Source organism: Dactylosporangium sp. NPDC050588 (assembly GCF_040654975.1).
GTDB lineage: Bacteria > Actinomycetota > Actinomycetes > Mycobacteriales > Micromonosporaceae > Dactylosporangium > Dactylosporangium maewongense.
The window spans coordinates 1-114,036 of record NZ_JBFAJA010000025.1 but is presented as its reverse complement, the minus strand read 5'-3'; the positions used below and the strand labels follow the sequence as shown (position 1 = coordinate 114,036).

The following is a 114,036-nucleotide window of genomic DNA, read 5'->3' as shown; positions in this document are numbered from 1 at the left end:
GAACGGCCGCCGATCGGCCGTCCACTGTGGAACACCACCCTCGCCGTCACCGACCGGCACGGCCGCCGGGTGCCGCCCGGCGTCCCCGGGGAGCTGCGCATCGGCGGCGCCGGCCTCGCCCACGGCTACCTCGGCCGGCCCGGCCGCACCGCCGAGGCGTTCGAACCCGACCCCGACGGCCCGCCCGGCGCCCGACGGTACCGCAGCGGCGACCGCGTCCGGTGGCGCCCCGACGGGCAGCTGGAGTTCCTCGGCCGGCTCGACGAGCAGGTCAAGGTCCGCGGCTACCGCATCGAACCCGGCGAGGTCACCGCCGCCCTCCTGGCGCTGCCGGACGTCGGCCAGGCCGCCGTCATCGCCCGCACCGACGCCCTCATCGGCTACGTGACACCGGCATCACTGGACCCTTCGGCCGTGCGGCAAGCGCTTGCCGCGACGCTGCCGGCGCACCTCGTGCCGACGGCGGTCGTGCCGCTGGAAGCCCTGCCGCTGACCGTCAACGGCAAGCTCGACAAGGCCGCCCTCCCGGATCCCGAGGTCCGCTCGTCGGCCGGCTACGTCGCGCCCCGCACCGACGCCGAGGACCTCGTCGCCGGGGTCTGGGCCGAAGTCCTCGGCGTGGAGAAGGTCGGCGCGCACGACGACTTCTTCGACCTCGGCGGCCACTCGCTGCTCGCCACCCGCATGGTCGCCCGGGTCCGCGCCGCCGTCGACCTGAGCGTCCCGATCCGCACGTTGTTCACCCACCGCACCGTCGCCGGGTTCGCCCAGGCCGTCGAGGCGCTGCTCATCGCCGAGATCGAGGCGATGGACGAAGAGACTGCACGGCACATGCTCACGGGGGAGCAGTTATGACCAGCCCGGAGCGAAGCGAAGGGATGGGCATCATGGGCACAGCCGTCAGGTCAGGCCGACGCCGGAGCGCAGCGGAGGTGGCGGCATGACCGTGGAGGATCTGTCCGCCACGAAGCGGGCACTGCTCACCGCACGACTGCGCAGACGCCCGGCCGAGACCGGGCCCACCATCCCGGCCCGGCCCGAAGGCACCGTCCCGCCCCTGTCGTTCGCCCAGGAACGACTCTGGTTCATGGAGCAGTTCGCGCCCGGGACCGCCGCGTATCACATCCCGGTCGCCCGCCGGCTGCGCGGCGCCCTCGACGAGGCCGCGCTCGCCCGCTCGCTCGACGACGTCGTCGCCCGGCACGAGTCGCTGCGCACCCGCTACCCCGTCACCGACGACGGCCGGCCCGTCCTGGAGCTCGCCGAACCGGGGCCGGTCACGCTCACGGTCGTCGACGCCGCCGGCGAGGACGCCGCCGCCAGGATCGTCGACGAGGCCGTCGGCCGGCTCTTCGACCTCGTCCACGGCCCGCTGCTGCACGCGCTGCTGGTCCGCCTGGCCGCCGACGACCACGTGCTGCTGCTCGTCACCCACCACAGCATCAGCGACGGCTGGTCCAGCGAGGTGCTCGTCGGCGAGGTCCTCGCCGGCTACGACGCCCACGCCGCCGGCGTCCCGTCACCCGTGCCGCCGCTGCCCGTCCAGTACGGCGACTTCGCCGCCTGGCAGCGCGGGCGGCTCACCGGCGACGCGCTCGCCCGCGAGGTGGACTACTGGCGCACCGAGCTCGCCGGCGTCGAACCCCTCGCGCTGCCCACCGACCGGCCACGCCCGAAGCAGCAGACGTTCGAGGGCGCCGGGTACGGCTTCGACATCGACCGGGAGCTGCTCGACGGGCTCACCCGCCTCGCCAAGACCCACGGCGCCACCGTCTACATGGTGCTGCTCGCCGCCTTCCAGGTCGTGCTGTCCCGGCACAGCGGCCAGCGGGACTTCGCCGTCGGCTCACCCATCGCCGGGCGGCCCGAGCCGGAGCTCGAACGGCTCATCGGCATGTTCGTCAACGTCCTCGCGATGCGGGCCCGCCTCGACGGCGACCCCACGTTCGACGAGCTGATCGAGCGCACCCGCGAGACGTGCCTGTCCGCGTACGCGCACCAGGAGCTGCCCTTCGCGCAGCTGGTCTCCGAGCTCAACGTGCCCCGCGACGTGAGCCGCTCACCGGTGTTCCAGGCCGTCCTCGCGGTGCAGAACTACGCCGCCGCCAACCTCGCCGGGGGCACCGGCCCGCTCGACGTCACCCCGTTCGGCCTGCGCGCCACCGGCACCCGCTTCGACCTCGAACTGTTCGTCATGGAGGACCAGAGCGGGCTGCGCGGGGCGTTCAACTACAACGTCGACCTGTTCGACGAGGCCACCGTCGCCCGCCTCGGCCGGCACCTGGACAAGCTGCTGCGCGCCGTCGTCGCCCGGCCCGGTGCGCCGGTGTCCACCGTGGACCTGCTGGAGGCGGACGAGCGCGACCAGGTGCTGCACCGCTGGAACGACACCGCCGCCGACTTCCCGGACGGCGCGACCCTGCCCGGGCTCATCGCCGCGCAGGCCGCCCGGACCCCCGACGCCGTCGCCGTGCAGTTCCAGGACCGGCGCCTCACCTACCGCGAGCTGGAGGCCGCCGCCGACCGGGTCGCCCGCCGGCTGCGCGTCGAGGGCGCCGGCCCCGGCGGGCTCGTCGCGGTCAGCGCCGAACGCTCCACCGACCTCGTCGTCGGCCTCCTCGGCGTGCTCAAGGCCGGCGCCGCCTACGTGCCGCTGGACCCCGACTATCCGGCGGACCGGCTCGCGTTCATGCTCGCCGACGCCGACGCGCCGGTGCTGCTGACCCAGTCCCGGCAGCCCGTGCCGGACACGACCGCGACCGTCATCTTCCTCGACGACCCGTCGGCGTTCGCCCGGAAGCTCCCGCCCGTGCCGGACGCGCCCGAGGCCGGCGACGTCGCGTACATGATCTACACGTCGGGGTCGACGGGGAAGCCGAAGGGTGTGCCGAACACGCACCGCGGCATCGTCAACCGCCTCGACTGGATGCAGCGCACCTACCGGCTCGACGGCACCGACGTCGTGCTCCAGAAGACCCCGGCGAGCTTCGACGTGTCGGTGTGGGAGTTCTTCTGGCCGCTCATCACCGGCGCTCGGCTCGTCCTCGCCAAGCCCGGCGGGCACAAGGACGCCGCCTACCTGCGCGACCTGATCGTGCGGGAAGGCGTCACCACCACCCACTTCGTGCCGTCGATGCTCGCCATGTTCCTCGCCGAGGACGGCGTCGCCGCCTGCACCGGCCTCCGCCGGGTCGTCTGCAGCGGCGAGGAGCTTCCGCTCGACGCCGTCCGCGCCTTCGCCGCCGCGCTGCCCGGCACCGAACTGTGGAACCTGTACGGCCCGACCGAGGCCGCCGTCGACGTGTCCGCCTTCCGGTGCTCCGGCGACCTGGACACGGTCCCGATCGGCGCGCCGATCCAGAACATCCGCCTCTACGTCCTCGACCCCGCCGGCCAGCCGGTGCCGCCCGGCGTCCCCGGCGAGCTGCACATCGGCGGCGTCGGCCTGGCGCTGGGCTACCACGACCGGCCCGGGCTCACCGCCACCCGGTTCGTCCCCGACCCGTTCGGGCCGCCCGGCGGCCGGCTGTACCGCACCGGCGACCTCACCCGCTGGCGCACCGACGGCACCATCGAGTTCCTCGGCCGCATCGACCACCAGGTGAAGCTCCGCGGGCTGCGGATCGAGCTCGGCGAGATCGAGGCCGCCCTGCGCGCCCAGCCGGGCGTCACCGAGGCCGCCGTCACCGTCCGCGAGGACCGGCCCGGCGACAAGCGGCTCGTCGCCTACCTCACCGGGGTCGCCGAGCCGGACGCGCCGGCGCTGAAGTCGGCGCTGAAGGCGAGCCTGCCCGACTACATGGTGCCCAGCGCGTACGTCGGTCTCGACCAGCTCCCGCTCGGCCCCAGCGGCAAGCTCGACCGCCGCGCCCTCCCGGCACCCGTCGCGGCCGCGAGCGGCGCCGAGTCGGCCCCGCCGACCACCCCGGCGGAGCTGGTCTTCGCCGCCATCTGGGCCGACGTCCTCGGCCTGCCGTCCGTCGGCGTCGACGACGACTTCTTCGACCTCGGCGGGCACTCGCTGCTCGCCACCCAGGTCGTCGCCCGCGCCCGCAAGCAGCTGGACGGCATCGGGCAGCCGGTCAGCGTCATGGACGTGTTCACCCTCAAGACGATCCGCGAGCTGGCCGCGTTCGCGTCCATGTCCGAGGACGACCGCGGGCCGCGGCGGCTGCTGCACAAACTCACCAAGGCCTCGTCCACGCCGGACCTGTCGCTGGTCTGCGTCCCGTACGGCGGCGGCAGCGCCGTCGTCTACCAGCCCCTCGCCGACGCGCTGCCGGCCGGGCACGCCCTCTGGTCCGTCGCGATCCCCGGGCACGACGTCGGCCTCACCGAGGAGCGCCTGCCCTTCGAGGAGCTCGCCGACCGCGTCGCCGCCGAGATCCAGGAGCGCGTCAGCGGCCCGATCGCCCTGTACGGCCACTGCGGCGTCGGCAGCGCCCTCATCGTCGCCGTCGCCCGCCGCCTCGAGAACGCCGGCCGGGACCTCGAAGCGGTCTACATCGGCGCCCAGTTCCCGTTCGCCCGCCCGCGCAGCCGCGTGCTGAGCGCCCTGAGCCGGTTCGCGGCCCTCGAACCGCTGCTCGGCAACCGGGTCTACGAGAACTGGCTCACGTCGATGGGCGCCGACGTCGCCGACCTCGACGACACCCAGAAGCAGTTCATCATCGGCAACATGCGCCGCGACTCCGTCGCCGCAGAGGAGTACTTCACCGCCACCCTCGACGGCGGCGGTGGCCATGCGGCAGCCCGCCTCCGCGCGCCGATCGTGTCCGTCATGGGCACCCGCGACCCCGCCGCCGACTTCTACCAGGAGCGGTACAAGGAGTGGCTGCTCGTCTCCGACCGGGTCGCGCTCGTGCTCCTCGACGAGGCCGGGCACTTCTTCCTCAAGTACCGGGCGAAGGAGCTCGCGCAGATCGTCGCCCGCACCCACGGCGGCACCGTCGAAGGGCTGCCCACGACGGCGGGGGAGACGTCGTGGTGGCTGCACGGCACCGGCGCCGCCGCTCCCGCCCCGGCCGACCCGGCGGACGCGAAGCCGGTGGCGCAGCCCGGGATGGCGCGGTTCCTCATCGTCGCGCTCAGCCAGCTCGTCTCCATCACCGGCTCCGCGCTCACCGAGTTCGCCCTGCCGATCTGGATCTACCTGGAGACCGGGTCCGTCGCCCGGTACGCCCTCTACGCCGTCATCGGCATGCTCCCCGGCATCCTCGCCGGGCCCGTCGCCGGCGCGATCGTCGACCGGTTCGACCGGCGCAAGGTGATGCTCGCCGGTGACATCGCCGCCGGCGCCACCCAGGCCGCGCTGCTCGCCCTGCTCGTCGCCGGCGCGCTCGTCCCGTGGCACATCTACCCGCTGCTCGCCGCCCTGTCGATCGCGCTGACGTTCCAGCGGCTCGCGTACGCCTCCGCGGTCCCGCAGCTCGTGCCGAAGCAGTACCTCGGCCACGCCAACGGCATCGTCCAGCTCGCCGGCGGCGTCAGCGCCTTCGTCGTGCCGCTCATCGCCGTCGGGCTCATGGCCGGCATCGGCCTGCGCGGCATCCTCGTCATCGACGTGCTCAGCTACACCGTCGCGATCACCGTCCTGGCCGTCGTGAAGTTCCCGCGGACCCTGCCGTGGCGGCGCCGCGAGACGCTCCTCGCGGAGATCAGGCACGGCTTCGCCTACTCGTGGCACCACCGCGGCTTCCGGGCCATGCTGCTGTGGTTCGCCGGGCTGAACATCTTCCTCGCCCCCCTGTTCCTGCTCATGACCCCGCTCGTGCTGTCCTTCGCCGACCTCGGCACCGCCGCGCGGGTCGCCATGTGCGGCGGCGCCGGCGTCATCGTCGGCGGCATCGCCATGGGCTTCTGGGGCGGCCCCCGCCGGCAGCGGCTGCGCGGCATGCTCGGCCTCGCCGCCCTCCTCGCCGCCGCCGCCGTCCTCGGCGGCACCCACGCGAGCGTGTGGGTCGTCGGCGCCTGCGCCTTCGGCCTCTCCGCGGCGCTGTCGCTCGTCAACGGCGTCTACACCACGATCGTGCAGGTGAAGGTGCCGCAGCGGTACCACGGCCGGGTCTTCGCCCTGAACACCATGGTCGCCTGGTCGACGCTGCCGATCGGCCACGGCATCGTCGCGCCCCTCGGCACGAAGCTCTTCGAGCCGCTCCTCGCCCCCGGCGGCGCGCTCGCCGGGACCGTCGGCGCGGTCATCGGCACCGGGCCCGGCCGGGGGATCGCCCTCATGTACGTCGTGTTCGGGCTCGCGATGGCCGCGATGGTCGCCGCCGGGCTGCGGATTCCGGTGCTGCGCCGCTTCGACGCCGACGTGCCCGACGCCCTGCCCGACGACCTCGTCGGCATCCAGGAGCTGCGCCGCCGCACCCCGGTGCCCGCTGCCGAGGAAACCCGGCAGCTGGAGCCGGCCCGATGACCACCACCCCGGCCGCCGTCCCGGCCGCCGCCGCGAGCCCGGCCGCCGCGCCGGCCGTGCCCGCGCAGCGGACGGGTGGGCGGGCGCCGGCGGTGCCGGCCACGCTGGTGGAGCTGCTCGCGCACCGGGCCACCACCGAGCCGGACCGGGTCGCGCTCGTCGCCGGGGACGAGCGGGTCACGTTCGGCGAGTGGCACGCCCGCGCCGGGGCGGTCGCCGCCGGGCTCCGCGACCGCGGCCTCGCGCCCGGCGACCGGGTCGCGCTGCACTACGGCACCGGCGGCTGGCACGAGTACGCCGTCGCGTTCACCGGCGTCCTGCGCGCCGGGCTCGTCGCCGTGCCGATGTCGGACCGGCTCGCCCCCGCCGAGGTCCGCCACGTGCTCACCCACAGCGGCGCGTCCGCCGTGCTGCACGCCGCCGGCCGCTCCTCTCCCGACGGCGTCCGGGCCGCGACCCTTTCCGACCTCGGCGGCGGGACCTTCGACGGGCCGCCGCCCTCGCCGCGGGACCTGGCGCAGATCCTCTACACATCGGGCACCACGGGCGTGCCGAAGGGCGTCGGCGCCAACCACGCCAACCTCGCCCACGGCTGCACCCTCGACCCGCGCCGCCGCCCCCTCGCGCACTCCGCGCACTTCCTGCACGCGTTCCCCGTCGGCAGCAACGCCGGCCAGACGATGCTCGTCAACGCGCTCAACGCCCGCGCCGCCGCCCTCACCGCCGGCACCTTCACCCCCGGCCGCTTCGCGAAGCTCGTCGAGCGCCACGCCGTCGGCACCGTGTTCCTCGTCCCCGCCATGGCGATCGAGCTGCTGCACGCCGGCGTGCACAAGACACACGACCTGTCCACGGTGCGGCTCATCGGCTCCACCGCCGCCGCCCTGCCACCGGCGGTCGCCCTGGAGCTCACCGCCGCGTTCCCGGGCGCGACGATCGTGAACTACTACACCTCGACCGAGGCCGCCCCGGCGCAGACGTCGATGGTGTTCGACCCCGAACGACCCGCCGCGCTCGGCCGCCCGACCGTCGCCGCCGACCTGATGATCGCCGGGCCGGACCGGCGGCCGCTGCCGGTGGGGGAGGCCGGCGACGTGTGGCTGCGCTCGCCGGTCGCCGCCCGCTCGTACTACGGCGACGGCGAGGCCACGGCGGAGGTCTTCCACGGCCGGTGGGTCCGGATGGGCGACGTCGGCCGGCTCGACGACGAGGGCTACCTGTACCTCGTCGACCGCGACCGCGACGTCATCAAGTCCGGCGCGCACAAGGTGTCGACGCTGCAGATCGAGCACGCCCTGCACGAGCACCCCCTGGTCCGGGAGGCCGCCGCGTTCGGCGTGCCGCACCCGGTCCTCGGCGCCGCCGTCGCCGCCGCGGTCGTCACCGACGGCCCGCTCACCGCGCCGCAGCTGCGCACTTTCCTGCTCGAACGGCTCGCCGGGCACGAGATCCCCGGCCGCGTGCTGTTCCTGGACCGGCTGCCCCGCAACGACAACGGCAAGATCCTCAAGCGCTCGCTCCGCGAGCTCCTCGAGCCTTCCGCTTCTCCCGCTTCTCCCGCTTCTCCCTCTCTTTCTTCTCCTCCCTCTCCTTCCGAGCTTCCCGACGACGACAGGGCGGGCCGATGACCACCGTGACCACCGTGACCGCCCCAGCCGTGTTGACGCCCGCCCAGCACGGCGTGTGGGTCACCGAGCAGACCCTGGCCGCCGGGCCCGCCTACCACCTCGCGGTGACGATCCGGTTCACCGGCGCCCTCGACGTCGACCGGCTCGGCGCCGCCGTCGCCGCGGTCGTGGCCCGCCACCCCGTGCTCGCCGGCGCCGTCGACGAGGACCTCGTCGCGCTGGCGCCGGACGGCGCCGAGGTCACCCTCGTCGTCCGGTCCGGCCACGAGGCGGACGTGGCGGACCTCGTCGCGGCGCCCTTCGACCTGCGCCGCGGGCCCCTCGCGCGGTTCACGCTGCTGCGCACCGCGCCCGGCGAGCACCTGCTGTGCGTGGTCGCGCACCACCTCGTCTTCGACGGCACCTCCAAGCAGGTCCTCGTCGCCGACCTCGCCACCGCGTACAACGGCGGCACCCTGCCCACCGCGGACCCGCCGGCGGACTCGTCCATCGTGGACACCGCCGCCGCGGCCACGTTCTGGGCCACGCGGTGGCAGGAGCCGCTCCCGCCGCAGCTGCCCGGCCTCCGGCACCCCGCGCCCGGCGCCGGGGCCGTCGCGGTCCCGTTCACCGTCGGCACGGCCGCCCTCGCCGAGACCGCCGCCACTCTCGGGATCACCCACTTCGAGCTGCTCCTCGCCGCCTGGCACGCGCTGCTGCGCCGATACGGCAACGGCACCGTTACCACCGCCCTCGAACTGTCCACCGCGGACCGGGCGGTGCCGCGGATCGGCCTGCACGTCAACGAGCTGCCCGTCAGCACCACGCCGGACCCCGCGCAGCCGTTCGCCGCGTTCGCCCGGGCGCTGCGGACCCAGCTGCGGGAGCTGTACCCGCACCGCGCCGTCCCGCTCAGCCACGCCGTCCGGCTCACCCCACGCGCGGCGCTCGCCCCGCTGACGGTCAGCTACCGGCGGCGGGCCGAACCGCCCACCTTCGACGGCGTCGACACCACCGTCGACTGGCTGGTGTTCCCCGGCGCCGTGCGCGGCACCGCCAACCTGCAGCTCGTCGAGGGCCCCACGATCGTGGAGGGCAGCCTGCACCTCGTCGCGGGGTCGTTCGCCGCCGAACAGGTCGCGGAGGAGTTCCAGGCGCTGCTCGCGGCCGCCGTCGCCGCCCCCGACACCCCTGTCGCCGACCTGGCCCTGCCGTCCACGGTGGACGTGTCGACGGTCGGCCCCGCGCCGCGGGACACCGTGGTGGACAGGTTCCTCGCCCGGGCCGCCGCCGACCCCGCCGCCGAGGCCGTCGTGTGCGGGGACCGGCGGATCGGCTACGGGCGGCTCGCCGCCGCCGCCGGCGACCTCGCGGACCGCCTGCGGCGGCAGGGGATCGGGCCCGGGTCCCTCGTCGGGATCGCCCTGCCACGCACCGCGGAGCTGCTCGTCGCGGTCCTCGGCGTCCTGGAGACCGGCGCTGCGTACCTGCCGCTCGACCCGGACTACCCGGCGGAGCGGATCGCGTTCATCCGCGACGACGCCGGCGCCGCCCTCGTCCTGACCCAGACCGACGTGACCCTGTGCGGCGACTCCCCGCCCGTCCCCGCGGCGGCCGACGTGACACTGTCCGGTGCCACCCCGCCGCCCGTCCCCGCCGCGGACGGCGTGGCATTGTCCGGAGGCGGCACCCCGCCCGCCGTTCCGGCCGCGGACGACGTCGCCTACGTCATCTACACCTCGGGGTCGACGGGGAAGCCCAAGGGCGTCGCCGTCCCGCACGGCGCGCTCACCAACCTCGTCGACTCGATGCGCGACCACCTCGGCTCCGGCGCCGGCGACACCTGGCTCGGCCTCACGTCGCTGTCGTTCGACATCTCCACCGTCGAGCTGCTGCTGCCCCTGACCGTCGGCGCCCGGATCGTCCTCGTGCCGCCGGACCGGCACCGCGACGCCGCCACCCAGCTGCGGCTCGTCGAACGCCACGGCGTCACCCACGTGCAGGCCACCCCGTCCGGCTGGCGGTTGCTGCTCGAGGCCGGGCTGACCCGCGGCGACCTGGTCGCCGTCACCGGCGGCGAGGCCCTGCCGGCGGACCTCGCGGACCAGCTCGCCCCGCTCGTGCGGCGGCTCGTCAACGCGTACGGGCCGACCGAGACCACCGTGTGGTCCGCCCTCGCCGACATCGCGCCCGGCGCCCCCGTCACCATCGGCGGGCCCGTCGCCAACACCACCCTCCACGTGCTCGACGACGCGCTGCGGCCCGTCCCCGACGGCATCGCCGGGGAGCTGTGGATCGGCGGGGTCGGCGTCGCTCACGGGTACCGCGGCCGGGGCGGCCTGACCGCGGACCGGTTCCGTCCCGACCCGTTCGGCGCGCCCGGCGCCCGCATCTACGGCACCGGCGACCGGGTCCGGCGCGCCGCTTCCGGACTGGAGTTCCTCGGCCGGGTCGACAACCAGGTGAAGCTGCGCGGCCACCGGATCGAGCCCGGCGAGATCGAGGCCCGGCTCGCCACCCACCCCACGGTCGCGCAGGCCGCGGTGGTCCTCGCCGACCCGCACGGCCCGCGCGCCCGCCTCGTCGCCTACGTCGTGCCCGCCGGCGGCACCGTGGACCCGGCGGCGCTGCGCGAGCACGTGGCGCAGGCCCTGCCCGGTTACATGGTGCCGTCGGCCGTCGTCGAGCTGCCGGCCTTCCCGCTGACCCCGAACGGCAAGCTCGACCGGGCCGCCCTGCCCGCGCCCGCGGATCCTCCCGCTGCCGGTCCGGCCGTCGCTGCCGTGGCCGGGGGCTCCGCCGGTACCGGCGACGACACCACCGCCATAGTCACCGCCATCTGGCAGGAGGTGCTGCGCATCGACGACATCGGGCCCGACGAGGACCTGTTCGACCTCGGCGGGCACTCCCTCACCATCACCCAGATCGCGGTCCGCATCCGCAAGCGTCTCGGCGTCGACGTGCCGCTCGACGTCTTCTTCGACACCCCAACGATCGACGGCGTCGTCGCCGCGATCGCCGACCTGCGGGAGGCCAGATGACCGACTTCGCCGTCGTCGTCAACGACGAGGAGCAGCACTCGCTGTGGAACGCCGCCGAGGAGCCGCCGGCCGGCTGGCGGCGCACCGGGTTCACCGGCACCAGGGACGAGTGCGTCGCCCACATCGACGAGGTGTGGACCGACATCCGCCCGCTGAGCCTGCGGCAGCGGCTGGCCGCCCGATGAGCGCGCCTCCGGTCGACGCGGCGCTCCGCGACCGGGTCGCGACGATGGTCAGCACCGCCACCGACGGCGAGGTCACCACCGAGGAGATCCTCACCGGCGGCGGCTCCCTCGCCGCGCTCGGCGTCGGCTCCCTCGCCGTGCTGCGGCTCGTCGACGCCCTCGACGACGAGCTCGGCGTCCAGCTCGACCTGGACACGCCCGGCACGCACCTCGACGACTTCGACGACCTCGTGCGCACCGTGCAGGAGCGGGCGGTCGCCGACGACCTCGTGCGCACCGTGCAGGAGCGGGCGGTCGCCGACGACCTCGGGCGCACCACGCAGCGGCCGGCGGTCGCCGACGACCTCGGGGGCACGATGCAGGAGCGGGCGGTGCGCGATGACTGAGCCGCTCACGCTGCACCGGCTGCCGTTCGCGGGCGGACGATCGGGCACTGGCCCGCTGGCGTGGGGGCAGCGGGCCATCTGGAACGCGATCGGTCGCACGGTGCCCAACGACCACTACTTCAACCTGGACCGGATCGTCGACCTCGGCCCGCGGACCGTGCCGGTCGACGCCGCCCTCGGCGCCCTGGCCGCGCTCGTCGCCCGCCACGAGGCGCTGCGCACCCGGCTCGGCTCCACCGGCGGCACACCGGAGCAGGTGCTCGCCGCGGCCGGCGTCCTCGACGTGTCCATGGTGGACGGTGGCGACGACCCGGCCGCCGCCGCGGCCCGCGCCCGGGACACCCTCGCCGGCACCGCCTTCGCCTACCACGCCGAGTGGCCGGTGCGGGCCGCGCTCGTCACCCGCGGCAGCGCCGTCAGCCACCTGGTCCTGGTGCTGTGCCACCTCGCCACCGACGGCCACGGCGCCGAGGTCCTCGCCCGCGAGCTGCGGCTGCTCGCGCTGCGCGGCGACCGCGGCCTGCGCGCCCCCGAGACCAACCCCCTCGACCTGGCCGAGGAGCAGCAGTCGCCGGAGGGGCACCGCCGCGGCGCCGCCGCCCTGTCGTACTGGGCCGAACAGTTCACCCGCATCCCCGCCACCATGTTCCCCACCACGGCGGCGCCGCCGCAGGCGCCCCGCTACTGGACCGGGCGGATCGTCTCCACCGCGCTGCCCGGCGCCGTCGACGCGCTCGCGGCGCAGCACGGCGTCAGCGGCTCCACCGTGCTGCTCACCGCCGCCGGGGCGCTCGCCGCTGCCGCCGGCGGGCACCCGACGACCGCCGTCATGCCGATCGTCGGCAACCGGTTCACCACCGGGCACCGCGACCTCGTCAGCACGCTGTCGCAGGACGGCCTGTTCGTCCTCGACGTCGACCGGCCCACGTTCGGCGCGCTGCTGCGCCCCGGCTGGCAGGCGGCCCTGCGCGGGTACCGCGCCGCCGCCTACGACCCCGCCGGGTGGGACGCGATGCTCGCCGACGCCGAAGCCGCCCGGGGCGAGCCGGTCCACCCGTACTGCTGCTTCAACGACATGCGGCTCATCGACGGCCGGCCCCTGAGAACGGCGACCGACCTGAGAGCCCTGCAGCGCGACACCCGATTCGACTTCCCCGCCACCCAGGAACGCGTCGCGTGCCGCTACTGCCTGCACGTCACGCTCGACGGGCAGGCGCTCGTCGTCACGCTCACGGCCGACACCGCGTACCTGCCGCCGGCCGCGATCGAGGCGCACCTGCGGGCGATCGAGGAGCTGCTGGTCCGCGCCGCCGGCTCGGACGTGCCGATGTCCACGCTGACGGGGCTGCTGTGACCGTCGCCGACGGGGCCGCGGTCACCGTCTCGGCGTACGCGCGGGCCACCTCGGTCGTGGCCGGGGCCGCGCTGACGTTCGTGACGACCGGCGCCGCGACCGTCGTCGTCACCGACGCCGTCACCGGGCTCGTCATGTGCCGGGACACAGTGGACGGTCCGACGTGGACACTGCGGGTTCCCGTGTCGTGGCCGTCGTCGCTGTACCGCGCGACGTTCGCCGCTCCGGGTGCCCTGCCACGGATCAACGCCGCCGGCGACGACGAGGCCTGGTTCGTGGTCCGGTCGTCTTCGTCTCCATCGTCGTCTTCCTCGTCCTCGTCTTCTTCTTCGGCTGCTTCGAAGGCGCCGATCCTGGTGTCGGTGCCGTTCTCGACGTGGCAGGCGTACAACCGCGCGGGCGTGCCGGGCGAAGGTCTCTACTACGCGGAGGAGCCGACCCGCGCGGCCGCCGTCAGCTTCGACCGGCCGGGCGGCGGGCCACCGCCGGAGCGCTGGGAGGAGCCGCTGCTGCGCTGGCTGCGGGTCGCGCGGTACGAGGTCGACTACTGCTCCAACCTGGACCTGCACCTCGACCCGGCGATCCTCGACGGCCACCGCACCCTCGTCGTCTGCGCCCACGACGAGTACTGGACCTGGGAGCAGCGCGACGCCGTCGAGGCCTTCGTCCGCCGTGGCGGCAACCTCGCGGTCTTCGGCGCCAACACCGCCTGGTGGCAGATGCGCCTGGAGGACGGGGGCCGCACCATGGTCTGCCACCGCGACGCCACCACCGACCCCATGTCCACAGTGGACCCCGGCCGGGTCACCGTCGAGTGGTCCAGCGCCCCGGTCAACCGCCCCGAGAACGCGATGACCGGCGTCAGCTTCCGCCGCGGCGCCGGCGCCTGGGGCGACGGCATGGCCGTCATCGGCCGGGAGGCGTTCACCGCCAGGTTCGCCGACCACTGGGTCTTCGACGGCACTGGCCTCAGCGACGGCGACAAGTTCGGCCAGGGCACCCTCGGCTACGAGACCGACGCCGCCGACATCGCCGACGTCGGCGGGGTGCCCCGCGCCACCGGCCGCGACGGGACCCCGCCGTCGTTCGTCGTGCTCGCCACCGCCGACCTGCGCCACTGGCGCCGCTACGGCCAGGGCGGCGCGGCCACGATGGGCGTCTTCGACCTCGGCGCCGGCACGGTCTTCACGGCCGCCACCGTCAACTGGGGCAAGGGCCTCACCGACCCCGTCGTCGACCGCATCACCCGCAACGTCCTGGACCGCTTCACCGCGACGTCCCCGGCCGGCTGGACCGTCATCGGCCCCCCGGCCGAGCTGCACGCCCTCACCGCCTGCGGCGGCGTCCTCTACGCCGTCAACGCCGACGGCGCCCTCCTCGCCCGCGAGGCCTGCGGCCAGAACCTCCCCTGGCACCGTATCGGCGACGCCCCCGACGTCCTGTGCCTGGCCTCCCCCCGCGAGGCCGCCGGCGGGATGCGCCAGGGCCTGTGGGCCCTCACCACCACGGGCCGGCTGATCTACCGCGACCCGGCCTTCGACGCCACGACGTGGACCGACGTGGCCGACGCACCCCCGGGCGCCCGCGGCCTCGCCCTGTGCGACGCCGGCCTCTTCGCCGCCGCCCGCGGCGACACCCTCTGGCACCTGCCTGCCCTGGAACTGGAGACCGGCGCCTGGCGCCAGATCGGCACCGCGGGCGGCAGCGTCGCCCTGACCACCCTCGGCGGCCGCCTGTACGCCATCACCGGCGCCGACCGGATCGCCGCCCGCCCGCCGGTACCCCGCCCGCACGCCTTCACCGACATGTGCGACGCCGGCGCCGCCCGCACCCTGACCGCCCACGCCGGCCGCCTCCTCACCGCAGGCCCCGGCACCCCCCTCCGCCACCGCCTCCCGGTTATGCTGACCAGCACGCAATCGCGTTGAGTCGGCAATCGATGACAACGCGTGTCCACGATTTGGTCGGCAGTGTTACGGTCTCGTAGAACGGAACGCCCGAGCACCGACCCACCTCCGTGCCCGACCCGAGTGGACCCCTGAACGCCAGCTGACCAGACACCGCCGCCCTCCACCGCCGCTCCCGCACACGCGTACCCGCCGAGCACCGGTCTCGGCCCGCAGCGGCTCCCGCCCGCAATGGGTTCGACGGGGACCGCGTCGTGGCTCGCAGTGGGCGCGACGGGACAGCCAGGGGCTCAATGGCCCTGAGGGCAGGCGGCGGGGATCGGCGGGTCTGCCGGGACAGCCGGACGTGCCCGGGGCGGCAAGGGCTGTCGGCGGATCCGGCGACGGGACGGCCGGGGCCGCGGCGGTCCGAGAGCGCGGCGGTCCGAGGCCGCGGCGGTCCGAGGCCGCGGCGGTCCGAGGGCGGGCCTGACGGGTGCGGCGGGCCTGACGGGTGCGGCGGGCCTGACGGGTGCGGCGGGCCTGACGGTACGTGGCGGGTTCGAGGGTGCGGCGGGCTCGCGCGGGGGCGGCGGGCTCGGCCTGCGACGCGGTGAGCGGCAGGGGCTGCTTCTGGCGAACTGGGAAGCCCGCTTTCGGTAGCCGGGGCGTACCGGGCACGCCGCCGGCAAAGGCTGGCTCGTGACGGTCGTTGAGGCTGGGCAGGGCTGTGGGCGACCGGGCGGACGGGGTGGCGGGCTCGCGCAGGGCTCGGGCTCGATGTTTGCGGGGCTCGATGAGGCCGCGGCGGGTCTGACGGGTGCGGTGGGCCTGACGGGTGCGGCGAGCCTGACGGGTGCGGCGGGCCTGACGGGTGCGACGGGCCTGACGGGTGCGACGGGCCTGACGGTACGTGGCGGGTTCGAGGGTGCGGCGGGCACGATGACGGCGTAGGTGGCTCGCGCAGGGGTCGATCAGGGCGGGGCCTCGACGGGGCACAGCGGGGCTCGCGCAGGGGTCACGGTGTCCGCGGGCTCGATGATGGCAGAGCTCGGCGAAGGCGCGGCGGGTTCGACGGGGCAGGGCTCGACGACTCGCGCAGGGGCGATGAGGGCGGGCGCTCGACGAGGGCGCAGTGGGCCTCGCGCGGGGATCTTGGGCCCGCGGACTCGACGAGGGTGGAGGCTCGACGAACGCGCGGCGGGCACGGGCAGGGCCGGCGGGGGGCAGGGCTTGACGATGGCAGGGGGGCTCGTGTGGGGGGGCGACGGAGGCCGGGGGACGGACGAGGGCACGCGGCGGGCCGGGGCGGGGGATGGGGGCGACGGCTCGGCGAGGGCGTGGGCGAGGGCGTGGCGGCGGGAGCGGTCGGGGGTGTGGTGGGAAGTTGTAGCATCCGCGCTGATGTTCCCGTCCGTGCGTGAGGTGCTCGAGCTCGACCCGGTCCGTAACGGTGCGCCGCGGGTCGTGGCGGGGGAGCGTGGGCTGGATCAGGCGGTGCGGTGGGTGCACAGCTCCGAGGTGCCTGACATCGCGACGCTGCTGCGGGGTGGGGAGCTGATCCTCATCACCGGGATCGGGTTGCCGCCTGATGATGCGGGGTTGCGGCGGTTCGTGGCCGAGATCGCCGACGTCGGGGCGTGCGGGCTGGCGGTGGAGATGGGGCGGCGGTTCGAGCAGCGGCTGCCGGCGGTGATGGTGCGGACCGCCGAGGAGCTCGGGTTGCCGCTGGTCGAGCTGCACCGGGGGACGCCGTTCGTGCTGATCACGCAGGCGGTGCACGGGATGATCGTGGATGCGCAGCTGGCCGAGTTGCGGGCGACCGCCGAGATCCACCAGCGGTTCACGGACCTGTCGGTGGAGGGGGCGGCGCCGGCGGAGGTGGTGGCGCAGACCGCGGCGCTCGCGGGGGCTCCCGTCGTGCTGGAGAACCTGTCGCGGCAGGTCCTCGCCTACGACGCGGCGGGCGGGTCCGCGGAGCTGCTCCTGGCGAACTGGGAGGCGCACTCGCGGGCGGTGCAGCCGGCGGGGCGCACCGGGCACGACGCCGGCAAGGGCTGGCTCGTGACGGTCGTCGGGGCGCGCGGGCAGGACTGGGGGCGGCTGCTGATCCGGCTGCCGGTGGCCCGGGACCGTGACGTGACGCTGATCGAGCGGGCCGCGGCGACGCTGGCGCTGGCGCGGCTCACCAAGAGAGACGAGCAGCAGGACGCGCTGGAGCGGCAGGCGCAGTCGGCGCTGCTCGTGGCGCTCGTGGGCCACACCGCCCCGGTGGCGGACGTGATCGTGCGGGCGAAGGCGCTGGGCGTACACCTGGAGCGACGGCAGCTCGTCGGGGTGGTGCTGCGTGGGTGCTCCGCCGGGGTGGCGGCGCGGGCGTTGCGGGACGCGTCGCTGGCCGGGCTCGCCGGGGCGCTCGACGGCGATCTCGTCGGGGTGCTGCTGGCGTTGCGGGCCGCCGAGGACGAGCCGGACGCGCTGCGGCGGCTCGCGGTGCGGGTGCGTGAGCTCGCCGGCGGCGCGGTGGTGGTCGCGGCGGGGGAGGGGGTCGCGACGCCCAGGGAGGCGCGCCGGTCGCTGCTGGAGGCGAGCCAGGTCGCGGTGTCGGTCCGGCGGCCGGTGGCCGGCCCGGGGGACGTCGTCCGCCTCGCCGACGTGGGCCTGCCGGGGCTGCTGCACATGCTGCGCGACGAGCCGCGGCTGCAGACGTTCGTGGAGCGGGAGCTCGGGCCGCTGCTCGCGCACGACGCCAGGAACCCGCGCGAGCAACTGTTGGGTGTGCTCCGGGTGTACCTGGAGTGCGGGCGCAACAAGTCGGCGGCGGCGGAGCACAGCCACCTGTCACGGCCCGCGTTCTACGAACGGCTGGCCCGCATCCGCAGGATCACCGGCGCTGACCTCGACGACGTGCAGGCGTGCCTGTCGCTGCACGTCGCGCTGCTGGCCCTGGACGCGCAGCGGGACTAGCTCACTGCATCGACAGGTGTACGTGGTTGTAGTGGTCTCCGGCGGGGGTGCCGTCGCCGCCGTACGATTTCCAGCCGCTGCTGGGCTGCCAGATCCGTTTGTACCAGATGACGTACTTGACGCCGAGGTTCTTCGCGTTGGCGACGCACCACGCGGCGAGCCGGTTGCCGTAGGCGAGGTCGTCGCCGGTCGCCCGGGCGTTGACGAACGTGCTCTTGTTGGCGGAGAAGTCGCACGCCTTGCCGAGCGGGTGGTCGCCGCCGCCACCGCTGCGGTAGCACGACGTGTAGTGCGTGAACCCGGCCAGCCTCGCCTCGTTGTAGGCGTTGAGCATCCGCGGGGAGATGCAGTTGCCGGTCGTCGGGTCCTTGAGGCTGCAGGTCTCCTTCGGATACGAACCGTCGGAGTTGCGCGCGACCGGCTTGGTGGTGACCGTGCCGCCCGTCGGGGCGCCGGTGGTCGCTCCGCCGCCGCCCGCCTTCTTCAGCGCGTCCTCGGCGGCCTTCTTGTTCGCCTCCATGACCTTCAGCTGGGCCTGCTGGTTGGCGACCGCCGCGGCGATGTCCGCCTTCTGCTGCTCCAGCTTCTTGCGGGTCTCGGCCAGTTCGTGCAGGGCCTTGTCGTCGCGGGAGATCATGTACTCGATCGTGGACATGTCGTGCAGCAGCTGGTCGGGGTTGTCGCTGCCGACCAGCACGTTGAACAGGCTGACGCGGCGGCCACGGTACGCGGCGCTGGCGACCGACCCGGCCGACACCTCCAGCTCGGCGAGGCGGGCCTGGGTCTTGCCCAGTTCGGCCTCGATCGCCGCCTGGTCGGCGGTCGACTTGTCCAGGCGGCCCTTGGCGTCGTTGTACTCGCCGAGCGCCTTGTCGAGGGCCTGACGGACAGTGAGGTTGCTGCCACCGTCCTCGCCGGGCTCGGCGGCCGCGGGGTCGGCGAACACGATCACCAGCATGCATGTGGTGACCAGGAACGTGAGGATCCGTCGCGGCGCCGTCAACATCGCCGGACAGCATATCGAAGCAGCGTGAAAACGCCAGCGCGAGAATGTGCGGTATGGATGACCTACTCCGCCGGCACCGGGGCGTCATGCCCTCGTGGATGCCGATCTACTACGCCGAGCCGATCGAGCTCGTCACCGGTAAGGGCGCAAGAGTCACTGACAGTAACGGTCGGAGCTATCTCGACTTCTTCGGCGGGGTGCTCACCAACTCCCTCGGCTACGACGTGCCGGAGGTCCGCGAGGCGGTCGAGCGGCAGCTGCGGACCGGCATCGCGCACACGTCGACGCTGTACCTGATCCGCCAGCAGGTCGAGCTCGCCGAGAAGATCGCGCGGCTGTCGGGCATCCCCGACGCCCGGGTGTTCTTCACCAACTCCGGCACCGAGGCCAACGAGGCCGCCCTGCAGCTGGCCACCAACCGGCGGCAGAGCAACACGATTCTGGCCGTGCGCAACAGCTACCACGGCCGGACCGCGGCGACGATCGGCGTGACCGGCAACCGGGCCTGGTCCGCGTCGCCGCTCAGCCCGTTCAACGTCAGCTACCTGCACTCCGGCGACCGGCTGCGGGGCGTGCTGAAGGGCCTCTCCGACGAGGACTACCTACGGGCCGCAGCCGAAGACCTGCGCGAGGTCCTCGCCACGACCACGGCCGGTCCGGTGGCGTGCCTGATCGCCGAGCCGATCCAGGGCGTCGGCGGCTTCACCAGCGGCCCCGACGGCCTGCTGCGGGTCTGGAAGGAGATCCTCGACGAGCACGGCATCCTGCTCGTCTCCGACGAGGTGCAGACCGGCTGGGGGCGCACCGGCGAGCACTTCTGGGGCTACCAGGCGCACGGCGTCACGCCGGACCTGCTGACCTTCGCCAAGGGCATCGGCAACGGCTTCGCCCTCGCCGGCGTGGTCGGCAGCGCCGCGGTGATGGAGTCGGTGCAGGGCATCTCGTTCTCCACGTTCGGCGGCAACCCGATCTCCACCGCCGCCGGCAACGCGGTGCTGGACTACATCCTCGACCACGACCTGCAGGCCAACGCCGCGCGCGTCGGCGGCATCCTGCTCGACGGGCTGCGGGCGGTGTCCTCGCCGGCCGTCGTCGAGGTCCGCGGCAAGGGGCTGATGCTCGGCGTGGAGCTCGTCGACGTCGCCACGACCAACGCGGTGTTCGAGGCGTGCAAGCGCGAAGGGCTGCTGGTCGGCAAGGGCGGCCTGTACGGCACGACGATCCGGATGGGCCCGCCGCTGAACCTGAGCGAGCAGGAAGCCCGTGAAGGGCTGGAAATTTTGACCAAGGTACTGACGGCACATGGGAGCGCTTCCGGCTGAGCGCGCTCACAAGCGGTGCAAAGGGCCGAACGGAACCGAAAGGGTCTGTTCGGCCCTTCTTCATGAAAACCACCGATCACCGCGGCATCCCCGCTTGTAACAAAACGGGCTATATCTGCGGCTCACCCTGACGATCACCCGGTCGCGTCTGGTCTTCTTGGTCGGGTCGGCCGGCGTTCGGCGGCCGGGGTGCCGCCACGTGTCGAACGGCTCTGAGCTGCGCTTTTAGCTGTCTTTAAGATCCACTTCTTAGGTAACAGTTTGAAAACTTCACCCAACTCCTTGACAAGAAGGGCCCCTCAGTAAGAACTTTTACCACTAACAGTTAAGGAACTTTGCTGAAAGGGAACGACATGGCATCTCGCGAGGAGCTCACGACGGCGGTGCACACCGCTGTCAGTGCCTCGCCGGTGTCGTCGATCCCGGCGGGCGCGCTGTCCGGCCAATTTTCTGGCGCCGATGGCTTCCCGGCCATCGTCACCGGCGACAGCGTCCTGGCGAAGGTCCGGGCGCAGCTGCCCGAGCTCACCGGTGCCCTGCAGCGGGTCGCCGAGCTGATCCTCGCCGACCCCGCCGCCGCGGCCCGCTCGACGATCGTCGAGCTCGCCGAGCGCAGCGGCACCTCACCGGCGACCGTGACCCGCTTCTGCCGGGCACTGGGCTTCGTCGGGTACGCCGAGCTGCGCCTCGCCATCGCCGGTGAGACCGGCCGCGCGTCGCGTACCGGCGGCTGGACGATGGACATCGGCCGCGAGATCCAGCCGACCGACCCCCTCGAGCGTGTCCTCGGCCAGATCATGGCGGCCGACACGCAGGCGATGCACGACACCGCCTCGCTGCTGGACCTCACCGAGGTCGAGCGCGCCGCGGAGGCCATCGCCCGGGCCGACCGGGTCGACATCTACGGCGCCAGCGGCAGTGCCCTCGTCGGTGGCGAGATGCAGTTCTGCCTGCACCGCATCGGCATCGCCGCGTGGGCGTGGACCGATGTGCACAACGGCCTGGCCAGCGCGGCGCTGCTGAAGTCCGGCGACGTGGCGCTGGGCGTCTCGCACAGCGGCCAGACCCGCGAGACCATCGAGATGATCGCCGAGGCGAGCAGCCGGGGCGCGACCACGATCGCGCTGACCAGCTTCCCGCGCTCGCCGCTCGCCGAGGTCGCCGACATCGTCATGCTGACCGCGACGCAGGCGACGACCTTCCGGCCCGATGCCCTTTCCGCCCGGCACCCCCAGCTGGTGGTGCTGGACCTGCTGTACATCGCGGTGGCGCAGCGCACGCACGAACGCGCGCACGCGGCCTTCAGTGTCACCGCGCAGGCGGTCGCCGGTCACCGGTCGGCCAGTGGAAAAGAGGCATCCGCATGAGTGAGCGAAGCGAGCGAATCATGTTGCAGGCCGCCATTGAGCCTCATGGCGCCGGTGAGCGAAGCGAGGCGGCGGCATGAGCGTCACTGCCCATGGCTATGTCTCCGCGATCCAGACGGTCATCGACCGGATCGCCACCACCCAGGTCGGCAACGTCAGCCAGGCGGCCGACCACATCGTCACCGCGCTGCGCGCCGGTGGCCTCCTCCAGGCGTTCGGCACCGGGCACTCCGAGGCGGTGGCGGTGGACTTCGCCGGCCGCGCCGGCGGGCTCGTGCCGACGAACAAGATCCTCCTGCGGGACCTCGTCGTCTACGGCGGCCAGGACCCGCAGATCCTCGAGGACGAGAAGCTGGAACGCGATCCCCGGATCGCCGCCCAGCTGTACGAGATCGCCGCGCCGCGTCCCGAGGACGTGTTCGTGATGGCCTCACAGTCCGGGATCAACGGGGGGATCGTCGAGATGGCGCTGCTGATCAAGCAGCGTGGACACAAGTTGATCGCAATCACGTCGGTCGAGCACACCGAGCGGGTGTCCCCCAGGCACCCCTCGGGCAAGCGACTCGCCGATATCGCCGACGTCGTGCTGGACAACGGCGCGCCGTACGGTGACGCACTGCTGTCGCTGGAAAGCGGCGGCGCGGTCTGCCCGGTCTCTTCGGTCACCAACGCGCTCATGGCGCAGCTGGTGGTCGCCGAGGTCGTGCGACGCATCGAGGCTGCGGGCGAGGTGGCTCCCGTCTACCTGTCCGCAAACGTCCCCGGCGGGGACGAGCACAACCACACCCTCGAGTCGCGGTACGCCGGACGTGTCCGGCGCACCGCCTGACCCGAACCGAGGAGACAGATCATGTCCGTTACCCCCGAGTCCCCGTCGACGCCGAACGCGCTCTCGCGGCGGACTGTCCTGCAGCGCGCCGCCGTTGCCGGCCTCGTCGCCACGCCCGCGGCGGGCTTCCTCGCCGCGTGCGCCGACAGCGGCAGCGACGACGAGCCGGGCACCAGCAACACCGGTGCCGTCAGCGCGACCAACCCGCTGGGTGCCCCCGAGGACCAGCCGATCAACGTCGTCATCTTCAACGGTGGCTACGGCGACAAGTACGCGACCGACGTGCACGAGCCGATGTACAAGAAGGCTCACCCGAAGTCCGAGGTCAAGCACCAGTCCAGCCAGGCGATCTCCACCCTGGTGCAGCCCCTCATCGCCGGTGGCAACGCGCCGGAGTTCGTGAACAACTCCGGTGAGAAGTCGCTGGACTTCGGCGCGCTCGTCGCCGACGGCCAGCTGCAGGACCTGACCGCGCTGTTCGACGCGCCGTCGGTCGACGACCCGACCAAGAAGGTCCGCGACACCCTGGTCCCCGGCACGGTGGACACGGGCTCGTTCAACGGCAAGCCGTACGTCCTGTACTACGTCTCGACCGTGTTCGGCATCTGGTACTCCGGCAAGCTCTTCGCCGACAACGGCTGGGCCGCGCCGAAGACGTGGGCCGAGTTCACCGCGCTGTGCGACAAGATCAAGGCCAAGGGCATCGCCCCCTACGCCTACGCCGGTGCCAACGCCGCGTACTACCAGTGGAACATCATCCTCACCAGCGCCGCGAAGATCGGTGGCGCGGACGTCCTCAAGAACATCGACAACCTCGAGGACGGTGCCTGGAAGACCGACGCGGTCAAGCAGGCCGCCGAGGCGTGGGCCGAGATCGGCGCCAAGTACAACCTGCAGGGTGCCGAGGGTCTCAAGCACACCGACGTCCAGCTCAAGCAGAACCAGTACCAGCTGGCGATGTACCCGTCGGGTGACTGGCTCGAGAACGAGCAGAAGAAGGACACACCCGAGGGCTTCAAGTACCAGATGATGACCACCCCGAGCATCACCGGCTCGGACAAGCTCAAGTCGACGGCGCTGCGCGCGACCGCCGGTGAGGGCTACATGGTCCTGGCGAAGAGCAAGAACCCCAAGGGCGGCATGGAGTACATGCGCCAGATGCTGTCGAAGGCCGGCGGCAAGGGCTTCACCGAGGTCGTCAAGGCGCCTACGGTGGTCCTGGGCAGCACCGACGGCCTGACCTTCACCCCGGGCACCCAGTCGTCGCAGGACGCGCTGAAGGCCGCCGGCTCCGAGGTCTTCAACCTGTTCTTCGACGGCTGGTACAAGGACCTCGACAAGGAGGCCCGTACCGCCACCAACGAGCTGATGTTCGGTCGCATCAAGGCCGACCAGTTCGTCGAGCGTATCCAGAAGAAGGCCGACGAGATCAAGAAGGACTCGTCGATCACCAAGTTCAAGCGCTGATCGGAGCCTGATCATGCGGCATGGGAGAGTCCCCTTCATCCTGGGGTTCCTGGTTGCGCCGGTAACGCTCTACACGTACTTCGTCCTGTGGCCGTACGTGCAGACGATCAATCTGTCGTTCTACCAGTGGCGCGGCTTCACCAAGAAGCGATGGGTCGGGCTGGAGAACTACGATCGGATGCTGCACGCCGACCGGTTCTGGCAGGCACTGGAGCACCACGCAGTCATTCTCGTTCTCCTGCCGCTGGCCACGATCGCATTCGCCCTGTTCTTTGCCTTCCTCCTCAACGTGGGAGGCAAAGGCAGGGGTGGCAAGACGTCGGGGGTCTGGGGGTCGGGCTTCTACCGGGTGGTGTTCTTCCTCCCCCAGGTCCTCGCCGTGCCGGTCATCGGCGTGCTCTTCGCGACCGTGTACCGGCCCAACGAGTCCGGCCTGATCAACGGTGTGTTGTTGAAGGCCGGGCTCGAGAAGCCGATCGGCTTCCTGATCGAGAAGAACCTGGCGCTGCCCGCGCTCATCGCGGTGCTCGTCTGGCAGGCGGTCGGCTTCTACGTGGTGCTCTTCTCCGCCGGTATGGCCAACATCCCGGCCGAGATCTACGAGGCCGCCGAGCTCGACGGCGCGTCCAAGGTGTCGCTGTTCTTCCGCGTCACGCTGCCGCTGCTCTGGGACACGATCCAGACCGCTTGGGTGTACCTCGGAATCCTCGCCTTCGACGCGTTCGCCATCGTGTCGGTGCTCGCCCAGGACAACGGTGGGCCCGACGGCGCGACCACCGTGCTCGGCCTGGAGATCTACAACAACATGCAGCAGAACCGCTACGGCGACGCTGCCACCTACGGTGTCGCGCTGTGCGTGCTGTCGCTGGTGTTCGCCGCGTTCACGCTGCGGCTCACCCGTCGTGAGTCCTACGAGTACTGAGAGGCCGAGACATGACCACAACCATCGGCCGCGACGCGCCGGGTCAGCGCAGCGGCGGGCACGGTGCCCGCGTGGTACCGAAGAGCGAGCGCCCGCGCAGCAAGCCCAATGTGGCCGGCGCCTTCGGCCACGTGTTCCTCGCCATCTGGGCACTGATGATCATCATCCCGCTGGCCTGGGTGTTCCTGGCGTCGTTCAAGAACACGACGGAGATCTTCAGCGCACCGTGGACCCTCCCGGACCACCTGCGCTGGGAGAACTGGAGCCGGGCCTGGAACAAGGCCCACGTCGGCCAGTACGTGCTCAACAGCGTCCTGGTCGTCACGCTCGCGACGTTCGGCACGATGCTGCTGAGCTCGATGGCCGCTTATGTACTGGCGCGCTACAGGTTCTTCGGCAACCGGATCATCTACTTCCTGTTCGTGGCCGGCATCGCGTTCCCGCCGTTCCTCGCCGTCGTGCCGCTGTTCTTCCAGGTCAAGCAGCTCGGCCTGCTCAACACGTACACCGGCCTGATCATCGTGTACATCGCGTACTCGCTGCCGTTCACGATCTTCTTCCTGACCTCGTTCTTCCGGTCGCTGCCGAACTCGGTGGCCGAGGCGGCGACGATCGACGGCGCCTCGCACACCAGGCTGTTCTTCTCGGTCATGCTGCCCATGGCCAAGCCGGGCCTGATCAGCCTCACGATCTTCAACCTCATCGGTCAGTGGGGCCAGTTCCTGCTGCCCCTGGTGCTGATGGCCGGCGCGGAGGACAAGTGGGTGCTCACCCAGGGCATCCAGGACATCTCCACCGCCGCGGGCTATGAGGCCGACTGGTCGGGTCTGTTCGCCGCCCTGACGATCTCGATCCTTCCGATGATCGCGATGTACATGGTCTTCCAGCGGCAGATCCAGGCCGGCCTCACCGCCGGCGCAGTGAAGTAACCCACCAAAGGCACGCGCACCCCCGGCGGTTTCTCGAAAACTGTCGGGGGTGTGCGATGTAATGCGGTCGTGCTCGTCGCGGTGATGCCCTCAGGTGCCGGTGGTCTGATCAGACCGCTGGCCGACGACGGCACCCCGAGCGGCTCCGAGCGCCGCGTCGACGACCTCGCCACCGCGGTCGCCGCGATCGAGGCCCGCGACCGGCCCCGCTGGCTGTGGCCGTCGACCGCCGAGCTCTATCCGCGCCTGCTCGCCGCCGGCGTCCGCGTCGAGCGCTGCCACGACCTGGAGCTCGCCGAGGCCCTCCTGCTCGGCGCCGAGGGCCACTGGGGCCAGCCCCGCTCCCTCGCCGCCGCCCACGCCCGGCTCACCGGCGCCCCCGTGCCGCCCGACCCGCCCTCCCGCGCCGCCCTGCCACCGGGCGAGGCACAGGACTCGCTCTTCGACATCGCGGCGGACTCCGAGCTGCCGCTCGATGCGGTGCTCGGTGTCTTCTCCTCCCAGCGCACCCGCGCGGCGGCGGCGCCGTCCATGGCCCCCGGCGGCGGCGCCATGCGCACCCTCGTCGCCGCCGAGTCCGCCGCCGCCCTCGTCGCCGCCGAGATGGGCGCCGCCGGCCTGCCGTGGCGCGCCGACGTGCACGACGCCCTGCTCCGCGAGCTGCTCGGCCCGCCCTCACCGATCGAGGGGGCGCCACCGGCCCGCCTCGTCGCGCTCAACGCCCGGCTCAACGAGGCCTTCGGCGCCCGGGTCCACCCCGACTCGCCCGCCGAGGTCCTGCGCGCCTTCGCCCGCCAGGGCATCACGCTGCGCAACACGCGCCGCTGGGAGCTCCAGCACGTCGACCACCCCGCCGTGCCGATCCTGCTGGAATACAAGGAGCTGTATCGGCTGTGGGTCGCGCACGGCTGGTCCTGGCTCGACCAGTGGGTCAGTGGCGGCCGGTTCCGCGCCGAGTACATCCCCGGCGGCGTCGTCTCGGGCCGCTGGGCCACCCGCGGCGGCGGCGCCCTGCAGATCCCCAAGGTCGTGCGCAAGGCCGTCATCGCCGACCCGGGCTGGACCTTCGTCGTCGCCGACGCCGGCCAGCTCGAGCCGCGCATCCTCGCCGCCGTCTCCGCCGACCACCGGCTCGCCCGGGCCGGCGCGGCCGGCGACCTCTACGCCGCGCTCGCCGCCGAGGCCTTCGACGGCGACCGCGCGAAGGCGAAGGTCGCGCTCCTCGGCGCCATGTACGGGCAGACCGGCGGCATGGCCGCACCCGCCCTCGCCGCCCTGCGCCGCTTCTACCCGACCGCCTGGGACCTCGTGGAGGAGGCCGCCCGCACCGGCGAGGCCGGCGGGCTGGTCCGCACCTGGCTCGGCCGCACCTGCCCGCCGTCGTCGGTCAGCTGGCGGGAGGGCTTCGACGAGCCCGGCCTGGAGGTCGACGCCCGCGGCGGGGCGAGGGGCCGGGCGCGCGGCAGGTTCACGCGCAACTTCGTCATCCAGGGCACCGCCGCGGAGTGGGCCCTGGTCGTGCTCGCCAGGCTCCGCACGCACCTCGCCGGCCTGGCCGCCGAGCTGGTCTTCTTCCAGCACGACGAGTTCATCGTGCACTGCCCCGCCGATGAGGCACCGGCGGTGGTGACGGCCGTCCACACCGCCGGCGACGAGGCCCGCCGCCTGCTCTTCGGCGACACCCAGGTCCGCTTCCCACTCGACGTCGCCGTCGTCGACCGCTACTCCGACGCCAAGTAGCCACAGCGGCGGCGGGTTACCAGTCGGCGGAGGCGAGGTAGCGGGCCATGGCGTCGGTGTGCGTGGGGAAGCACAGCTGCTGGGGGCCGACGCCGATCTCGAAGCCGAGGGACTCCTCGGTCGCCACGGAGGCGGGGATCGCGGACAGGGGGCGCGGGGGGAGCACGCCGAAGACGATGAGGTTGCCGCCGGGGGTGCTCTGGACGTCGAAGAGGCGGACGTCGGCGGGGTCGGCCAGCAGCGTGGTCTCCTCGCGCAGCTCGCGGACCATGCCCTCCTGCCAGGTCTCGCCGAACTCGATGAAGCCGCCCGGCAGGGCCAGCTCCCCGCGCTTCGGCTCGATGTCGCGGCGGACGAGGACCAGGCCGCGACCCTCGTCGGTCTCGACCGGCAGGAGCGTGACCGCGACGGGCAGCGGGTTTCGCCAGGTCGTCTCGCCGCAGGAGGCGCAGACGCGGGGCCACGGCGCGTTCGACGCATAGGCGACGCCGCAATACGAGCAGTGATCGTGCAGGGCCATGAGCAAGGAGCGTACCGGCGGTATTAGGCTGCACCGAGGAGCACCCAGGAGCACTGAGGAGTCCCCGCTGAGCACGATCGTCGGACTGGTTCTCGCCGCAGGTGGCGGCCGCCGGTATGGCGGACCCAAGGCTCTCGTGCGCCACGACGACGGCCGTTTGCTGGTCGAGCGCGCCGTGGCGACCCTCCGTGAGGGCGGCTGCACGCGGATCGTGGTGGTCCTGGGCGCCGAGTCGGCGCGGGTCCGCGACGAGGCGCAGCTCGGTGACGCGCGGCTGGTGGACAACCCGGCCTGGAAGAGCGGCATGGGCTCGTCGCTGCGGGTGGGGCTGGCGGCGGTCGCCGAGGCCGAGACGGAGGCCGACGCGGTCGCGGTCGCGGTGCTGCTGGTCGACACGCCCGGCATCGGGCCCGACGCGGTGGCCAGGCTGCTCGCCGCGGCCGGCGGGTCGAAGGCGCTGGTGACCGCGTCGTACCAGGGGAAACGCGGCCATCCCGTGATCCTCGGCCGGGACCACTGGGCCGGTGTGAGCACCCTCGCGACCGCCGACGTCGGCGCGCGCGCCTACCTGATCGCCCACGCCGACCAGGTCCAGGCCGTGCCGTGCGAGGACATCGCCGACGACACCGACCTCGACGTCCCGCCGGAGCAGTAGCCGCCGGACGAGCCGGGCGGCGGCCGGGAGCGGCAGGCAATGCCCGTACACCTGCCGCAACCGGAGCCGGAGCGGCGGGCGCTGCCCGTACACCTGCCGCAACCGGAACCGGAGCGACCTGGTGCGGCAGTAGCCGCCGGGAGAATCCACGCGCATAGTGGAGCGGTGCCGGACTTCGAGTCTCCGGCCGCGCTGGCGGCCGGCCTGGCCGACGCGGGCTACCTCGCCGACGAGGGCCTCGCGATGGCGGGCTTCCTCGCGCTGCGCCTGCACCGGCCGATCTTCCTGGAGGGCGACGCCGGCGTCGGCAAGACCGCGTTCGCGGCGGCGCTCGCCGAGACCGCGGGTGTCGAGCTGATCCGCCTGCAGTGCTACGAGGGCCTGGACGCCTCGCACGCGCTGTACGACTGGGACTTCGCCCGCCAGGTCCTGCACCTGCGGGCGCTGGAAAGCACGGGGACGGCGGCGCGCGGCGCACTGTCGGTGGAGGAGCTCGAGGCGGACCTGTACCACCGCCGGTTCCTGCTCGCCCGGCCGCTGCTGCGGGCGATCGAGCGGGCACCGTGCGTGCTGCTCGTCGACGAGGTCGACCGGGCCGACGACGAGTTCGAGGCGTACCTGCTCGAGGTGCTCGCCGACGCCGCCGTGACCGTGCCGGAGCTCGGCACGATCACCGCCGAGGTGCCGCCGGTCGTGGTCGTCACCAGCAACCGGACCCGCGAGGTGCACGACGCGTTGAAGCGCCGCTGCCTGTACCACTGGGTCGGCCACCCCACGCCGGAGCGGGAGACCGCGATCCTGCGGCGGCGCCTGCCGGGCCTCGACGAGCGGCTCGCCGCGCAGGTCGCCGCAGCCACCGCCCACCTGCGGACCCTCGACCTGGTCAAGCCGCCGGGCGTCGCCGAGGCGATCGACTGGGCCGCTGCGCTGCGCGCCCTCGCAGCGGACACGCTGACCGCCGGGCTCGCCGACGCCACCCTCGGCGTGGTGCTCAAGGTCCGCGAGGACATCGAGCTGGCAGCGGGGACCGTCGGTGCTCGTTGAGGTGGCGGCGAAGCTGCGGGCGGCGGGGCTGCCGGTGACGCCCGACCGCCTCGCCGCCTTCGGCGAGGCCCTCGACGCCGCCGGGGTCGCCCACGCGTACTGGGCCGGCCGGCTCACCCTGTGCGGGTCGCCCGACGACATCGCCCGCTACGACGCGGCGTTGCTGACCGGGGCGTCGCCGGCGCGTGGCCCGTCGTGGCAGGTGCGGCGGCTGCCGGAGCGGTCCCTGTTCCGGGCCACGATGCCGCCGTCGGCGCAGGCCGGCGGGCAGGACCCGGTGCTGTCCGTGCGGGCCGCCGACACCGAGGTGCTGCGCCACCGCGACCTCGCCACCCTGTCGCCCGCCGAACGCGCCGAGGCCCTCGCGCTGCTCGCCCAGGTGGCGCTCGCCGACATCACCCGCGCCGGGCGGCGGCACCGGCCGGCGGGCCACGGGCGCGTCGACCGCCGCCGCAGCGTCCGGGCGATGCTGCGGGCCGGCGGCGAGCCGAGGCCGCTGCTGCACCAGCGGCGGGCGCCGCGACCCCGCCGGCTCGTGCTGCTGATCGACGTGTCGGGGTCGATGTCGCCGTACGCGGACGCCCTCCTACGCCTCGCGCACGCCTTCACCCGGCACCGTCCACGGTGGACGGAGACGTACACGCTCGGCACCCGGCTCACCCGCCTCAGCCCGGCGCTGCGGACCCGGGACCCGGAGGTGGCACTGCGAGAGGCCGGGCGGCTCATCCCCGACTGGCGCGGCGGGACCCGGCTCGCCGACGGGGTCGCCGCGTTCGTCCGGGGCGACGGCCACCGGGGTGCCGCCCGCCGCGCCGCGGTCGTCGTCTTCAGCGACGGGTGGGAGTCCGCGGAGCCGGCCCGGCTCGGCGCCGCCGTCGCCCACCTGCGCCGCCTCGCCGCCCGGACCGTCTGGGTGAGCCCGCACGCGGGGCGTCCCGGCTTCGCCCCGACCGCCGGCGGCCTCGCCGCGGTGCTCCCGCATGTCGACGCGCTCGTGGCGGGGCATACGGTGGCGGCGCTACACGCCGTCCTTGAGGAGGTCCGCCGTGCGTGAGGTTCTCAGCGAGCTGCTCGGCTGGTGGGAGTCCGGCCGTACCGTCGGCATGGCCACCGTCGTGCGCACCTGGCGCAGCTCACCGCGCCCCGCCGGCGCCACGATGCTCGTCGGCCCCGAGGGCGACGCGGTCGGCAGCGTCTCCGGCGGCTGCGTGGAGGGTGCCGTCTACGAGCTGTCCCGCGAGGTCGTCGACTCCGGTTCGCCGGTCGTGCAGCGGTACGGTGTGAGCGACGACGACGCGTTCGCCGTGGGCCTGACCTGCGGCGGGATCATCGAGCTGCTGGTCGAGCCGGTGTCGCGGGACACGTTCCCCGAGCTGGACCGGGTCGCCGCGGCGATCACCGCCCGCGAGCCGGTCGCCGTCGTGTCGGTGGTGGAGGGCCCCGACGACCGCGTCGGACGGCGGCTCGTGGTCTGGCCCGCGTCCACGTCCGGGTCGTTGGGGTCCGAACGGCTCGACGCGGCCGCCGCCGACGACGCCAGGGGGCTGCTGGCCGCCGGGCGGACCGACACGCTGCACTACGGCCTGGACGGCGAGCGGCGCGGCGAGGGGCTCACGCTGTTCGTCGCCTCCTACGCGCCGCCCGCCCGGATGATCGTCTTCGGTGCGATCGACTTCGCGGCGTCGGTGGCCCGCATCGGGGACTTCCTCGGCTACCACGTCACGGTCTGCGACGCGCGGCCCGTGTTCGCCACGTCGAAGCGGTTCCCCGGCGCCGACGAGGTCGTCGTCGACTGGCCGCACCGGTACCTGCGGGCGGAGCTGGACGCCGGCCGCGTCGACCCGCGCACCGTGGTGTGCGTGCTGACCCACGACCCGAAGTTCGACGTGCCGGTGCTGCAGGTGGCGCTGCGTGAGGACCTCGCCTACGTGGGTGCGATGGGATCCCGCCGTACGCACGACGACCGGCTCGCCCGGCTCAGAGAGGCGGGGATGACGGAGGAGGAGCTGGGCCGGCTGTCCTCGCCGATCGGCCTGGACCTCGGCGCCCGCACCCCGGAGGAGACCGCCGTCAGCATCGCCGCGGAGATCATCGCGGGGCGCTGGGGCGGCGGCGGCGCGCGGCTGACGACGACCGCCGGCCGCATCCACCACGAGGTGTCGTAGGCGCTAACCGTCCGGTGGCTGGCAGCCGGGCTGGTCGCGGCCGCGGCGCAGGTTGTTGAGCAGCTGCTGCCCGTCCGGTGACAGCGCCACCCGGCGGCTCGTCCGCGCGAACAGCCGCGCACCGACCCGCAGCTCGAGCGACCTGATCGCCTGGCTGATCCGCGCCGTCGACACGTGCAGGCGCATGCCGGCGCGGCCGAAGTGCAGCTCCTCCGCAAGGGTGAGGAACGCCTCCAGCTCGTGCCGCGCTGCACCGTGGTGGTCGATCCGTCGATCCTCACCCATATCGCCGTCGATCGACACTCGGGCGGGAGTCAGGAAGCCGACACTTCGCCGCCGCCGTCCGTGACGGTCTCGTCGCCGGTCTGGCGGAGCTGATCGAAGTCAAGACCCGCGGAGGGTTGCGTTGATCACTGCTTGTGCGATCTGCTGATCAGGCAGTGGCCCGGGTGCGTCCGCCGCGCGACGGGCCGTTTCGGCACGTCCCCGCGGGAGGTCAAGCGTGTCCTCTTCCCATCGCGTCCGGGTGAGCGTCGACGTCGACGGCAGTCGCTACGTCGACGATGTCGAGCCCCGGACTCTCCTGGTTCATCACCTGCGAGAACGTCTCGGCAAAATCGGCACGGTCGTCGGCTGCGACACCAGCAACTGCGGTTCGTGCACGGTCCTGATGGGCGACCCCGACGGCGTCCAGCACTCCGTCAAGAGCTGCTCCGTGCTCGCCGTCCAGGCCGACGGCGCCGCCGTCACCACCATCGAAGGCCTCGCCGGCCCGGGCGGGGCGCTGCACGCCGTGCAGCAGGCGTTTCACGAGCTGCACGCCCTGCAGTGCGGCTTCTGCACCCCCGGCATGATCCTGTCCGCCGTCGACCTGCTCCGCGACAACCCGGCGCCGACCGAGGAGCAGATCCGCGAGGGCCTGTCCGGCAACCTGTGCCGCTGCACCGGCTACCAGAACATCGTCCGTGCGGTGCAGTCCGCCGCAACGGCCTTGCAGGCGGCCGGCGAGGACGTCCCACTCAAGGATGAGGTGACGGCATGACCGGCCAGGAGCGCAGCGGAGGGCTGGTCATCATGGGCGCGGGGTTCGGGTCATGCCGGCGCCGGAGCGCGGCGGAGGTGACGGCATGACCGCCGTGGCCGAGCCGTCGGCGAGCGCGGGGGAGGTCGGCGCGGCGCGCCGGCGCAAGGAGGACGCGCGGCTCATCACCGGCCGGACCCGCTGGACCGACAACATCGCGCTGCCCGGGATGCTGCACCTGGCGATCCTGCGCAGCCCGCACGCCAGCGCCCGCATCACCGCCGTCGACGTCGGTCCCGCCCTGCGGATCCCGGGCGTCGTCGACGCGTTCAGCGGGGCCGACGTCGCCGGGATCCAGGGCAGCCTGCCGTGCGCCTGGCCGGTCACGGAGGACATCGTGCACCCGGTCCGGCCGCCGCTCGCCGACGGCTTCGTGCGCCACCACGGCGAGGCGGTCGCCGTCGTCGTCGCCCGTGACCGCGACACCGCCGCCGACGCGCTCGAGGCGATCGAGGTCGAGTACGAGCCGCTGCCGCCGGTCCTGGACCTGGAGGCCGCGGCGCGCGACGAGGGGCTCGTCCACCCCGACAAGGGCACGAACCGTTCGTACACCTGGATCTTCGACTCCGCGCAGGCCGGCACCGGCACCGACGTCGCCGCCGAGGCCGCCACCGCCGAGGTGACGCTGCGCCGCCGGTACGTCCAGCAGCGGCTCATCCCCGCGTTCATGGAGCCCCGCAGCGTCGTCGTCGACCCAGGGATGGGGGAGTACACCATCTGGTCGGCGACCCAGATCCCGCACATCCTGCGGGTGTTCTACGCGCTGCTCACCGGCGTGCCCGAGCACAAGATCCGGGTCATCGCCCCCGACGTCGGCGGCGGCTTCGGCGGCAAGCTGCAGGTCACCCCGGAGGAGATGATCGCGTTCTTCGCCGCACAGCGCGTGCAGAAGCCGGTCAAGTACACCGAGACCCGGGGCGAGTCGATGCTGTCGGCGCACCACGGGCGCGACCAGATCCAGGACATCACGCTCACCGCCCGCCGCGACGGCACCCTGACCGGCATCGACGTGAAGCTCATCGCCAACATGGGCGCCTACCTGGGGCTGGTCGGGCCGGGTGTGCCGATCCTCGGCGCGTTCATGTTCAACTCGATCTACAAGGTGCCCGCGTACCGCTTCGAGTGCGTCGGCGTCTTCACCAACACGACCATCACCGACGCCTACCGCGGCGCGGGCCGGCCCGAGGCGACGTACGCCATCGAACGGGCCATGGACGACCTCGCCGACGAGCTCGGCATGGACCCCGTCGACCTGCGCCGCCGCAACTGGATCAAGGCGGACGAGTTCCCGTTCACCACGGTCGCCGGCCTCGTGTACGACTCCGGCGACTACGACGCCGCGACGGACAAGGCCCTCGACCTGTTCGACTACGCCGGCCTGCGCGCGGAGCAGCGGCGCCGCCGGGACAGCGGCGACCCCGTGCAGCTCGGGATCGGCGTGTCCACCTACACGGAGATGTGCGGCCTCGCGCCCTCCCGCATCCTGGGCGCGCTGCGGTACGCCGCCGGCGGCTGGGAGACGGCGTCGGTGCGGGTCCTGCCGACGGGCAAGGTCGAGGTGGTCACCGGCACCAGCCCGCACGGGCAGGGGCACGTGACCGCGTGGAGCCAGATCGTCGCCGACGAGCTCGGGGTCGCGTTCGAGGACGTCGAGGTCCTGCACGGCGACACCCGCACGTCGCACAAGGGTCTGGACACGTACGGGTCCCGCTCCCTCGCCGTCGGCGGGGTCGCGCTGGTCGAGGCGTGCCGGAAGGTGCGCGACAAGGCCCGCGTCGTCGCCGCGCACATGCTGGAGTGCAGCCCCGACGACATCGAGTTCACCGGCGGCGCCTTCCGTGTCCGCGGTACACCCGACGCCGCCAAGACGATCGCGGACACGGCGTTCGCGGTGTTCGCGGCGCACGACCTGCCCGACGGGGTCGAGGCGACCCTCGACGCGGACGCGACCTTCGACCCGCAGACGTTCTCGTTCCCGCACGGCACCCACCTGTGCGCGACGCTCGTCGACACCCAGACCGGGCGGGTCGGCATCCACCGGTACGTGGCGGTCGACGACGTGGGCAAGGTCGTCAACCCGCTCATCGTCGAGGGCCAGGTGCACGGCGGCGTCGCGCAGGGCATCGCACAGGCGTTGCACGAGCAGGCGGTGTACGACGAGTCCGGCACCCTGCTGACCGGGTCGTTCGTCGAGTACACGATCCCCAGCGCGGCCGACCTGCCGCACCTCGTCACCGACCGCACGGAGACGCCGGCGACCTCCAACCCGCTCGGCGTCAAGGGTGTCGGCGAGGCCGGCGCCATCGCGTCCACCCCGGCCGTCGTCAACGCCATCGTCGACGCGTTGCGCCCGTACGGCGTGGACGACATCGCCATGCCCTGCACGCCCGAACGGGTGTGGCGGGCGATCAAGCGCGGAGGTGCGGCGTGATCCCCGTCGCGTTCGACTACCTGAAACCGTCCACAGTGGAAGAAGCGGTGACGGCGCTCGGCTCGTCCGACGACGCCAAGGTGCTCGCCGGCGGGCAGTCGCTGCTGCCGGTGCTGCGGCTGCGCCTCGCCGCGCCCGCGCTGCTGGTCGACCTGGCCGGCGTGCCCGGGCTCAGCGGGGTCCGGCTCGACGGCGACACGCTCGTCGTCGGCGCCATGACCACGCACGCCGAGGTGGCGTCGTCGCCGCTGGTCCAGCGGCACGCGCCGCTGCTCGCGGCCGCGGCGGCGACCGTGGGCGACCGGCAGGTGCGGCACCGCGGGACGATCGGCGGGTCCCTCGCGCACGCCGACCCCGCCGCCGACCTGCCCGCCGTCGCGGCCGCCCTCGACGCCACGTACGTCGTCCAGGGCCCCGCCGGGCGGCGGTCCGTCAGCGCCGCCGACTTCGCGGTGGACCTGTTCACCACGGCGCTCGCCCCCGACGAGGTCCTCGTCGAGGTGCGGCTGGCGGGCGCGGACGGCTGGTCGGCGCACTACGAGAAGTTCCACCGCACGGCGCAGGCATGGGCGATCGTCGGCGTGGCGGTCGCGGTGTCCCGCTCCGACGGCGCCATCGCCGGGGCGCGGGTCGCGCTGACCAACATGGGGCCGGTGCCGCACCGCGCCGTCGAGGTCGAGGCGGCGCTGACCGGCGCGCCGACGACGGCCGAGGCGGTGGCGGCGGCCTGCGTCTCCGCCTCCTCCGGCACGTCACCGGTCGACGACCTCACCGCCTCCGCGGACTACCGGCGCGACCTGGCGCGGGTGCTGACCACGCGGGCGGTGTGCCGGGCGCTGGGCGTCTGAGACGCCCGTCAGGGGGCCGTCCGGTTCCGGGCGGCCCTCATCCCCGCGGCGCGCCGGACCCGGTCGGGGAACCTGGCGGGGAACCTGTCGCGTGGCCGTGCTGCGCGGCGCGCGCCGACGGGACTATGGTCGGAAGCGCGGTCCGGATCACCGGGCGGGCCGTTGCCGCCGAGCGCTGGGGGTCTGACGACCGTGCTGCTGGAACACAGTTTCACCGTGCCCGTCCCGGCGTCGCAGGCGTGGGACGTGCTGCTGGACATCGAGCGGATCGCGCCCTGCATGCCGGGCGCCGCGCTGACCTCCTTCGAGGGCGACGACTTCGCCGGGACCGTCAAGGTCAAGCTGGGCCCGGTGAGCCTCACGTTCAAGGGCAAGGGCCGGTTCGTCGAGCGGGACGAGGCCGCGCACCGGGTGGTGCTCACCGCGTCCGGCGCTGACAGCCGGGGCGGCGGCACCGCGTCGGCGAGGGTGACGGCGCAGCTGCACGAGGCCGGCGACGGCGGCACGAGGGTCGAGGTCGCCACGGACCTCGACATCACCGGCAAGGCCGCCCAGTTTGGCCGCGGCCTCATCGGCGACGTGAGCGCGAAGCTGATCGGCCAGTTCGCCGACTGTCTGGCCGGCAAGCTCGCCGCGGGCGGGGCCGCCGCGCCGGCCACGGCCGCGGGGCCGGCTTCAGCGGCCGCCTTGGACTCGGGTTCAGGCCCGGCCGCGGTGCCGGAGCCGGCTGCGGTGCCGGAGCCGGCCGCGGTGTCGGACTCGGTCACGGTTGAGGGGGCGCGGTCAGCGCCCACGGCGTTGTCGGAGGCCTCCGTGTCGGTGCAGCCCGACGACGAGGTGGAGCCGATCGACCTGCTCGCCGTCAGCGGAGTCGGCGCGGTCGTGCGCCGTGCCGTCCCGTACGTCGTGACCGCCGCCGCCAGCTTCGCCGTCGTGTTCGGCATCATCTGGTGGATCAAACGCCGCTGACCGCCCGCCGCAACGCCGTCCCGGGCAACGCACCTTCGCCGCCCGGGCCGCGCACCTTCGCGGTTCGGCAAGGCGCGCGGGCCCTCGGCCTGCCCGACGATCCCCGATCCCTGGCCGCGCACGGCAACGTCGCCCGCCCTGCTTGCGTCGTGCCGCCCTGCCCGCGACGCTCCGCGGGCAGGGCGGGCGCCCGGCCTCGTCTCAGCCGGCAGCGGCGGCGCGGCCCTCCGCGAAGAACCCGGCCACCGCGGTCGCGTCGCCGAGGGCGCTCAAGGGTCGTGCGGCACCGAACGACACGTTCCAGAAGGCGCCCTCGCGCGGCGTCCACGGGCCGACGTACGCGTACGGCTCGGGGATCGCCGAGTCGCCCGTGGACACCCCGTAGTTCACCTCGTCGAGCGAGATGCCGACGTCGAAGTGCTCCGGCCACAGCACCGGCGTGGCGTCCGGCGCGAACAGGCGCAGCGCCGCGTCGCCGACCGCCAGGGCGCCCAGGGCGGTGCTCGCGCCGGTGGTCACGACCGGGTCGCCGGGCCGGGCGCCGGAGCCGTCCTTGTAGACGCCCTCGGCGGCGCCGACGTCCAGCCCAGCGGCCGCCGCCAGCTGGGCGAACGTCTGCCCCTCGTACGGGATGCGGCGCCCGTCGACGACGAGCGCGTCGGCCTCGGCCTGCACGTCGGGTGCGGCGACGGTGGCGAAACCGGCCGGCGTGACCCTGAGCCGGATGGTGCCGCTGCGCCGGTACTGCGGGCCGGCGAGCACCAGCTCCGCCAGGCCGTGGAAGGAGTTCGTCACCGTTCCATCATGCCCGCCGCGTTGCCCCAGCAGACCGCCCGCAGCCAGTCGTCGCCGAACCCCAGGCGCCGCAACGAGTCCAGCTGGTGCGCATAAGGGTGCGGGATGTTCGGGTAGTCGCTGCCGAGCAGCACGCGACCCGCGAGACCGAGCTCCTCCACCCTGGGGAGGAGCTCCGGCGGGAAACCCGGGAAGAACGTTGTGAAGACCATCGTCGTGTCGAGCATGACGTTGGCGTACCGGTCGGCGAGGTCGAGGAAGCCCTCGTACTCGGGCGCGCCGAAGTGGGCGATGACCGCGACGAGCGACGGGTGGCGGCGCAGCACCTCGCCGAACGGGCCCGGTCCGGTGTACCCGTTGGCGACGGGACCGGAACCGGCGTGCACGACCACCGGCGTACCGGTCTCGGCGAGCCGGCCCCAGACCGGCTCCAGCAGCGGGTCGTTCGGGTCGTAACCACCGACCTGCAGGTGCACCTTGAAGATCCTGGCGCCGCCGTCGAGCGCCGCGTCGACGATCCCGGGCACGCCGGGCTCCGGGTAGAACGTCGCGCTCGGCACGCACCCCGGCGTCCGGGCGGCGAAGCCGAGCGTCCACGCGTTGAGGTCGGCGGCCATGTCGGGACGGTGCGCGTACGCCAGGGCCGTGAAGTGCCGCACCCCCATCTCGCGGAGGTGGTCCGCCCGTTCGGCGTCGCTTCCGCGGTACCGGATGGGCCATGGCCGCCCGACGAGCGGACCCCCGGCGTCGAAGTGGGCCCAGACCTTGCGCATCATGCGCTCGGGCAGGAAGTGCGTGTGCACGTCGAACAGGCCGGGCAGGCCCAGCGCCTGCCAGAACGCGGGGACCTCGTCGTCATCGTTCACACGGATATGTTGAACCGTTCGAGCAGGACCGGCGCGACCAGCAGGGAACCGGCGAAGATCGCGACCGTGGTGAAGACGATGCGCAGCACGACCGTCTCGGTCTTGTCACCCGCGGTCAGCGCCACCGAGTGCGGCAGGCCGATGTTGCGCCACAGCCGCCGGCCGGTCGGGATCGGCCAGAAGATTGGGGAGCCGTGCCGGGTGATCATGTCGCCGGCCAGATGGATGAGCCCGCCGACGCCGACCGCCATGCCGAGCAGCGGGTAGCCGCGGTCGCCGGGGAGCCGCTCGTAGACGAGGTACGCGGCCCCCGCGGCGGCGAGGGTCACGATGAGCCAGCCGGCGCGCTCCGCCCACCGCTCGAACAGCCCGCGCAGCGCCATCGCGAACGCGAAGAACAGCACGCCCATGACGGCCCACTTGCCGAACGCGTTGCACAGCGCCAGGGTGCCGTACCCGACACCGACGTTGAACACGATGGTGTGCGTCAGGGTCCGGTGCCCGTTGCGGCGGCGCGGGTCGCGCTTGAGGCGGGTCAGCATGTAGACGCCCAGCGAGAACTTCTCGACCACCTCGGCCAGGAACAGCGTCAGCACCCCGAACGTGTGCGCCACCGTCGCACCGCCCTGCCGGGTGGTGACCCGCCCCGACAGGTCGAGGTCAGGCAGCAGCGCGCCCCCGGCGCAGATCGCAGTGCCGACCGCCAGCTGGAGCGGCGTCTGGTGGAAGTCGGCGAGCTGGTCCAGCGCCAGGGAGCCGGCCAGCCACACGGCCGCCCCGGACAGCGCATGCGAAGAGCCCATCATGATCCGGACTATCCCATGTGGACCCGAATTCGTACATAGGAGCTACAGCCGCGTTCACCTGCCGGCCACGTCGAAGGTGGTCGCCGTCATCGTCGGCGGCGCGTCCGAGGCCAGGTAGACCGCGGCGAAGGCCACATCCTCCACCCGCTCCGCCTGTGGTGTCCAAGACACGACATTCGCCCGCACCCCCGACGCCGCGACCTCCCGCGCCACGTGCTGCGTGAGCGCCGTCACCCCACCGCCGACCGCGCTCGTCGCCGCATCCGTGCCGAACGGCGCGACCGTCACCACCGTCCCCGTCCGCGCCTCCGCCATCCGCGGCACGAACGCCTGCAACGCCTCGAACGTCGCCGTCAGTCCACTGTCGACACTCGCGCGGAAGCCGCCGCCACCCGTACACGGGACGACGAACAGCAGGTCGGGAACCCCGACCTCGGTGAGCACCCCCGCGTGCACCGACGCCGTGTCAACCCCGGTCGACACGATCCCGACGGCGTCCGCACCCACCCACCGCAGCTCGTCGACCAGGTCCTGCAGCTGGGCCTCGTCGTCGCCGATGACGGCGATGCGGGCCCCACGGGCGGCGAGCAGCCGGCACACCGCGGCCCCGACCCCGTCAGCACCGCCGAGCACCACCGCGACCCTGCCCTTGAGCTCGGTTCGGTACATGCCACATCCAGCCTCTCGTCGTCTCGTCGTGCCGTTCCCGCAGGGCGCCTCACGGGTTGCCCCAGCTTCTCTGCCGTCGTGCCGCGGCCGGCGAGGCCGTCGCGTTCCCCCGGTGCCGACCGCTGCTGTCGTCTCCGCTCCTGTACTGCCGCTGCCGGCCGTCGCGGTTGCCTCAGCTCTTGCACTGCCGGCCCCGCGCACCGCCGCTTCGCTGCTCCCCGTTCGCTGCTTCCTGCTTCGCTGCTCCCCGCTTGGCTGCTCCCCGGGCGGACGCCGCGTCGGTCGCGGCTCTTCGGCTTGACGGCGCCGTTTCGCTGCTCCTCGCTTTGTGGCTCTCCGGCCGGACGCCGCGTCGGTCGCGGCTCTTCGGCTTGACGGCGCCGTTTCGCTGCTCCCCGCTTGGCTGCTCCCCGGCCGGACGCCGCGTCGGTCGCGGCTCCCCGGCTTCACAGCGCCGTTTCGCTGCTCCCCGGCGCCGGTCGCGGCCGCGGCGGGGCGCTGCGCTGGTGGCGACGCCCCGCCGGGACGGCTGGCTCAGCTCCAGCCGTGCCGGTCCGAGGCGGCAGCCCACGGCCCATGACCGTGGCCGTGCACCCAGTGCCGCCGCCCCCACGTCGGACCCCCCGACCACGGCGCGCCACCCGACGCCGCCCACCGCCGCCAGCGGGCGTGCCTGAAGACGCTGAGCACCAGGAAGAACAGCGGGATCGCGGGCCAGAAGAAGTGCGCGCCCGACAGCGCCCACAGCCCGGTCAGCGCGACCGCCACCAAGGCCACGAACGCGCCGTGCCGTGCGAGGTGCCGCCGGCCCTGCCGCAGGAACTCCGCCTGCGTCTCCGGCAGCTCGAACAGCCCGCGCCGCCCCCCGTCGGGCAGGTCGGCGGTCACCGGCGGCAGCTCGTCGCGGAACTTCGCCGCATATACCTGCGTGAGCCGCTCTTCGCCCTCCTCCAGCGTGAGCCGCCCCTCCGTCATCCCGGCCCGCACCATGTTCGCGTACTGCTCGCGCTCCTTGTCGGAGGCTCGCACCCGATCGCCGGCCATCTCGGCCCCCTTCCTTGTTGCTCTCAGCCTGCCGCTGACCGCCGCCACGCGCGTCGCACCTGTGTCGTGTCGTCCTGTACTTCCCAGGTCGCACACCAGCCGCCGACGTACGACCCAGGGAGTACGTGACCGCGCGACCTGAGTGCGACGCCGCTGGTCCCGGCGCTGGACTACCTTGGGCGATGTGAGACGACGACCGCCCTGGACCCGGGAGCTGCGCGAGGCGCGCGACGCCCGGCACGCCGCGCGGCTCGCGCACCGCATGGAGTCCATGGAGCGCCACGGCCGCAGGCGATGGGGCGGCGGCCCGCACCCGGCGGCGATCGTCATCGCCATGGCCCTCGTGCAGGTCCTCGGCACCCGCGCCGCGGCCTATGGCTCGACCGGCCCGCACGTCCTGGACGGCACCGCCTATCTGTTGCTGCTCGCCGGCCCCATCGCCCTCGCGGTCCGCGAGCGCTGGCCGCTGGTCTCCCTCGTCGGCGCGCTGGTGCCGACCGCCGCCTACTTCAGCATGGGCTATCCCGACGGCCCCGGGTTCGTCGCCGCGATCGTCGCGATGTTCACCGCTCTCGCCTCGGGCTATCGCTGGCTGACCTGGGCGGCCGTCGCCGCCGCGTTCAGTGTGTTCGCCGTGCTGGTCCGCGGCGACGAGTCGCTGCCCCGCGTCATCCTCATCGGCGTCTGGTGCCTCGTCATCGCGGGCTTCGGCGAGGCCGCCCGGGTGCGTGGCATGCGTTACTCCCAGATGGCCCGCGACTGGTCCGCGCAGCAGCAGGTCGCCCGCGCCGAGGAGGAGAAGGCCCGCGCCGAGCAGGAGCGTCGCCAGGCCAGCGACGAGCGGCTCCTCATCGCCCGTGAGCTGCACGACGTCATCGGCCACCACCTGTCCCTCATCAACGTCCAGGCGGGCGTCGGCCTGCACCTGATGGACGAGCAGCCCGAGCAGGCCAGGGTCGCCCTCGCCGCCATCAAGCACGCCAGCGCCGAGGCGCTGCGCGAGACCCGCTCCGTCCTCGCCGGCCTCAACCCCGCCGGCGCCGCCCCCCGCACGCCCGCCCCGGGCCTGCGCGACCTCGACCGCCTCGCCGAGGAGGCCCGCGCCGTCGGCCTGCCCGTCACCGTCGACACGACCGGCGTGCCGCGCCCGCTACCACCCCAGGTCGACCGCGCCGCGTTCCGGATCGTGCAGGAGGCCCTGACCAACGTCCGCCGCCACGCGGGCCCCGGCGCCTCCGCCACCATCGCCATCGGCTACACCCCGACCGAGCTCACGCTCCACATCACCGACGACGGCCACGCTCAGCCGCCCACGCCCACCCAGCCGCCCGCAACCGTTCAGTCGCCCGCGACCGCCAAGCCGTCCGCGCCTGCGAGCGACTCGCCGCCCGTGACCCGCTCGCTGAGCGCAGCCGGCACATCGACCGTCGTCGGCTCGTCGATCGCCGGTCCCGATGGGCGCAGGTCTCCGTCGAACGCGACGAAGAAGGGTGCGCCGGATTCCGTTTCCGGGTCGCCTGGCGCCGCTGATGCTGCATCCACGGGCGGGGAAGCGAGCGCGCCGGCCCTGGTCGGAGTGGGGCCCGAGCAGACCGCCGGCACGACACAGGGCGACCCGGTCAGTGACCGGCTCGGCGACGGCGGCGACGGCGATGACGAGGGCTCCGTCCAGGTCGGTGCGGGCGCAGGTCCTGCCCGAGCTGGTGCAGGCGTGGGTTCCGTCCAGGCTGATGCGGGCGTGGGTTCTGGCCAGGCGGGTGTGGGTGCTGTTCAGGCTGGTTCGGGTGCGGGTTCCGCGCAGGTGGGTGTGGGTGCTGTTCAGGCTGGTTCGGGTGCGGGTTCCGCGCAGGTGGGTGTGGGTGCGGGTGCCAACGCGGGCGCTGGCGGTGGTTCGTCGGTGCGTAGTGAAGGCAATGGCATCGCGGGGATGCGGCACCGGGCGGCGGCGTTCGGGGGGTCGCTGGAGGCCGGGCCCCGGGCGGGTGGTGGGTTCGCGGTGGTCGCCAGGATTCCCGTTCGGGAGCAGTCATGATCCGGAATGGTTGTTGCGGTCAGGGCGACGAGAAGTCTTCCGGATCATCGGTGGTGGGGGAGGGGGACGGGTGATCAAGGTTCTGCTGGCGGATGACCAGGCGTTGGTGCGGGCCGGGTTTCGGGCGTTGCTCGATGCGCAGGCTGACATCGAGGTGGTCGGGGAGGCGGCGGACGGGGCCGAGGCGGTGCGGCTCGCGGTGCAGACGCGGCCTGACGTGGTGTTGATGGACATCCGGATGCCGGTGCTCGACGGGCTTGAGGCGACGCGGCAGATCGTGGCCGATGCGCGGCTGGCGCAGGTGCGGATCGTGATTCTGACGACGTTCGACCTGGATGAGTACGTGTTCGAGTCGCTGCGGGTCGGGGCGAGTGGCTTTCTCGTCAAGGACACCGAGCCGGTCGACCTGCTGCGGGGGGTGCGGGCGGTCGCGGGCGGGGACGCGCTGCTGTCGCCGGGGGTGACGCGGCGGCTGATCGAGGAGTTCGCGAGCAGGTCGCGGGCGCCGCTGGCGCCGATGTCGCTGGCGGTGCTGACGGATCGGGAGCGGGAGGTGATGGCGCTCGTCGGAGCAGGACTGTCCAATGAGGACATCGCGACGAGGTTGTTCGTCAGTCCGGCCACGGCGAAGACCCACGTCAGCCGGGCGATGATCAAGCTGGGGGCGCGGGACAGGGCGCAGCTCGTAGTGTTCGCGTACGAGGCAGGCCTCGTCAAACCGGGCTGGCTCGGCTGACGCGAACCAGAGCTCAGCGCCCGAACCGGCACAGGACCCGAGCCGCGTCACGCCCGAGCAGGAGGTCGCGCCCATGACTGCTCCCGAACGGGAATCCTGGCTACCACCGCGAACCGACCACCCGCCCGGGGCCCGGCCTCCAGCGACCCCCCGGAACGCCGCCGCCCGGTGCCGCATCCCCGCGATGCACGCCCGAGCCGGAGGTCGCGCCCGAGCCGGAGGTCGCGCCCGAGCCGGAGGTCGCGCCCGAGCCGGAGGTCGCGCCCGAGCCGGAGGTCGCGCCCGAGCCGTGTCGCTCGAACCGGCACAGGGCCCGGGTCGCGTCACGCCCGGGTCGCGTTACGCACGGGCCGCGTTACGCACGGGCCGCGTTACGCACGAGCCGGAGGTCGAGCCCAAACTGGAGGTCGCGCCCCGAGCCGGAAGCAAAGCCGAACCTGCGGCCAGGTCCGGACCCAGTGCGGACCGGGCCGGGGTCAGATGCCGTTGCGGGCGATGACCTGCTGGTACCAGTCGGCGCTGGCCTTGCGGTGGCGTTGCTGGGTGGAGTAGTCGACGTGGATGAGGCCCCAGCGTTGGGTGTAGCCCTCGGCCCACTCGAAGTTGTCCAGCAGGGACCAGACGTGGTAGCCCTCGAGCCGCACGCCCTCGCGGATGGCCCGGTGGGCGGCGGTCAGGTGGTCGCGCAGGAACGTGATGCGGTCCTCGTCGTCGGTGGGGTGGACCGAGGGGATGCCGTTCTCGGTGATGGTGAGCGGGATGTCGCCGTAGTCGCGCCGGATGCGGGTGAGCAGGTCGTAGAGGCCCTGCGGGTACAGCTGCTGCCAGCTCGCCTGGGACGTGGGGTGCTTCTGGACGCGGGCGCCCGTCGCCGTGACGTAGGCAGGGTTGTAGTACTGGACGCCGAGGATGTCGCTCTTGGTGCCGATGACGGCCAGGTCGCCGGCGTGGATGGCGGCGCGGACGGGGGCGTCGGCGGGCTGGGTGGCCAGCCAGTCGTCGGGGTAGCGGCCGAGCAGGACAGGGTCGAGCCAGCGCCGGTTCTCCTCCGCGTCGCCGATGACCGCCTGCTTGCGGGCGGCGTCGGAGTCGTCGGCCGGGTACACGGGGGAGAGGTTGAGCGCGGCGCCGATGCGGCCCTTGCGGCCGGTGGCGCGGAATGCCTGCACCGCCAGGCCGTGGCCGAGCAGGAGGTGGTGGGCGGCGACGTTGGCGACGCGGCGGTCGCGGACGCCGGGGGCGTGGACGCCGGCGGTGTACCCGACCTCGGTGACGGTCTTCGGCTCGTTGAGGGTCAGCCAGGTCTGCACCTTGTCGCCGAGGGAGTAGCAGACCATGGAGGCGTAGTCGGCGAACCACGACGCGCAGTCGCGGTTGGTCCAGCCGCCCGCCTCCTGCAGCGCCTGCGGGGTGTCCCAGTGGAAGAGGGTGACGAGCGGAGTGATCCCGCGCGCGAGGAGGCCGTCGACGAGCCGGTGGTAGAAGTCGAGGCCCTTGGCGTTGACGGTGCCGCGGCCGGTGGGCAGGACCCGCGGCCACGAGATCGAGAAGCGGTAGCTCTTCAGGCCCAGGTCGCGCATGAGGTCGAGGTCCTCGTAGCTGCGGTGGTAGTGGTCGGCGGCGACGTCGCCGGTGCCGCCGTCCCTGGTCCGGCCGGCCTCGTGGCTGAACACGTCCCAGACCGACGGGCCCCGGCCGTCCGCCGTCGCGCCGCCTTCCACCTGGTACGCCGACGTCGACGCACCCCAGGCGAACCCCTTCGGGAAGGCCAGGCCGGCCGGCGCGGCGGACGCCGACGGGGCGGAGGCGTCGGTGGACGGCGTGCGCCGGCGGGTCGAGCAGCCGGCGGTCACGGCACCGGCGGCGGCCAGGGTGAGCACGTGACGCCGTCGCATGCCGCAAACGTATCTCGCCCGTGCACGCCGAGGGCCGCCCCCGCGAACAGCGCGGGAGCGGCCCAGAGCAAGCACCTGGAGCGGAAGCGCGATCAGTCGGCGAGCGCGACGAGGCCCTGCGCCCAGCGGAAGTACTTGTTGGTGCCCAGGTCACGGACGGTCTTGATGCCGAACGCGGCCAGGAGCTTCTCGGCGTCGCCCTCGGTGACGCCGGCGATCGCGGTGACGGGGGCGTCCGCGATCTCCTGGGCGCTCTTGCCTTCCCATTCCTTCATGAGCTTCTTTTCCAGACCCAGCATGAGGTTGCTCCTTCTCGATCGGGTCAACGCGGACCAGTGTGGGAAACCAGCGGAAGGCTACCCGGCCCTCTCGCTTGCCACACGAGCCGTGTCACGGAGATGATCGGTTGATGACCAGCCAATGGGGGCTGACGGTGCCGCTGACCGGTGTGCCGTTGCCCGAGCACGCGGGGTTGCTGCAGGCGTTGCCGGATCTGGGGTTCACCGACGTCTGGTCGAGCGAGGTCTCCGGCACGGACGCGTTCACACCCCTGGCGCTGGCGTCGGTGTGGTCGCCGCGGCTGCGGCTGGGCACCGCGATCGTCCCGGTCTTCACTCGCGGGCCCGCGCTGATCGCCATGCAGGCCGCGGCCCTGGCCGAGGCGGCGCCGGGGCGGGTCGCGCTCGGCATCGGCGCGTCGTCGCCGGTCGTGGTCGGCGACTGGAACGCGGTGCCGTTCGAGCGGCCGTACGAGCGCAGCCGGGACGTGCTCCGGTTCCTGCGCACGGCGCTCGCCGGCGAGATGGTCGACGGGGCGTTCGACACGTTCCAGGTCAGGCGCTTCCGCCTCGAACGGCCGCCGGTCACGCCGCCGAAGCTGCTGCTCGCCGCCCTGCGGCCGAAGATGCTGCGCCTGGCGGCGGCCGAGGCCGACGGCGTGGTGCTCAACTGGCTGTCGGTGGAGGACGTCGCGACCGTCCGCGCCGAGCTGAACAGCAAAAACAGCGAGAACGGCGAGAAGGAGGTCGCGGCCCGCATCTTCGTCTGCCCGACGGAGGACGAGCAGGTGGCGCGGGAGACCGCCCGCAGGCTGATCGCCGCGTACCTGACCGTGCCCGCGTACGCCGCGTTCCACCGCTGGCTCGGCCGCGGCGAGGTGCTCAAGGCGATGTGGGACGCGTGGGCCGCCAAGGACCGCAAGGCGGCCCTGCGGGCGATCCCGGACGAGGTCGTCGACGCGCTGATCGTGCACGGCAGCCCGCGGCGGTGCCGGGAGCACGTCCAGCGGTACGCCGACGCCGGCGTCACCACCCCGGTCATGGCGCTGCTGCCGACGCCGGAGCTGGCGGCCGGCGGCCCGGAGGTCCTGCTGGACACGCTGCGCGAGCTGGGGGCCCGGTAAATGGAGCTCAAGGACAAGGTCGCCGTCATCACCGGCGCGGCCGGCGGCATCGGCGCCGCCCTGGCCCGACGGTTCGCCGCGGAGGGCGCCGCCGCCCTGATCCTCGCCGACCTGGACGGCGACGCCGCCGAGGCGCTGGCCGGCGAGGTCGGCACGGAGATCGGCACGGAGACAAGGGCGGTCGCCGTCGACGTCACCGACGAGAACCAGGTCGCCGAGCTGGTCGCCGAGACCGAGGAGCGCTTCGGCCGCGTCGACCTGTTCTGCGCCAACGCCGGCATCCTCACCGGCCAGGGCCTGGAGGCGTCCGCGGAGACGTGGGCGCGGACCTGGGCGGTCAACGTCCAGTCGCACATCTACTCCGCGCGCGCCGTGCTGCCGGGCATGCTGGAGCGCGGCGAGGGGTACCTGCTGCACACCTGCTCGGCGGCGGGGCTGCTGACCGCGGTCGGCGACGCGCCCTACGCGGTCACCAAGCACGCGGCCGTGTCGTTCGCGGAGTGGCTGTCCATCACGTACGGCACGCGGGGGATCAAGGTCAGCGCCCTGTGCCCGCAGGGCGTCGACACGCCGATGATGCAGGACGGGCTCGCCGCCGGTCACATCGGCGCGAAGGTCACCGCCGCCGGAGGGGCGGTCCTGCCGCCGGAGGAGGTCGCCGCGTCCGTCGTGGAGGGGCTCGCCGCGGAGCGGTTCCTGATCCTGCCGCACCCCGAGGTCCAGAAGTACTACCTGCACCGGGCGAGCGACACCGACCGCTGGCTGGCCGGCATGCGGGGGCTCGCCGCGAGCCTGCAGGCAAACGCGGAAGCATGAGAAGACCCGACGTCCTCAGCGAGGCGCTCGAGGTCATCAAGCCGTTCGTCCGCCAGCAGGAGGGGCGCACGATCATCGGCATCTGCGGGCCGCCGGCCGCCGGCAAGTCGACGCTGTCCACGGCCCTCGCCGCGGCGCTGGACGGCAGCGTGGCCGTGCCGATGGACGGGTTCCACCTGTCCAACGCGGAGCTGGACCGGCTCGGCCTCGCCGACCGCAAGGGCGCCCCGGAGACGTTCGACGCGGCCGGGTTCGTCCACCTGCTGCGGCGCCTGCGGGCCGGCGAGGAGCTGGTGTACGCCCCGAGCTACAGCCGCACGCTGCACGAGTCGATCGGCGGCGTGATCCCGGTGCCCGCCACCGTCCGGGTCATCGTCGTGGAGGGCAACTACCTGCTGCTCGACGAGGGCCCCTGGGCGGCGGTGCGGGACCTGCTGGACCTGGCGCTCTACCTGGACGCGCCCGACGACCTGCGGCAGGACTCGCTGGTGCGCCGGCAGCTGGCGAAGGGCCTCGACCTGCACGACGCCCACGACTGGGTGGAGCGCAGCGACGAGCGCAACGCGGCCGTCATCGCCGGCACCCGCAACCGCGCGGACCTGATCCTGACTCGAAGCGCGGCTTAAGTCTTCCTGTGCACGATTGACCCGCGCCGATCGAGCAGCGACGGTTAGGCAACCTGACTTACAGTTGTCCAACCGAAAGAGGAGCGCCATGCGCAGACTCGTCCTCGGCGCCGCCGGGCTCGCGGTCGCGATCGCGGTGGCCGGCACCACCTACGCCGTCGCCGCCGTGACCAAGCAGCAGGCGACGACCGGCCCCGGGGCCGCGAACGTGGCCGCCGCCCCGGCCACGTTCGCCCACCCGGGCGTCTTCGTCAGCCGCGCCCAGCTCGACTTCGTCCGCGGCAAGGTGCAGGCCGGCGCGCAGCCGTGGAAGGCCGCGTACGACCAGATGATGGGCAGCCGCTACGCGTCGCTGTCGCGGACCCCGAAGCCGCGGGCCGTCGTCGAGTGCGGCTCCTACTCCAACCCCAACTACGGCTGCACCGACGAGCGCGAGGACGCCCTCGCCGCCTACACGCTGTCCCTGGCCTGGTACGTCACGCGGGACAGCCGGTACGCCACGAAGGCCATCGCGATCATGGATGCCTGGTCCGCCACGATCAAGGACCACACCAACAGCAACGCGCCGCTGCAGACCGGCTGGGCCGGGTCGAGCTGGCCACGCGCCGCCGAGATCATCCGCTACACCTACCCGTCGTGGCCCGACCAGGCCCGGTTCGGCACGATGCTGCGCACCGTGTACCTGCCGAAGCTCATCAACGGCTCCAGCAGCAACGGCAACTGGGAACTGTCCATGATGGAGGCCGCGATCGGCATCTCCGTCTTCCTGGAGGACCGCACTAGCTGGGACAAGGCCATGGCGAAGTTCCGCGCCCGGGTGCCCGCCTACCTGTACGTCACCGCCGACGGCGCCCTGCCCAAGGGCATCGGCAGCATCGACACCCGCACCGAGATCGTCAACTACTGGCAGGGGCAGAGCACGTTCGTCGACGGGCTCTCCCAGGAGACCTGCCGCGACTTCACCCACACCGGCTACGGCATCTCGGCGATCTCGCACATCGCGGAGACCACCCGCATCCAGGGCCAGGACGTGTACCCGGAGATCGCCGACCGGCTGCGGCACGCGCTCGGCTTCCACAGCAGGTACCAGCTGGGCGAGAGCGTCCCGTCGTGGCTGTGCGGCGGGAAGCTGACGCTCGGCCTCGGCCCGGTCACCGAGGTCGGCTACAACGCCCTGCACAACCGGATGGGCATCGCGATGTCCAACACGCAGCGGCTGACGGAGCAGTCCCGCCCGGCCGGCAGCAACAACCTGTTCGTCGCGTGGGAGACCCTGACCCACGCGGACAACCCCGCCTGACGCTACTTCCAGAACAACGGGCGGGGGTCGAGGCTCCACCGCAGCCGGCGCCAGAACCCCCGCCTGGCCCGCAGCTCGTCGACGTAGGCGACGGCCTGTACGGTGGCCCGGGCGGCCTGCTCCTGCGAGACGCTGCCCGCGAAGGCGAACGCCACGGTGTTGACCAGCGCCGCGAGGTCGTCGACGGGCGGCGTGGCGGAGCGGATCGTGGCCACCCCACCGGGTTTGGAGTGCGCGCGGCCGGTGGCGGCGGTCGCCGCGTATCCGGCCACCTCCGACGCGGACAGGTGCGGCGGCGCGGGCCGGCCCGCGAGGCGCAGGCCCGTCAGCACCTCCGCCCAGGCCGCCTCGACGCGCTGCTCCGGCGTCCCCCTGCCGAGTCGGCGACGGCGGCGGGTCCGGCGGGCCAGCGGTACCGACGCCGCCAACGCCAACAGGGCCAGCAGCAGCGACCCGGCGGTGACGGTGACGGCCACCCCCGACGAGCGCCGGGGCCCGGCCTCCGTGGAGGGCGTGACGCTGGGCTTCGGGGACTGCGGGGCGGCCGAGTCCGACGGCGCCGGCACCGTCTCCGGCGGCGGCTGCGACGCGGGCGGCTTCGGCCGGAAGTCGTCCTCGGTCGGGCGCTGGACCGTGTCGGCCTTCGGCATCGGGTCGAACGGCTCCCACACGCCGTTGAACAGCACCTCCGGCCACGCGACCGCGTCGCCGCCGCGGACCTCGTTGCGGCCCGGCTCGACGCGGAACCCCACGGCGAGCCGGGTCGGCAGGCCCATCAGCCGGGCGAGGACCGCGAACGCCGCCGCGAACTGCTCCGACGTGCCCTTCTGCCCGCCGGCCTGTTTGGGGCCGAACAGGAAGTACTCGACGTTGGGGTAGGCGTGGCCGCTGGGCGCGTCGCCGACGACCTTGTAATGCTCCGACAGCCAACCGACGATCGCGAACGCCTTCTGGTACGGCGACGACACGCCCTCCCCGAGGTGCCGGGCGAGCTGCGCGATCGAGTCGGGGACCTTGCCGGGCAGCGCCAGGTGGCGGGCGACGGCGTCGGTGTTGGGCACGTCGGCGACCTGCATCGCGTTCTCGTCGGGGCGGTGCACGCGGGACACGACGCTGTACTCGAGGCCGGGGCGCAGCCCGTCGGACAGGATCATCGTGCCGTCGCTGGTGTCGACGGCGACCCGGACCCCGTTGACCTCCTCCGGGGTGGCGATCCCCGGCAGCAGCCGCCCGTCGAGGTCGGCGATGCGGAACGCCTGCCGGACCTGCGGGTCGGTGAGGACGGGCCTCGCCGCGACGACCCGGCCGGCGTTGCGGTAGGTGGCGCCGACCCGCCAGGTGACGCCGTCGTAATCGTTGAGGACGGCGAGGCGGATCGGCGGCGGCGCGTCGGTGCCGGTGACCTCCACGTCGAACAGGTGCTGGTCGTGGTTGAGCGCCCAGCCCGACAGCCGGACCAGCGGGCTCTCGTCGAGCGAGTCGAGCTGCGGCGGGGTCACCATGTTGCGCGGCTCGACGGGGCTGGTGCCGACCTTCGCCGCGACGCTCGGCCCGAGCAGCTGCGACAGCGCGACGATCGCGGCCAGGCCCGCGACGGCCCCGGCGCCCACCCGGAGCCTCAGCGTGCGCAGCTGGTCCGCGCTGACCCGCTGGTCCTCCGTCGGCGGCCGGTTCGACACGATCAGGCCCAGCACGGCGAACCCGGAGTAGGCGAGGGGCACCCAGCCGGCGGCGGAGCCGTTCGGGCCGACGAGGTACAGCGCGCCGCCGAACAGCACCGTCGGCGGCGCGTAGGACAGCAGGACCCGGTGGTAGCGGATCCCGAGCTCGCCGGCGGCCAGCCCGGCGAGCCAGGTCAGGATCACCGGCAGCAGCACCGTGTCGGGCTGCGGCTCGATCGGGATCAGGGCGAGCAGCAGCCGGGGGATGCTGTTGCGCAGCGCCTCGCGCAGGGCGGGGACGCTGCCGTCGACGCCGGCCGCCGCGGCGGAGACCCGCATGGCGAGCAGGACGGCCCCGGTCAGGCCGAGGACGCTCAGCGGCGCCGCGCTCCAGGCCGGCAGGCGCCGGGCGGCGAAGCTGATGCCGACGGAGCCCGCGGCGGCGCCGGCCATCAGCTGCAGCAGCAGCGGCCCGTGGTAGATCGGTGCCAGGGCGAACGCGGCCATGACCAGCATGCCGAGCAGCGCCACGGCGATGAGGAGGCGCCTCACCATGCGCCGACCCCGTCCCACGCGGCGGCGAAGTCGGCGCCGTCGGCCGGCGACAGCACCCGCAGGCCTTCCAGCGCCGTCGGGACCTCGCCGTCCTCGGTGCCGAACGCGCCGGCGACCAGCGACGGGTACGCGGCGCGCAACGTCCCCACCCGGCCGAGGTCGGCGACGCCGCCCGGCCCGGTCAGGTAGACGAGCGTGTCGCCGGCGCGGCGGGTCCGCAGCTGCGCGACCGTCGCCGGCAGCTCGTCGGTCTTCCGCAGGGTCGCCTCGGCGAGCAGGTCCAGGTAGGCGCGGGTGTCCTTGCCCGCCGCGAACCCGCCGCCGGCCAGGCGCAGCGCCACCGGCAGCTCCTCCCGGAACGCGGCCATCACGATCGACGCCGCCGCCTCGCACGCGGACTCGAAGAGCGCGCTCAGGTGGGCGCGATCGGCGTCGGGGTAGGCGGACAGCCGGTCGTCGAGCAGCACGACCAGGCGCGGCAGGCTGGTGTCCAGGTGCTCGCGGACCATCAGCTCGCCGACCCGCGCGGTCGTGCGCCAGTGCACGTGCCGCAGCTCGTCGCCGACCACGTACTCGCGCAGGGTGTCGAACGTGATGCTGCCGTGCGGCACCTTGTCGACCCGACCGTCCAGGGACCGCATGATCCCGGTCGGCACCGCGGTCAGGTGGTGCACGGTCGGGTACACCCACACCTTGCTGACCCCGCCGTAGCCGCGGGCCAGGGTGAGCAGCCCGAGCGGGTCGCGCCGCACCACCCGCAGCGGCCCGACCTCGACGACGCCGCGCCGGTCCGTCGGCACCGGGTAGGTGGCGGTGGTCGTGCCGCCCGCCTTGAGGCGCAGCAGCGGCACCGGCACGGTCGCCGGGCCGCACCGGTCGTGGGCGATGAGGGTCGCGCCGCGCAGGCGGCTGCTGTTGCCGACGGTGAGCGTCACCGTGCTCGACTCGCCGCGCATGACCCGGTCCGGGTCGACGGCGCGGGTCACGGTCAGCCGCGGCCGCCACCACACGTACGCGAAGCCGAACAGCACGGCCGCGACGGCGGCGGTGCCGACGACGGTGAGCTGCGCGTACTGGAACACGAACCCCACGGCGAGCAGCACCGGCGCGGCCACGGACAGACCGGCCCCGCGGGAGGTGAGCCGCATCGTCAGACCGTGGCGGGCGTGGCGGGCGGGGCGGCCGGCACGGGCACCGGCACCGCGTCGAGCACCTCACGGACGACGTCGCCGGGCGCGACGCCGCGGACCTGCGCGTCGGGCGACAGCAGCAGCCGGTGCGCGAACACCGCCTCCGCCAGGGCCTTGAGGTCCTCCGGCACGACGTACCCGCGGCCGTCGATGAGCGCGTACGCCGACGCGGCGCGGGTCAGCGCGATGACGCCACGCGGGCTGACGCCGACCCGCACCCGCGGGTGGCCGCGGGTCGCGTTGCCCAGGCGGACGGCGTAGCCCAGCAGCGGCTCCGCGATGTGGACCCGCCGGGCCAGCCGGACCAGCTGCGCCACCACCTGCGTGTCGGTGATGGCGTCCAGGGCCTCGGGTGAGCGGGTCACGGCGCCGCGCAGCACCTCGATCTCGACCGCTTCGCTCGGGTAGCCGACGGCGAGCTTCATGAGGAACCGGTCGAGCTGCGCCTCGGGCAGCCGGTAGGTGCCGTCCATCTCGATCGGGTTCTGCGTGGCGACGACGAGGAACGGCCTCGGCACCGCGTGCCGGACGCCGTCGACGGTGACGTACCGCTCCTCCATGACCTCCAGGAGCGCCGACTGCGTCTTCGGCGAGGCCCGGTTGATCTCGTCGGCGATGACGATGTTGGCGAACACCGGGCCGGGGTGGAACTCGAAGCCGCGGGTCGCCTGGTTGAAGATCGTGACGCCGGTGACGTCGGACGGCAGCAGGTCGGGCGTGAACTGGATGCGCCGCCACTGCCCCTGCACGCTCGCCGCGACCGCCCGGGCGAGGGTGGTCTTGCCGACGCCGGGCACGTCCTCGAGCAGGACGTGCCCCTCGGCGAGCAGCGCGGTCATCGTCAAGCGGATCACCTGCTGCTTGCCGAGCACGATCGACTCGACGTTGCGGGCGAGCCGGCCGACGAGGTCGGCCGCCGCCGCGACCTCCTCGGGGCTCGGTGGGCCTGCCTCAGGGGACGGTGCTTCGGGTGTGCTCACTGTGCTCCTGCGCTCAACACTGCTTCAGCGGTCCGGTGCCGTTCGGCAGGTCGAACCACGCGTACGGGATGTAGTTCTCGCCCTTGAAGTTGATTTTGATCCAGACGGCGGTCTGCTTGCCGCCCCACGGCTTCGCGTTGACGCTCGACCCGTTGGTCTGACAGATCGCGGTGTAGCTGTCGGGAGCGTAGACGTCGCCGACGGACGAGCCGTTCTGCGTCGCGGTCCGGTACACCCAGATGCCGCCGTTGGGCGCGCCGTGGCCGCAGTAGCTGGTGTCGCCGCAGACCACGGTGCCGCGGTAGACGGGCGTGGAGAGCGAGCCGGTCGCGTTGGCCGTCATGTTCGCCGCGTTGGTGACCGTGACCGTGTAGTTGTAGGCCGTGTTGGGCCACAGGCCGCCCATGGTCAGCGAGCCGGCGCACGCGTTCTCCACCGCGCCGACGCCCGCGACGTCGAGCCGGCACTTCGCGGGCGCGCCGCCGCCGTCGGTCGCGGTGAACGCCACCGTGATCGACTGCAGCGCGGCCCGGCTGTTGGCGGTGTCGACCCGCATGGTCGGCGCGGCGAGGGTGCTGGCCGCGCCGTTCGCGGCGGCGCCCCCGCCGGCCTTGTTGACCGCCTTGATCTGCAGCGTGACCCGCTCGTTGTCGCCGAACCCGCCGAACTCCTTCGACAGGGCGGTGCCCAGGTCCTGCTTCACACCGTTGACGGTGGCCTGGTAGCCGGTGATCGGCGCGCCGTTGTCCTCCGCGGCGCGCCACGCGGCGACGATCGTGCCCCGCTTCGTGGTCACGGCGCGGACCGTCAGCCCGCCCGGCGCGCCGGGCTTGGCGAACGGCACCACCGACGGGCTCAGCGGCGACTGGCCGGAGCTCGCGCCGATGTCGTTGATGGAGGCGACGCGGAACGCGACCTGCGTGCCGTAGGGCAGCTCGCCGGCCGGCACCTTGAACGTCGGCTGCGCCGACTCGAACGTCTTGGACTCGTCGCCGGACACGGTCGTGATCGTGTACTTGACGATCTTGTGCCCCTGCCCGTTGGCGGCCGGCCACGTGACGGTGACGGTGCCGTCGGGGTTGGCGGTCGCGGCGACGCTCACCGGCGCGTCGGGCACCTGCGACGTCGGTGTGACCGGGTTGGCGGCCTTCTTCGGCCCGTTGCCCTTCGCGTTGACCGCGTAGACGGTGAACTTGTAGGACTGCCCGTTGGTCAGGCCGGTCAGGTCGAGCGCCCGCTGGCTGGCGCCGACCTCGTGCTGCTTGCCGTCGCCCTCGACCACGTACTTCGTGACCGCGCTGCCGTTGGCGGGCGCGGCGGTCCACGTGACCCGCGCCGAGGCGTTGCCGGGCGTCGCCGTCACCCGCGCCGGGGCGCCGGGCGGGCCGACCGGCGGCTTCGCCGGCGGCGGCGGGGGCGGCACCGGCGGGGCGTCGCCGCCGACCACGTCGTTGTTGTACTTGTCGACGACCTGCACGTGGTGCTTGGCGTCCACGACCCGCGCGGTCGACCCGCCGGGCGCGTTGATGAACATGCGGTCCTCACGGACCTCGATCTCCAGCGGCTTGCCGCCGGCCTTGATCTGGATCGCGTCGAGCGGCTTGCCGGTCGCGTCCAGCACGTACACGGTGCCGGTCGAGTCGTCGGCGCAGTAGAAGCGCCCCGACCAGGCAACGCACGGCTGCAGCTTCGGGCTCTCGCCGGGCACGGTGAAGTCGCTGACCGCGTCGCCGTTGACGACATAGACGTGCCGGTCGTCCACGACGGTCACGGGCACGTCGCCGCCGACGGTGCGCTGCGGCATCGCGCCGTTGCCGGTGAGGCGCAGCGGCACCTTCTTCAGGGCCTCGCCACGCAGCGTCGTCAGCGTCGTGGCGGTCTTGTCGAGCACGGCGACGCCGGTGTCCAGGATCGACAGCGCCAGGTCGTGGTTGGGCTCGGCGACGCTGACCGTCTTGACCTTCGTGGGGTCGGCGGGGAGCCCGCCGCCTTGACCGCCGCTGCCGCCGCTCGGCTTCTTCGCCGGGGCCGGCTTGACCGCCACGACGGTGCCCTCGGACGGCACCAGCAGCCACAGCCGCCCGGTGTCGTCGAACGTGCCGCCGGAGATCCCGGGCGGGAACGTCACCGTCTCGCCGACCGGCAGCAGCGTCGCCGGGTCGAGCTGGCGCACCTGCCCCTGCACGGTGTCGACGATGAACGCGACGTCGTCGTGCACGGCGACCGTGACGCCGAGCCCGGGGGTGGCCTGGGTCGTCGCGCCGAGCGTCAGGCTGGTCAGGTCCAGCACGCTGATCTTGCCGGTGTTGAGGTCCCGCAGGATCACGAACCGGTCGCTCTGGGTCACCTGCATCGTGTGGCCCTGCGCGTCGGTGATCTTCGTGCGGGTGTCGACCTTGCCGGTGACGCCGTTGACCCGGGCGACCTCGCCCTTGTCGTTGCTCCACAGCCACGAGCTGACGTCATAGCTGGCCACCGCGTTGTTGGCGGCGCCGGTGCCGAAGAGCGTCAGCCCGAGGACGGCGACCAGGCCCACGACGGTGCCGAGCGTGACCAGTCCGCCGCCCTTGCGCGAACGAATGCTCACCATGCGGCCCCCTCCCCGAAACCGGCGCCCATCATATTCCTGTCGATGTGTGATGCACACCCGGCGTGTCTAGATCGGTTCGCTTCGTTATTTCCGCTGCGTGCAGGCCAGATCCGACAGTGCGACGCGGTCCGTGGAGTAGACGGCGGCGACCGTGAAGCAGTAGTTGAGCTTCGGGTTGAGGCCGTTGAGCGTGTACGTGGTGGCGCCCGCGGCGAGCACCTGCAGCTGTCGCAGCGCGCCCTGCTGGCCGCCGGCGACGATGAACGGCACCGATCCCTGCGACGGATCGGTCCATGTCAGTGTGATGGACGTCTTGTCGTCCCGCAGCTTCAGTGCGCCCGGCGCTTTGGCGCCATCTGTAGTGGCCTCGCCGGTGGCGCCGGGGGGTGCGCTCGTCGGGGCGGCCGCGCCGGTCTGCTGGTCGGGGCGGGCGGCGACGAACGAGATGACCGCCGCGGCGACCCCGCCGAGCACCGCCAAGACCAGGATCACCAGCAGCGCGATCAGCGGCGAGCGGCGGCGGGGCGGCGCGGGCTCCGGCACCCACGGGTCGCGGTGCCGTTCCTCCGCCGGGGCGGGCGCCGGCCACGGCTGCGCGGCCGGGCGCTGCAGGACGCCCTGGCGCACCTCCTGCCAGCCCTGCTCGCCCGGTGCCTCCCGCGGCACCGGCTCGTCCCAGTCGTCCTGCTCGTCCGGTCGCCACAGCGGGGCGTGTACGGGCTCCGGCGGCCACACGTCACCCGGTCGTGGCTCCGGATGGAAGATCGGCCGGTCGTCGGCGTCCGGGCCGCCACCGGGGGCGGGCGTCACCGGCGCGGTCGCGGCGGCCGGCGTGGCCGCGCCGTTCGAGCCGCCGTTCGAGCCGCCGTTCGAGCCGCCGGCCGGGCCGGAGCGCTGGTCGACGGGCCAGGCCGGCGGGGCGGGGCTCGGCGACGTGGTCCCGGTCGGCGCGGACAGCGGCTCGAACGGCGCGGGCGCCGACGGGTGCGGGGCGTGGAAGGCCGTCGCCGGCACCGCGGGCTCCGGCAGTCCCAGGTACCGCCGCGCCGCCCGGACGCTCGGGTGGTCCTCGCCGAGCGCCGCCGGTCCCAGCCTCGCCAGCTGGCCGTAGCGCCGCTTCGCCTCGTAGACGTTGCCGAGCTCGTCGGCGATGCGGGCCAGCTCGTAGGACAGGGCGAGCATCACCGCGTGCCCGTCGCCGAGCCGGTGGTAGCCGGCCGCGAGCCCCTCCTCCAGGACCCGCCTGGCGTCGCTGAGCTCGCCCAGGTCGGTGTGGAACTTCGCGAGCACGCAGGTCGCGGCGAGCACGTCCGGGTCGTCGCCCCCGAGGCTGCCCGTGGCGGCGTCGAGCGCCTGGTCGAGCAGGGAGAACGCGCCCCGCACGTCGCCCTGCGCCGCGACCGCGCGGGCGCCCTGCACGGCGTTGGCAAGCTGGGCGGACGAGGACACGCCGATACTCTGCCCTGTTCCGTGCCCCTCCCGCCACCCCCTGCGCCGCCCCGGTGCGAGCGTGCCTGATCGATACTTGAGGTATGGCAGATCACCCGCTGAGCCCGCTGCCCGGGGCCCGTGAGGCGCGCGACCCGTCCCGCGCCATCAAACGCGGCCCGAGCAGGGTCCCGCCGGAGGTCGTCGCCGCCAACCAGCGGGAGCGCCTCTACGACGCCGTCGTGCACACCGTCGCGGAGAAGGGCTACGGCAACGCGACGGTCAGCGACATCTGCCGCGCCGCGGGCGTGACCCGGCCCGCCTTCTACGCGCTGTTCGCCGGCAAGGACGACGCGCTCATCGCCACGTACCGGCACGGCACCGACCTCCTGCTGCACCTGATGGAGTCCGCGTTCCGCGCCGAACCCGTCTGGCGCGACGGCGCCCGCGCCGCCCTGCGGGTGCTCCTGCAGGTCCTCGCCGAGCTGCCGGCCTTCGCCACCACGGCGGTGGTCGAGATCGACGCCGCCGGCCCGCTGGCCAGGGCCGAGCGCGCCGAGCTGCTGCGCCGCTTCGACCGCTTCTTCAGCGAGGCGCCGAGCGCCGGCGACCTGCCGATGCCGGAGGAGCTGGTCGAGACGGTCGTCGGCGGCATCTACGCGACGATCTACCGCCACGTCGCCGCCGGCCGCGTCGAGCAGCTCCCCGCGCTGCTGCCGATGCTCGCGTACTTCACGCTGGTGCCGTTCGTGGGCCGCGAGGAGGCGGCGAGCGAGCTGTCGATCCCCGTGCCGGAGGGCCCGTCCGGCTGCCGCCTGACCCCGGAGGTCTAGGCCGTGCGGGGCGCCAGCGGGGTGAGGCGGCCCGGCAGGGACGAGCGCTGGTGCGGCACGCGCGGCGGGGCGGGGGAGCGCAGCAGCGTCGCGCGGAAGGCGCCCGGGGTGAGGCCGGTCTCGCGGGCGAAGAACCGGCCGAAGTTGGTCGGCTCGTCGAAGCCGAGCCGCCGGCCGACCTCGGCGACCGGCAGCGTGCTCGTGGCGAGCAGGCGCTTGGCCTCCAGGGCGATCCGCTCGTCGACGATCTGCTTCGCGCTGCGGCCGGTCATCACGAGGCCGGCCCGGGTCAGCGTGCGCACGGAGCAGCCCAGCCGCTCGGCGTAGTCCTCGACCCGGCGGTGGGTGAGGTCGCGCTCGATCTCGGCGCGGAGCTGGTCGATCAGGTCGGCGGCGGGGCCGGAGCGCACCGGTGGCGCCAGCGCGACGATCCGCATCAGCAGGACCGCGACCTGGTGCGCGAGGAGGGCGCGGCTCAGCTCGCTGCCGTCGCTGCGGGCCCGGTCGACGGCGATCTGCGCGATCTCCGCGACGATCGCCTCCTCGTCCTCGCCGGCCGGCTGCCAGCAGGTGGGGGCGGTCGGGTCGGTGACGAGCCGCACGGGCAGCGGCGGCAGGGCCGGCAGCGTGGCGGGCGGGAAGGCGAGGACGGTCGCGTCGAAGCCGGCCTGCCCGCCGAACTGGTGCACCTGGCCGGGACGCCCCCACAGCAGCGTGCCGGGGCGGCAGGCGTGGGTCACGAAGTCGATCGTGTGGGTGCCCTGGCCGGTGCTGGCGAGGATGACGACATGGTCGCGGACCCGCTGCGGCGCGGGGTGCGCGGGCAGGTCGCTGAGCCGCGCCGCATCGACGGCCGCGGTCGGCGAAGCCCGCAGAAGCACCATGACCTGCCCGACTGTACCCAAGCGGGGCCGAGCCGTCACCTCCACCGGATTCCGGTGCCGGGTCGGCCCGCGATCGCGCTCATGACGCCTGTCCGGGCGTGCGGGCCGGGCTCAGCCGACGCTGATGCCGGCGACCGCCAGCTCCTCCAGGCGGACCTGCTCGAAGGCGGCGCCGATCTCGATGAGGCGGGCCGCGTCGACGGACTCGCGCAGCGCGGGCAGGGTCGACGTCTCCTCCTCCTCGACGTGGTGGCCGACGGTGGCGATGAAGTCCTCCAGGCGGTCGTTGAACGACTCGTCCTCCGGGCCCATCCGCTGCAGGTCGTGGAGCATCCGCTCCGCCTCGTGGTGCTCGTCGGCGCCGCGGTGCGCGACCTCGTCGGGCAGCGATGGGTACACCTGCTGCTCCTCGGCGTGGCTGTGCGCGGTGAGCCGCGCGGCGATCTCGTCGAGCAGCAGCTGCCGGTCGCCCGAGCCGGCTCGGAGCCGGTCGAAGAGCTGCTCCATGAGCCGGTGGTCATTCATGATCAGCGTGACGGCGTCGGATGCCATGACTCCCCCTGTCGTCGCGGTCACCATTCAGCGTGCATGCATACCCGGCCGCAAGAAGGGCTAAACGGTCAAAACGCACCGCACGACGTGCGCCGTGCGCACTTCCGACCGATGATCGAACTATGCGGTCGTGGCTGTATATCCCCGATATCCGAAATGTCGGAAACATCGGTACCAGTGAGGCTGACGCCCTGGTGGTCGACCTCGGTGGCGCCGCCGACCCCGCCGCCGTCGGCGGCTGGATCGTGGACGCGGCCCGGGAGGCGGTCTGGGTCCGGCTGGACGCGACGGAGCGCGGCCGGCAGGCGCTGCGGGTCGTCGTCTCGCCCGCGCTGACCGGGGTCTGCGTCGCCGCCGAGTCGGCCAGCGAGATCGCCGCCCTCAGTGCCGTCATCGCCGAGGCCGAGGAGGCGGCCCGGCTGCCGGTCGGGCGGATCGCCGTCGTTCCCCGCCTGGCGACCGCCGCCGCCGTCCTGCAGGCCGCCGAGATCGCCCGCGCCCCGCGGGTCGCCCGGCTCCAGCTCGCCGAGGGCCCCCTGGCCCGGCAGCTGCTGGTCGAGCCGGGCGACGACGAGCGAGAGCTGCTGTGGGCCCGGTCGATGGTCGTGATGGCCGGCGCGGCGGCCCGGCTGGCGCCGCCGATCGCCGCGGCGTGCCCGCCCGGCACCGATTGCGAACCGTCCGGCGTGGTCCTGCGCCGGCTCGGCTTCCGCGGCCGGACCTGCCTTGACGAGGACCAGGTCCGGATCGCGAACAACGTATTCACGACCCCATAGGACATTGGCACAAAATTATGTTACCCATGACAAATGCTTACCCTTTGTGCTGTCGACAGCGCGTTGGGTGAGTATTTCCGTCCCGTAAAAACCTGGAAACGTCACCGTTGCGCCCGGCGTCCCGTGGCCAGCGGAAGTTGGCCCCGTGGCAGCCGTTAGGGTCCGTATGGGTTCGTGTACACCAACCCAACGGATGAGGAAAAACAAGGCGATCGGCGGCGCGCGTGCGACATCGGTATTGACATGGATCGGCCGAGCTGTGATTGTGCTCAACGTCATGCGCCTGCTTGTCAGGACTGACCCGTATTGTCAATCTCGGATGCCTGCGGGGACTCTTCGTGACCCAAAGCCAGAGCACGTCGTCGCTGCCCGTCCCAAGACAGGAGCGCGACCCTCGGCTGAGTCCCGATCGTCGGCCGACCCGTCACGCCGCCGCCCCGGCCGCGCCTGAGCGCGACCCACGGGCAGGACGGCGCGAGCGGCCCGGCCGGCGCATCATCGACCAGCTCCGCCTCATCGTGGGCGTGCCGCTCGTCGCCGTTGTCGTGTTCGCCGGCATCGCCCTGGTGACCACCGTCCAACAGGTGAACCGCAGCCGGCAGTTGCAGGACCTCTCGGCGCTCGCCTCCGACGCCGGCGGCCTCGCCCACGCGCTGCAGCGCGAGCGGGCCGCGGCCGTCAACGTGCTGCTCAACCCGAACCCGGCGCAGCTGGAGGCGTACTCGTCGCAGGTGATGATCACCGACGACAACGTCACGGCGTACCGCGAGAGCCGCGCCGGCATCAGCGACGTGCCGGACGTGGTCCGCCGCGTCGACTCGAACCTCGACGGCCTGGCACAGCTGCGCGAGCAGGTCCGCAAGGACGCCCGCGCGTCGGTGTCCGGGATCGCGTTCAGCTACCGCATCCTCATCGCCGACCTGCTGTCCTACCGGGAGTCGGTGGCCCGCTCCGGCGCCCCGACCGAGCTCGCCGACCAGATCCGCGCCGCCGCCGCCCTGTCGCGCGCCGCGGAGGCCCTCGGCCAGCAGCAGGCGGCCGTGCTGCGAGCCGTCGCGGCGACCGAGCTGACCCCCGCGCTGCAGCAGGAGATCACCGCCACCCGGACGAGCTTCATCGAGGCGACGGTCCAGTTCAACGACCTCGCCCCGGCCGAGTGGCGCAGGTGGTACGAGCAGGCCAGCACCGGCGAGCAGATCGTCGCCGCGCAGCGGCTGCAGGACCAGGTCAGCCGCACCCGGCCCGGTGAGCGGTTCAGCCTGGACACCGGCGGCTGGATCAACGCGATGTCCGGCTGGTCGGGCCTGCTGTTCGGGGTCCAGCAGAAGGTCGACGACGCGATCCAGAAGAAGGTCGGCGACCTGCGCGACGAGCAGATGACCCAGGCCGGCTTCCAGATCGCCGGCGTCGCCCTGGTGCTGCTCATCGCGATCGTCCTGACCGGTGTCGTGGCCCGGCGGATCACCCGCCGCCTGCGCGCCCTGCACGACTCGGCCCGCGACGTCGCCTACGACCAGCTGCCCGCGGTCGTCGCGGAGCTGCGCGCCGCCGCGCCCGGCACGGTCGACCCGGACGAGGTCGCGGACCGCGCCTCGGCGAAGCTCGTCGTCGGCGGCGCGGACGAGGTCGCCGACGTGGCCCAGGCCTTCCGCGCGGTCCACCGCGAGGCGGTCCGCATCGCCGGTGAGCAGGCCGTCATGCGGTCCAACGTCGCCGAGATCTTCGTCCACCTGTCGCGCCGCGAGCAGCGACTGGTCGACGCGGTCCTCGCCCAGGTCGACCGGGTCGAGCGCGACGAGACCGACCCCGACCGGCTGCAGCAGCTGTACCAGCTGGACCACCTCGCCACCCGGATGGCCCGGATCAACCTGAGCCTGCTCGTCCTGGGCGGCTCCGGCGCGGCCCGCGTCCGCCGCGAGGACGCCCCGATGGGCAAGGTCCTGCAGGCCGCGATCTCGCAGATCGAGCACTACACCCGGGTCCGGTTCGGCAGCGTCGACGACGACGTCGCGGTCGTCGCCGAGGCGGTCGACGAGATCGTGCACCTGCTCGCGGAGCTGCTCGACAACGCCACCGGCTACTCGCCGCCGGAGTCCGAGGTGTGGGTCACCGGCCGGGCCCTCGGCGACCGGGTCATCCTGCAGATCGTCGACGAGGGCGTAGGCCTGCCGCCGTCGCGCCGCGAGCAGCTCAACCAGCTGCTCGCCCAGCCGCCCGCGATCGACATCGCCGCGGTCCGCGCCATGGGTCTCACCGTGGTCGGGCACATCGCCGCGCGGTACCAGATCCAGGTGCAGCTGCGGCCGGGCCAGCACACCGGCACGCTCGCCGAGGTGGTCATCCCCAAGGACGTGTTCCGCCCGATCATGGCCTCGGAGCGGCAGCCGCAGCTCGCGCCGGCCGTCACCGCGAGCCTGCCCGCCGGGTACGCCCAGAGCGGCGGCGGCAACGGCAACGGCAGCGGTGGCAACGGGGGCGGTCCCGCCGCCCGCCCGGTCGCCGCGGAGCTGTTCACGCCCGCGCCGCGGACCGCGCCGCCGAGCCTGTTCGACGTGCCCACCCAGGAGTACCGGGTCGCGACGCCCACGCAGGAGTTCGCGCCGGTGCAGGACTACGCGCCGGTCCAGGACTACGCACCGGTCCAGACACCGGTCCAGGACTACGCACCGGTCCAGACACCGGTCCAGGAGTACGCGCCGGTGCAGGAGTACCGCGCGCCGCAGCCGATGCCCATGCCGCCCGGCCCGGGTTCGTGGCCGCCGCTGCCGGAGCCCGACGTGCCCTCGATCCTCGCCGACGCCGACGACTCGATCGAGCTGCCGATCTTCCAGTCGGTCAACGGCTGGTTCCGCACCGAGACACCCGTCGAGCTCGCCGACACGGGCGTGTACGCCGCGCCCGAGGAGCCCACGAACTGGGAGTCCAGCGCCGACGTCGGCTGGCGTGCCGCCCAGCAGGCGGCCACGCCGGACGTCAGCAGCGTCACCGCGTCCGGCCTGCCGGTCCGTGCGCCGCAGCGACATCTGGTGCCCGGCGCGGCCGCGCCGGCACAGGGGGAACGCTCCACCGCACCGCGCCGGGACCCCAGCAAGGTCGCCGCCGCGATGTCCGCCTACGCCCGCGGTGTGGCCGGCCGCCGGCCGGGCGGCGGCTCCTGATCCGCATGGGCTCCCTGACGCACCAAGAACAGCAAGAGAGGACCACTTCTGTGACCGACCCGAGTAATCTCGGTTGGCTGCTGGACAACTTTGCGACCCGCACCCCCGATGTCAGCCACGCGCTGGCGATCTCCACCGACGGGCTGGTCCTGGCCCACACCCGCGCGCTGCCGCGCGACCGGGCCGACCAGCTGGCGGCCACCGGCAGTGGTCTCGTCGCGCTGCTCGCCGGCGCGGCGCGGTTCTTCGAGGCGGGCAGCGTCATCTCCAACGTGACCCAGCTCGACGGCGGCTTCATGTTCACCATGGCGTTCACCGACGGTGCGTCGCTGCTGGTGCTCGCCTCGCCGCACGCCGACGTCGGCAAGGTGTCCTACGAGATGACCGAGCTGGCCAACCGGATCGGTGACGCGCTGGCCCCGACGGTCCGCGGAGCGCCGGCATGACCACTCCGGGGCGCGGGCGGCCGACCGCTGTCAAGATCATCATTGCGGGCGGTTTCGGCGCCGGTAAGACGACCCTCGTCGGGGCCATCTCGGAGATCCCGCCGGTGACGACCGAGGCGGTGATGACCGCGGCCAGCCTCGGTCACGACGACTCGACGCTCGTGCCGGACAAGGGCAGCACCACCGTCGCCATGGACTTCGGCCGGATCACGCTGTACCAGGACCTCGTGCTCTACCTGTTCGGTACGCCCGGGCAGAAGCGGTTCTGGTTCATGTGGGACGAGCTGTGCCGCGGCGCGATCGGGGCCGTGGTCATCGCCGACACGCGGCGCCTCGCCGACTGCTTCGGCGCCATCGACTTCTTCGACAACCGGCGGCTGCCGTACGTCATCGCGGTGAACCACTTCGAGGGCGCGGCCCGCTACCACCTCGAGGACGTCCGCGACGCCCTCGCGGTCAGCCCGGGCGTGCCCATGATCAACGCCGATGTCCGCTCCCGCGCGTCGGCCAAGGAGATCCTGGTCGCCGTCACCGAGCACGCCCTGGCGCAGCGCACCGCCGCCCGCCGCTGACCCGACCGCGCCGGCGCCGATGACCGCGCCGACGCCGAGAACCGTGCCACCGACCAGAACCGCGTCACAGAACGAACGTCCGCGAACCCCTCCGCGAACCCCTCCGCGAACCAACCGCGAACGCAGAACACATAGGAGAACCATGCAACGACGATCGCTGGTCAGTGCGGTGCTCGCCGCCGGTCTGCTGGTCGCAGCCGCCGGCTGCGCCGACGGCGACGCTGACACCAAGTCCAACAGCGGCGCCGCCGCCTCCACCCTGAAGATCGGCTTCCTCGGTTCCCTCACGGGCACCTACCAGGCGGTCGGCACCGACCTGAAGAGCGGCTTCGAGCTGTACCTGTCGATGCACGACAACAAGCTCGGCGGCCACCCCATCGACCTGAAGATCGCCGACGAGGGCGACGGCGCCCCGACCGCGCTGCCCGCCGCGACGAAGCTCATCAAGGACGAGAAGGTCGTGGCGCTGACCGGCATCGTCGGCGGTGGCTCGGTCGCGGCCGTCGCGCCGCTGCTCGCCGAGGCGAAGATCCCGCTGATCGGCTCCAACGGCCGGCCGGAGCTCAAGGACCTCAGCGGCGTGTGGACGACCAGCTTCATGTCCACCGACGCGGGCCAGGCCATCGCGCAGTACATCAAGGACAAGGTCAACGGGCCGGTCTTCGCGATCGGGCCGGAGTACCAGGGCGGCTTCGACCAGGTCGGCGGCTTCACCACCGAGTTCACGAAGATCGGCGGCCAGCTGGTCAACGGCAAGGCGACGTGGACGCCGTTCCCGGCGACCACGAACTTCCTGCCGTACCTGTCGCAGATCAAGCAGAGCGGCGCCAAGGCCGTCTACACGTTCTACGCCGGCAAGGCCGCGATCGACTTCGTGAAGCAGTACGCGCAGTCCGACGCGAAGGACATCCCGCTGTACGCCGCAGGCTTCCTCACCGAGGGCTCGGTGCTGCAGGCGCAGGGCGACGCGGCGCGGAACATCCTCAACGTCTGCAACTACTCGCCGGACCTCGACAACGAGGAGAACCGCAAGTTCGTCGCCGCCTGGAAGCAGAAGCACCCGGACGCGACCCCGACCGAGTACGCGATGGCGTCCTACGACGCGGCCGCCGTCCTGGACCGCGCGATCGCCGCGGCCGGCGACAACCCGACCCCCGAGTCGATCAACGCCGCCGTGGCCAAGCTCGGCCAGATCGCGTCGCCGCGTGGCAACTGGCAGTTCGGCCCGAAGAACCACTCGCCGATCCAGAAGTGGTACCTGCGGCAGGTCCGCAACGACGGCCGGGCCCTCGCCAACGTCATGGTGCAGGACCTCGCGACGGTCGGTGCCTGACCGAGTTGGACGCGTATCTGATCCCGGCGGTCGACGGCGTGGCCTACGGCCTGCTGCTCTTCGTCGTCGCCGCCGGGCTCACTCTCGCCTTCGGCGTCGGTGACGTGCTCAACCTGGCGCACGGCACGCTGTTCGCCTTCGGCGCCTACGCGGCGGCGAAGGTCAGCGACGGGTCGTGGGCCTCGCTCGCGGCCGCGGTGCTCATCGGCGCCGTGGCCGCGGCGGCCGGCGGCGCCGTCCTGTCGGCGCTGCTCGTTCCGCTCGCCGGGCGGGGCCACCTGGCGCAGGCGCTGCTCACGTTCGGCGTCGCGCTCGTCGCCGGCGACCTGCTCGTCGGGGTGTTCGGCCCCGACGAGCTGCCGGTGCGGATCCCCGCGAGCCTCGACCGGGCGGTGACCATCGCCGGGCACTCGTACCCCGGCTACCGGCTCGCCTTCATCGGCGTCGCCGCGCTGATCGCGGTGGCGCTCTACGTCGTCGTCGCCCGCACCCGCCTCGGCAGCCTGGTCCGCGCCACCGTGGACGACCGTGACATGGTCGCCACGCTCGGCGTCAACCCGTTCATGGTGCGCACCGGCATCCTCGCCGCGGGCGGTGCCCTCGCCGGGCTCGCCGGCGCGCTCGGCGCCCCGATCATCGGCCCCGGGCCGCGCACCGCGGACCTGGTCCTCATGCTGTCCCTGGTCGTGGTGGTGCTCGGCGGCATGGGCTCGATCGGCGGCGCGTTCGTCGCCGCGATCGCGGTCGGCGAGATCCAGACCATCGGGGTGACCTCGGAGACGACCCGGGACTACGCCCCGTTCCTGCTCTTCGGCGCGATGGCCGTCGTGCTGTCCGCGCGGGCCCGTGGCCTGCTGTCGGCCGGGAGGAGCGCCGCATGACCGCGCTCAAGCGCCCCGCGCTGCCGGCCCCGCTGCGGCGCCTCGCGCCGCTGGGGTTCCCGGCGCTGATCGCCGTGCTGCTGCCCCTCGCGTGGGTCCTCGACGACTACGCCACCAAGACCCTCACCCGGATCCTCGTCATCGGGCTGCTCGCCGTCAGCGTCGCGCTGCTCACCGGCGTCGCGGGCCTGCCGACGCTCGGGCAGACCGCGCCGTACCTCGTCGGGGCCTACACCGCCGCGACCCTGGTCCGGCACGACGTGGCGATCGGCGTCGTGCAGCTGCTCGCCGCGGCCGCGGCCGGGGCGCTGTTCGCGTTGGTCACCGCGCCGCTGGTGGTCTACGCACGGGGCGTCGTCGTGCTCATGATCACCCTGGCGCTCGGCGAGCTCACCTCGACCGTCGCCGGGCGGTGGAAGTCGGTCACGAACGGCACCGACGGCATGCTCGCGTTCGCGTCCCCGGCCCCGCTGCCGGGGCTGATCACGCTCAACACCGACCGGGCCACGTACCTCTACGTCCTCACCGTCGTGGCGGTGCTGGTCGGCGCGGTGCTGCTGGTGCTGCGCTCGCCGGCCGGCGCGATGCTGCGGGCCGCCCGCGACGGCGAGCAGCGGATGCGGGCCAGCGGGCACCCCGTCGCCGGGTACCTCACCGTCGCCTACGTGGTCGCCGGTGCCCTCGCCGGCTCGGCGGGCGCGCTGCTGGTCACCGTCGAGCGCTACGTCTCGCCCGGCGACGGCGGCTTCGACGTCTCCGCGCTCGTCCTGCTCGCGGTCGTCATCGGCGGCGCCACCTCGCTCGTCGGCGCGCTGCTCGGCGCGGGCCTGGTGGTCGCCGCCCGCGACTGGGTCTCCGGGCCGCTGCCCGGCCACGCGCCGCTGGTGCTGGGCGGGCTGTTCATCATCTGCGTGTACCTCCTGCCACGGGGGTTGCTGGGGAAGCGGTCGGCGCATGACTGACGTGCTCGAGGTGGAGGGGCTCGGTCGCCGGTACGGTGACCTCGCCGCCCTGGACGGTGTCGACCTGCGGATGGCGCCCGGCGACCGGGTCGGGCTGATCGGCCCGAACGGCGCCGGCAAGTCCACGCTGCTCAACCTGGTCGCCGGGTCGCTGCGGCCGACGGCGGGCCGCATCCGGCTCGACGGCCGCGACGTCACCCGGCTCGGCCCGGCCCGCCGGGCCCGGCTCGGCGTCGGCCGGACCCACCAGCACCCGGCCGTCTGGTCGAGCCTGCCGGTGCTGGACAACGTGCTCGTCGCCGCCCGCCGGCCGTGGGGACGGCTGCGCGCCGGCCGCCGCGCCAGGGCCCACGAGCACGCCCGGGACCTGCTCGCCGGCGTCGGGCTGACCGGCGTGGACCAGACCCTCGCGGGCGCGCTGTCACACGGGCAGCGCCGGCAGCTGGAGCTGGCGATGGCCCTGGCGGGGGAGCCGCGCCTGCTGCTGCTCGACGAGCCCGCCGCGGGTCTCGCCCCGCCGGAGGTCGAGGTCCTCGCGTCGCTGCTGGCGTCGCTGCCGCTCACCGTCGCGATCCTGCTGGTCGAGCACCACCTCGACCTGGTCTACGGCTTCGCCGACCGGATCACGGTGCTGCACTCCGGCCGTCACGTGCACACCGGCACCGTCCCGGAGACCCGCTCCTCGCCCGAGGTGGCGGCCGCCTACGCCGGAGTGGCCCCATGACGCTGACCATCGAGGGGCTGCACGCCGGGTACGGCGGCGGCACCGTCCTGCACGGCGTCGACCTGTCCGTGCCGGAGGGCACGGCCCTGGCGGTGCTCGGGATGAACGGCGCCGGCAAGACCACCCTCGTGCACACCATCGCCGGCCTGGTCAAGGCCCGCTCCGGCAGCGTCCGGCTGGGCGGCACCGAGCTGGCCCGGCGACCGGCGCACGCGATCGCCAGGGCGGGTGTCGCGCTGGTGCCGCAGGGGCGCCGGGTCTTCGCCAGCCTCACCGTCGCCGAGCACCTGACGCTGTCGCGCCGCAAGGGGGAGTGGACCCGGCAGCGCGTCCTGGACCTGCTGCCGCGGCTCGGCGAGCGACTCACCCACAAGGGCAACCAGCTCTCCGGCGGCGAGGCGCAGATGCTCGCGATCGCCCGGGCGCTGCTGACCCAGCCGCGGCTGCTGCTGCTCGACGAGCCGTGCGAGGGGCTCGCCGTCGACCTCGCCGCGCGGGTCCGGTCCGTCGTCGCCGAGCTGACCCGCACCGGGCTCACCGTCCTGCTGGTCGAACAGCAGCCCGAGCACGCCCGGGCGGTCACCGGGCACCTCGTGCACCTGGAGAACGGCACGCTGGGCGCCGTCACGGAAGGCGGCGAGGGGGACACCGCAGGGGCGGCAGGAATTTCCATGCTTCGATAGGTTGTCGGGCGGTCACCCTCCGGAGCAGGGATGCCCGCGGTCCGGGTGGCCGTGCCCGACGAGGAGCTGCGCTTCAAGCAGGGCATGATCGTGCGCAGCGTCGAGACGCTACCGGTGACCTGGTAACACCTGTCGGCGCCGCACCTGCACCCGCCGGCGTTTCACGCACCCCCGCCGCCTGACGAACCAGGTGGGCATGGCAACGATCGGACGCCCCGCACCCTGGCAGCTCTGGACCGTGTGCGGGGCGCTCGTCATCGTCGCGTACTACCTGCTGCCGGCCGGTGGCATCGAGCGCGGCCTGCTCTACCCGGCCCTGTCCGCGTCCTGCACGCTGGCGATCCTGGCCGGCATCCGGCGCAACCGCCCGGTCCGGCCGTCGGTCTGGTACTGCGTCGCCGCCGGGATCGGGATGTGGTCCGCCGGCGACTTCGTGTTCGCCTGCCGGTACTACGCGCTCGACGACCCGTCGTTCCCGTCCTACGCCGACGCGATCTACCTCGCCGCCACCCCCGTCCTCGCGACCGGCGTCTACATCCTCATCAAGGGTCGGTCTCCCGCCGGGACTGGGCCGGGCTGCAGGACGCGCTCATCATCTCCACCGGCCTGGCGCTGCTGACCTGGACGTTCCTGATGCGCCCGATCGCCGCGGACCACTCGGCCGGGCTCCTGGCGAGGCTCGTGTCGCTCGGCGCGCCCGCCGGCGACCTGCTGCTCATGTCGATGCTGCTGCGCCTCGTGACCAGCCCCGGCGGGCGCAGCGCCAGCTACCGGTTCCTGATCGGCGCGTTCGGCCTCACGCTCGGCACCGACGTGCTCTACAGCGTCGTCAACACGATCGCCGTGTACGCGGGCGGCGCCATGGACGCCGGCTGGATGGCCGCCTACGTGCTGTTCGGCGCCGCTTCTGCCCCGGCGACACCCTGGCCCGCTACGGCGGCGAGGAGTTCGGCGTGCTCCTCGTCGGCGCCGCCCCGCCGGAGGCGGCATGGATCCTGGACCGGCTGCGCGAGGTGACCCCGCACGGCCAGTCGTTCTCCGCCGGGCTGGTCCGGTGGGACGGCGTGGAGGCCGCGGACGAGGTGGTCGGGCGCGCCGACGAGGCCCTCTACCACGCGAAACACAACGGCCGGAACCGCGTTCACCTGGTGGACGCCAGCCCGACGACCAGGAACACCAGGATCCTCGCCTGAGGTTCGCGCGCGCCTTGTTGCAAACTCTTGGCAACAACGTGGCGTCGGCAATAGGCTGCATGGCATGCCTGCGGTAGCCATGCACATCTCCAACGGGATCATCGACAACCAGATCGCGGTGCTGTTCGCCGGTGTCGCCCTCGCCGGGCTCGCCCTGTGCTTCATCCAGGGCCGGCGCGAGCTCGACGACCGGCTCGTGCCCATGGCGGGCCTGGTCGCGGCGTTCATCTTCGCCGTGCAGATGCTCAACTTCCAGGTGCTGCCCGGGGTCAGCGGCCACCTGCTCGGCGGCACCCTCGCCGCGATCCTCGTCGGGCCCTACCTCGGCGCGATCTGCGTCACGATCGTCCTCGTCGTGCAGGCACTGATCTTCAGCGACGGCGGCGTCACCGCCCTCGGGCTCAACGTCACCAACATGGCGCTGCTCGGCACCGCCGCCGGCTACCTGGTCGTCGCCACCCTGCTGCGGGTGCTGCCCCGGCGCACCTGGACGCTGACCGCGACCGCCGTGATCGCCAGCGTCGTGTCGGTGACGGTCGCCTCGCAGGGCTTCGTCCTCCAGTACGCCCTCGGCGGCGCCACCGACGTCGGCAGGTCCCTCGGCGCGATCGCCGCCGCCATGGCCGGCACGCACCTGCTGATTGGGCTCGGCGAGGGCGTCATCACCGCGCTCACCGTCACCTACGTGGCGAAGGTCCGCCCCGACCTCGTCTACGCGGTCCGCAACCTGCGGCGTCCGGTCGTCAGTGAGGCGGTCACGGCATGAAGAAGTCGACCTGGTTCATCCTCAGCGGCCTGATCGCCGCGCTGCTGCTCGCCGGCGTGGTCAGCAACTACGCCTCCGGCCACCCCGACGGCCTCGACTCCGTCGCCCGGGAGGGCTGCACCTTCGACGCCGACGACCACATCACCGGCGGCACCTGCATGGCGCAGTCGGAGACGGACAACGCCACCAAGGACAGCCCCCTCGCCGGGTACGGGCTGCGCGGCATCGGCAACGACTTCCTCTCCACCGGCCTGTCCGGGGCGATCGGGGTCGTCGCCACGTTCGCGCTCGGCGGCGGCGTCTTCTGGCTGCTGCGCGCCGGTCGATCCTCGCGCTCCTCGCATCAGGCGGGCTGACATGGGGACCGGGCACAGCCACGCACTGTTCGTGGACCGGCGCTCGCCGGTACACGACCTGGCGCCCGAGGTGAAGATCGCCGCCAGCGTCCTGTTCACCGTCGCCGTCGTCGCGACGCCGCGCGAGGCGCTGTGGGCGTTCGGCGGCTACCTCGCCGTCATCGTGGCGGTCGCGCTCACCGCCCGGATCGGCCTGCGCTGGCTCGCCCTGCGCTCCCTCATCGAGCTGCCGTTCATCCTGTTCGCGTTCGCGCTGCCGTTCCTCGGCCACGGCGAGCGGGTGCACTGGCTCGGCATGAGCCTGTCCGTCGACGGGGTCTACGGCATGTGGAACATCATCGCCAAGGGCACCCTCGGCGTGCTCTCCTCGCTGCTGCTCGCCGGCACCACCACCCCACGCGACCTGCTGCTCGGCCTCGACCGGCTGCGCTGCCCGGCGATGATCACCGTCATCGCCACGTTCATGCTGCGCTACCTCGACGTCCTGGCCGGCGAGGGCCGCCGGATGCGGGTCGCGCAGCGCTCCCGCGGCTACGACCCGCGCTTCCTGTGGCAGATCAAGGGCTTCGCCACCGGCATCGGCGCGCTGTTCCTGCGCGCCTTCGAGCGCGGCGAACGCGTCTACCTGGCGATGATCTCCCGCGGCTACGAGGGGCGCATCCCGCTGGCGCTCGCCGGCGGCGGCGCGACCGCCCGGCAGTGGGCGGCGGCCGCCACGGTGCCCGTCGTCGCCGGCGCGATCGCGACGGTAGCGTTGCTCGGGTGACGCCATCCCTGCGGGTGACCGGCCTGCACTTCGCATACCCCGACGGGCACGTGGCGCTGCGCGGCGTCGACCTCACCGTCCCGCAGGGGGAGCGGGTCGCCCTGCTGGGCCCCAACGGCGCCGGCAAGACCACGTTCGTGCTGCACCTCAACGGCATCCACACGGCGACCGCCGGCGGCGTCGAGGTCGGCGGCCTGGCCGTCGAGCCGCGCGACCGGGCCGGGCTGAAGGAGGTCCGCCGCCGCGTCGGGATCGTCTTCCAGGACCCCGACGACCAGCTCTTCATGCCGACCGTCGCCGAGGACGTCGCCTTCGGCCCGGCCAACCTCGGCCTGCGCGGCGCCGAGCTGGCCGCGCGCGTCGACGAGGCCCTCGACGCGGTCGGGATGGCCTTCGCCCGCGACCGCGCCCCGCACCACCTGTCCTTCGGGCAGCGCCGCCGGGTCGCCGTCGCCACCGTCCTCGCGATGCGGCCGGAGATCCTCGTGCTCGACGAGCCGTCCTCCAACCTCGACCCCGCGTCGCGCCGGGAGCTCGCCGCCATCCTCCGGTCGCTGCCGGTCACGCTGCTGATGGTGACCCACGACCTGCCGTACGCCCTGGAGCTCTGCCCGCGCTCCGTCATCCTCGACGACGGCCGGATCGCCGCCGACGGCCCGACCCGGGAGCTGCTCGCCGACGCAGACCTGCTCGAACGGCACCGGCTGGAGCTGCCGTTCGGCTACACGGTGACCGCATGACCTCCCCGCTCTTTTCCGCTATCCGGGCTTTCGCGGCGTTTTTGGCTTTTTCGGCGTTTGTTGCTTTTTCGGCTTTCGCATGACCGACTCGGCTCGCTGGACCCGGGTGGACGACGGCCGCTTCCAGGTCGATCTGCTCACCGCCGACTACCGGCGGCACGCGTTCACCCGGCACAGCCACACGACCTTCGCCATCGGCGTCGTGGTCTGCGGCGCCGAACAGTTCCACTACCGGGGCGCGTTGCACCGGGCGGGCGTCGGCAGCCTGGCGATCCTGGAGCCCGGCGAGCCGCACGACGGCCAGGCCGCCGACCCGTCCGGCTGGGCCTACCGCGTCTTCTACCCGCCCGCCGACCTGCTCTTCGAGGGCTTCGCGGCGCCGGCACACTTCGCCGACGCGGTGGTCCACGACCCGCACACCGTGCACCTGATCCGCTCGGCCCACGAGGCGCTGACCTCCGGTACCGACACCTTCGCCGCCCACTCGAAGCTCACCTGGGCCCTCGCCTCGGTGGTCCGCCGGCACGGCTCGCACGCCCCCTCCGGCACGCCGGCCCTGCCCGCCCAGGACGCCGCGGCCGGGCGGAAGGTCACCGAGATCCGCGACCGGCTCATGGCGGACCTCCGCAGCGCCCCCAACCTCCGCGAGCTCGCCGACGGCGTCGAACTGTCCCCGTTCCACATGCTGCGCGTCTTCCGCGCCGCGACCGGCTTCCCGCCGCACGCCTGGCTCGTCCTCGAACGCGTCTGCCGCGCCCGCCACCTCCTCGCCGCCGGCCACACCCCCGCCGAGGTCGCCGGCGCCGTCGGCTTCGCCGACCAGGCCCACCTCACCCGGTGGTTCAAGCGCGTGACGGGCGTCACCCCGGCCGCGTTCCGCAACTCCGTTCAAGACCCCGTGCGCACCGTCGCGTGATGCTGCCGGCATGAGTCGTCGTGGCTGGTTGCTCTTCATCGCCATGTCCGTCGTGTGGGGCATCCCGTACCTGCTGATCAAGGTCGCGGTCCGCGACATCGGCCCCGCCGAGCTGGTCTTCGTCCGCACCGCCCTCGGCGCGCTCCTGCTGCTGCCGATCGCCCTGTACCGCAAGGAGGTCCGGGCCTCACTGCGCCCGTGGCTGCCGCTGCTCGCCTACACGGTCGTCGAGGTCGGCATCCCCTGGCTGCTGCTGTCCCACGCCGAACAGGAGGTCGACAGCGCCTTCACCGGTCTCGTCATCGCCGGTGTACCCCTGGCCGCCGCCCTCATCGCCCGCGAACGCCTCTCCGGCACCCGCATCGCGGGCCTGGTCACCGGCCTCGCCGGCGTCGGCCTGCTGGTCGGCTTCCACGGCACCACCGGCGGCCCCGTCCCGCTCCTGGAGCTCCTCGGCGTCGTGATCTGCTACGCGTCCGGCCCGCTGATCATCGAACGCTGGCTCTCCGACGTCCCCCGCTACGGGGTGTCCGCCGTGTCCCTGGCCGCCGGCGCGCTGCTCTTCGCCCCGTTCGTCGCCCCCGGCCTGCCGTCCCTGGCCCGCACGGTGACCCTCCGCCCCGCCCTCGCCGCCGTCACCCTGGCCGTCGTGTGCACCGCGCTCGCGTTCGTGCTGTTCTTCGCCCTCGTCGCCGAGGTCGGCGGCGTCCGCGCCACGGTCATCACCTTCGTCAACCCCGCCGTCGCCGTCATCCTCGGCGCCGCCGTCCTGCACGAGAAGATCACCCCACTGACCGTCGGCGCCTTCGTGCTGATTCTCGCCGGCTCGTTTCTCGCCACCCGCAAAAAGATCTCCGAGGAACCTGCCGAGAAGCGCGAACCGGCCGCCGTCTGACCCCGCCCGGCCACCGTGCCGGGCGCTCGGGGCAGCGTAGACTACGGAGGGTCATGCCGCCGTGGGTCGACTGTTCCGGCGGAAGATCGATTTCTTCGGCGGGGGTATCGTGCTTGTGAACGGCCCGGCAGCACCCGAGCTGCTCACCTGATCCACCGCAAGAGATGCCATGCCCACCGCCGAACTCCCGCAGGCTTCAGGCGCCGACTCCCGCAGGCTTCAGGGATGACGTGCGGCCCCGGGTGGAGACGGCGTGGTGGTCCCGGGCGGAGATGCGGCGATCCACCCGCCCGACCAGGCGGGTGGATCGCTGGTGGGTCGTCCCGTGCGCCGGCATCAGTCGGCGAGGATGGCGTACAGCTTGCGGCGCGTCTCGGTCAGGACCTCGAGGGCCTGGGTGCGCTGCTCGGCGGTGCCGTTGAAGCCGACCTGCCGCAGGGCGTCCATGATGCCGATCGCGGCGTCGCGGAACTCCTGCGCCTGGGAGACGTTCTCGTCGCCGTACTCCTGCCAGGGCGCGTTCTGTGCGGCGGCCTCGGCCTCGGGGCGGCCGGTGTCGGTCAGGACGAAGCGCTTGCGCCCGCCCTGCTCCTCGGCCGTGATGAGGCCCTCGTCCTCGAGCAGCTGGAGCGTCGGGTAGATCGAGCCGGGGCTCGGCCGCCAGATGCCGCCGGTGCGGCTCTCCAGCTCCTGGATCATCTCGTAGCCGTGCATGGGGCGCTCGTGCAGCAGCGCCAGGACGGCGAGGCGCACGTTGGGGCGGCCGCCCCGGCCCGTGCCCTTGCCGCCCCAGCCGCCGCGTCCTGCGCCCCGGCCGTGCCCGTGGCCCCAGCCGCGCCCGCCCGGACCGCCCGGGCCACCGGGAGGGAAGGGCGGGATGAAGCCGCCGAAGCCACGGTGCCAGGCACCCGCGTCGAAGAGCATCGCTCCGTGTCGTGATCGCATGATCGTTTCCAATCGTCGAACGGTCGCCGACCTGTTGTCGACTGTCGTTGATAGTTCGACGATATATCGGGAACCTATCGGCAACAAGGCTGCGACCGATACATCCCGAAAAGAGCCTTACAGCACGATCACCGTCCGCAGGACCGTGCCCGCCTCCATCTCGTGGAAGGCCGCCTCCACGTCCGACAGGCCGCCGGTGGCGCTGACGAACTTGTCGAGGGGGAGCCGTCCCTGCAGGTACAGGTCGACGAGCATCGGGAAGTCCCGCGACGGCAGGCAGTCGCCGTACCAGCTGGACTTCAGCGCGCCGCCCCGGCCGAAGACCTCCAGGAACGGCAGGGTCAGCTGCATGTCGGGGCGCGGCACGCCGACGAGCACCACCGTGCCGGCCAGGTCGCGGGCGTTGAAGGCCTGCTCGTACACCTGCGGCGACCCCACCGCCTCGATGACGACGTCCGCGCCGAACCCGCCGGTCAGCGCCCGCACCGCCTCGACCGGGTCGGTCTCGCGCGAGTTGATGACGTGCGTCGCCCCGAACTCCTGCGCCCACGCGAGCTTGCGCACGTCCACGTCGATGCCGATGATCGTGCGCGCGCCGGCGAGGACCGCGCCGACGATCGCCGCGTCGCCGACGCCGCCGCAGCCGAACACCGCGACCGAGTCGCCGCGGCCCACGTTGCCGGTGTTGATCGCGGCGCCGATGCCGGCCATCACGCCGCAGCCGAGCAACCCGGCGACGCTCGCCGACGCGCGGGGGTCGACCTTCGTGCACTGACCGGCGGCGACCAGGGTGTACTTGAGGAACGCGCCGATCCCGAGGGCCGGCGACAGCGGGGTGCCGTCGGCGAGGGTCATCTTCTGCTTCGCGTTGTGGGTGTTGAAGCAGTACCAGGGACGCCCGCGCAGGCACGCCCGGCACTGCCCGCAGACGGCCCGCCAGTTGAGCACGACGAAGTCACCGGGCGCGACGTCGGTGACGTCCGGGCCGACGGCGGAGACGATCCCGGCGGCCTCATGGCCGAGCAGGTACGGGAAGTCGTCGCCGATGCCGCCCTCGCGGTAGTGCAGGTCGGTGTGGCAGACCCCGCACGCCTGCACCTCCACCACCGCCTCGCCGGGGCCTGGGTCGGGGACGATGACGGTTTCGAGGCTGACGGGCCGTCCCTTGCCGAGGGCGACGACGCCCTGTGTTTCGATAGGCATACCTCCCGTCCTACCAGAGGAATCCACAGATGACGGACGACCTGCGGCGCATCGCGAAGGAACACTTCGGCTGGGACCGGCTGCGAGACGAGCAGGTGCAGGCCATGCAGGCCCTGATGGAGGGGCGCGACGCCCTGGCGGTGCTGCCGACGGGCGCCGGGAAGTCCGCCATCTACCAGGTGCCGGCGCCGCTGCTGCCCGGCCCGACGATCGTCATCTCGCCGCTGCTGGCGCTGCAGCAGGACCAGATCGCGTCGCTGACCGCCCGTAACCAGGCGTCGCTGCAGGCCGTGCGGCTGTCCTCGGCCGAGGGCAAGGCCGAGCGCGAGGAGGCCCTCGAGGCGCTGCGCGCCGGCGACGCCGAGTTCGTGTTCCTGACCCCCGAGCAGTTCGCCGACCCGGCCCGCGTCGCCCAGATCAAGGCGCTGAAGCCGAGCCTCGTCGCCGTCGACGAGGCGCACTGCGTCTCCGCGTGGGGCCACGACTTCCGCCCCGACTACCTGCAGCTCGGGCAGTTCATCCGCGAGCTGGGCCGCCCGCCGATCGTCGCGCTCACCGCGACCGCCTCGCCGCCGGTCCGCGAGGACATCGTCGAGCGGCTCGGCATGCGCGACCCGGAGATCGTCGTGACCGGCCTCGACCGGCCCAACCTGTTCCTGGAGTCGGTGCACTGCCCCGACGAGCAGACCCGCTACCGGCGGTTGCTCACCCGGCTGAAGGAGTCCACGCCGCCCGGGATCATCTACGCGCCGACCCGCCGCGCCACCGAGGAGCTCGCCGAGCGGCTCGTCGAGGAGGGCATGCCGGCCGTCGCGTACCACGGCGGCATGAGCGCAGGCGACCGCGAACGCGCGCACGAGGCGTTCCTCGCCGACGAGGTCGAGATCATGGTCGCGACGACCGCGTTCGGCATGGGCATCGACAAGCCCAACATCCGCTGGGTCAACCACATCGCGCTGCCGGACTCGCCCGACTCCTACCTGCAGGAGATCGGCCGGGCCGGGCGCGACGGGAAGCCGGCGCAGGTGCTGCTGCTGCACCGCACCGAGGACACCGGGCTGCGGAAGTTCTTCACGAACGTCTCCGTCGACCGCGAGGAGGTCAGCTCCCTCGCGGCGCTGCTGCGCTCCGTCGCGCCCGAGGCGGTCACCCGCGACGAGCTGGAGGAGCGCACCGGCCTCGGCGCGCGCAAGCTCGGGCAGCTGCTGAGCCTCCTGGAGGAGGTCGGCGGCGCGCAGCTGCTGCACGGCAGCAAGGTCAAGGCACCCCGGTGGGCGCCGACCCCCGCGAAGGCGGCGGAGCTCGCGGAGGAGCAGGCCGAGCGGCAGCAGACGCTGTCGCGGTCGCGCCTGGACATGATGCGCACTTTCGCCGAGACGGAGCTGTGCCGCGGCCGGACGCTGCTGGCATACTTCGGCGAGCACCTCGAGGGCACCTGCGGCCACTGCGACAACTGCCACGACGGCAGCGCGCAGGCCGGGCTCGCCGCCACGGCCGACGTGCCGTTCCCGGTCCACAGCGAGGTCCGCCACGGCGAGTGGGGCAAGGGCGTCGTCATGTCGTACGCCGGCGAGCACATGACGGTCCTGTTCGACGAGGTCGGCTACAAGACGTTGTCAGTGCCGGTCGTTGAGGAGCACAAGCTGCTGCGCCGGCTCTGAGGCCCGCGCCACCGCCGCGGGGTCCAGGCCGCACGCCTCGAACAACGCCCGCGCCGCGGCCCGCTCGGCCGTGTCGTCCCGCTCCTCGCGCCGCAGCGCGTCGGCGATCCCGGCGTGCGCGCGGGCCCGCTCGTAGCGTCGTTCGGTCAGCTCGGCGAGGCGCAGCGCCAGCTCGTGCGCGGCGATCGCGTCGCCGGTCCGCCCGAGCAGGGTCAGCGTGGTGCCGAGGTCGTTGCGGGCGCTGGCCTCGAAGAACGGCGCCAGGTCGCGGACCTGCTCGGATGCCTCGTGATGGCAGCGCAGTGCCGCGTCGGGGTCGCCGAGCACCGCGTGCGTGCGGCCCATCCCGCACAGCGCCTCGACGACGCCGGCCCTGCTGCCGGCCTCCCGGTTCATCCGATGGCCGCGGGTGAACAGCAGCAGCGCCAGCCGCGGGTGGCCGAGCGCGAGGTGCGCCCCGGCGAACTCGTTGCACAGGTTGGCGAGCTGCAGGGTCGCGCCGATGCGGTGCATGTGCAGCGCCGCGTCGCGCAACGTCACGCGGGCCTGGGCGGGCCGCCCCAGCAGGAGCTCGGTCGCGCCGGTCTCGAAGAGGGCCAACGGCGTGCTGGCGTGCTCCTTGTTCAGCTCGCGGAACGTGCGCAGGTGCTCCATGCCTTCGGCGAGCCATCCGGCGGCGCGGCACACGATGCCGAGGTTGACCTGGACGCGGCTGACCTCCTGCGGCATGCCGGCCGTGACGTAGTGCGCCGCGGCGCGCTCCAGGTGCCTGATGTTCTCCGTGCTGCGCCCCAGCCGCATCGTCGTGCCGGCGTGCCAGTTGCTGGCGAGCGCGATCAGCCCGTCGTCGCCGAGCGCGGACGCGGACGCGATGGCCTGCAGGCCGAGCCGTTCGGCGATCTCGGCCCGCCCCTCGTTGTTGGCGAACCGCCACAGCACCCGGTGCAGCATGACCGCGTGCCGGTGCGCGCCGGTGCGGTGCGCCTCGTCGGCGAGGGCGACGACGGCGGGCCACGCCGCCCGCAACCAGAGCAGGCGCTCGTGCTCGTCGGAGAAGGACCGCTGGAACGCGTCCGGCCGCACGTCCGGTGCGATCGCCTGGATCAGCTCCAGGGGGCGGTTCACGGCGGCGACCGTGTGCAGGTAGTAGTCGAGCAGCCGGGTGGTCGCGGCCGCCCGTTCCTCCTCGGTCACCAGGGTGGCGGCGAACTCGCGCAGCAGGTCGTGCAGCCGGTACCGGCCGGGCTGGTCCTCCTCCAGCAGGTGCACCTCCACCAGCCGGTCCAGCAGCTCCCGGGCCTGCCCGACCGGCACTTCGGCCAGCGCGGCCGCCGGCCACGCCTCGAACTCACCCGCCGGATGCAGCCCGAGCAGCCGGAAGCACCGCTGCTCGGCCCCGCTCAACTGCCTGTACGACACGTCGAACGCCGCCGCCACGCTGTGGCCCTCCGCCGACACCGCGATCGGCGGCGGATCCGCGGCCCGTAACCGCTCCACCATCGCCGCCAGACTCCACCGCGGCCGGTGCTGCAACCGGTGCGCGATCAGCCGCACCGCCAACGGCAGCCGCCCGCACAGTTCGACCACCGTGACCGCCGCCTCCGGCTCGGCGTCCACCCGCTCACCCACCGCGTCCCGCAGCACCGCCACCGCGGCATCGACGGGAAGGGGCTCCAGCTTCAGCAGGAACGCGTCGTCGACCGGCCCGATCCTGGTCCGGCTGGTCACGAGCACCACGCACGGCGCGTCGGCCGGGGGTAGCAGCGGCCGCACCTGCTCGGCGCCGGCGGCGTTGTCCAGCACCACGACGGACCCGCGGCCGGCGAGGGCCCGCCGCCACAGGACCTGCCGGCCCGGCAGGTCGCCGGGGATGCGCTGCGGTGCCTCGCCGAGCTGGGCGAGGAGCAGGCCGAGGGCGTCGACCGGCGACACCGGGTCGCCCTCGCTGTGCCCCTGAAGATCGACGAAGAGCTGAGCGGCCGGATACTCGGGCCGCAGTGCCTCGGCGGCGGACACCGCGAACGCGGACTTCCCGACGCCGGCCATCCCGTCGACGACGATCAGGCGGTACGGGCCGTAGGCCGCCCTCAGCAGCCGCGCGGTCTCCTCCTCCCGCCCCCGCAGCCGGGCGACCGTCCGGGGCAGGGCGCTGGGCCCCGGTCCCTGCGGCGACGTCTCCGCGGTGCCGCGGAGCACCTCCATGTGCAGGTCGCGCAGCCGCGGGCCGGGGTCGACGCCGAGCTCGTCGCGCAGGGCCTCGACGGTGCGCCGGTAGAGGTGCAGCGCCTCGGCCTGGCGGCCATCGCGGTGCAGGGCGGTCATGACGGCACCGGCGAGGCGCTCGCGCAGCGGGTCGCCGGCGACGAGCGGTGCCGCGTGCTCGACCACCTCGCGGTGCCGGCGCAGGGCCAGCAGGGTCTCCGCCCACTCCTCGGTCGCGGCCCAGCGCAGCTCGACGAGCGAGTTGCGCCACCGGGCGATCACCGAGCCGGGCAGCCCGGCGAACGGGGTGCCACGCCACTCGTCGAGGGCGGTGCGGTACAGCCGCGCGGCGGCCTCCGGGTCCGGTTCGGTGCGGGCCCGGCGCAGTGCCGCCCGGAAGCGGGACAGGTCGAGCCGGTCCTCCGGCAGCGTGATCCGGTAGCCGGCCGGGTCGGTCCGCAGGGCCTCGCCGTCGGCGCCGAGGAGGCGGCGGATGCGGTACACCCCGGTCTGCAGCTGGTTGCGGGCGGTCACCGGCGGGTCGTCGTCCCACACCAGCTCCACCAGGTCCGGCACCGCGACCACCCGGCCCGAGTGGAACAGCAGCCCCGCCACGATCAGTTGCTGGCGGGAGCCGCCCAGGTCGACGGGCCTTCCGCCGGCCACCACCTCGACCGGTCCCAGCACGGAACACTCCACGCCGCGGGACGGTAGTGCGTCGCGGCAAGGTCGTACACCGGTATCCCGGCCCGCTGGATCTCCGTCAGTGGTGGGCGTCCTCGTTGCGGTGGCCGAGCGCGGCCCAGATCTCGCTCACCGTCTCGAACGTCTCGTCCTCCGGCAGCCGCTCCAGCGCGCTGAGCACGTCGTCGGGCGCGTTGAGGTCCGTGGCGCCGGCGAGGAGGTCGTCGCGGTCGCCGGGCAGGCTCGCCATCGGGATGAACCGGCCGAGCCGGCTGCGGGCTTCGATCTCGTCATGGGTGAGTTCAGGCTTCATGCCTCCGGCGATACCCGGGCATACCCCCACCAAACGAACGACACCCGATTGAGGTGAGACGCCGTTGGGTACCGCATCGACATCCGCCCGATCCGCCGCACTCCCACCCCCCGGGCCTGCGGCCGGGCGCTCCACAGGAGGTGAACACGCGTGGCACGCATCGGGCAGCTGTTCGGCGGGCGCAACGCCCAGGTCGACCGGGACCACGACGGGGTCGACGACCGCACGCTCGACCAGAAGGTGGGCGACACCGCCGACCGCGAGGTCGGCCCCAAGGTCGATCGGGACCATGACGGGGTGGACGACCGCGTCGAGGGCGGCACCCTCTACGGCAAGGCCGACCGCGACCACGACGGGGTCGCCGACCGCACGCTCGACCAGAAGGCCGGCCCCACCGTCGACGTGGACCGTGACGGCATCGACGACCGCGTCGAGTCGAAGCGGCTGCGGACCTCGGACCGCACCCACCGCATCCCCGCCGTCGGCCCGCTGCCCGGTGACACCGACACCGACCGGGACGGCATCGCCGACCGCCGCGAGTCGCACACGACGACCATGAAGCCGGTCATCGACCGCGAGCCCGTCACGGACCGCGAGATCGTCACCGAGCCGGAGGTCGTCGCCGAGCCGGGCCGCCCGGCCCGCGCGAGCATGCTGTCGACGCTCGGCCTCATCACCGGCGTCGTCGCGGTCGCGGCCGCCCTCACCGGCCTGCTCGCCGTGTGGGCGCTGCCGCTCGGCGCCCTCGGCCTGCTGCTGTCCTTCGGCGGCATCCTCGCCGGCGCCCGCCGCCACGTCGCCGGCCGCGGCCTCGGCACCCTCGGCGTGCTGTTCAGCGGCACCGCCGTCGTCTTCGCGATCCTCGCCATCACCGGGCAGGTCAGCTGGCTCGACACCGACGTCGACCAGGTCGCCCGCCTCAACGAGTGGCTCGACACCAAGGTCACCTGGATCAAGGACTGGTGAACCGCAGACCGACAGTCACACCTGAGGAGGACCCGGCCCACCCCGGGTCCTCCTTCCGTCCCGGCAGGCTGCAAGCCCCGTGCGGACGTCGCGGTCAGGTCGTGGCGGGGGTGGGGGTGCCGTGCAGGACGCCGTCGCCCGCGGTGAGGACCTCGTCGAGGGCGTCGGCCGGCAGCGGCCTGGAGAAGTGGTACCCCTGGGCCTGCGGGCAGTCCAGCTCGCGCAGCCGGTCCGCCTGCTCCGGCGTCTCGACCGCCTCGGCGATCGCCGACAGGCGCAGGCTGTTGCCCAGCTCGACGATCGCCCGCGTGAACGCCATCTCCTCCGCCATCCCGCCCTCCGGCGTGAACGCGCGGTCGATCTTCAAGATGTCGACCGGCAGGTGGCGCAGGTAGGCCAGCGACGAGTACCCGGTGCCGAAGTCGTCGACGGCGACCCGCACGCCCTCCTCGCGCAGCGCCGACAGCAGCGCCGTCACGTCGTCGCTCTCCGTCGACGACGACACCAGCACCGTCTCGGTGATCTCCAGGATCAGCGCGCCGCCGGGAAGGTCCGCTTCCCGCAGCGCCGAGAGGACCGTCCGCGCGAAGTCCGGCTCGCGCAGCTGGCGGCCGGACACGTTGACGGTGACGGAGATGCCGAACCTGTCATGCCAGGAGCGGACGTCGCGGCACGCCTGCCGCAGCACCCATGCACCGATCGGGACGATCAGGCCGTACTGCTCGGCGATGGGGATGAACTCCATCGGCGGCACCGGCCGCCCGTCGGGGCTCCAGCGCAGCAGCGCCTCGACCGCGGTGACCCGGCCGGTCGACAGGTCCACCACCGGCTGGTAGTTGACCGTGAACTCGTCGTTCGCCACGGCCCGCCGCAGCTCCGCCGACAGGCGCATGTGCTCGTGCCGTTCGCTGGCCAGCCGCGGCTCGTAGGCGGCGAGCCGGTTCTTGCCCGCCGCCTTCGCCGCGTACAGGGCGAGGTCCACGAGCTGCAGCGCCTCCGCGGGTGTCGTCGGGGCGCGCACCAGCAGGGTCCCCACGCTGGTGGTGACGTTCAGCTCCCGGCCGCCGATGTCGTACGGCTGGGCGAGGGCGTCGACGATCGCCTGACCGACCGCGTTCACCCGCAGCACCGGCACGTCCTCCAGGAGGATGGCGAACTCGTCGCCGCCGAGCCGGACCAGCGTGTCGGCGGTGTCGACCTCGCCGAGCAGTCGCGCCGCGACCTCCATCAGCAGCGCGTCGCCGACCGGGTGGCCGAACGAGTCGTTGACGTCCTTGAAGCCGTCCAGGTCCAGCAGCAGCAGGCCGTGGGCCGCGTTCGTGCGGGTCAGGGCGTGCTCGAGGCGCTCCTGCAGCAGCGCGCGGTTGCCGAGGCCGGTGAGCGCGTCGTGCAGCGCCCGGTGCGTCAGCTGCTGCCGCAGCGCCTCCTGCTCGCGCAGCGCCGCGCCGAGGGCGAGCGCGTGCGCGTCGAGCTCCTCCACCCGCCGGTGCGCGAACTGGACGAGCTGGCTCAACCGGGCGATGAGCAGCACCGACGTGACGATCGACGTGGCGAGGGGCACGACCGCCCACGACCGCGACGGCAGCGGCGCCGCGACCAGCAGCATCGTGATCGCGATGACCGGACCGATCAGCGACAGCACGGAGTACAGGTAGATCCGCCGCCGCGGGATCACCTGCTGCGGGCGCTCCGGGCGGCCCGCGGCCTGCGCCATCGACGGGTGCAGCGCGCCGGTGCCCATCAGCGCGTACGCGCACAGGTACAGCGCCGCGGAGACACGGTCGCCCTTCGGGTCGCCGGTCCAGGCGATCGCGACGTAGTACACGATGTCGCCGGTGATGAGCGTCGCCGCCGCCACGCACACGAGCCGGTGGGCGGCGTTGCGCACGCTGCTGGTGAAGGCCATCCGGGTCGTCGCCACGACCAGCAGGAGGTCGATCCCCGCGTACATCACATGACTGATCCGGTGCGGGACGTCGAAGCGCGCGCCGGCCAGCACCGGATGCACGATGAACGTCCAGCTCAGCGCCGCCACCCCGGACGCGACGATGCCGGAGTCGATGAGCCGCTCCCAGCGCGGCCGGCGCGGGTCGCGGCGCACCCAGCTGACCAGGCCGCCGCCGAGGAACGGGTACGCGGCGAGGAACAGCGCGTCCTTCGCCGACGGGAAGCCGACCTCACCGGTCAGCGTGTAGTCGACCGCCCACGCCACCGCGCCCAGCACCGAGCAGGCCAGGCCGGCGGTGAACAGCCACCACGCGCGCGGGTGCGCCGGACGGTGGCGCCGCACCCCGACGACCACCGCGACCACGGTCGAGGCGCCGACCAGCGAGTACAGCGCCTGGCGCGGGATGACCGGCAGGAACGCGCCGACGACCACCGCGCCGAGCCCCAGCCCCGCATACCAGCGCCATGCGGTCATCGGTCTCCTTGTCGCTGATTCGGCTGACCTGCCTATCGGCAGCCGGGTGGCGTAACTGAGCAGGGCGAAGATGGACGGGTTCGAGTGCCACATGACGGGTAGGGAGCGCGGATGAAGGTCGCACTGCTGGGACCGATCGCCTGGCGGACCCCGCCCCGCGCGTACGGGCCGTGGGAACAGGTCGTCTCCCTGCTCGCCGAGGGGCTCGTCGCGCGCGGCGTCGACGTCACGCTCTTCGCCAGCCTCGACTCGGTCACCGCCGCCCGCCTCGACGGGGTCGTCGAGCGCCCGTACAACGAGGACACCTCCTACGACGGGAGGATCTGGGAGGCGCTGCACGTGGCGCACTGTTTCGAACGCAGCGCCGGGTTCGACCTCGTGCACAACAACCTGGACTGGCTGCCCCTCGCGATGAGCGGGTTCTGCCGGGCGCCGCTCGTCACGACCGTGCACGGCTTCTGCTCGCCGTCGATCCTCCCCGCGTACCAGCGGGCCCGTTCGGCGTTCGTGTCCATCTCCGACGCCGACCGGGGCCCCGGCCTCGACTACGCCGCCACGATCTACCACGGCATCGACGTCGCGCAGTTCCCGTTCCGGGCCGCGCCGGGCGACTCGCTCGTCGCGTTCGGCCGCATCCACCCCGACAAGGGCACCGCCGAGGCGATCCGGATCGCCCGCGCCGCCGGCCGGCGGCTGCTCATCGCCGGCCCCGTCCACGACGAGCGGTACCACGCCGAGGAGGTCCTGCCCCAGATCGACGGCGAGCAGATCGTGTACCTCGGCAACATCGGCCCCACCGACCGCGCCGACGTCCTCGGCGCCGCCGCCGCGCTGCTGCACCCGATCGGCTTCGCGGAGCCGTTCGGCCTGTCGGTCGTCGAGGCGATGATGTGCGGCACGCCCGTCGTGGCGTATCCGCTCGGTTCGATGCCGGAGGTGGTGGACCAGGGGGTCACCGGATACCTGGCGGGGTCCGCCGCCGAGGCGGTGGAGGTGCTCGACGACGCGCTCAAGCTCGACCGCCACCAGGTCCGCGGGCACGCGGTGAGCCGCTTCTCCGCCGACAGGATGGTCGAGGACTATCTGCGCCTGTACCGCCGGCTGCTCGGCTGAATTCTCAGGGCCTGCACCCTGTTTCTTCTTAAGGCTCCGGCCGCGCGGCCGAACGTTCACAGTGTGCGGCGCCCGCGGGCTTACGACGCGGTAACGCGGGACGGCTCGGCTCCGGCAGCGACGTGGCAGGCTGCCGGAGCCGACGCCATCTACGCGCATCGTGATCGAAGGCTGGCGTTGCGTCACCGTTCCCTCTAGGCTCTCGGGCGGAGGGAAGGCTGTGAGTAGCGTCGATACCACCGCGGGTCCCGTCCCGCTGCCGAAGCGGGGCTTCGGCGCCCGTCTCGCCGCCGTCGAGGAGCTCGTCGCCACCTGGGACCTGCACGGCGCCCAGGAGGCCGCGCGGGCCCTGCTGGACGAGCCAGGGCTGCCGGACGGTGACCGGCTCACGGCCCGCCGGCTGCTCGCCGAGGCGCTGCGCGAGCTCGGTGACCTCGCCGCAGCCTATGACCTCGCGGACGCCGTCGCCACGCAGGCCGAGCAGGTGTACGGGCCGTCGGACGTGTCCACGGTGCACGCCTGGGCCGTGCTCGCCGCCGTCCGGCACGACTACGACGAGTGGGACGCCGCCGAGGCGCTCTACCACCGCGTCCTGGACAGCGGCGTCGACGAGACCGACCCCGTCACCGGCGCGGAGGCGGCCCGGGTCATCCGTCTCGCCCGCGTCAACCTCGCGCTCCTGCAACGTGACCGCGGCCAGCGCCCGCTCGCCCTCGCCATGCTCAACGCCGCCTACGCCGTGCACCGCCGGGAGTACGGCGCCGACGACCTGGACACCATCCGGATCGCCGCGGAGCTCGCCGCCCTGCACCGCGACGACGGCAACGTCCCCGCGGCGCGCCGCCTGTTCACCGTCGCGCACGCGGCGGCGCGGTCCCGGCTCGGCAACCGTCATCCGTTCACGAAGGCGATGGAGTGGGAGCTCGCCGCCGTCGAGCCCCCGATGCCCGCCGCCCTGCTGCACCCCGCGCCCGTGCTCCGGGAGGCGGCGGCGGTGGCCGGCGATGCCCCGGAGGCCGCTGATGCGCGGTCCTTCGCCGCGGACGTCGCGGCGGAGGACGTCGATGATCCGGAGCCACTGCCGGAGCCACTGCCGGAGCCGGCGGAGCGGCGCGTCCAGGTGCCGGCCGTGGTGCCCGAGGCCGTGGCGCGGGAGCGCGTCGTGCGTCCTCCCGCGGTCGTGGACGCCCCCGCCGTGGCGCGGGAGCGCGTCGTGCGTCCTCCCGCGGTCGTGGACGCCCCCGCCGTGACGCACGAGGCTTCCGGTCCCGGCGACAGGAGTCGTACCACGGGGGAGCGGCGGGTCGTGGTGCCGTTGAAGGCGGTGGTCGCGGTCGCGGCCGGCGCGCTGGTCGTCGCCGCGGTCTCGATCCCGTGGGGCCAGGGCGGCGCCCCGGACCGGACCACCGCGAAGCCACCGGCCGGACCGACCGGCACGGCCGCTCCCCGGGCCGGGGAGGAGGCGGCGGCCGGGCAGGGAGAGGGCGCGCCGGCGAGGGTGCGGGACCTCCGGCTGCGGGACGACGGGACGGCCCTCGCCGTCACCTGGACGGGGTTGGAGAGCACGGCGGTCGTGGCGCTTTCACGCGACGGCGGGCCCGCGGTGGTGCTGGCGCAGGTGCCGCCGGGCACGACGTCGTACGTGGTGAAGGGCGTCGATCCGGTGGTCGCGTATTGCGTGGTCGTGGGGCCGGTGGACGCGGCCGCCGCGGTCACGCCGGGGGCGTCGGTGTGCACGGGTGAGCGGTGACGGACGGGGGTGGGAACCGGAGCCCGACAACGGGCGTGTCGCAAGGTTCGCCGGGTATAGTCCGGCCGATGCGGCTCACTGACCGGACCCTCAACTGGCTCCCCGGCCCCGTGGCGCAGCGGATGCGGCGGCACCGTGAGACGGTCAAGTTCGTGATCGTCGGCGGGTTCTGCTACGCGGTCACGCTGCTGGTCAACTACGGGCTCCGGCTGACCGTGCTGGAGCACAAGCCGGTCACCGCGCTCACGATCGCGAACGTGGTCGCGTCGGTGGTGTCGTACTTCCTGAACCGCGAATGGTCCTTCCGGACCCGGGGCGGCCGGCGCCGCCATCATGAGATGGCGCTCTACCTGGTCATCAACGGCATCGGCGTCGCGGTCAACGCGGCGCCGTTGTTCGTAGCGCGGTACATCTTCGGGCTGCAGGAGCCGGCGGTCAGCGCCCTCGTCGAGGAGATCTCCGACTTCGGCTTCGGCATGGTGCTCGGCACGGCCCTCGCGATGCTGTTCCGGCTGTGGGCATACCGGGCCTGGGTCTTCCCGCACGACGACGTGCGCCCCGCCCCCGACCGCTGGGACCACACCGTGCCGGCCCAGGTCGCCCCCGCCCCGGTCCAGGCGGACAGCGCGGGCTCGTAGCGCCCCGGCGGCCTCGGGTGGGGCCCGGCCCGCGGTGCGCCGGCCCGTCGCCGGCCCGTCGCCGGCCGGTCGCCGGCCCTTCGCCGGCTCAGAAGGTGATCTGGTCCGGGTCGGCTTCGGGCGGCGCGCCGAGGAGCTCGTGGACGCCGGCCACCTTCAGCTGGCGGATCACGAACGGGCTGGCGCGGTGGATGACCAGGCGGACGCCCTCGACGCCCGCCTCGCGCTGCGCGCCCACGAGCGCGCCGACCGCGGCCGAGTCGAGGAACGTGACGAGCCCCAGGTCGACCCGCAGCACGCTCGGCCGGCGCTGGGTCGCGGCGGCCACCAGGTCCTGACGGAGCGTCGTCGCGGTCCCGTGGTCGATCTCGCCCCGGACGGAGACCACCGTGGACCCGTCCATCAACACATTGACCGTCACCGACATTGACATGACTCACCCCGCGCGTTCATCAGGCACAGCATATGAGCACCCGGGGGCGAGTGCAGCGCGTGAGGGGGTCGTTCACCCGGACCGTGGTGAGCTTCCGCCCGGAATGTGGTCAGGGCAGTGCAGTCGTAGCTCCCGGTAACCGAACGGGGCGTCGACGAACCAGCAGTGGTGCGGCGCCTCGGTGCCGGGGTGGCGGTAGCCGTCGAAGAACCGGCACGACAGGCACATCCGGCTCACCGGGATGCGGCCCTCCCGCTGCAGCTCGGTGATCCTGGTCGTGACGATCCGCAAGAGTCGCGCCTGGGCGTGCTCGTCGAGCTCCTCGACGCTGCCGAGGACGCGCTCGGCCCAGTTGGACGGCGCGGGGGTCAGCGCCAGCCCGCGGTCGGTCGCCGCGATCCGCATGTCGTGCGCGGCGTAGGACGGCGCCGGCCGCATCTCCACCAGGCCCTCGGCGATGAGCGGCGACACGATCGCCATCGTCGCCGCGACCGACGAGCCGAGCTCCGCGGCCAGGTCGGACAGGCGGAACTCGCGGTCCCGCCGGCCGAGCAGCAGCAGGACCTGCCGGTGCGGCGGGGGGAGCTGGGACTGCTCGGGCGGGGGTGCGTCGGTGGGCGCCATGACGGCGACCCGCACCAGGCCGGCGACGAGCTTCTGTGCCTGTGCCTCCAGGGTCACGGCAGTCTCCTCCCGAGCGTCGGTGGTAGCACACCCTAGTCCGGGACGTCGATCAACAGGGGGCATCGCGCGCCGCAATTTGTCAGACCGCCAGGAAGCCTTCAGGAGGCCGCCCCGACGCCGCCAGGAAGCCGCCCCGACGCCGCGGACGGCGGCGGTGATCCCCGGACGCTGCCGGCCGGGGGCACCGGAGCCGCACGTGATCGTGCGGCGCGGCCCGGGCGCCTTCGACTGGGTGCCTGGTCCCGCCGGCGGCCGGGTGGGGGCGGAGGCGGGAGGGGAGCCGAGCCTGCGAGGCCAGATGGCCGTGCGCCAGTCGTACATTAGCCAAAATGCGAAATGTCCGGAAAAAGTGTGTAAGCTTCGCCCCATCAAGGTGCGACGGGGGTTGGAATGGGTGCAGGACGGTTGGTCGCGACGGCCACGATGCTGGTGGCGGCGATCGCGACCGTGGAGACGATGACGGCCGCGGCGGCGACGGCAGCGCCCGCCAGGCCGACGAAGCTGGTGCTGACGGTCGCCAAGGGCGAGAGCTCGAAGCCGGTGCAGCGCCGCGCGTCGCTGACGTGCCGGCCCGCCGGCGGGTCGCACAAGCAGGCCAAGGACGCGTGCTCCGCGCTGGCCAAGGTCGGCGGCGACTTCGCCCGGCTGCAGGCCACGACCGGCATGGCGTGCACGATGCAGTACGACCCGGTGACGGTCACGGCCGTCGGCCGGTGGAAGGGCAAGCGGGTCGACTACAAGAAGACGTACGGCAACGCCTGCTCGCTGTCGACCACCACGGGGCCGGTCTTCGGCCTCTAGGGTTCAGCCCTTGAAGACGCCCAGCGTCTTGAACTGGTGGTTGGGGAAGATGGCCGCCGAGTCCTGGACGTTGAAGCGCTTCTTGAGCATCTCGGCGAGGATGTCGCGGTAGTCGTTGGCTCCCGCGACATCCCCCTGGTCGAGGGCGCCGGGGGCGAGGCCGGGCCAGTTGCCGTGCACCTTGCCGCCGTTGAGGCCGCCGCCGAGCAGCAGCATCGCGTTGCCGTGGCCGTGGTCGACGCCGACGTTGCCGTTCTCCTGGACGCGGCGGCCGAACTCGCTCATCGTGATGATGGTCGTGTTGTCCAGCAGCGGGCCGAGGTCGGTGGCGAAGGCGCCGATCGCCTCGGACAGGTTGGTCAGCGAGTTGCGCATGTCGCCGCCGTCGACCCGGCCGAGGTTGGTGTGCATGTCCCAGCCGCCGACGTCCAGCGCCGCGACGCGCAGGCCGACGCCGCCCTTCATGAGCTGGGCGATGTCCTTCAGCCGGTCCGCCAGGCCGCCGCCGGGGTACTGGACGCCTTCCAGCGGCCGGTACTGCGAGTTCGCGATCTTCTGCGCGGTGTTGATCGCCTGGATGGTGCCGGCGGCGGTGCTGGCCAGGGAGTGGTCGAGGCCCGTGTAGAGGGTCTTCAGCGCCTCCATCGTCTGGCTGCGCATGGCGTCGTTGTCGATGCGGAAGTCGCGGATGCCGTTGAGGACGATCGCCTGCTCGCCGCCGACGAGGGAGCGCGGCAACGCGTTGCCCTGCGCGACGGCGCGGAACGTGGTGCCCGGGCCCATCTGGGCGAGGACCCGGTCGAGCCAGCCGGTGCGCACCGCGACCGACGCCGCGCCGCGCTCCAGGGCGTCCTGCGCCTGGAAGTGGCTGCGGCTGGCGTCGGGGGAGGCGACCGCGTGCACCGCGGCCATCTTGCCGGCCTGCCAGAAGGGGTACAGCGCGGTCATCGCCGGGTTGAGCCCGAAGCCGCGCCCGGCGGGCAGCAGCGCCGCCATGGGGATCGCGATGTTGGGCCGCATCGAGCGGTAGTTGGGGTCGTCGCCGGGCGCGACCACGGACAGCCCGTCCATGCCGCCGCGCAGGAAGATGACGACGAGCGTGCCCTTGGTGTCCTCGGGCGCGGCGAACGCGACCCGGCTCGTCACCAGCTGCGCGCCGAGCGCGGCCACGCCGACGAACCCGGCGCCCTGCACGAGGCGGCGACGGGTGAAGCCCTTGCTCCACCGCTCGCGCTCGGCGGCCAGCTCGTCCTGGACCTGGTCGGCCTGCACCCGGATCGCGGCCTCGCACAGGTTCGGGCCGTGCCGGCGCAGCTCCTCCAGTGAGGTGGGGCGGCGCTCGCCTTCTGGAAGGTCAGTCACGGAAACCTCACCGCAGCGCGTGGTAGACGGAGTCGAGGACGAGCGGCGCCAGGTTGGGCAGCTTGCCGCCGAGGTTGGCGTCGGTGACCCGGGTGTCGGGCTTCGCGCCGAGGAACTTGATCAGCGCGTCCCGCTCGGCGGGCTTCATCGGCTGGAAGATGAGCCGGTTGCACAGCACGTCCAGGTAGGTGGCCAGGGTCGCGGCCGGCTGGGTGACGAGCGAGTCGGCGCGCGGGTTGTTGAGGCCCTTGAACGACTGCTGCAGGAACGCGCGGTGCGAGTTCCACGTCTCCAGCATGCCGGCGGCGGAGCTCCACGCGTTCGCGACGTCGGGGTAGCCGTCCGGCGGCTCCCAGCCCAGCGGCGCCTGGCCGAGCTTGCGGGTGAAGTTGTACAGGTCCTCGAGGGCCTTGCCGGTGTCCGCGCCGGGCTTGGTGCCGACGACACGGGCGGTCGCGACGAAGTTCTCCAGGGGGCGGCGGGTCTTCAGCCCGGCCGAGATCCAGAACTCCAGGGACCGGAACAGCACCTTGAGCACCGGCGCGATCGCCGAGCCGCTCTGCTGGTACGCGGTGGCGAGCCGGTCGACGAGGGACTGCGGCGGCGTGTCGCACACGAACCGGACCGCGAGCTTGCGGGCGATGTACTTCGCCGTCGACGGGTGCGTGGCGAGGTACAGCAGGTAGGCGTCGCCGACGGCCAGGCCGTCCTTCGCCGACTTGTTCGCGTGCTGGAAGCCCAGCACCTTGACCGCGCCGGTCCAGTGCCGGTTCTGCTCGTACCTGAACGTGCCCTCGCGGGTCGCGGTGCGGCCCGTCATCAGGTACGCGGAGTTGCGGACGTCCTTCTCGTTGTAGCCGCCGTCGATCCCGACGGTGTGCAGCTCGAGCAGCTCCCGGCCGTAGTTCTCGTTGACGTTGCGCTTGTCGGAGGACGTGTTGTCCAGGTAGCGCATCATCGCCGGGTCCCGCGCCGACGCGATGAGCATGTCGGAGAACTTGCCCAGCGCGTGCTTGCGGATGACGTTCACGTCGTAGGGGACCCGGGTGTCCCAGCCGCCGTCGAACGGGCTGGTGATGTTGAGGTGGTTGTTCCAGAAGTCGACCATCACCTCGAACAGCTGCCGGGTGCTCCACACCTGCCGGGCGATGACGGCGCGGGTCAGCTCGTACATCGCCTTGTTGTCGCCGTCCTTGACCGCCGCGCGGATCTCCGCGGTGGTCATCGTGACGGTCGGCGTGGTCTTCAGCGCCGCGTCGGCGACGGGGTCGGGGATCTTCTCGGGGTCGAGCTGCTGGTCGAGCCAGCCGTCGATGCCGAGCTCCTTGACCGCGGCGACGTCCGCCTGCGTCGGCCCGAACGTGCAGCGCCGCAGCAGGTGCAGCACCGGGTCGCGGTTCAGCGGCGTCGGGAAGCGGGGCGTGGCGCGCATCGCGGCGACCGCGGCCGCGGAGGCCGAGTCGGCGGTGCCGGCGGCGCCGAGGTCGTTGAGGTCGCCGAGGCCGCTGGTGTAGCTGGAGTCGCGGTTGGAGAACGAGCCGGCGTCGCGCGGGGAGACGTTGCCGCCGCCCTGGCCGGTCCTGACCATCTCGTCGGCGTCCTCGGGGCGGCCGAGCATCGCGGCGGCGCCGGATCCGAGCCCGCCGATCGCGACGGCGCCGCCGCCGAGGGCCATGAGCGCCTGCCGGCGGTTGCGCATCAGCTCGTGCAGGGCGGGCCGTCCCGTCCTGAGCCATGCCGGCGCGGGTCCTCTTGAGGTCTTCGCGGCAGGTGTACGGGGCTGCTCCTGCTCGTCGTCGGCCGGCGGCGGCTCGTTGAGGACGCGCGGCATCGGGAACTCGCCCGTGTAGTCGGCGAAGAAGGCGCCCTTGACGCGTCTGTGCGAGTCGGATGAGGGGTCGTCATCCGCGAAGAGCCGCTCAGGCATCCCTGAACCCTAATGAGCGCGCGTTCGGGCGTTCAAGCGCACGGGTGCGGCTCCGGTTCAACTTTGTCTTTGTTCTTGCTTAAGCGAGGTGCATTCCGCGTCAATGCGTGAAATTCGGGCGGTTACTCAAAGTTATCTCTTCCGCACGTACCGCAAAAGCGGTACGCATGAAAGGGCCGACAAGGGGAGGCGGTGGGGGTCTTGCGTGACGCTGCGCCGGTTCGACGGCGGCACCGCTTCTTCGTCCGCGGGGTGGCGTTCGCCGACATCCCCGTCGCCGCGAAGCTCGTCCTCGTCCTGCTCCTGCCCCTGCTGGCCCTGATCGGCCTCGCCGGGGTCACCGTCGCCGTCTACGCGGACCGCGCCGGCGACGTGAAGGGCGCCGTCGCCTCGGCCGTCGCGGCGTCGGCGGAGGCCGGCCGCGTCGTCGACGGCCTGCAGCGCGAGCGGCTCGCCCTCGCCGGCACCGCCCGGCCCACGCCGGCCGGCGATCCCGCCCGCACGGACGCCGCCGCCGCCCGCTTCCGTGCCGTCGCGGCCGGCGTGCCCGGCGCCGCCGGTGCGCTGGACGGTCTCGACGCGCTGCGGGCCCGCGCGCCGGAGCCGTCCGGTCCGGTGCCGCTGCTCGGTTACCGGCAGCTGATCGCCGGCCTGATCGCCTTCCAGCAGGGCGTCGCCGACCGGCCCGCGCCGCCGGCGGTCCTCGCCGGGAGCCGGGCCGCGGGGTGGCTCGCCGTGGGCAAGGAGGAGCTCGCCCTCGTGCAGGTGACGGCGGTGCGCGCGCTCGCCGCGGGGGAGCTGACCGCCGCCGACCGCGACGCGATCGCCGCCCACCGCGCCGCCGCGGCGAGCGCGTTCGACCGGTTCACCGCCGCGGCCACCCCCGCCTGGCGGGCCGTGTTCGAGGGCCTGGACGTCACCGCCGACGTGGAGCCGCTGCTGCTGGCCCCGCCGTCCGCCCCCGCCGACACCGCCGCCCTGGCGCTGGCCTCGCTCGCCCAGCTCGACGGCCTCCAGGGCCTCGCCGACCGCGTCGCCGCCGACACCACCGTCGCCGTCGGCGACGCCCGCGACCGGCAGAACCGCACCGTCGTCCTCGGCCTCGCCGCCGTCCTCGCCGTCGTGGTCGCCGCGGTCGCCGTGGCCGTCGCCGCCGCCCGCGCCCTGCGCCGCCGCCTCCGCGCCCTGCTGACCCTGGCGCTGCGCCTCGCCAACACCGCGGCCAACACCGCCGCCAACATCGCCGCCCACCCGGCCGCCCCGCCCGTCGCAGGCGCCCCTCCGGTCACCGGTCCGCGCGCCGCCGGTCCGGCTGGCGACGATCCGCGTGCCGCGGGGCTGTCCGGGGTCGAGCCGCACGCGGCGGGGGTGGCCGCCGGGGAGGTGGCGGCGGGGCGGGACGAGATCGGGCGGGTCGCCGAGGCGCTGGACGCCGTGCAGCGGGCCGTGGCCCGGGCCGCCGCCGACGCCGCCGAGGCGGCCGCCGGGCAGGCCGCGCTCAGGGCCGGTGAGGCCGGCATGTACGGCGACCTCGGGCGCCGCGCGGCCCGGCTCGCCGACGGGCTCCTCGAACGCCTCGACGAGGCCGAACGCGACGAGGCGGACCCGGACCGGCTGGCGCTGCTGTTCGCGCTCGACCACCTCGCGACCCGCATCCGGCACGACACCCACAGCCTGCTCGTCCTCGCCGGGGCCGACGCCGCCAGGGTGCACCCCGCGCCGGTGCCGCTGCTCGACGTGCTGCGCGCCGCGCAGTCGCAGATCCACGCCTACGAGCGCGTCGAGTACGGCCGCGTCGACGACGACACGGCGGTGGAGCCGGCCGCGGTCGACGGCGTCGTGCACCTGCTGGCCGAGCTGCTCGACAACGCCGCCCGGCACGGCGGCGGCGAGCACCCCGTCGTCGTCGACGCCCGGCGGGCCGGCGACGGGGCCGTCGTCCACGTCACCGACCACGGCGCCGCCGTGGACCCGGACCTGCTCGCCGAGCTCAACGAGCGGCTCGCGGACCCGGCGGCCGGCCCGCGGCTCGGGCTGACCGTCGTCGCCCGGCTCGCCGCCCGTCACGGGATCGGCGTCGCCCTGCACCCGGCGCCGTCCGGCGGCCTGGTCGCGACCGTGCGGTTGCCGCAGGGCATGGTCGTACACCGGCCGCGGACGCCACTGGTCCTGCCGGAGCCTGCCGCGCACCGGCTGCCGCCGCGCCCCCTGGAGCGCAGCCCGGCGCTGCCCGGCGCGGAGCCGATGGACATCCCCGTGCCGCGCAAGGGCGGCCTGCTCGTCCCGGTGGTGCCCAGCGGCGTCGTCGCGGAGGGGCCCACGGTCGAGGCCCGGGCGTTCGACGACGGGCTGCCACGGCGTACTGTCAATGCGTCACCGCAGAGCGGCACCACGGGCACATCCCAATCCGCGGACCCCGGCGACGCCGGCGAGACGCTGCCGGCCCACGGGCATCCGATCGGCCGTTTCGGCACCGTCACCACGGTGCGTCAGGAAGGACATGCCACGTCATGACAGCCATCACGGGGCTCGACTGGGTGCTCAGCGGCTTCACCGATCGGGTGGCAGGCGTCCGGCACGCCGTCGCGGTCTCCGGGGACGGCCTGCTGGTCGCGGCGTCCAACGAGCTGCCGCCGGAGCGCGCCGACCAGCTCGCCGCGATGGTCGCCGGCGTGGTCTCCCTCGCGCAGGGCGTGTCCGCGGCCACCGACGCCGGCCCGGTCCTGCGCACGATCGTGCAGATGGGCCGCAGCCTGCTGTTCGTCATGGCCCTCGGCGACGGCCACACCCTCGCCAGCATCGCCGCCATGGTGCAGCCGGGCTGCGACGTCGGCGAGGTCGCGTTCGAGATGTCGGGCCTCGTCGACCAGGTCGGCGCCGCCCTGACCCCGTCGTCCCGCTAGAGATCGGGGTCGTCGCTCTCCTTCACCTTGCTCGCGTCCACCTTGCTCGCGTCGCGCAGCGGCATGAACGGCTCCTGGTCCGCGGGCAGGCCGCCCTGGATGGCGCGGCCGCGTTCGAGCTCGGCGTCGAACTCCGCGCCGAGCAGGATCGCGATGTTGGAGATCCACAGCCACACCAGGAACGCGATGATGCCGCCGAGGGTGCCGTACGTCTTGTTGTACGAGCTGAAGTTGCCCACGTAGATCGCGAATCCGGCGGAGGCGATCAGCCAGATCAGCACCGCGAGCCCGCCGCCGGGCGTGACCCAGCGGAAGCCGGTCTGCCGGGCGTTCGGGGACGCGTAGTACAGCACGGCGAGGATCACCACGACGATGAGCAGCAGCACCGGCCACTTGGCGATGTCCCAGATCTGCACGGCCTGTTTCGACAGGCCGATCCAGCTGCCGGCCTGCTCGGCGAACCGGCCGGTGAAGACGATGCTCAGCGCGGCGAGGGAGATGAGGACGCCGACGACGACGGTGACGCCGAGGCGGATCGGCAGCACCTTCCAGATCGGCCGGCCCTCGGGCACGTCGTAGATCGAGTTGGCGGCCCGGATGAACGCGCCGACGTAGCCGGAGGCGGTCCAGACGGCGCCGAGCAGACCGATGATCGCGAGCACGCCGGCGGAGCCGGAACCCTGCTTGAGCTCGTCGACGGCGCTGTTGACCGGCCCCGCGATCGACGCGGGGAACAGCTCCTGGGTGTTCTTCAGCACCGCGTTCTGGGTCGTGTCGGTGAGCAGCATGCCGGACACCGCGAGGAGCACCAGGATGCCGGGGAAGATCGACAGCACGCCGTAGTAGGTCAGGGCGGCGGCCCAGTCGGTCAGGTTGTCCTCGTTGAACTCTTTGACCGTCCGCTTCAGGACGTTGATCCACGACCCCTTGGTCAGCTGTGTGGGCCGGCTCGGCGGGTTCTCGAGCCGCGGTCCGGTGGGTTCGTCCTGCGCCATGCCGTTCATATGCCCTACCGGCGCATGGTGATAACGCTGGTGATAACGCTTGGGGGATGTCGCTACGGAGCGACCCGTCCCGCCCGGATCAGGGCGACCTGCACCATGTCGACCAGTTCGGTGGCGCGGAAGGGCTTGGCGATCACCGAGGCGTCGGGGCCGAGCTCCACGACGGAGGCGTCGAAGTAGGGCAGGCCGGACATGTACATGATCAACGCCTCGGGGCAGTGCTCCCGTACCACCTCCGCCACCTGCACGCCGGAGCCGTCGTTGAGCTTCAGGTCGGTGATCGCCAGGTCGATCGCGGCCGGGTGCTCGACGCAGACCCGCTCCGCCCCGGCGAGCCCCGACGCCGTGAGGACCTCGGCGCCGGCGCGGCTGAGCACCCGTTTGACGATCTCGCACAGGTCCGGCTCGTCGTCGACGACGAGGACGCGAAGGTGCTCCAGCATGCCTTCACGATAAGGCGTGGTTGCGCCTGATCTGCCTTACTTCGCCGGGATGCCGGGCCGGATCCGGCGGCGGCTGAACCCGAGGAACACCACCAGCACGCATGCCACCACCAGCAGCACCGCCGCGTAGGTCCACCACGCGGGACGTCCGGCTGCCGGCGTCGCCGCGGCGGCCGGCGGCTGCGCCTTGGACGTCAGGAAGTCGGCGGGCGCGGCCGCGGCGCTGGTCGCGACCGGCAGGACGGTCGGCGCCGACGTCGGCGACGGCGTGCGGGTCGGCTTCGCGGAGGTGCCGGTCTTCGCGCCGGTGGTCACGGTGAACGAGAAGCTGCCGTTGCCGGCCGCGCCGTTGCTCCCGGTGGCCGTGTAGGACACGGTGTAGCTGCCGGGCGCGCCGTCCGGGACGCCGAGCGCGATGCGGGCCGTCTCGTTGCGCACGGTGACGGTGCCGAGGCTGACGGCCGCGCTGTCCGGGCCGGTCAGGATCACCTGGGCGTCCACGATCTTGTCGTTGAACACGAGCTGCAGCACCTGCGGCAGGTGGCCCACGCGGGTCTCGGCGCCCGGCGTGCTGCTCGCGAGCGTGAGACGGGGTGCATATGCGGTGGCAATTGACGGAAACGGCAGGATGCCAAGAATTCCGACAATCATCGCGACGAACACTGCGCTGCGCCTGACCACACCAACGAATCGCCCGGTCATGGGCCGAAACAATAGTGCATTGACGTCAGCAATGTGCGGGGGACGGTGTTAGCGTGCCGTTTCATGCAGGGCAGTTGGCGTGAACTGGTGCAAATCAAACGGCCTCCGGCGCCGACCCCGGCGAGCCGGCGGCTGCGCCGGATCGTGCTGCTCACCGCGGTGGTGACGCTCGCCGCGGATCTCGTCAACCTCAAATACTCCAGCGAGGGCGGATTCGGGCTCGGGGTGCGGACATTCTGGGCGATGCTGCGCGCACTCGGATTTTTGTTCCTGATGCGGGAGATCCGCTGGGGGCGGCTCACCGCCCGGCCGTTCGGGTTGATCCTCGCGGTCACCACCGTGTTCGCCTCGGCCCGCCTCGCCCAGCCCCGCGAGGGCGGCTACCTGCCGCCGTGGCAGGTGCTCGCCGCGCTCGCCGTCATCCTGACGCTGTGCACGACCGTGGTCTGGCAGCTGTTCCGCTCGCCGGCGATCGCCGCGCACCTCACCCGCAGGCCGTCGAAGCGGCCGATCCCGGCGTGGGCGCTGACCGCCCGGGTCGCCGCGCTGTCCTACTCGGCGCTGCTGAGCGTGCCGTGCCTGGTCGCCGCCGGGACGCTGTGGGGCGAGCCGCGGCTGCCGCGCTCGACGGCCGTGCCGCTGGTCATCTCGTGGTTCGTGCTCGGCATCGTCGTCGCGTTCGTGGCGTCGCTGATCAGCTTCGCGATGATGTTCGGGCACGCCTGGGCGCGGGTGCTGCTCGCCATGGTCAGCGTCTTCGTGCTGCTCGTGCAGCCGGCGCTGTGCTGGCTGCTGCTCGGCGTCGACGGCGTCATCCGCGACGGCGTCCCGCTCGTGCTGGCCGCGCTGGTGTGCCTCTACGGGCTGGCGAGATCGGGCACGGGGGCCGCCGCGCCGCCGTAGACGCTGATCTTGTGTTCGATGAGGGTGAGGTCGCTCTGCAGGTCGGCGATCCGCTGCAGCACCTCCCGGCGGTGCTGCTCCAGCAGCTCGCGGCGCTCGTCGAACGTCTCCGGGCCGACCCGGCACAGCTCCGCGTACCGGCGCATCCCGGCGATCGGCATGCCGGTGGCCCGCAGGCGGGTCAGGATCCCCAGCATCCCGACGTCGCGCTCGGAGTAGCGGCGGTGGCCGTTCCAGTCCCGCTCCGGCGGGTCGAGGAGGCCGGCCCGCTCGTAATACCGCAGCGTGTGCGCGGTCAGGCCGGTCCGCTGCGCCACTTCCGCGATGGTGAGATCCATCGTTTCAGCCTATTTGACTTCGAGCGCGCTCGAAGGGGGAGTGTTGGGGCATGCGACAGCGAACCCTTGGCACTCTGACCACGTCGGCGCTCGGCCTCGGCTGCATGGGGATGAGCGAGTTCTACGGCCCGGGTGACGACGCCGAGTCCATCGCCACCATCCACCGCTCCCTCGACCTCGGCGTGACGTTCCTGGACACCGCCGACATGTACGGCCCGTTCACCAACGAGCAGCTGGTCGGCCGCGCCATCGCCGGGCGCCGCGACGAGGTGACCCTCGCGACCAAGTTCGGCATCCAGCGCGACGGCGACGGCCGCAGCATCAACGGCCACCCCGACTACGTGCGGGCCGCCCTCGACGCGTCGCTCACCCGCCTCGGCGTCGACCACATCGACCTGTACTACCAGCACCGCGTCGACGACCGGGTGCCGATCGAGGACACCTGGGGCGCGCTCAGCGAGGCCGTCGCCGCCGGCAAGGTCCGTCACCTCGGCATCTCCGAGGCGTCGGTCGCCACCGTACGGCGTGCGCACGCCGTGCACCCCGTGACCGCCGGGCAGTACGAGTACTCCCTGTGGAGCCGCGAGCCGGAGGACGGCATCCTCGGTGCGTTCCGCGAGCTGGGCATCGGGCTCGTCGCCTACAGCCCGCTCGGCCGCGGCTTCCTGACCGGCGAGATCACCGACCCGTCGCAGTTCGACCCGTCGGACTTCCGCCGGGTCAACCCCCGCTTCCAGGGTGAGAACTTCCAGCGCAACCTCGACCTGGTCGCCGAGGTCCGCGCCCTGGCCGCCGCGAAGGGCGTCACCCCCGCGCAGCTCGCGCTCGCCTGGGTCCTCGCGCAGGGCGACGACGTCGTGCCGATCCCCGGCACCAAGCGGCGCCCGTACCTCGAACAGAACGTGGCCGCGCTCGACGTCCCGCTGACCGCGGACGATCTCGCCGCGATCGAGAAGCTCTCCATCGCGCAGGACGTGGCCGGCACGAGGTATCCAGCGGCGACGATGGGGTCGCTGAACCGCTGACGATTTCTTCCTGGGTGGCGTTTTGCGGAGAGGTGCTGGCGCCGCCCGGGAGTTCGTCGTATGGTCTTCTGCGTGTCCGCGTACCTGAACCGATGCTGGTGGCCCGCCTGACGAGGCGGCCCACTCCCGCGTGACACCCACATCCGCGGCCGCCGATCCGGCGGTCGCTTTTTCGTTCCCTTCCTCGAAGGGGCCGGCCGCCCGGACCGCCGGCCAGACCTGAGAGGGACGACCCGCATGCTGCCCGACCTGAACCGCCCGTTCGCCCTGCTGCGCCGCGAAGGCCGCGACGTCGTCGAGGTGCTCGCCGGCACCGTCGAGACCGTCGAGTCGCTCGCCGACATCCCGTCCGAGTCCCTCTCGCTCGTGCCGTTCCGGCAGGTCCGTGAGCGGGGCTTCGAATGCGTCGACGACGGGACGCCCCTGTCGGTGCTGCGCATCTCCGCCCGCTCGTCGTGCCCCGTGTCCGACTTCCTCGCCGTCCTGCCGGCCGGGCCGGTGTCGCTGCGCGACGGCGCGTTCGACGTGTCCGACGACGAGTACGCCTCCATCGTCTCCGAGGTGCTCCGCGACGAGATCGGCCGCGGCGAGGGCTCCAACTTCGTCATCCACCGCGTCTTCACCGCCGACGTCGACGGTGACCCGGTCGCCGCCGCCCTCGCCGTGTACCGGCGGCTGCTGGAACGCGAGCGCGGCGCGTACTGGACGTTCCTCGTGCACACCGGCGAACGCACGCTCGTCGGCGCCACCCCGGAGCGGCACGTCAGCGTCGAGGACGGCCTGGTCATGATGAACCCGATCAGCGGCACGTTCCGGCACCCGGGCGGCGTGCCCGACAAGGAGGCGGTGCTGCGGTTCCTCGCCGACCGCAAGGAGATCGACGAGCTGTCCATGGTCCTGGACGAGGAGCTCAAGATGATGGCGACCGTCGCGACCGAGGGCGGCCAGGTCATCGGCCCGTACCTGAAGGAGATGGCGCACCTCGTCCACACGGAGTACCTCCTCGCCGGCCGCAGCGCACTGGACGTGCGGGACGTGCTGCGGGAGACGATGTTCGCGCCGACCGTCGTCGGCAGCCCGATCGAGAACGCGTGCCGGGTCGTCGCCCGCCACGAGCGCCGCGGCCGCGGCTACTACGGCGCCGTGCTCGCCCTCATCGGCACCGACGAGGCCGGCCGGCAGACCCTGGACGCGCCGATCCTCATCCGCACCGCCGAGATCTCCTCGGCCGGGCGCCTGCGGGTGCCGGTCGGCGCCACCCTCGTGCGGCACTCGACCCCCGAAGGGGAGGTGCGCGAGACCCACACCAAGGCCGCCGGCGTGCTGACCGCGCTCGGCCTGGGCGCCGCCGCGGCCTCCGGTCCCGTCCCGGCCGCGCCGCTGCTCGCCGCGGACCCCGCCGTGCAGGGCGCCCTCGTCGCCCGCAACGCCACCCTCGCGCCGTTCTGGCTGCAGGACCACCACACGCGGTCGCTCGCGACGCCCGCGCTCGCCGGCCGGCGGGTCCTCATCGTCGACGCGGAGGACACGTTCACCGGCATGCTGCACCACCAGTTGCGGATCCTCGGCCTGGACGTCGTCCTGCAGAAGTACACGGCGGTCACCACGCTGGACGGCTACGACCTCGTCGTGCTCGGCCCCGGCCCGGGCGACCCGCGGCGCGTCGACGAGCCGAAGATGGCCGCGATGCGGGCCGTCGCCGAGCAGCTGCTCGACTCCGGCACGCCGACGCTGGCCGTGTGCCTCGGCCATCAGCTGCTGTCGGGGCTGCTGGGCCTGCCCCTGCGCCGCAAGGCCAACCCGTATCAGGGCATGCAGCGCGACATCGTGTTCTTCGGCCGCCCCACGACCGTCGGCTTCTACTCCACGTTCACCGCCACGCACCCGGACGACCGTTTCAGCAGCGCCTACGGTGAGGTGGAGCTGTCCCGCGACCCGGCCAACGGCGACGTCCACGCGCTGCGCGGCCCCACCTTCGCCGGCGTCCAGTTCCACCCCGAGTCGGTCCTGAGCTACGACGGCATCGACCTGCTGCGCGGCCTGCTCACCACCCTCCTGCCGGCCCCCGCTGTGTCGTAGCCGCGCCAGGTCCCGTGCCGGCGGCCCCGGGCCTGCTCCCGGACGCCGCCGGCACGCGGCCCGCCGGTGTGTGTCGCGGGGGGCCGCGGTGGGTACCTGGGCGGTCGTGATGCGTGCGGTGCGGGTGGTCCTGCGGTTCTTCCGCGGCCGGGACCTCAACCTGCACGCGGGCGCCGTCACGTTCTACGGCGCCGTCGCCGTCGTGCCCGTCGCGCTGCTCACCATCAAGCTCGCCGGGCTTATCGCCGGCACCGGCCGGGTCCACGAGCTGGCCGGGCCGGTCATCGCCGCCATGCCCGACCGTCTCGGCGCCGGCCGCGCCACCGCCGTGCTCGTCGACGCCGGGCTCGGCATGTCGTGGCCGCTGACCCTGATCGCGCTCGTCCCCGCCACCTGGTACGGCGAAGGCCTCCGCCGCGCGTTCGTCTCGCTCACCGAGTCCGGCTCGCCCGCGGGCTGGCGCGGGCGGCTGCTCATCCTGCCCGTCCTCGCCGCCGCGCCGGCACTGCTGCTCGGCCTCCTCCTCGTGCTGCCCGGCGCCGCACGTCGCTTGCAGGAAGGCGGGTGGTCGAGTGTGACGGCGGTCGTCGTGTCGTTCCTCGCCACCTGGCTCGCGCTCAGCCCGGCGTTCGTCATGGTGTACCGCTGGTGCGCCCCACCGAGCCCCGCCTGGGTGCCGACGGTCGTGGTCGGCTCGTTCACCGCGGCGAACGTCTCGGGATTCGCGCACGGGTTCGTGCTGTTCTGGTCGCTGCCCCTCGACCTCGGCGCACCCTTCGGCGGCCTGGACGCGGTCGGCGCGACCGTCGCCGTGCTGCTGTGGCTGTACCTGTTCCACCTGCTGACCCTCATCGGATACGGCGCGACCCTCCAGGCCGCCCGCTGGTGGGCCTTGCGCTCCGCCGCCCCGTGAACGATGCTTCCGAGGAATTCTCACCATTGGGGGCCGGAATGCGGGACCGCCGGGCAAGACTCAGCGTCGCGGTGGCGTACCTGGTCCAGGGCTTCTGCTTCGCCGCCCTGCTGACCCAGGTCGGCGTCCTGCAGGAGAAGTTCGGCTTCTCCGACGGCGAGCTCTCCCTGGTCCTGCTCGCCGTCCCGGTCGTCGCCGGCGTCGGCAGCGTCCTCGCCGGCCTGCTGTCCGCCCGCTTCGGCAGCTCGCCCGTGCTGCGCGCCGGCGGCCCCGGCGTCGCCCTCGCCATCACCGCCGTCGGCCTCGCCGGCCAGGCCTGGCAGCTGTACCTCGCGCTCGCCTTCGTCGGCCTCATGCTCGGGTTCGTCGACGCCACGATGAACATGCAGGGCGTCAGCGTCGAGCGCCGCTACGGCCGCCCCGTCCTCAACTCGTTTCACGCCGTCTGGAGCGTCGGCGCCATCCTCGGCGCGCTCGCCACCGCCGGCACGTCCCGCCTCGGCTGGTCGATCGGCGCGTCCCTCGCCGCCGTCGCGGCCGTCGGCGCGCTGCTGGCCCTCGCCGCGGGTCCCTGGCAGCTGCGCCGCGCGGAGGAGGTCGCGGACGTGCCACCGGGTGCCGACACCGCCGTCCCGTGGCGCCCCGTCATCCTCGTCGGCATCGCGATGATGCTCATGTTCATCGCCGACTCCGCCGTCTCCAACTGGAGCACGGTCTTCCTCGACCACGCGTTCTCGGCCAGCACCAGCGTCGCCGCCCTCGGCCTCGCCGCCTACCAGGCCACCATGCTCGTCGGCCGCACTGCCGGCGACCTCGTCGTGCGCCGCTTCGGCCCCGTCGGCGTCGTCGCCGTCGGGGGCGTGGTCGGCGGCCTGGGCCTGGGCCTCGTCGCCGCCTCCCAGTCGGCGGCGATGGGCATCGCCGGCTTCGCCGTCGTCGGCATCGGCCTGTCGCTCGTCGTCCCGCAGTCGTTCTCCGCCGCCGGCCGCCTCGACCCGGCCGGGACCGGCGTCGCGATCGCCCGCGTCAACCTCTTCAACTACGTCGGCTTCGTCGTCGGCGCCGGCCTGATCGGCGCGGTCGCGGAGAGCGCGTCCCTGCGCCTGGCCTTCGTCGTGCCGGCGGTCCTCGCCGCGGGGATCGTCGCCCTGGCCCCCGCCTTCCGCACGAAGGCAGCTGTCTCCGCCGCCGAGGTCCCGGCCCCCGTCGCCAACTGACCGGCCTCCCGCTTCCGGCCTCCCGCCTCCCGCTTCCGCGGCCGCTCCGGTGTCGTGGTGCTGCACCGGTGCTGCGCTTCTCGCGCGTGCTGTGATCCGGTAGAAGGTTGTGCGGTCGTGCGGGCGTGTGGACCTGCGGCGTCAGGGCTGGTGGGCGGTGGCGCTGACCTTCTCCGCGGCGGCCGCGACCGAGCTGCGGGTGGTGGCCGCGAGGCTCGTCTGCTCGTGCAGCGACGCCTCGACCTCGCGCTGGGCGGCGGCGACCGAGCCGAGCCGGTCCGCGACCCCGCCGACCGCGTTGGCCGCCGCGAGCGCGCCGGCGGTGACCTGGCCGACGGTCGTCTCGATCCGGCCGGTCGCGGCGGCGGTCTGCGCGGCGAGGTCCTTGACCTCGTTGGCGACCACGCCGAAGCCCTTCCCGGCCTCGCCGGCGCGGGCGGCCTCGATCGTCGCGTTCAGGGCGAGCAGCTTCGTCTGGTCCGCGACCGCCTGGATGAGGCCGGCGACGGTGGCGATGTCGGCGATCGCGGTCTCCAACTCGCCGATGACGGTGCGCGCGTGGTTGGAGTCGTTGAGCGCCGCCTCGACGTCGGTGACGGCGTCCCGCACGGCGCCGGTCATCCCCGCCAGCTTCTGCTCGAACGACTCCATCGCCGCGCCGGCCTCGGCGCCGAGCCGCACACCGGCGTCGGCGACGTCGGCGAGGACGGTCTCGAGGCGCCGGCCGAGGCGTTCGCTGTGCTCGACCTGCTCCGCGGCGTTGCTCGCGGCCGCCTCCTCGCGCCGCGTGGCGTCGTCGGCGGCGGCCCGCAGCGCCGTCTGGTTCTCCGCGGCGACGTGCGCCCGCTCGGCGTCGACCTCGGCCTCCGCGTTGGCGGCGAACCTCCAGTACACCAGCTGCGTCAGGCACATCGCGAGGACGAACCCGGCGTGCAGCAGCACGAACGGGATCGGATGGTCGCGCGCCTGCGGGCTGCTGAACAGCATGTCCGGCATGGTCGCGGCGACGAGGAGGTGGTGCGCCGCGACCAGCAGGACGGCGACCAGCAGTGTGACCCAGTCCTGATACAGGCTGACCAGCCCGACCACGACGAAGAAGTGGAAGTGCAGGTCGGTGAGGCCGTTGCCGGCGTGCACGAGCGCCGCGGCGGCGAGCACGAGACCCGTCGAGACGGCGACCGCCGAGCCGCGCCTGCTGCGGGCGACGCCGCCGGCGATCGCGCAGATCAGCACGCCCGCGTTCGCCGACCAGACGAGCCACCCGCCGTCGTGCGCGTGCGCGCCGACGACGGTGTGCCCGTTGACGAGGCTGAGGACGACGAGCACCGGCAGGTGCAGCGCCAGCACCAGCCGCAGCGCCCGGTGCCGCGACTGGAAGGCCGCGTCGCTGAGGCGGACCTTCGGCATGAGCCACGCGAGCACTCCGGGCATGACCTGTGACGCTCCCTCTGGACGGCGGACCTCTGTGGTCCTCGTGGGGGACCCAACCATCCATCGGCCTCCCGGCGCGGATCTGAAGGTCGTTCGCCAGCAGGATGATCCCCGCCGCCGGGTGCAAGGGTCATCCGGCCTCGGCGAGCATCGCTGCGACCTCGGAGGGAGCCGGCAGCCCCTCGGTGTCGCCGGCCGACGCGACCACCCTGGCCGCGAACCGGGTGCCCAGCAGCGCCGCGCCGCGCGGGCCGGTCCCGGCGAGGCGGGCGGCGAGGTAGGCGCCCGCGAACGCGTCCCCCGCGCCGACGGGGTCGACCACCCGGACCGCCGCGGACGGCAGGTGCGCCGGCGTGTCGCCGCCGTCGTGCCAGCAGCCGTCGGCGCCGGCCTTCAGCACCACCTCCCGCACGCCGGCGCCCTTGGCCCGGGCGAAGACCTCCCCGGGGTCGTCCGTGCCGAAGAGAGGCACCGCCTCGTCCATCCCGAGGAGGAGGTACGCCGTCAGCGGCAGCAACGCGGTCACGACACCGGCCGCGTCCAGCCCGGGCCGCAGGTTCGGGTCGACGGCGACGGGGATGCCCCGCGCGTGCGCCTCGCGGGCCAGCCGCAGCACCGCCCGCCGCGGCCCGTCGCCGAGCGCGGCGGTCAGCCCGGACACCGCGACCAGGTCGGGCCCGGCGGCCAGGGCCCGGTCGGCGTCGGCCTCGTCGAGGGCGGACGCCGCCGAACCGGCCCGGTAGTAGTGGACCCGCCGCGCGCCGTCGGGCCGGACGTCCTTCACGAACACGCCCGTCGGCCGGGTGCCGTCGACGGCGACGAGGCCGGCGGCGACGCCGAGCCCTTCCGCGGCCGCCACGACCCGCCGCCCGAACGGGTCGTCGCCGACCCGGCTGCAGAACGCCGTCCGGGCCCCGGCCCTGGCCGCCGCGGCGAGCAGGTTCAGCTCGGCGCCGGCCACGTGCACCGACGCCGTCGCGCACTCCTCCAGGGGGAGGAGGTCGGCGGGCTGGAAGAGCACCATCGCCTCGCCGAGCCCCACGATCAGCCCGCTCACCCGATCCACCTCCCGCGACCGCCCGCACCCCGGACAACGGCGGTCACGGGAGCCACCTCGCGCGAAGGTCGGGGCGCAGGAACGCGGCCGGGGAGGCGATCGACAGGCCGCCGTCGACGGGAAGGCAGGCGCCCGTGACGAACCCGGCGGCCGGTGACGCCAGGAACGCCACCGCGGACGCCACCTCCTCGGGACGGCCGACGCGGCGCAGCGGGTAGCCCTCGGCGGCGGCGGGGAGGTCGTCGCCGCCGATGAGACCCGGCGCGACCGCGTTGACACGGATGCCGCGCGGGCCGTACTCGAGGGCGAGCTGACGGACCAGGCCGTCCAGGCCCGCCTTCGCCGCCGCGTACGAGGGCAGGCCGGGGGCGGCGAGGAAGCTGTTCACGGAGGTGACCGCGACGATGCTGCCGCCGGAAGGCAGGTGCGGCAACGCCGCCCGGCAGGCGTAGAAGGCGCCCGAGAGCGTCACGTCGATCGCGGCGCGCCACTGGTCGTCGGTCTGGGTCTCGGCGGGGGCGATCGGCATGACCGCGGCGGCGAGGACGAGCACGTCGAGCCGGCCGAACAGGTCCACGGCCCGGCCGACCACCTCCGCCGCGCCGCCGGGGGTGGAGCAGTCGGCCGCCCAGCTCGCCTCGAACGCCGGATCCCCGGTGGTGTCCAGGGCGGCGCCCGCGACCCGGTCGCCGGCGAAGGCCCGCCCGATCGCGAGCCCGATCGGCGACGTCGCCCCGATGACCAGCACGCCCCTCACCGGGCGCTCCCTGAACGGCGGCGGCCGTCCGGGACGCCTCGGACCACCGGGCCGAGGCCGGCCGGGAGCACGTCCGCGACGCCGCTCACCGGGCCGGTCCTGACAGGCCGAGGTCGTCCAGGATCACGTCCAGCGCGGCCAGGGTCGCCGGATCGGCGTCCACGGCGGGCGCGCGGACCGTCGTGGAGTCGATGACGCCCCGCCGGTGCAGCACGTGCTTGTGGATCGACCACGCGATCCCCGGCTGCAGCCCGAAGCGGATCAGCGGCAGCAGCCGGTTGAACCCTTCCCGCGCCTCCCGGAGCGACCCCGCCTGGTACGCGCGGAGGACCGGGACGAGCAGGTCCGGGAACTCGCTCGCGGGCATGGTGCCGACGGCGCCGCGGGCGTACTCCTCCAGGACGAACAGCGCGTTCTGGCCGCCGAGGACGAGGAACTCGGCGGCGGTCGCGTCGATGACGGCGCCGACCTTCGGGGCGGTCGGCTGGGTCTCGACCTTCACCGAGTCGACGCCGTCGAGCTTCGACAGCTCGACGATGAGCGGCACGGGCAGGTTGACGCCGGTGGAGGCGGGCGCGTCCTGCACCATCACCGAGAGCCCTCCGGCCGCGGCCACCGCACCGTAGAAGTCGACGATCTGGGCCGGGGACGGCTTCACCATGAACGGCGGGATCAGCATCGCCACGCTGGCACCGGCGTCCGCCGCGGCCCGGCACTGGTCGATCGCGTCGCCGGTGCCGGTCGCCGACACGCCGGCGACGATCGGCAGGGTCGGGCCCAGCGCGGCCCGTACGACAGCGAGCACGGCGGCCCGCTCGGCCGTGGTCAGCGCGAAGCCCTCGCTCGCGAAGCCGAACACGGCCACGCCGTCCACGCCCGAGGAGGCGGAGAACTCGACGAGCCGGCGCAGGCTGGACGTGTCCAGGGAGCCGTCGGGGTGGAACGGGGTGGCGAGCACGGGAATCAGCCCGCGCACGTCGGTGGACCGGCTCACGACGCCGCCTGCGGTGTCGTGAGCCGAATCTGTGCTTGCTGGCCACTCATTGGTCCTCCAGAAGGGCGGTGATGTCGACGTCGACGCCGAGGCCCGGCGCGGTCGGCAGGTGGAACGATCCGGGTCCGCCGGTCAGCGGCCGGGTGAGGATGCGGTTGGCGACGGGGAACGGGCCGGGCTGGAACTCGAAGACCGGCATCGCCTCGATCGCGGCGGCGACGTGGATGCCGGCGGCGAGGACGACGCCGAGCCCGACGGAGTGGTGCGGCGCCACCGGCACGTGGTGCACGGAGGCGATCTCCGCGATGGCCATGGCCTCGGTGATGCCGGTGCGGCCGACGTCGGGCTGCGCGAGGTCGAGGGCCCGCTCCTGCAGCCACAGCTTGAACTCGAACCGGTTGCGCAGCGTCTCGCCGACGGCGACGGGGGTGACGAGCGCGGCGGCGAGCTCCTGGTGGCCGTCGACGTCCTCGGGCGCGAGGGGGGCCTCCAGGAACCAGGCGCCGCGGGCGTCGAGGGCCTTGCCGAGGCGCAGCGCGTCGGCGAGGTCGTAGGCCCAGTGCGCGTCGACGGCGACCCGCATCCCGGTCGCGGCGACCGCGTCGAACGTCGCCAGGTCCTCCTCCACCCCACGGCCGAGGTGGAGCTTCACCGAGGTTGCACCCTGTGCAAGCCAGTTGCGGGCGAGCTCGGCCCGCTCGGCGTCGGTCGCGACGGGCAGGCCCGAGACGTAGGTCGGCACGGTGTCGCGGTACGCCCCGCCGAGCAGCGCGTGCACGGGCAGCCCCGCCGCCTTGCCGGCCAGGTCCCACAGGGCGATGTCCACCGCCGCCAGCGCGTCCGCCTGGTGGCCGACGAGATGGCCGCGCTCCCGCATGAGGCCGGTGAGCCTGGTCCACATCGGCCGGACCCGCCGCGGGTCCTGCTTCAGCAGCGCGGGCGCCAGCAGCCGGTCGACGATGGCCTGCACGATCTCGGGCCCGACGGGTGCGAGCGCCTCGCCCCAGCCCACCGTGCCGTCGTCGCAGGTGATCCTGACGAGGAGCGTCTCGTAACGATCCGAGTACAGGCTGCGCCACGGCGGCCGGAGGTAATAGGCGGATTCTTCGGGATTCGAGCGCGTGGCGGCGCCCAGGTAGACGTCCTCCCCGCGCAGCTTGAGCGGGAAGGTCGTCACGTCAACGATCCTCACGGGGCACCCCCGCTGTGCGGTTGACCACTTGCAGCATGCGGGATATCTTGCCGTATCACGCAAGCAACTTCCAGAGAGGGTCCTGATGGCTTCGGATGTCGGAAGCAACCAGAGCGTCGAGCGGGCGCTGACGGTGCTGCGGGTCTTCACGGCCGGCCGCTCCGAGCTGCGCGTCTCCGACGTCGCCAAACTCGCAGACCTTGGACTCTCCACCGCGTCCCGCCTGCTCGCAACCCTGGAGGCGGCCGGCTTCGTCGACCGCGACCCGGTCAGCGGGCTCTACCGGCTCGGACTGGACACGGTCAGCCTCGGTGGCGCCGTGCTCAACAGCCACCCCGTGCACCGCGAGGCGCGGCAGATCGCCCAGAACCTGGCGGCCGACCTGGGCCTCGGCGTCAACGTCGCGGTCCGCCGCGACGCCAGCCTCTTCTACCTGCTCAACTTCGAGGGCCGGCAGGCGCCCCGGTCGTTCGTGCTCGCCGGCCAGCGCAACCCGCTGCACGCCACCGGCCTGGGCAAGTCGCTGCTGACCGGCCTCACGCCGGTCGAGCGGCGCGGGCTGCTGCCGCCGAGCGCCCTGGTCGGCTACACGCCCCGCACGATCACCACCCACGAGAAGCTCGACGCCGAGCTCGAGCTGACCGCCGCCCGCGGCTACGGCTCCGAGCTGGAGGAGCTGGCGCTGGGTCGCGCCTGCGTCGCCGCCCCGATCCGCGACGGCGCCGGCACCGTCGTCGCCGCGCTGTCGGTGTCGGGTCCGCTCTCCGCAATCGACTTGCAGAGCCGCGAGGTCGCGCTGTCCCGGATGGTCATCGAAGCGGCCGACTCGATCAGCATCGGCCTCGGCTATGTCGGGCCGGCGCACCACCCGAGCGCGGTGTCGCTGTGAAGGACCGGACGTTCGGGTTCCTGCTGACCCTGCCGGCGCTCGCGCTGCTCGGCGCGGTCGTGCTGTATCCGCTGATCGGGTCCCTGTCCACCAGCCTGTTCAACCAGAGCCTGGTGCTGCCGGGCCGCTCCTTCGCCGGCTTCGACAACTTCGCCGAGGTGCTGGAGCGCAACTTCTGGCCGGTCCTGGAGCACACGGTCGTCTTCACCGTCGGCTCGACCGTCGTGCCCGTCGTCATCGGCTTCGCCCTCGCGCTGGCGCTCAACACGCGACTCAGAGGCCGGGCGGTGCTGCGCGGGCTGTTCCTGATGCCGTGGGTCATTCCCGGCGTCGTCGTGTCGTTCGTCTGGATGTGGATCTTCAACGCCAACTACGGACTGCTCAACGGCCTGCTGACCCAGCTGCACCTGATCGACGAGCCGATCGTCTGGCTCGGCAGCCCCGGCACGGCGATGGCCGCCGTCATCGTGGCCAAGAGCTGGGCGAGCTTCCCCTGGATCATGGTGATGCTGCTCGCCGGGCTGCAGACCGTCCCGGCGGCGCTGCACGAGGCGGCGGCACTCGACGGCGCCGGGGCGGTCAACCGCTTCTGGCACGTGACGCTGCCGCACCTGCGCGGGATCCTCGGCATCGTCGTGCTGCTGGAGGTGATCTGGAACGTGCAGCACTTCGACATGATCTACGTGCTCACCAACGGCGGCCCGGCGGGCTCCACGACGACGTTCGCGGTCGCGGTCTACGACACCGCGTTCAAGGCCTTCGACCTCGGCAAGGCCAGCGCCCTCGGCGCCCTGTGGCTGGTGCTGATCCTCGCCCTCGTCGTGGTCTACGTGCGGGTCTCCGAGCGGGGTGAGCCGGCATGAGCGCACCCACGCTGGTCAAGGAGTCGCCGGCGGTCGTCCCGCCGAAGGACGTGGTCCGCAAGCGCCGTGCGGGCCGGCTGTTCGGTCCTGCCACCACGGTCGCACTGATCGGCATCTTCGCCTTCGGGCCCGTGTACTGGGTGCTCGTCACGGCGCTGACCCCGACGCACGAGGTGTTCCGGTTCCCGCCGCGGCTCTTCCCGGAGCACCTCACGGTCGAACACTTCACCGCGATCCTCGACAACGCGAAGCT

At 73.3% G+C, this 114,036-nt stretch carries 99 protein-coding genes and 2 pseudogenes (1 of these 101 only partly in view); 66 read left to right on the top strand and 35 right to left on the bottom strand.

From position 1 onward, the window contains the following. From AB0I21_RS19395 to AB0I21_RS19350, 10 genes are all read left to right on the top strand, one after another. Window positions 1–855, top strand: partial view of an amino acid adenylation domain-containing protein gene (locus tag AB0I21_RS19395; RefSeq protein ID WP_360562826.1) — the 3' portion only. It extends 2,199 nt beyond the left edge of the window; only the last 855 of its 3,054 coding nucleotides appear in the window; its start codon lies off the left edge, out of view; it ends in the stop codon at window positions 853–855. Between the two features lie 85 nt (window positions 856–940). After that, the gene (locus tag AB0I21_RS19390) at window positions 941–6,421 is read left to right on the top strand and encodes an amino acid adenylation domain-containing protein (RefSeq protein ID WP_360562825.1); all 5,481 of its coding nucleotides are present in this window, start codon (window positions 941–943) and stop codon (window positions 6,419–6,421) included. Further along, a complete protein-coding gene (locus AB0I21_RS19385; protein ID WP_360562823.1) occupies window positions 6,418–8,049 on the top strand; it encodes an AMP-binding protein in 1,632 nt (543 codons plus the stop codon). Before AB0I21_RS19390 ends, AB0I21_RS19385 begins: the two co-directional genes overlap by 4 nt. Further along, window positions 8,046–11,069, top strand: coding sequence for an amino acid adenylation domain-containing protein (locus AB0I21_RS19380; RefSeq protein WP_360562821.1), 3,024 nt, complete (start codon window positions 8,046–8,048; stop codon window positions 11,067–11,069). The genes AB0I21_RS19385 and AB0I21_RS19380 overlap by 4 nt, the downstream gene beginning before the upstream one ends. Beyond that, a complete protein-coding gene (locus AB0I21_RS19375) occupies window positions 11,066–11,254 on the top strand; it encodes an MbtH family NRPS accessory protein (protein WP_360562819.1) in 189 nt (62 codons plus the stop codon). Before AB0I21_RS19380 ends, AB0I21_RS19375 begins: the two co-directional genes overlap by 4 nt. Then, the gene (locus tag AB0I21_RS19370) at window positions 11,251–11,640 is read left to right on the top strand and encodes a hypothetical protein (protein WP_360562817.1); all 390 of its coding nucleotides are present in this window, start codon (window positions 11,251–11,253) and stop codon (window positions 11,638–11,640) included. The genes AB0I21_RS19375 and AB0I21_RS19370 overlap by 4 nt, the downstream gene beginning before the upstream one ends. Then, the gene (locus AB0I21_RS19365; RefSeq protein WP_360562815.1) at window positions 11,633–12,994 is read left to right on the top strand and encodes a condensation domain-containing protein; all 1,362 of its coding nucleotides are present in this window, start codon (window positions 11,633–11,635) and stop codon (window positions 12,992–12,994) included. The genes AB0I21_RS19370 and AB0I21_RS19365 overlap by 8 nt, the downstream gene beginning before the upstream one ends. After that, on the top strand, window positions 12,991–14,922 hold the full coding sequence (locus AB0I21_RS19360; protein WP_360562813.1) for a N,N-dimethylformamidase beta subunit family domain-containing protein: 1,932 nt from the start codon (window positions 12,991–12,993) through the stop codon (window positions 14,920–14,922). Before AB0I21_RS19365 ends, AB0I21_RS19360 begins: the two co-directional genes overlap by 4 nt. Before the next feature lie 660 nt (window positions 14,923–15,582). Then, window positions 15,583–15,834, top strand: coding sequence for a hypothetical protein (locus AB0I21_RS19355; protein WP_360562811.1), 252 nt, complete (start codon window positions 15,583–15,585; stop codon window positions 15,832–15,834). Between the two features lie 450 nt (window positions 15,835–16,284). Continuing rightward, a complete protein-coding gene (locus AB0I21_RS19350; protein WP_360562809.1) occupies window positions 16,285–17,847 on the top strand; it encodes a PucR family transcriptional regulator in 1,563 nt (520 codons plus the stop codon). Between the two features lies 1 nt (window position 17,848). Here AB0I21_RS19350 and AB0I21_RS19345 read toward each other — a convergent pair whose 3' ends face one another. Further along, window positions 17,849–18,853, bottom strand: a complete 1,005-nt coding sequence (locus tag AB0I21_RS19345) for a hypothetical protein (protein WP_344502899.1) — start codon at window positions 18,851–18,853, stop codon at window positions 17,849–17,851. A gap of 53 nt (window positions 18,854–18,906) precedes the next feature. On the opposite strand from AB0I21_RS19345, the gene AB0I21_RS19340 reads away from it, so the two are divergent. From AB0I21_RS19340 to AB0I21_RS19310, 7 genes are all read left to right on the top strand, one after another. Beyond that, window positions 18,907–20,175, top strand: a complete 1,269-nt coding sequence (locus AB0I21_RS19340) for an aspartate aminotransferase family protein (protein ID WP_360562807.1) — start codon at window positions 18,907–18,909, stop codon at window positions 20,173–20,175. A gap of 353 nt (window positions 20,176–20,528) precedes the next feature. Beyond that, window positions 20,529–21,542, top strand: coding sequence for a MurR/RpiR family transcriptional regulator (locus tag AB0I21_RS19335; RefSeq protein WP_360562805.1), 1,014 nt, complete (start codon window positions 20,529–20,531; stop codon window positions 21,540–21,542). A gap of 76 nt (window positions 21,543–21,618) precedes the next feature. Further along, window positions 21,619–22,371 (top strand): SIS domain-containing protein, encoded by a 753-nt coding sequence (locus AB0I21_RS19330; RefSeq protein ID WP_360562804.1) that lies wholly within the window; start codon window positions 21,619–21,621, stop codon window positions 22,369–22,371. A gap of 21 nt (window positions 22,372–22,392) precedes the next feature. Continuing rightward, on the top strand, window positions 22,393–23,838 hold the full coding sequence (gene ngcE / locus AB0I21_RS19325; protein WP_360562802.1) for an N-acetylglucosamine/diacetylchitobiose ABC transporter substrate-binding protein: 1,446 nt from the start codon (window positions 22,393–22,395) through the stop codon (window positions 23,836–23,838). 13 nt (window positions 23,839–23,851) lie between these two features. Then, window positions 23,852–24,760: a sugar ABC transporter permease gene (locus AB0I21_RS19320; RefSeq protein WP_360562800.1), complete on the top strand. Its 909-nt coding sequence runs from the start codon at window positions 23,852–23,854 to the stop codon at window positions 24,758–24,760. A 155-nt stretch (window positions 24,761–24,915) separates the two neighbouring features. After that, the gene (locus AB0I21_RS19315) at window positions 24,916–25,689 is read left to right on the top strand and encodes a carbohydrate ABC transporter permease (protein ID WP_344503240.1); all 774 of its coding nucleotides are present in this window, start codon (window positions 24,916–24,918) and stop codon (window positions 25,687–25,689) included. 84 nt (window positions 25,690–25,773) lie between these two features. Beyond that, entirely contained in the window at window positions 25,774–27,429 is a 1,656-nt protein-coding gene (locus tag AB0I21_RS19310) for a bifunctional 3'-5' exonuclease/DNA polymerase (protein WP_360562852.1), read from the top strand. A gap of 16 nt (window positions 27,430–27,445) precedes the next feature. Here AB0I21_RS19310 and AB0I21_RS19305 read toward each other — a convergent pair whose 3' ends face one another. After that, window positions 27,446–27,949 carry an NUDIX domain-containing protein gene (locus tag AB0I21_RS19305; RefSeq protein WP_360562798.1) on the bottom strand — a complete coding sequence of 168 codons (504 nt, stop codon included), beginning with the start codon at window positions 27,947–27,949 and terminating at the stop codon, window positions 27,446–27,448. Here AB0I21_RS19305 and AB0I21_RS19300 point away from each other — a divergent pair. The 4 genes from AB0I21_RS19300 (at window position 27,948) to AB0I21_RS19285 (ending at window position 31,813) form a co-directional block, all read left to right on the top strand. Then, window positions 27,948–28,604, top strand: coding sequence for a nucleotidyltransferase family protein (locus AB0I21_RS19300; protein ID WP_360562796.1), 657 nt, complete (start codon window positions 27,948–27,950; stop codon window positions 28,602–28,604). The genes AB0I21_RS19305 and AB0I21_RS19300 overlap by 2 nt on opposite strands. Window positions 28,605–28,769: 165 nt before the next feature. Beyond that, on the top strand, window positions 28,770–29,648 hold the full coding sequence (locus AB0I21_RS19295; RefSeq protein WP_360562794.1) for a MoxR family ATPase: 879 nt from the start codon (window positions 28,770–28,772) through the stop codon (window positions 29,646–29,648). Then, entirely contained in the window at window positions 29,638–30,702 is a 1,065-nt protein-coding gene (locus tag AB0I21_RS19290) for a VWA domain-containing protein (RefSeq protein ID WP_360562792.1), read from the top strand. Before AB0I21_RS19295 ends, AB0I21_RS19290 begins: the two co-directional genes overlap by 11 nt. Next, window positions 30,695–31,813: an XdhC/CoxI family protein gene (locus tag AB0I21_RS19285; protein ID WP_360562790.1), complete on the top strand. Its 1,119-nt coding sequence runs from the start codon at window positions 30,695–30,697 to the stop codon at window positions 31,811–31,813. The genes AB0I21_RS19290 and AB0I21_RS19285 overlap by 8 nt, the downstream gene beginning before the upstream one ends. Before the next feature lie 3 nt (window positions 31,814–31,816). Here AB0I21_RS19285 and AB0I21_RS19280 read toward each other — a convergent pair whose 3' ends face one another. Next, window positions 31,817–32,098, bottom strand: coding sequence for a LysR family transcriptional regulator (locus AB0I21_RS19280; protein WP_344502888.1), 282 nt, complete (start codon window positions 32,096–32,098; stop codon window positions 31,817–31,819). Window positions 32,099–32,315: 217 nt separating this feature from the next. Here AB0I21_RS19280 and AB0I21_RS19275 point away from each other — a divergent pair, with 217 nt between their 5' ends. The 4 genes from AB0I21_RS19275 (at window position 32,316) to AB0I21_RS19260 (ending at window position 37,142) form a co-directional block, all read left to right on the top strand. Next, window positions 32,316–32,855, top strand: coding sequence for a (2Fe-2S)-binding protein (locus AB0I21_RS19275; protein ID WP_344502887.1), 540 nt, complete (start codon window positions 32,316–32,318; stop codon window positions 32,853–32,855). 85 nt (window positions 32,856–32,940) lie between these two features. Then, window positions 32,941–35,325: a xanthine dehydrogenase family protein molybdopterin-binding subunit gene (locus AB0I21_RS19270; protein ID WP_360562787.1), complete on the top strand. Its 2,385-nt coding sequence runs from the start codon at window positions 32,941–32,943 to the stop codon at window positions 35,323–35,325. Further along, entirely contained in the window at window positions 35,322–36,173 is an 852-nt protein-coding gene (locus AB0I21_RS19265; protein WP_360562785.1) for a xanthine dehydrogenase family protein subunit M, read from the top strand. Before AB0I21_RS19270 ends, AB0I21_RS19265 begins: the two co-directional genes overlap by 4 nt. A gap of 192 nt (window positions 36,174–36,365) precedes the next feature. After that, complete coding sequence (locus AB0I21_RS19260) at window positions 36,366–37,142, top strand: SRPBCC family protein (RefSeq protein WP_360562783.1); 777 nt, start codon at window positions 36,366–36,368, stop codon at window positions 37,140–37,142. 201 nt (window positions 37,143–37,343) lie between these two features. Here the strand turns inward: AB0I21_RS19260 and AB0I21_RS19255 are convergent, their stop codons facing one another. From AB0I21_RS19255 to AB0I21_RS19235, 5 genes are all read right to left on the bottom strand, one after another. After that, complete coding sequence (locus AB0I21_RS19255; RefSeq protein ID WP_360562781.1) at window positions 37,344–37,937, bottom strand: hypothetical protein; 594 nt, start codon at window positions 37,935–37,937, stop codon at window positions 37,344–37,346. After that, window positions 37,934–38,803 carry an amidohydrolase family protein gene (locus tag AB0I21_RS19250; RefSeq protein WP_344502882.1) on the bottom strand — a complete coding sequence of 290 codons (870 nt, stop codon included), beginning with the start codon at window positions 38,801–38,803 and terminating at the stop codon, window positions 37,934–37,936. Before AB0I21_RS19250 ends, AB0I21_RS19255 begins: the two co-directional genes overlap by 4 nt. Further along, a complete protein-coding gene (locus tag AB0I21_RS19245; protein ID WP_360562779.1) occupies window positions 38,800–39,609 on the bottom strand; it encodes a metal-dependent hydrolase in 810 nt (269 codons plus the stop codon). Before AB0I21_RS19245 ends, AB0I21_RS19250 begins: the two co-directional genes overlap by 4 nt. A 54-nt stretch (window positions 39,610–39,663) precedes the next feature. Beyond that, window positions 39,664–40,278: an SDR family NAD(P)-dependent oxidoreductase gene (locus tag AB0I21_RS19240; protein WP_360562777.1), complete on the bottom strand. Its 615-nt coding sequence runs from the start codon at window positions 40,276–40,278 to the stop codon at window positions 39,664–39,666. Window positions 40,279–40,812: 534 nt separating this feature from the next. Next, on the bottom strand, window positions 40,813–41,322 hold the full coding sequence (locus AB0I21_RS19235) for a DUF1707 domain-containing protein (RefSeq protein ID WP_360562775.1): 510 nt from the start codon (window positions 41,320–41,322) through the stop codon (window positions 40,813–40,815). Window positions 41,323–41,506: 184 nt separating this feature from the next. Here AB0I21_RS19235 and AB0I21_RS19230 point away from each other — a divergent pair, with 184 nt between their 5' ends. Continuing rightward, a complete protein-coding gene (locus AB0I21_RS19230; protein WP_360562773.1) occupies window positions 41,507–43,354 on the top strand; it encodes a histidine kinase in 1,848 nt (615 codons plus the stop codon). Between the two features lie 70 nt (window positions 43,355–43,424). Continuing rightward, complete coding sequence (locus AB0I21_RS19225) at window positions 43,425–44,090, top strand: response regulator transcription factor (RefSeq protein WP_344502876.1); 666 nt, start codon at window positions 43,425–43,427, stop codon at window positions 44,088–44,090. Window positions 44,091–44,566: 476 nt separating this feature from the next. Here the strand turns inward: AB0I21_RS19225 and AB0I21_RS19220 are convergent, their stop codons facing one another. Together AB0I21_RS19220 and AB0I21_RS19215 are read right to left on the bottom strand one after the other, a co-directional pair. Further along, complete coding sequence (locus AB0I21_RS19220) at window positions 44,567–45,985, bottom strand: GH1 family beta-glucosidase (protein ID WP_360562771.1); 1,419 nt, start codon at window positions 45,983–45,985, stop codon at window positions 44,567–44,569. A gap of 92 nt (window positions 45,986–46,077) precedes the next feature. Then, complete coding sequence (locus tag AB0I21_RS19215) at window positions 46,078–46,284, bottom strand: hypothetical protein (RefSeq protein ID WP_360562769.1); 207 nt, start codon at window positions 46,282–46,284, stop codon at window positions 46,078–46,080. Between the two features lie 128 nt (window positions 46,285–46,412). Here AB0I21_RS19215 and AB0I21_RS19210 point away from each other — a divergent pair, with 128 nt between their 5' ends. From AB0I21_RS19210 to AB0I21_RS19195, 4 genes are all read left to right on the top strand, one after another. Then, window positions 46,413–47,387 carry an LLM class F420-dependent oxidoreductase gene (locus AB0I21_RS19210; RefSeq protein ID WP_360562851.1) on the top strand — a complete coding sequence of 325 codons (975 nt, stop codon included), beginning with the start codon at window positions 46,413–46,415 and terminating at the stop codon, window positions 47,385–47,387. Beyond that, a complete protein-coding gene (locus AB0I21_RS19205; protein WP_360562767.1) occupies window positions 47,388–48,203 on the top strand; it encodes an SDR family oxidoreductase in 816 nt (271 codons plus the stop codon). Continuing rightward, on the top strand, window positions 48,200–48,829 hold the full coding sequence (locus AB0I21_RS19200; RefSeq protein WP_360562765.1) for a nucleoside/nucleotide kinase family protein: 630 nt from the start codon (window positions 48,200–48,202) through the stop codon (window positions 48,827–48,829). The genes AB0I21_RS19205 and AB0I21_RS19200 overlap by 4 nt, the downstream gene beginning before the upstream one ends. An 88-nt stretch (window positions 48,830–48,917) precedes the next feature. Then, window positions 48,918–50,129: an alginate lyase family protein gene (locus AB0I21_RS19195; RefSeq protein ID WP_360562763.1), complete on the top strand. Its 1,212-nt coding sequence runs from the start codon at window positions 48,918–48,920 to the stop codon at window positions 50,127–50,129. A gap of 2 nt (window positions 50,130–50,131) precedes the next feature. Here the strand turns inward: AB0I21_RS19195 and AB0I21_RS19190 are convergent, their stop codons facing one another. From AB0I21_RS19190 to AB0I21_RS19170, 5 genes are all read right to left on the bottom strand, one after another. Continuing rightward, window positions 50,132–52,345: a transglutaminaseTgpA domain-containing protein gene (locus AB0I21_RS19190; RefSeq protein WP_360562761.1), complete on the bottom strand. Its 2,214-nt coding sequence runs from the start codon at window positions 52,343–52,345 to the stop codon at window positions 50,132–50,134. Further along, window positions 52,339–53,493, bottom strand: coding sequence for a DUF58 domain-containing protein (locus AB0I21_RS19185; RefSeq protein WP_360562759.1), 1,155 nt, complete (start codon window positions 53,491–53,493; stop codon window positions 52,339–52,341). The genes AB0I21_RS19190 and AB0I21_RS19185 overlap by 7 nt, the downstream gene beginning before the upstream one ends. 2 nt (window positions 53,494–53,495) lie before the next feature. Next, window positions 53,496–54,515, bottom strand: coding sequence for a MoxR family ATPase (locus AB0I21_RS19180; RefSeq protein WP_360562757.1), 1,020 nt, complete (start codon window positions 54,513–54,515; stop codon window positions 53,496–53,498). A 13-nt stretch (window positions 54,516–54,528) separates the two neighbouring features. After that, entirely contained in the window at window positions 54,529–57,105 is a 2,577-nt protein-coding gene (locus tag AB0I21_RS19175) for a fibronectin type III domain-containing protein (protein WP_360562755.1), read from the bottom strand. An 84-nt stretch (window positions 57,106–57,189) separates the two neighbouring features. After that, complete coding sequence (locus AB0I21_RS19170; RefSeq protein WP_360562753.1) at window positions 57,190–58,554, bottom strand: fibronectin type III domain-containing protein; 1,365 nt, start codon at window positions 58,552–58,554, stop codon at window positions 57,190–57,192. Between the two features lie 83 nt (window positions 58,555–58,637). On the opposite strand from AB0I21_RS19170, the gene AB0I21_RS19165 reads away from it, so the two are divergent. Further along, the gene (locus tag AB0I21_RS19165; protein ID WP_360562751.1) at window positions 58,638–59,366 is read left to right on the top strand and encodes a TetR/AcrR family transcriptional regulator; all 729 of its coding nucleotides are present in this window, start codon (window positions 58,638–58,640) and stop codon (window positions 59,364–59,366) included. Here the strand turns inward: AB0I21_RS19165 and AB0I21_RS19160 are convergent. Both AB0I21_RS19160 and AB0I21_RS19155 read right to left on the bottom strand, forming a co-directional pair. Then, on the bottom strand, window positions 59,363–60,250 hold the full coding sequence (locus AB0I21_RS19160) for an AraC family transcriptional regulator (RefSeq protein WP_360562749.1): 888 nt from the start codon (window positions 60,248–60,250) through the stop codon (window positions 59,363–59,365). The genes AB0I21_RS19165 and AB0I21_RS19160 overlap by 4 nt on opposite strands. Before the next feature lie 111 nt (window positions 60,251–60,361). Continuing rightward, entirely contained in the window at window positions 60,362–60,802 is a 441-nt protein-coding gene (locus AB0I21_RS19155; RefSeq protein ID WP_360562747.1) for a hemerythrin domain-containing protein, read from the bottom strand. A 122-nt stretch (window positions 60,803–60,924) separates the two neighbouring features. On the opposite strand from AB0I21_RS19155, the gene AB0I21_RS19150 reads away from it, so the two are divergent. The 18 genes from AB0I21_RS19150 (at window position 60,925) to AB0I21_RS19065 (ending at window position 75,969) form a co-directional block, all read left to right on the top strand. Then, window positions 60,925–61,578 carry an aldolase/citrate lyase family protein gene (locus AB0I21_RS19150; protein WP_360562745.1) on the top strand — a complete coding sequence of 218 codons (654 nt, stop codon included), beginning with the start codon at window positions 60,925–60,927 and terminating at the stop codon, window positions 61,576–61,578. A 524-nt stretch (window positions 61,579–62,102) separates the two neighbouring features. Then, window positions 62,103–64,736 (top strand): nitrate- and nitrite sensing domain-containing protein, encoded by a 2,634-nt coding sequence (locus tag AB0I21_RS19145; protein ID WP_360562743.1) that lies wholly within the window; start codon window positions 62,103–62,105, stop codon window positions 64,734–64,736. Between the two features lie 50 nt (window positions 64,737–64,786). Next, window positions 64,787–65,182 carry a roadblock/LC7 domain-containing protein gene (locus tag AB0I21_RS19140; RefSeq protein ID WP_360562741.1) on the top strand — a complete coding sequence of 132 codons (396 nt, stop codon included), beginning with the start codon at window positions 64,787–64,789 and terminating at the stop codon, window positions 65,180–65,182. Continuing rightward, window positions 65,179–65,754 carry an ATP/GTP-binding protein gene (locus tag AB0I21_RS19135; RefSeq protein WP_360562739.1) on the top strand — a complete coding sequence of 192 codons (576 nt, stop codon included), beginning with the start codon at window positions 65,179–65,181 and terminating at the stop codon, window positions 65,752–65,754. The genes AB0I21_RS19140 and AB0I21_RS19135 overlap by 4 nt, the downstream gene beginning before the upstream one ends. 142 nt (window positions 65,755–65,896) lie before the next feature. After that, entirely contained in the window at window positions 65,897–67,087 is a 1,191-nt protein-coding gene (locus AB0I21_RS19130; protein WP_360562737.1) for an ABC transporter substrate-binding protein, read from the top strand. A gap of 5 nt (window positions 67,088–67,092) precedes the next feature. After that, a complete protein-coding gene (locus AB0I21_RS19125) occupies window positions 67,093–67,968 on the top strand; it encodes a branched-chain amino acid ABC transporter permease (protein ID WP_360562735.1) in 876 nt (291 codons plus the stop codon). Then, window positions 67,965–68,930 carry a branched-chain amino acid ABC transporter permease gene (locus AB0I21_RS19120; RefSeq protein ID WP_360562733.1) on the top strand — a complete coding sequence of 322 codons (966 nt, stop codon included), beginning with the start codon at window positions 67,965–67,967 and terminating at the stop codon, window positions 68,928–68,930. Before AB0I21_RS19125 ends, AB0I21_RS19120 begins: the two co-directional genes overlap by 4 nt. Continuing rightward, window positions 68,923–69,654 carry an ABC transporter ATP-binding protein gene (locus AB0I21_RS19115; RefSeq protein ID WP_360562731.1) on the top strand — a complete coding sequence of 244 codons (732 nt, stop codon included), beginning with the start codon at window positions 68,923–68,925 and terminating at the stop codon, window positions 69,652–69,654. The genes AB0I21_RS19120 and AB0I21_RS19115 overlap by 8 nt, the downstream gene beginning before the upstream one ends. Continuing rightward, a complete protein-coding gene (locus AB0I21_RS19110) occupies window positions 69,651–70,337 on the top strand; it encodes an ATP-binding cassette domain-containing protein (protein ID WP_360562729.1) in 687 nt (228 codons plus the stop codon). Before AB0I21_RS19115 ends, AB0I21_RS19110 begins: the two co-directional genes overlap by 4 nt. A 196-nt stretch (window positions 70,338–70,533) precedes the next feature. Then, a complete protein-coding gene (locus AB0I21_RS19105) occupies window positions 70,534–70,956 on the top strand; it encodes a hypothetical protein (protein ID WP_360562727.1) in 423 nt (140 codons plus the stop codon). A gap of 14 nt (window positions 70,957–70,970) precedes the next feature. After that, window positions 70,971–71,354 (top strand): hypothetical protein, encoded by a 384-nt coding sequence (locus tag AB0I21_RS19100; protein ID WP_360562725.1) that lies wholly within the window; start codon window positions 70,971–70,973, stop codon window positions 71,352–71,354. Further along, a complete protein-coding gene (locus AB0I21_RS19095; protein WP_360562849.1) occupies window positions 71,261–71,530 on the top strand; it encodes a diguanylate cyclase in 270 nt (89 codons plus the stop codon). The genes AB0I21_RS19100 and AB0I21_RS19095 overlap by 94 nt, the downstream gene beginning before the upstream one ends. Before the next feature lie 64 nt (window positions 71,531–71,594). Beyond that, on the top strand, window positions 71,595–72,296 hold the full coding sequence (locus AB0I21_RS19090; RefSeq protein WP_360562723.1) for an energy-coupling factor ABC transporter permease: 702 nt from the start codon (window positions 71,595–71,597) through the stop codon (window positions 72,294–72,296). Beyond that, the gene (locus AB0I21_RS19085; RefSeq protein ID WP_360562721.1) at window positions 72,293–72,652 is read left to right on the top strand and encodes a PDGLE domain-containing protein; all 360 of its coding nucleotides are present in this window, start codon (window positions 72,293–72,295) and stop codon (window positions 72,650–72,652) included. Before AB0I21_RS19090 ends, AB0I21_RS19085 begins: the two co-directional genes overlap by 4 nt. A gap of 1 nt (window position 72,653) precedes the next feature. Then, window positions 72,654–73,418, top strand: coding sequence for a cobalt ECF transporter T component CbiQ (gene cbiQ, locus AB0I21_RS19080; protein ID WP_360562719.1), 765 nt, complete (start codon window positions 72,654–72,656; stop codon window positions 73,416–73,418). Then, window positions 73,415–74,158, top strand: a complete 744-nt coding sequence (locus AB0I21_RS19075; protein WP_344502847.1) for an ATP-binding cassette domain-containing protein — start codon at window positions 73,415–73,417, stop codon at window positions 74,156–74,158. Before cbiQ ends, AB0I21_RS19075 begins: the two co-directional genes overlap by 4 nt. A 79-nt stretch (window positions 74,159–74,237) precedes the next feature. Further along, complete coding sequence (locus AB0I21_RS19070) at window positions 74,238–75,074, top strand: AraC family transcriptional regulator (protein ID WP_360562716.1); 837 nt, start codon at window positions 74,238–74,240, stop codon at window positions 75,072–75,074. A 10-nt stretch (window positions 75,075–75,084) separates the two neighbouring features. Beyond that, entirely contained in the window at window positions 75,085–75,969 is an 885-nt protein-coding gene (locus AB0I21_RS19065) for an EamA family transporter (protein WP_360562714.1), read from the top strand. 336 nt (window positions 75,970–76,305) lie between these two features. On the opposite strand, the gene AB0I21_RS19060 is transcribed toward AB0I21_RS19065, so the two are convergent. Together AB0I21_RS19060 and AB0I21_RS19055 are read right to left on the bottom strand one after the other, a co-directional pair. After that, a complete protein-coding gene (locus tag AB0I21_RS19060; protein ID WP_354903097.1) occupies window positions 76,306–76,914 on the bottom strand; it encodes a PadR family transcriptional regulator in 609 nt (202 codons plus the stop codon). Window positions 76,915–77,031: 117 nt separating this feature from the next. Beyond that, window positions 77,032–78,117, bottom strand: coding sequence for an S-(hydroxymethyl)mycothiol dehydrogenase (locus tag AB0I21_RS19055; RefSeq protein ID WP_344502843.1), 1,086 nt, complete (start codon window positions 78,115–78,117; stop codon window positions 77,032–77,034). 29 nt (window positions 78,118–78,146) lie between these two features. On the opposite strand from AB0I21_RS19055, the gene AB0I21_RS19050 reads away from it, so the two are divergent. After that, the gene (locus tag AB0I21_RS19050; RefSeq protein WP_360562711.1) at window positions 78,147–79,778 is read left to right on the top strand and encodes an ATP-dependent DNA helicase RecQ; all 1,632 of its coding nucleotides are present in this window, start codon (window positions 78,147–78,149) and stop codon (window positions 79,776–79,778) included. On the opposite strand, the gene AB0I21_RS19045 is transcribed toward AB0I21_RS19050, so the two are convergent. Together AB0I21_RS19045 and AB0I21_RS19040 are read right to left on the bottom strand one after the other, a co-directional pair. Further along, window positions 79,734–82,667, bottom strand: a complete 2,934-nt coding sequence (locus tag AB0I21_RS19045) for a BTAD domain-containing putative transcriptional regulator (protein WP_360562709.1) — start codon at window positions 82,665–82,667, stop codon at window positions 79,734–79,736. The two genes, AB0I21_RS19050 and AB0I21_RS19045, sit on opposite strands and share 45 nt — an antisense overlap. Before the next feature lie 76 nt (window positions 82,668–82,743). Continuing rightward, window positions 82,744–82,965 (bottom strand): annotated as a pseudogene (locus tag AB0I21_RS19040) (DUF2795 domain-containing protein); the annotation flags it as partial. Between the two features lie 162 nt (window positions 82,966–83,127). Between AB0I21_RS19040 and AB0I21_RS19035 the strand changes: the two are divergent. After that, entirely contained in the window at window positions 83,128–83,943 is an 816-nt protein-coding gene (locus tag AB0I21_RS19035) for a hypothetical protein (protein ID WP_360562707.1), read from the top strand. 94 nt (window positions 83,944–84,037) lie between these two features. Here AB0I21_RS19035 and AB0I21_RS19030 read toward each other — a convergent pair whose 3' ends face one another. Then, window positions 84,038–86,365: a GGDEF domain-containing protein gene (locus tag AB0I21_RS19030; RefSeq protein WP_360562705.1), complete on the bottom strand. Its 2,328-nt coding sequence runs from the start codon at window positions 86,363–86,365 to the stop codon at window positions 84,038–84,040. A 111-nt stretch (window positions 86,366–86,476) separates the two neighbouring features. Here AB0I21_RS19030 and AB0I21_RS19025 point away from each other — a divergent pair, with 111 nt between their 5' ends. The 3 genes from AB0I21_RS19025 to AB0I21_RS19015 all read left to right on the top strand — a co-directional run bounded on the left by AB0I21_RS19025 (window position 86,477) and on the right by AB0I21_RS19015 (window position 89,866). Next, on the top strand, window positions 86,477–87,478 hold the full coding sequence (locus AB0I21_RS19025) for a glycosyltransferase family 4 protein (RefSeq protein ID WP_344502838.1): 1,002 nt from the start codon (window positions 86,477–86,479) through the stop codon (window positions 87,476–87,478). Between the two features lie 220 nt (window positions 87,479–87,698). Next, a complete protein-coding gene (locus tag AB0I21_RS19020; protein WP_360562703.1) occupies window positions 87,699–89,228 on the top strand; it encodes a tetratricopeptide repeat protein in 1,530 nt (509 codons plus the stop codon). Window positions 89,229–89,296: 68 nt separating this feature from the next. Then, entirely contained in the window at window positions 89,297–89,866 is a 570-nt protein-coding gene (locus AB0I21_RS19015) for a GtrA family protein (protein ID WP_360562702.1), read from the top strand. Between the two features lie 88 nt (window positions 89,867–89,954). Here AB0I21_RS19015 and AB0I21_RS19010 read toward each other — a convergent pair whose 3' ends face one another. Next, entirely contained in the window at window positions 89,955–90,293 is a 339-nt protein-coding gene (locus AB0I21_RS19010) for an STAS domain-containing protein (protein ID WP_344503237.1), read from the bottom strand. A 78-nt stretch (window positions 90,294–90,371) separates the two neighbouring features. Next, window positions 90,372–90,980: a hypothetical protein gene (locus tag AB0I21_RS19005; protein ID WP_360562700.1), complete on the bottom strand. Its 609-nt coding sequence runs from the start codon at window positions 90,978–90,980 to the stop codon at window positions 90,372–90,374. A gap of 393 nt (window positions 90,981–91,373) precedes the next feature. On the opposite strand from AB0I21_RS19005, the gene AB0I21_RS19000 reads away from it, so the two are divergent. Next, entirely contained in the window at window positions 91,374–91,784 is a 411-nt protein-coding gene (locus tag AB0I21_RS19000) for a subtilase-type protease inhibitor (RefSeq protein ID WP_360562698.1), read from the top strand. 3 nt (window positions 91,785–91,787) lie between these two features. On the opposite strand, the gene AB0I21_RS18995 is transcribed toward AB0I21_RS19000, so the two are convergent. Both AB0I21_RS18995 and AB0I21_RS18990 read right to left on the bottom strand, forming a co-directional pair. Beyond that, window positions 91,788–93,146, bottom strand: coding sequence for a DUF1501 domain-containing protein (locus AB0I21_RS18995; RefSeq protein ID WP_360562697.1), 1,359 nt, complete (start codon window positions 93,144–93,146; stop codon window positions 91,788–91,790). A 7-nt stretch (window positions 93,147–93,153) separates the two neighbouring features. Beyond that, entirely contained in the window at window positions 93,154–95,073 is a 1,920-nt protein-coding gene (locus tag AB0I21_RS18990; protein WP_360562695.1) for a DUF1800 domain-containing protein, read from the bottom strand. A 201-nt stretch (window positions 95,074–95,274) separates the two neighbouring features. Between AB0I21_RS18990 and AB0I21_RS18985 the strand changes: the two genes are divergently transcribed. Both AB0I21_RS18985 and AB0I21_RS18980 read left to right on the top strand, forming a co-directional pair. After that, window positions 95,275–97,587 carry a nitrate- and nitrite sensing domain-containing protein gene (locus AB0I21_RS18985; RefSeq protein ID WP_360562693.1) on the top strand — a complete coding sequence of 771 codons (2,313 nt, stop codon included), beginning with the start codon at window positions 95,275–95,277 and terminating at the stop codon, window positions 97,585–97,587. After that, on the top strand, window positions 97,584–97,976 hold the full coding sequence (locus AB0I21_RS18980; RefSeq protein ID WP_344502829.1) for a roadblock/LC7 domain-containing protein: 393 nt from the start codon (window positions 97,584–97,586) through the stop codon (window positions 97,974–97,976). The genes AB0I21_RS18985 and AB0I21_RS18980 overlap by 4 nt, the downstream gene beginning before the upstream one ends. Here the strand turns inward: AB0I21_RS18980 and AB0I21_RS18975 are convergent. The 3 genes from AB0I21_RS18975 to AB0I21_RS18965 all read right to left on the bottom strand — a co-directional run bounded on the left by AB0I21_RS18975 (window position 97,973) and on the right by AB0I21_RS18965 (window position 100,074). Continuing rightward, a complete protein-coding gene (locus AB0I21_RS18975) occupies window positions 97,973–98,971 on the bottom strand; it encodes a YihY/virulence factor BrkB family protein (RefSeq protein WP_360562691.1) in 999 nt (332 codons plus the stop codon). The genes AB0I21_RS18980 and AB0I21_RS18975 overlap by 4 nt on opposite strands. Window positions 98,972–99,033: 62 nt before the next feature. Continuing rightward, on the bottom strand, window positions 99,034–99,423 hold the full coding sequence (locus AB0I21_RS18970; RefSeq protein ID WP_360562690.1) for a response regulator: 390 nt from the start codon (window positions 99,421–99,423) through the stop codon (window positions 99,034–99,036). Between the two features lie 36 nt (window positions 99,424–99,459). After that, window positions 99,460–100,074 carry a copper resistance CopC family protein gene (locus AB0I21_RS18965; RefSeq protein ID WP_360562847.1) on the bottom strand — a complete coding sequence of 205 codons (615 nt, stop codon included), beginning with the start codon at window positions 100,072–100,074 and terminating at the stop codon, window positions 99,460–99,462. Between the two features lie 138 nt (window positions 100,075–100,212). Here AB0I21_RS18965 and AB0I21_RS18960 point away from each other — a divergent pair, with 138 nt between their 5' ends. Beyond that, complete coding sequence (locus AB0I21_RS18960; RefSeq protein WP_360562688.1) at window positions 100,213–101,028, top strand: hypothetical protein; 816 nt, start codon at window positions 100,213–100,215, stop codon at window positions 101,026–101,028. On the opposite strand, the gene AB0I21_RS18955 is transcribed toward AB0I21_RS18960, so the two are convergent. Beyond that, window positions 100,983–101,366: a MerR family transcriptional regulator gene (locus tag AB0I21_RS18955; RefSeq protein WP_360562686.1), complete on the bottom strand. Its 384-nt coding sequence runs from the start codon at window positions 101,364–101,366 to the stop codon at window positions 100,983–100,985. The two genes, AB0I21_RS18960 and AB0I21_RS18955, sit on opposite strands and share 46 nt — an antisense overlap. Before the next feature lie 50 nt (window positions 101,367–101,416). On the opposite strand from AB0I21_RS18955, the gene AB0I21_RS18950 reads away from it, so the two are divergent. The 4 genes from AB0I21_RS18950 to AB0I21_RS18935 all read left to right on the top strand — a co-directional run bounded on the left by AB0I21_RS18950 (window position 101,417) and on the right by AB0I21_RS18935 (window position 106,600). Beyond that, the gene (locus AB0I21_RS18950; protein ID WP_360562685.1) at window positions 101,417–102,391 is read left to right on the top strand and encodes an aldo/keto reductase; all 975 of its coding nucleotides are present in this window, start codon (window positions 101,417–101,419) and stop codon (window positions 102,389–102,391) included. 237 nt (window positions 102,392–102,628) lie between these two features. Beyond that, window positions 102,629–104,470, top strand: coding sequence for an anthranilate synthase family protein (locus tag AB0I21_RS18945; protein WP_360562683.1), 1,842 nt, complete (start codon window positions 102,629–102,631; stop codon window positions 104,468–104,470). Between the two features lie 88 nt (window positions 104,471–104,558). Beyond that, the gene (locus tag AB0I21_RS18940; RefSeq protein ID WP_360562681.1) at window positions 104,559–105,383 is read left to right on the top strand and encodes a YhjD/YihY/BrkB family envelope integrity protein; all 825 of its coding nucleotides are present in this window, start codon (window positions 104,559–104,561) and stop codon (window positions 105,381–105,383) included. Between the two features lie 71 nt (window positions 105,384–105,454). Beyond that, window positions 105,455–106,600 (top strand): MFS transporter, encoded by a 1,146-nt coding sequence (locus AB0I21_RS18935; protein ID WP_360562679.1) that lies wholly within the window; start codon window positions 105,455–105,457, stop codon window positions 106,598–106,600. A gap of 141 nt (window positions 106,601–106,741) precedes the next feature. Here AB0I21_RS18935 and AB0I21_RS18930 read toward each other — a convergent pair whose 3' ends face one another. The 5 genes from AB0I21_RS18930 to AB0I21_RS18910 all read right to left on the bottom strand — a co-directional run bounded on the left by AB0I21_RS18930 (window position 106,742) and on the right by AB0I21_RS18910 (window position 112,016). Continuing rightward, entirely contained in the window at window positions 106,742–108,031 is a 1,290-nt protein-coding gene (locus AB0I21_RS18930) for a methyl-accepting chemotaxis protein (RefSeq protein ID WP_360562677.1), read from the bottom strand. A 130-nt stretch (window positions 108,032–108,161) separates the two neighbouring features. Then, window positions 108,162–109,088, bottom strand: coding sequence for a sugar kinase (locus AB0I21_RS18925; RefSeq protein WP_360562676.1), 927 nt, complete (start codon window positions 109,086–109,088; stop codon window positions 108,162–108,164). Window positions 109,089–109,131: 43 nt separating this feature from the next. Then, on the bottom strand, window positions 109,132–109,845 hold the full coding sequence (locus AB0I21_RS18920; RefSeq protein WP_360562675.1) for an SDR family oxidoreductase: 714 nt from the start codon (window positions 109,843–109,845) through the stop codon (window positions 109,132–109,134). An 85-nt stretch (window positions 109,846–109,930) separates the two neighbouring features. After that, the gene (locus tag AB0I21_RS18915; protein WP_360562673.1) at window positions 109,931–110,839 is read right to left on the bottom strand and encodes a dihydrodipicolinate synthase family protein; all 909 of its coding nucleotides are present in this window, start codon (window positions 110,837–110,839) and stop codon (window positions 109,931–109,933) included. 46 nt (window positions 110,840–110,885) lie between these two features. Further along, window positions 110,886–112,016 carry a mandelate racemase/muconate lactonizing enzyme family protein gene (locus AB0I21_RS18910; protein ID WP_344502814.1) on the bottom strand — a complete coding sequence of 377 codons (1,131 nt, stop codon included), beginning with the start codon at window positions 112,014–112,016 and terminating at the stop codon, window positions 110,886–110,888. A 100-nt stretch (window positions 112,017–112,116) separates the two neighbouring features. On the opposite strand from AB0I21_RS18910, the gene AB0I21_RS18905 reads away from it, so the two are divergent. The 3 genes and pseudogenes from AB0I21_RS18905 to AB0I21_RS18895 all read left to right on the top strand — a co-directional run. Beyond that, window positions 112,117–112,920 carry an IclR family transcriptional regulator gene (locus AB0I21_RS18905; protein ID WP_344502813.1) on the top strand — a complete coding sequence of 268 codons (804 nt, stop codon included), beginning with the start codon at window positions 112,117–112,119 and terminating at the stop codon, window positions 112,918–112,920. Beyond that, the gene (locus AB0I21_RS18900; RefSeq protein ID WP_360562671.1) at window positions 112,917–113,783 is read left to right on the top strand and encodes a sugar ABC transporter permease; all 867 of its coding nucleotides are present in this window, start codon (window positions 112,917–112,919) and stop codon (window positions 113,781–113,783) included. Before AB0I21_RS18905 ends, AB0I21_RS18900 begins: the two co-directional genes overlap by 4 nt. After that, window positions 113,780–114,036 (top strand): annotated as a pseudogene (locus AB0I21_RS18895) (hypothetical protein); the annotation flags it as partial. The gene AB0I21_RS18900 and the pseudogene AB0I21_RS18895, both read left to right, overlap by 4 nt.

What these genes read in the sequence shown, in the direction of transcription:
- AB0I21_RS19390 (WP_360562825.1), top strand. Translation starts at nt 941, where the DNA reads ATGACCGTGGAGGATCTGTCCGCCACGAAGCGGGCACTGCTCACCGCA.
- AB0I21_RS19385 (WP_360562823.1), top strand. Translation starts at nt 6,418, where the DNA reads ATGACCACCACCCCGGCCGCCGTCCCGGCCGCCGCCGCGAGCCCGGCC.
- AB0I21_RS19380 (WP_360562821.1), top strand. Translation starts at nt 8,046, where the DNA reads ATGACCACCGTGACCACCGTGACCGCCCCAGCCGTGTTGACGCCCGCC.
- AB0I21_RS19375 (WP_360562819.1), top strand. Translation starts at nt 11,066, where the DNA reads ATGACCGACTTCGCCGTCGTCGTCAACGACGAGGAGCAGCACTCGCTG.
- AB0I21_RS19370 (WP_360562817.1), top strand. Translation starts at nt 11,251, where the DNA reads ATGAGCGCGCCTCCGGTCGACGCGGCGCTCCGCGACCGGGTCGCGACG.
- AB0I21_RS19365 (WP_360562815.1), top strand. Translation starts at nt 11,633, where the DNA reads ATGACTGAGCCGCTCACGCTGCACCGGCTGCCGTTCGCGGGCGGACGA.
- AB0I21_RS19350 (WP_360562809.1), top strand. Translation starts at nt 16,285, where the DNA reads ATGTTCCCGTCCGTGCGTGAGGTGCTCGAGCTCGACCCGGTCCGTAAC.
- AB0I21_RS19345 (WP_344502899.1), bottom strand. Translation starts at nt 18,853, where the DNA reads ATGTTGACGGCGCCGCGACGGATCCTCACGTTCCTGGTCACCACATGC.
- AB0I21_RS19340 (WP_360562807.1), top strand. Translation starts at nt 18,907, where the DNA reads ATGGATGACCTACTCCGCCGGCACCGGGGCGTCATGCCCTCGTGGATG.
- AB0I21_RS19335 (WP_360562805.1), top strand. Translation starts at nt 20,529, where the DNA reads ATGGCATCTCGCGAGGAGCTCACGACGGCGGTGCACACCGCTGTCAGT.
- AB0I21_RS19330 (WP_360562804.1), top strand. Translation starts at nt 21,619, where the DNA reads ATGAGCGTCACTGCCCATGGCTATGTCTCCGCGATCCAGACGGTCATC.
- ngcE (WP_360562802.1), top strand. Translation starts at nt 22,393, where the DNA reads ATGTCCGTTACCCCCGAGTCCCCGTCGACGCCGAACGCGCTCTCGCGG.
- AB0I21_RS19320 (WP_360562800.1), top strand. Translation starts at nt 23,852, where the DNA reads ATGCGGCATGGGAGAGTCCCCTTCATCCTGGGGTTCCTGGTTGCGCCG.
- AB0I21_RS19315 (WP_344503240.1), top strand. Translation starts at nt 24,916, where the DNA reads ATGATCATCATCCCGCTGGCCTGGGTGTTCCTGGCGTCGTTCAAGAAC.
- AB0I21_RS19310 (WP_360562852.1), top strand. Translation starts at nt 25,774, where the DNA reads ATGCCCTCAGGTGCCGGTGGTCTGATCAGACCGCTGGCCGACGACGGC.
- AB0I21_RS19300 (WP_360562796.1), top strand. Translation starts at nt 27,948, where the DNA reads ATGAGCAAGGAGCGTACCGGCGGTATTAGGCTGCACCGAGGAGCACCC.
- AB0I21_RS19305 (WP_360562798.1), bottom strand. Translation starts at nt 27,949, where the DNA reads ATGGCCCTGCACGATCACTGCTCGTATTGCGGCGTCGCCTATGCGTCG.
- AB0I21_RS19280 (WP_344502888.1), bottom strand. Translation starts at nt 32,098, where the DNA reads ATGGGTGAGGATCGACGGATCGACCACCACGGTGCAGCGCGGCACGAG.
- AB0I21_RS19270 (WP_360562787.1), top strand. Translation starts at nt 32,941, where the DNA reads ATGACCGCCGTGGCCGAGCCGTCGGCGAGCGCGGGGGAGGTCGGCGCG.
- AB0I21_RS19245 (WP_360562779.1), bottom strand. Translation starts at nt 39,609, where the DNA reads ATGATGGGCTCTTCGCATGCGCTGTCCGGGGCGGCCGTGTGGCTGGCC.
- AB0I21_RS19240 (WP_360562777.1), bottom strand. Translation starts at nt 40,278, where the DNA reads ATGTACCGAACCGAGCTCAAGGGCAGGGTCGCGGTGGTGCTCGGCGGT.
- AB0I21_RS19235 (WP_360562775.1), bottom strand. Translation starts at nt 41,322, where the DNA reads ATGGCCGGCGATCGGGTGCGAGCCTCCGACAAGGAGCGCGAGCAGTAC.
- AB0I21_RS19220 (WP_360562771.1), bottom strand. Translation starts at nt 45,985, where the DNA reads ATGCGACGGCGTCACGTGCTCACCCTGGCCGCCGCCGGTGCCGTGACC.
- AB0I21_RS19215 (WP_360562769.1), bottom strand. Translation starts at nt 46,284, where the DNA reads ATGCTGGGTCTGGAAAAGAAGCTCATGAAGGAATGGGAAGGCAAGAGC.
- AB0I21_RS19205 (WP_360562767.1), top strand. Translation starts at nt 47,388, where the DNA reads ATGGAGCTCAAGGACAAGGTCGCCGTCATCACCGGCGCGGCCGGCGGC.
- AB0I21_RS19200 (WP_360562765.1), top strand. Translation starts at nt 48,200, where the DNA reads ATGAGAAGACCCGACGTCCTCAGCGAGGCGCTCGAGGTCATCAAGCCG.
- AB0I21_RS19195 (WP_360562763.1), top strand. Translation starts at nt 48,918, where the DNA reads ATGCGCAGACTCGTCCTCGGCGCCGCCGGGCTCGCGGTCGCGATCGCG.
- AB0I21_RS19190 (WP_360562761.1), bottom strand. Translation starts at nt 52,345, where the DNA reads ATGGTGAGGCGCCTCCTCATCGCCGTGGCGCTGCTCGGCATGCTGGTC.
- AB0I21_RS19185 (WP_360562759.1), bottom strand. Translation starts at nt 53,493, where the DNA reads ATGCGGCTCACCTCCCGCGGGGCCGGTCTGTCCGTGGCCGCGCCGGTG.
- AB0I21_RS19175 (WP_360562755.1), bottom strand. Translation starts at nt 57,105, where the DNA reads ATGGTGAGCATTCGTTCGCGCAAGGGCGGCGGACTGGTCACGCTCGGC.
- AB0I21_RS19165 (WP_360562751.1), top strand. Translation starts at nt 58,638, where the DNA reads ATGGCAGATCACCCGCTGAGCCCGCTGCCCGGGGCCCGTGAGGCGCGC.
- AB0I21_RS19160 (WP_360562749.1), bottom strand. Translation starts at nt 60,250, where the DNA reads ATGGTGCTTCTGCGGGCTTCGCCGACCGCGGCCGTCGATGCGGCGCGG.
- AB0I21_RS19155 (WP_360562747.1), bottom strand. Translation starts at nt 60,802, where the DNA reads ATGGCATCCGACGCCGTCACGCTGATCATGAATGACCACCGGCTCATG.
- AB0I21_RS19150 (WP_360562745.1), top strand. Translation starts at nt 60,925, where the DNA reads ATGCGGTCGTGGCTGTATATCCCCGATATCCGAAATGTCGGAAACATC.
- AB0I21_RS19135 (WP_360562739.1), top strand. Translation starts at nt 65,179, where the DNA reads ATGACCACTCCGGGGCGCGGGCGGCCGACCGCTGTCAAGATCATCATT.
- AB0I21_RS19130 (WP_360562737.1), top strand. Translation starts at nt 65,897, where the DNA reads ATGCAACGACGATCGCTGGTCAGTGCGGTGCTCGCCGCCGGTCTGCTG.
- AB0I21_RS19120 (WP_360562733.1), top strand. Translation starts at nt 67,965, where the DNA reads ATGACCGCGCTCAAGCGCCCCGCGCTGCCGGCCCCGCTGCGGCGCCTC.
- AB0I21_RS19115 (WP_360562731.1), top strand. Translation starts at nt 68,923, where the DNA reads ATGACTGACGTGCTCGAGGTGGAGGGGCTCGGTCGCCGGTACGGTGAC.
- AB0I21_RS19110 (WP_360562729.1), top strand. Translation starts at nt 69,651, where the DNA reads ATGACGCTGACCATCGAGGGGCTGCACGCCGGGTACGGCGGCGGCACC.
- AB0I21_RS19105 (WP_360562727.1), top strand. Translation starts at nt 70,534, where the DNA reads ATGGCAACGATCGGACGCCCCGCACCCTGGCAGCTCTGGACCGTGTGC.
- AB0I21_RS19100 (WP_360562725.1), top strand. Translation starts at nt 70,971, where the DNA reads ATGCGCCCGATCGCCGCGGACCACTCGGCCGGGCTCCTGGCGAGGCTC.
- AB0I21_RS19090 (WP_360562723.1), top strand. Translation starts at nt 71,595, where the DNA reads ATGCCTGCGGTAGCCATGCACATCTCCAACGGGATCATCGACAACCAG.
- AB0I21_RS19085 (WP_360562721.1), top strand. Translation starts at nt 72,293, where the DNA reads ATGAAGAAGTCGACCTGGTTCATCCTCAGCGGCCTGATCGCCGCGCTG.
- cbiQ (WP_360562719.1), top strand. Translation starts at nt 72,654, where the DNA reads ATGGGGACCGGGCACAGCCACGCACTGTTCGTGGACCGGCGCTCGCCG.
- AB0I21_RS19070 (WP_360562716.1), top strand. Translation starts at nt 74,238, where the DNA reads ATGACCGACTCGGCTCGCTGGACCCGGGTGGACGACGGCCGCTTCCAG.
- AB0I21_RS19065 (WP_360562714.1), top strand. Translation starts at nt 75,085, where the DNA reads ATGAGTCGTCGTGGCTGGTTGCTCTTCATCGCCATGTCCGTCGTGTGG.
- AB0I21_RS19060 (WP_354903097.1), bottom strand. Translation starts at nt 76,914, where the DNA reads ATGCGATCACGACACGGAGCGATGCTCTTCGACGCGGGTGCCTGGCAC.
- AB0I21_RS19055 (WP_344502843.1), bottom strand. Translation starts at nt 78,117, where the DNA reads ATGCCTATCGAAACACAGGGCGTCGTCGCCCTCGGCAAGGGACGGCCC.
- AB0I21_RS19050 (WP_360562711.1), top strand. Translation starts at nt 78,147, where the DNA reads ATGACGGACGACCTGCGGCGCATCGCGAAGGAACACTTCGGCTGGGAC.
- AB0I21_RS19030 (WP_360562705.1), bottom strand. Translation starts at nt 86,365, where the DNA reads ATGACCGCATGGCGCTGGTATGCGGGGCTGGGGCTCGGCGCGGTGGTC.
- AB0I21_RS19025 (WP_344502838.1), top strand. Translation starts at nt 86,477, where the DNA reads ATGAAGGTCGCACTGCTGGGACCGATCGCCTGGCGGACCCCGCCCCGC.
- AB0I21_RS19015 (WP_360562702.1), top strand. Translation starts at nt 89,297, where the DNA reads ATGCGGCTCACTGACCGGACCCTCAACTGGCTCCCCGGCCCCGTGGCG.
- AB0I21_RS19010 (WP_344503237.1), bottom strand. Translation starts at nt 90,293, where the DNA reads ATGTCGGTGACGGTCAATGTGTTGATGGACGGGTCCACGGTGGTCTCC.
- AB0I21_RS19000 (WP_360562698.1), top strand. Translation starts at nt 91,374, where the DNA reads ATGGGTGCAGGACGGTTGGTCGCGACGGCCACGATGCTGGTGGCGGCG.
- AB0I21_RS18990 (WP_360562695.1), bottom strand. Translation starts at nt 95,073, where the DNA reads ATGCCTGAGCGGCTCTTCGCGGATGACGACCCCTCATCCGACTCGCAC.
- AB0I21_RS18980 (WP_344502829.1), top strand. Translation starts at nt 97,584, where the DNA reads ATGACAGCCATCACGGGGCTCGACTGGGTGCTCAGCGGCTTCACCGAT.
- AB0I21_RS18975 (WP_360562691.1), bottom strand. Translation starts at nt 98,971, where the DNA reads ATGGCGCAGGACGAACCCACCGGACCGCGGCTCGAGAACCCGCCGAGC.
- AB0I21_RS18970 (WP_360562690.1), bottom strand. Translation starts at nt 99,423, where the DNA reads ATGCTGGAGCACCTTCGCGTCCTCGTCGTCGACGACGAGCCGGACCTG.
- AB0I21_RS18965 (WP_360562847.1), bottom strand. Translation starts at nt 100,074, where the DNA reads ATGATTGTCGGAATTCTTGGCATCCTGCCGTTTCCGTCAATTGCCACC.
- AB0I21_RS18955 (WP_360562686.1), bottom strand. Translation starts at nt 101,366, where the DNA reads ATGGATCTCACCATCGCGGAAGTGGCGCAGCGGACCGGCCTGACCGCG.
- AB0I21_RS18950 (WP_360562685.1), top strand. Translation starts at nt 101,417, where the DNA reads ATGCGACAGCGAACCCTTGGCACTCTGACCACGTCGGCGCTCGGCCTC.
- AB0I21_RS18945 (WP_360562683.1), top strand. Translation starts at nt 102,629, where the DNA reads ATGCTGCCCGACCTGAACCGCCCGTTCGCCCTGCTGCGCCGCGAAGGC.
- AB0I21_RS18930 (WP_360562677.1), bottom strand. Translation starts at nt 108,031, where the DNA reads ATGCCCGGAGTGCTCGCGTGGCTCATGCCGAAGGTCCGCCTCAGCGAC.
- AB0I21_RS18905 (WP_344502813.1), top strand. Translation starts at nt 112,117, where the DNA reads ATGGCTTCGGATGTCGGAAGCAACCAGAGCGTCGAGCGGGCGCTGACG.